The organism is Serratia sp. PAMC26656 (assembly GCF_016469055.2).
In the GTDB taxonomy this organism is placed as follows: Bacteria; Pseudomonadota; Gammaproteobacteria; order Enterobacterales; family Enterobacteriaceae; genus Serratia; species Serratia plymuthica.
Genome location: NZ_CP150486.1, coordinates 57,672 through 173,014 on the forward strand (window position 1 = coordinate 57,672; position 115,343 = coordinate 173,014).

General features: G+C 57.2%; 91 protein-coding genes, 6 tRNA genes and 1 other RNA gene (1 of these 98 only partly in view). 71 read left to right on the forward strand and 27 right to left on the reverse strand.

Annotation, left to right across the window (positions count from 1 at the left end; genetic code table 11):
* Positions 1 to 1,164, forward strand: partial view of a selenocysteine-specific translation elongation factor gene (selB, locus tag JEM67_RS00810; RefSeq protein ID WP_199636395.1) — the 3' portion only. It extends 678 nt beyond the left edge of the window; 1,164 of the gene's 1,842 nt are visible here — the last part of the coding sequence; the start codon falls outside the window, past its left edge; its stop codon occupies positions 1,162 to 1,164.
* 47 nt (positions 1,165 to 1,211) lie between these two features.
* Here the strand turns inward: selB and JEM67_RS00815 are convergent, their stop codons facing one another.
* Positions 1,212 to 2,459 (reverse strand): MFS transporter, encoded by a 1,248-nt coding sequence (locus tag JEM67_RS00815; protein ID WP_199636396.1) that lies wholly within the window; start codon positions 2,457 to 2,459, stop codon positions 1,212 to 1,214.
* 219 nt (positions 2,460 to 2,678) lie between these two features.
* Here JEM67_RS00815 and JEM67_RS00820 point away from each other — a divergent pair, with 219 nt between their 5' ends.
* Positions 2,679 to 3,671, forward strand: a complete 993-nt coding sequence (locus JEM67_RS00820; RefSeq protein WP_199636397.1) for an acyltransferase — start codon at positions 2,679 to 2,681, stop codon at positions 3,669 to 3,671.
* Here the strand turns inward: JEM67_RS00820 and JEM67_RS00825 are convergent.
* The 5 genes from JEM67_RS00825 to xylA form a co-directional block, all read right to left on the reverse strand.
* Entirely contained in the window at positions 3,666 to 4,589 is a 924-nt protein-coding gene (locus JEM67_RS00825; RefSeq protein WP_199636398.1) for a GlxA family transcriptional regulator, read from the reverse strand. The genes JEM67_RS00820 and JEM67_RS00825 overlap by 6 nt on opposite strands.
* Positions 4,589 to 5,143, reverse strand: coding sequence for a cysteine hydrolase family protein (locus JEM67_RS00830; RefSeq protein ID WP_199636399.1), 555 nt, complete (start codon positions 5,141 to 5,143; stop codon positions 4,589 to 4,591). Before JEM67_RS00830 ends, JEM67_RS00825 begins: the two co-directional genes overlap by 1 nt.
* 99 nt (positions 5,144 to 5,242) lie before the next feature.
* The gene (locus tag JEM67_RS00835; protein ID WP_199636400.1) at positions 5,243 to 6,637 is read right to left on the reverse strand and encodes an amidohydrolase family protein; all 1,395 of its coding nucleotides are present in this window, start codon (positions 6,635 to 6,637) and stop codon (positions 5,243 to 5,245) included.
* Positions 6,638 to 6,781: 144 nt separating this feature from the next.
* Positions 6,782 to 8,233: a xylulokinase gene (gene xylB, locus JEM67_RS00840; protein WP_199636401.1), complete on the reverse strand. Its 1,452-nt coding sequence runs from the start codon at positions 8,231 to 8,233 to the stop codon at positions 6,782 to 6,784.
* 172 nt (positions 8,234 to 8,405) lie between these two features.
* Positions 8,406 to 9,725: a xylose isomerase gene (gene xylA, locus JEM67_RS00845; protein ID WP_199636402.1), complete on the reverse strand. Its 1,320-nt coding sequence runs from the start codon at positions 9,723 to 9,725 to the stop codon at positions 8,406 to 8,408.
* A gap of 355 nt (positions 9,726 to 10,080) precedes the next feature.
* On the opposite strand from xylA, the gene xylF reads away from it, so the two are divergent.
* The 4 genes from xylF (at position 10,081) to xylR (ending at position 15,084) form a co-directional block, all read left to right on the forward strand.
* Positions 10,081 to 11,076 carry a D-xylose ABC transporter substrate-binding protein gene (xylF, locus tag JEM67_RS00850; protein ID WP_199636403.1) on the forward strand — a complete coding sequence of 332 codons (996 nt, stop codon included), beginning with the start codon at positions 10,081 to 10,083 and terminating at the stop codon, positions 11,074 to 11,076.
* A 29-nt stretch (positions 11,077 to 11,105) separates the two neighbouring features.
* Positions 11,106 to 12,647, forward strand: coding sequence for a xylose ABC transporter ATP-binding protein (locus tag JEM67_RS00855; RefSeq protein WP_199636404.1), 1,542 nt, complete (start codon positions 11,106 to 11,108; stop codon positions 12,645 to 12,647).
* On the forward strand, positions 12,625 to 13,809 hold the full coding sequence (gene xylH, locus JEM67_RS00860) for a xylose ABC transporter permease XylH (RefSeq protein ID WP_199636405.1): 1,185 nt from the start codon (positions 12,625 to 12,627) through the stop codon (positions 13,807 to 13,809). Before JEM67_RS00855 ends, xylH begins: the two co-directional genes overlap by 23 nt.
* A 96-nt stretch (positions 13,810 to 13,905) precedes the next feature.
* On the forward strand, positions 13,906 to 15,084 hold the full coding sequence (gene xylR, locus JEM67_RS00865; protein WP_199636406.1) for a D-xylose utilization transcriptional activator XylR: 1,179 nt from the start codon (positions 13,906 to 13,908) through the stop codon (positions 15,082 to 15,084).
* A 53-nt stretch (positions 15,085 to 15,137) separates the two neighbouring features.
* Here xylR and JEM67_RS00870 read toward each other — a convergent pair whose 3' ends face one another.
* Entirely contained in the window at positions 15,138 to 15,992 is an 855-nt protein-coding gene (locus JEM67_RS00870; RefSeq protein WP_013810982.1) for a LysR family transcriptional regulator, read from the reverse strand.
* Between the two features lie 126 nt (positions 15,993 to 16,118).
* On the opposite strand from JEM67_RS00870, the gene JEM67_RS00875 reads away from it, so the two are divergent.
* The 3 genes from JEM67_RS00875 (at position 16,119) to JEM67_RS00885 (ending at position 18,937) form a co-directional block, all read left to right on the forward strand.
* Positions 16,119 to 17,318, forward strand: a complete 1,200-nt coding sequence (locus tag JEM67_RS00875; RefSeq protein ID WP_199636407.1) for a cyanate transporter — start codon at positions 16,119 to 16,121, stop codon at positions 17,316 to 17,318.
* A gap of 76 nt (positions 17,319 to 17,394) precedes the next feature.
* Positions 17,395 to 18,741 (forward strand): esterase-like activity of phytase family protein, encoded by a 1,347-nt coding sequence (locus tag JEM67_RS00880; RefSeq protein ID WP_199636408.1) that lies wholly within the window; start codon positions 17,395 to 17,397, stop codon positions 18,739 to 18,741.
* A gap of 101 nt (positions 18,742 to 18,842) precedes the next feature.
* Positions 18,843 to 18,937: transfer RNA gene (locus JEM67_RS00885), tRNA-Sec, on the forward strand.
* A 134-nt stretch (positions 18,938 to 19,071) separates the two neighbouring features.
* On the opposite strand, the gene JEM67_RS00890 is transcribed toward JEM67_RS00885, so the two are convergent.
* Together JEM67_RS00890 and JEM67_RS00895 are read right to left on the reverse strand one after the other, a co-directional pair.
* Positions 19,072 to 19,377 (reverse strand): hypothetical protein, encoded by a 306-nt coding sequence (locus JEM67_RS00890; RefSeq protein ID WP_199636409.1) that lies wholly within the window; start codon positions 19,375 to 19,377, stop codon positions 19,072 to 19,074.
* Positions 19,378 to 19,401: 24 nt separating this feature from the next.
* Positions 19,402 to 19,725 (reverse strand): hypothetical protein, encoded by a 324-nt coding sequence (locus JEM67_RS00895; RefSeq protein ID WP_199636410.1) that lies wholly within the window; start codon positions 19,723 to 19,725, stop codon positions 19,402 to 19,404.
* Positions 19,726 to 20,669: 944 nt separating this feature from the next.
* Here JEM67_RS00895 and JEM67_RS00900 point away from each other — a divergent pair.
* The 3 genes from JEM67_RS00900 to JEM67_RS00910 all read left to right on the forward strand — a co-directional run bounded on the left by JEM67_RS00900 (position 20,670) and on the right by JEM67_RS00910 (position 25,410).
* On the forward strand, positions 20,670 to 22,544 hold the full coding sequence (locus JEM67_RS00900) for a diguanylate cyclase domain-containing protein (RefSeq protein ID WP_199636411.1): 1,875 nt from the start codon (positions 20,670 to 20,672) through the stop codon (positions 22,542 to 22,544).
* Between the two features lie 39 nt (positions 22,545 to 22,583).
* Complete coding sequence (locus JEM67_RS00905) at positions 22,584 to 24,362, forward strand: sensor domain-containing diguanylate cyclase (RefSeq protein WP_233527726.1); 1,779 nt, start codon at positions 22,584 to 22,586, stop codon at positions 24,360 to 24,362.
* Between the two features lie 307 nt (positions 24,363 to 24,669).
* Positions 24,670 to 25,410 carry a helix-turn-helix transcriptional regulator gene (locus JEM67_RS00910; protein ID WP_199636412.1) on the forward strand — a complete coding sequence of 247 codons (741 nt, stop codon included), beginning with the start codon at positions 24,670 to 24,672 and terminating at the stop codon, positions 25,408 to 25,410.
* A 40-nt stretch (positions 25,411 to 25,450) separates the two neighbouring features.
* On the opposite strand, the gene JEM67_RS00915 is transcribed toward JEM67_RS00910, so the two are convergent.
* Positions 25,451 to 26,038 carry a histidine phosphatase family protein gene (locus tag JEM67_RS00915; protein WP_199636413.1) on the reverse strand — a complete coding sequence of 196 codons (588 nt, stop codon included), beginning with the start codon at positions 26,036 to 26,038 and terminating at the stop codon, positions 25,451 to 25,453.
* Positions 26,039 to 26,198: 160 nt separating this feature from the next.
* Between JEM67_RS00915 and JEM67_RS00920 the strand changes: the two genes are divergently transcribed.
* On the forward strand, positions 26,199 to 26,435 hold the full coding sequence (locus JEM67_RS00920) for a DUF4282 domain-containing protein (protein WP_004950762.1): 237 nt from the start codon (positions 26,199 to 26,201) through the stop codon (positions 26,433 to 26,435).
* 131 nt (positions 26,436 to 26,566) lie between these two features.
* On the forward strand, positions 26,567 to 28,015 hold the full coding sequence (locus tag JEM67_RS00925) for an alpha/beta hydrolase (RefSeq protein ID WP_199636414.1): 1,449 nt from the start codon (positions 26,567 to 26,569) through the stop codon (positions 28,013 to 28,015).
* Here JEM67_RS00925 and JEM67_RS00930 read toward each other — a convergent pair.
* The gene (locus JEM67_RS00930; protein WP_013811000.1) at positions 28,012 to 28,761 is read right to left on the reverse strand and encodes an NAD-dependent epimerase/dehydratase family protein; all 750 of its coding nucleotides are present in this window, start codon (positions 28,759 to 28,761) and stop codon (positions 28,012 to 28,014) included. The genes JEM67_RS00925 and JEM67_RS00930 overlap by 4 nt on opposite strands.
* A 92-nt stretch (positions 28,762 to 28,853) precedes the next feature.
* Positions 28,854 to 29,717 (reverse strand): LysR family transcriptional regulator, encoded by an 864-nt coding sequence (locus tag JEM67_RS00935; RefSeq protein ID WP_199636415.1) that lies wholly within the window; start codon positions 29,715 to 29,717, stop codon positions 28,854 to 28,856.
* A gap of 114 nt (positions 29,718 to 29,831) precedes the next feature.
* On the opposite strand from JEM67_RS00935, the gene JEM67_RS00940 reads away from it, so the two are divergent.
* The 4 genes from JEM67_RS00940 to JEM67_RS00955 all read left to right on the forward strand — a co-directional run bounded on the left by JEM67_RS00940 (position 29,832) and on the right by JEM67_RS00955 (position 35,666).
* Positions 29,832 to 30,590, forward strand: coding sequence for an SDR family NAD(P)-dependent oxidoreductase (locus JEM67_RS00940; protein ID WP_199636416.1), 759 nt, complete (start codon positions 29,832 to 29,834; stop codon positions 30,588 to 30,590).
* Between the two features lie 263 nt (positions 30,591 to 30,853).
* Positions 30,854 to 32,725, forward strand: a complete 1,872-nt coding sequence (bglF, locus tag JEM67_RS00945; protein ID WP_199636417.1) for a PTS beta-glucoside transporter subunit IIABC — start codon at positions 30,854 to 30,856, stop codon at positions 32,723 to 32,725.
* A 14-nt stretch (positions 32,726 to 32,739) separates the two neighbouring features.
* Positions 32,740 to 34,143, forward strand: a complete 1,404-nt coding sequence (locus JEM67_RS00950; RefSeq protein WP_199636418.1) for a glycoside hydrolase family 1 protein — start codon at positions 32,740 to 32,742, stop codon at positions 34,141 to 34,143.
* Positions 34,144 to 34,271: 128 nt separating this feature from the next.
* Positions 34,272 to 35,666 carry a carbohydrate porin gene (locus JEM67_RS00955; protein WP_013811005.1) on the forward strand — a complete coding sequence of 465 codons (1,395 nt, stop codon included), beginning with the start codon at positions 34,272 to 34,274 and terminating at the stop codon, positions 35,664 to 35,666.
* Between the two features lie 3 nt (positions 35,667 to 35,669).
* On the opposite strand, the gene JEM67_RS00960 is transcribed toward JEM67_RS00955, so the two are convergent.
* A complete protein-coding gene (locus JEM67_RS00960) occupies positions 35,670 to 36,269 on the reverse strand; it encodes an HD domain-containing protein (RefSeq protein WP_199636419.1) in 600 nt (199 codons plus the stop codon).
* Positions 36,270 to 36,380: 111 nt separating this feature from the next.
* Here JEM67_RS00960 and JEM67_RS00965 point away from each other — a divergent pair, with 111 nt between their 5' ends.
* The 14 genes from JEM67_RS00965 to dppF all read left to right on the forward strand — a co-directional run bounded on the left by JEM67_RS00965 (position 36,381) and on the right by dppF (position 52,424).
* Positions 36,381 to 36,845 carry a MarR family winged helix-turn-helix transcriptional regulator gene (locus JEM67_RS00965; protein WP_199636420.1) on the forward strand — a complete coding sequence of 155 codons (465 nt, stop codon included), beginning with the start codon at positions 36,381 to 36,383 and terminating at the stop codon, positions 36,843 to 36,845.
* A 158-nt stretch (positions 36,846 to 37,003) separates the two neighbouring features.
* A complete protein-coding gene (locus JEM67_RS00970) occupies positions 37,004 to 37,429 on the forward strand; it encodes an organic hydroperoxide resistance protein (RefSeq protein WP_004950797.1) in 426 nt (141 codons plus the stop codon).
* A gap of 223 nt (positions 37,430 to 37,652) precedes the next feature.
* Complete coding sequence (gene eptB / locus JEM67_RS00975) at positions 37,653 to 39,347, forward strand: kdo(2)-lipid A phosphoethanolamine 7''-transferase (protein WP_013811008.1); 1,695 nt, start codon at positions 37,653 to 37,655, stop codon at positions 39,345 to 39,347.
* Positions 39,348 to 39,598: 251 nt separating this feature from the next.
* Positions 39,599 to 40,189, forward strand: a complete 591-nt coding sequence (gene uhpA, locus JEM67_RS00980; RefSeq protein WP_006316823.1) for a transcriptional regulator UhpA — start codon at positions 39,599 to 39,601, stop codon at positions 40,187 to 40,189.
* Positions 40,189 to 41,730 carry a signal transduction histidine-protein kinase/phosphatase UhpB gene (gene uhpB, locus JEM67_RS00985; RefSeq protein ID WP_199636517.1) on the forward strand — a complete coding sequence of 514 codons (1,542 nt, stop codon included), beginning with the start codon at positions 40,189 to 40,191 and terminating at the stop codon, positions 41,728 to 41,730. The genes uhpA and uhpB overlap by 1 nt, the downstream gene beginning before the upstream one ends.
* Before the next feature lie 95 nt (positions 41,731 to 41,825).
* Positions 41,826 to 43,157 carry an MFS transporter gene (locus JEM67_RS00990; protein WP_199636421.1) on the forward strand — a complete coding sequence of 444 codons (1,332 nt, stop codon included), beginning with the start codon at positions 41,826 to 41,828 and terminating at the stop codon, positions 43,155 to 43,157.
* A 119-nt stretch (positions 43,158 to 43,276) separates the two neighbouring features.
* Positions 43,277 to 43,353 (forward strand) — tRNA-Pro (locus tag JEM67_RS00995).
* 182 nt (positions 43,354 to 43,535) lie between these two features.
* Positions 43,536 to 43,664, forward strand: a non-coding RNA gene (locus tag JEM67_RS01000) — RtT sRNA.
* 776 nt (positions 43,665 to 44,440) lie between these two features.
* On the forward strand, positions 44,441 to 46,132 hold the full coding sequence (locus JEM67_RS01005) for a glycosyl hydrolase family 18 protein (protein ID WP_199636422.1): 1,692 nt from the start codon (positions 44,441 to 44,443) through the stop codon (positions 46,130 to 46,132).
* Between the two features lie 600 nt (positions 46,133 to 46,732).
* On the forward strand, positions 46,733 to 48,340 hold the full coding sequence (dppA, locus tag JEM67_RS01010; protein WP_013811013.1) for a dipeptide ABC transporter periplasmic-binding protein DppA: 1,608 nt from the start codon (positions 46,733 to 46,735) through the stop codon (positions 48,338 to 48,340).
* 168 nt (positions 48,341 to 48,508) lie between these two features.
* Positions 48,509 to 49,528, forward strand: coding sequence for a dipeptide ABC transporter permease DppB (dppB, locus tag JEM67_RS01015; protein ID WP_013811014.1), 1,020 nt, complete (start codon positions 48,509 to 48,511; stop codon positions 49,526 to 49,528).
* Positions 49,529 to 49,539: 11 nt separating this feature from the next.
* The gene (gene dppC / locus JEM67_RS01020; RefSeq protein ID WP_013811015.1) at positions 49,540 to 50,442 is read left to right on the forward strand and encodes a dipeptide ABC transporter permease DppC; all 903 of its coding nucleotides are present in this window, start codon (positions 49,540 to 49,542) and stop codon (positions 50,440 to 50,442) included.
* 15 nt (positions 50,443 to 50,457) lie between these two features.
* Positions 50,458 to 51,438 (forward strand): dipeptide ABC transporter ATP-binding protein, encoded by a 981-nt coding sequence (gene dppD, locus JEM67_RS01025; RefSeq protein WP_199636423.1) that lies wholly within the window; start codon positions 50,458 to 50,460, stop codon positions 51,436 to 51,438.
* On the forward strand, positions 51,435 to 52,424 hold the full coding sequence (gene dppF / locus JEM67_RS01030) for a dipeptide ABC transporter ATP-binding subunit DppF (RefSeq protein ID WP_199636424.1): 990 nt from the start codon (positions 51,435 to 51,437) through the stop codon (positions 52,422 to 52,424). Before dppD ends, dppF begins: the two co-directional genes overlap by 4 nt.
* Before the next feature lie 323 nt (positions 52,425 to 52,747).
* On the opposite strand, the gene bcsG is transcribed toward dppF, so the two are convergent.
* The 3 genes from bcsG to bcsE are packed head-to-tail and all read right to left on the reverse strand — an operon-like array spanning position 52,748 to position 56,158.
* Positions 52,748 to 54,400 (reverse strand): cellulose biosynthesis protein BcsG, encoded by a 1,653-nt coding sequence (gene bcsG / locus JEM67_RS01035; protein WP_199636425.1) that lies wholly within the window; start codon positions 54,398 to 54,400, stop codon positions 52,748 to 52,750.
* Positions 54,397 to 54,600 (reverse strand): cellulose biosynthesis protein BcsF, encoded by a 204-nt coding sequence (bcsF, locus tag JEM67_RS01040; RefSeq protein ID WP_199636426.1) that lies wholly within the window; start codon positions 54,598 to 54,600, stop codon positions 54,397 to 54,399. The genes bcsG and bcsF overlap by 4 nt, the downstream gene beginning before the upstream one ends.
* Entirely contained in the window at positions 54,587 to 56,158 is a 1,572-nt protein-coding gene (gene bcsE / locus JEM67_RS01045) for a cellulose biosynthesis protein BcsE (RefSeq protein ID WP_199636427.1), read from the reverse strand. Before bcsE ends, bcsF begins: the two co-directional genes overlap by 14 nt.
* 198 nt (positions 56,159 to 56,356) lie before the next feature.
* Here bcsE and bcsR point away from each other — a divergent pair, with 198 nt between their 5' ends.
* The 9 genes from bcsR to JEM67_RS01090 all read left to right on the forward strand — a co-directional run bounded on the left by bcsR (position 56,357) and on the right by JEM67_RS01090 (position 72,457).
* Positions 56,357 to 56,548, forward strand: a complete 192-nt coding sequence (gene bcsR, locus JEM67_RS01050) for a cellulose biosynthesis protein BcsR (protein ID WP_199636428.1) — start codon at positions 56,357 to 56,359, stop codon at positions 56,546 to 56,548.
* 3 nt (positions 56,549 to 56,551) lie between these two features.
* Positions 56,552 to 57,274: a cellulose biosynthesis protein BcsQ gene (gene bcsQ / locus JEM67_RS01055; protein WP_199636429.1), complete on the forward strand. Its 723-nt coding sequence runs from the start codon at positions 56,552 to 56,554 to the stop codon at positions 57,272 to 57,274.
* A complete protein-coding gene (gene bcsA, locus JEM67_RS01060; RefSeq protein ID WP_199636430.1) occupies positions 57,271 to 59,874 on the forward strand; it encodes a UDP-forming cellulose synthase catalytic subunit in 2,604 nt (867 codons plus the stop codon). Before bcsQ ends, bcsA begins: the two co-directional genes overlap by 4 nt.
* 56 nt (positions 59,875 to 59,930) lie before the next feature.
* Entirely contained in the window at positions 59,931 to 62,237 is a 2,307-nt protein-coding gene (gene bcsB / locus JEM67_RS01065) for a cellulose biosynthesis cyclic di-GMP-binding regulatory protein BcsB (protein ID WP_199636431.1), read from the forward strand.
* Between the two features lie 5 nt (positions 62,238 to 62,242).
* Positions 62,243 to 63,355: a cellulose synthase complex periplasmic endoglucanase BcsZ gene (gene bcsZ / locus JEM67_RS01070; RefSeq protein WP_199636432.1), complete on the forward strand. Its 1,113-nt coding sequence runs from the start codon at positions 62,243 to 62,245 to the stop codon at positions 63,353 to 63,355.
* Positions 63,337 to 66,810, forward strand: coding sequence for a cellulose synthase complex outer membrane protein BcsC (gene bcsC, locus JEM67_RS01075; protein ID WP_199636433.1), 3,474 nt, complete (start codon positions 63,337 to 63,339; stop codon positions 66,808 to 66,810). Before bcsZ ends, bcsC begins: the two co-directional genes overlap by 19 nt.
* A gap of 277 nt (positions 66,811 to 67,087) precedes the next feature.
* Positions 67,088 to 69,094: a biofilm formation regulator HmsP gene (gene hmsP, locus JEM67_RS01080; RefSeq protein WP_199636434.1), complete on the forward strand. Its 2,007-nt coding sequence runs from the start codon at positions 67,088 to 67,090 to the stop codon at positions 69,092 to 69,094.
* Between the two features lie 300 nt (positions 69,095 to 69,394).
* Positions 69,395 to 70,684: a dicarboxylate/amino acid:cation symporter gene (locus JEM67_RS01085; RefSeq protein ID WP_199636435.1), complete on the forward strand. Its 1,290-nt coding sequence runs from the start codon at positions 69,395 to 69,397 to the stop codon at positions 70,682 to 70,684.
* 279 nt (positions 70,685 to 70,963) lie between these two features.
* Positions 70,964 to 72,457: a M16 family metallopeptidase gene (locus tag JEM67_RS01090; RefSeq protein WP_199636436.1), complete on the forward strand. Its 1,494-nt coding sequence runs from the start codon at positions 70,964 to 70,966 to the stop codon at positions 72,455 to 72,457.
* Between the two features lie 24 nt (positions 72,458 to 72,481).
* Here JEM67_RS01090 and ppiC read toward each other — a convergent pair whose 3' ends face one another.
* Positions 72,482 to 72,763, reverse strand: a complete 282-nt coding sequence (gene ppiC, locus JEM67_RS01095) for a peptidylprolyl isomerase PpiC (RefSeq protein ID WP_004950862.1) — start codon at positions 72,761 to 72,763, stop codon at positions 72,482 to 72,484.
* Positions 72,764 to 72,871: 108 nt separating this feature from the next.
* Between ppiC and rep the strand changes: the two genes are divergently transcribed.
* Positions 72,872 to 74,896, forward strand: a complete 2,025-nt coding sequence (gene rep / locus JEM67_RS01100) for a DNA helicase Rep (RefSeq protein ID WP_199636437.1) — start codon at positions 72,872 to 72,874, stop codon at positions 74,894 to 74,896.
* A 256-nt stretch (positions 74,897 to 75,152) separates the two neighbouring features.
* Here rep and ppx read toward each other — a convergent pair whose 3' ends face one another.
* Entirely contained in the window at positions 75,153 to 76,649 is a 1,497-nt protein-coding gene (gene ppx / locus JEM67_RS01105) for an exopolyphosphatase (protein ID WP_199636438.1), read from the reverse strand.
* 5 nt (positions 76,650 to 76,654) lie between these two features.
* Entirely contained in the window at positions 76,655 to 77,944 is a 1,290-nt protein-coding gene (rhlB, locus tag JEM67_RS01110; RefSeq protein WP_004950870.1) for an ATP-dependent RNA helicase RhlB, read from the reverse strand.
* A gap of 132 nt (positions 77,945 to 78,076) precedes the next feature.
* Between rhlB and trxA the strand changes: the two genes are divergently transcribed.
* The 19 genes from trxA to JEM67_RS01205 all read left to right on the forward strand — a co-directional run bounded on the left by trxA (position 78,077) and on the right by JEM67_RS01205 (position 95,756).
* The gene (gene trxA / locus JEM67_RS01115; protein WP_013811032.1) at positions 78,077 to 78,403 is read left to right on the forward strand and encodes a thioredoxin TrxA; all 327 of its coding nucleotides are present in this window, start codon (positions 78,077 to 78,079) and stop codon (positions 78,401 to 78,403) included.
* Between the two features lie 455 nt (positions 78,404 to 78,858).
* On the forward strand, positions 78,859 to 80,118 hold the full coding sequence (gene rho / locus JEM67_RS01120; RefSeq protein WP_004950874.1) for a transcription termination factor Rho: 1,260 nt from the start codon (positions 78,859 to 78,861) through the stop codon (positions 80,116 to 80,118).
* 313 nt (positions 80,119 to 80,431) lie between these two features.
* Positions 80,432 to 81,529 (forward strand): UDP-N-acetylglucosamine--undecaprenyl-phosphate N-acetylglucosaminephosphotransferase, encoded by a 1,098-nt coding sequence (gene wecA / locus JEM67_RS01125; protein ID WP_143760020.1) that lies wholly within the window; start codon positions 80,432 to 80,434, stop codon positions 81,527 to 81,529.
* Positions 81,530 to 81,549: 20 nt separating this feature from the next.
* Positions 81,550 to 82,602: an ECA polysaccharide chain length modulation protein gene (wzzE, locus tag JEM67_RS01130; RefSeq protein ID WP_041415810.1), complete on the forward strand. Its 1,053-nt coding sequence runs from the start codon at positions 81,550 to 81,552 to the stop codon at positions 82,600 to 82,602.
* Between the two features lie 84 nt (positions 82,603 to 82,686).
* Positions 82,687 to 83,817, forward strand: a complete 1,131-nt coding sequence (wecB, locus tag JEM67_RS01135) for a non-hydrolyzing UDP-N-acetylglucosamine 2-epimerase (protein ID WP_199636439.1) — start codon at positions 82,687 to 82,689, stop codon at positions 83,815 to 83,817.
* Entirely contained in the window at positions 83,814 to 85,076 is a 1,263-nt protein-coding gene (gene wecC / locus JEM67_RS01140; protein ID WP_199636440.1) for a UDP-N-acetyl-D-mannosamine dehydrogenase, read from the forward strand. The genes wecB and wecC overlap by 4 nt, the downstream gene beginning before the upstream one ends.
* Positions 85,067 to 86,140 (forward strand): dTDP-glucose 4,6-dehydratase, encoded by a 1,074-nt coding sequence (rffG, locus tag JEM67_RS01145; protein WP_199636441.1) that lies wholly within the window; start codon positions 85,067 to 85,069, stop codon positions 86,138 to 86,140. The genes wecC and rffG overlap by 10 nt, the downstream gene beginning before the upstream one ends.
* A gap of 50 nt (positions 86,141 to 86,190) precedes the next feature.
* A complete protein-coding gene (rfbA, locus tag JEM67_RS01150) occupies positions 86,191 to 87,072 on the forward strand; it encodes a glucose-1-phosphate thymidylyltransferase RfbA (protein WP_065505703.1) in 882 nt (293 codons plus the stop codon).
* On the forward strand, positions 87,050 to 87,775 hold the full coding sequence (gene rffC / locus JEM67_RS01155) for a dTDP-4-amino-4,6-dideoxy-D-galactose acyltransferase (RefSeq protein ID WP_199636442.1): 726 nt from the start codon (positions 87,050 to 87,052) through the stop codon (positions 87,773 to 87,775). The genes rfbA and rffC overlap by 23 nt, the downstream gene beginning before the upstream one ends.
* The gene (rffA, locus tag JEM67_RS01160; RefSeq protein WP_199636443.1) at positions 87,762 to 88,892 is read left to right on the forward strand and encodes a dTDP-4-amino-4,6-dideoxygalactose transaminase; all 1,131 of its coding nucleotides are present in this window, start codon (positions 87,762 to 87,764) and stop codon (positions 88,890 to 88,892) included. Before rffC ends, rffA begins: the two co-directional genes overlap by 14 nt.
* A 1-nt stretch (position 88,893) precedes the next feature.
* Entirely contained in the window at positions 88,894 to 90,144 is a 1,251-nt protein-coding gene (wzxE, locus tag JEM67_RS01165; RefSeq protein ID WP_199636444.1) for a lipid III flippase WzxE, read from the forward strand.
* A complete protein-coding gene (locus JEM67_RS01170) occupies positions 90,141 to 91,226 on the forward strand; it encodes a TDP-N-acetylfucosamine:lipid II N-acetylfucosaminyltransferase (protein ID WP_199636445.1) in 1,086 nt (361 codons plus the stop codon). The genes wzxE and JEM67_RS01170 overlap by 4 nt, the downstream gene beginning before the upstream one ends.
* Entirely contained in the window at positions 91,223 to 92,599 is a 1,377-nt protein-coding gene (wzyE, locus tag JEM67_RS01175) for an ECA oligosaccharide polymerase (protein WP_199636446.1), read from the forward strand. The genes JEM67_RS01170 and wzyE overlap by 4 nt, the downstream gene beginning before the upstream one ends.
* A 14-nt stretch (positions 92,600 to 92,613) precedes the next feature.
* Positions 92,614 to 93,354: a lipopolysaccharide N-acetylmannosaminouronosyltransferase gene (gene wecG, locus JEM67_RS01180; RefSeq protein ID WP_013811044.1), complete on the forward strand. Its 741-nt coding sequence runs from the start codon at positions 92,614 to 92,616 to the stop codon at positions 93,352 to 93,354.
* A 369-nt stretch (positions 93,355 to 93,723) separates the two neighbouring features.
* The gene (gene thrP, locus JEM67_RS01185) at positions 93,724 to 95,127 is read left to right on the forward strand and encodes a bifunctional threonine/serine APC transporter ThrP (RefSeq protein WP_013811045.1); all 1,404 of its coding nucleotides are present in this window, start codon (positions 93,724 to 93,726) and stop codon (positions 95,125 to 95,127) included.
* A 135-nt stretch (positions 95,128 to 95,262) separates the two neighbouring features.
* A tRNA-Arg gene (locus JEM67_RS01190) sits at positions 95,263 to 95,339 on the forward strand.
* A 59-nt stretch (positions 95,340 to 95,398) separates the two neighbouring features.
* Positions 95,399 to 95,474, forward strand: a tRNA-His gene (locus JEM67_RS01195).
* A gap of 43 nt (positions 95,475 to 95,517) precedes the next feature.
* Positions 95,518 to 95,604: transfer RNA gene (locus JEM67_RS01200), tRNA-Leu, on the forward strand.
* A 75-nt stretch (positions 95,605 to 95,679) separates the two neighbouring features.
* Positions 95,680 to 95,756: transfer RNA gene (locus JEM67_RS01205), tRNA-Pro, on the forward strand.
* An 806-nt stretch (positions 95,757 to 96,562) separates the two neighbouring features.
* Here JEM67_RS01205 and hemY read toward each other — a convergent pair.
* From hemY to hemC, 4 genes are read right to left on the reverse strand one after another with little or no spacing between them, the layout of a single operon-like run.
* Entirely contained in the window at positions 96,563 to 97,756 is a 1,194-nt protein-coding gene (hemY, locus tag JEM67_RS01210; protein ID WP_013811046.1) for a protoheme IX biogenesis protein HemY, read from the reverse strand.
* A gap of 3 nt (positions 97,757 to 97,759) precedes the next feature.
* Positions 97,760 to 98,884 carry a uroporphyrinogen-III C-methyltransferase gene (gene hemX, locus JEM67_RS01215; RefSeq protein WP_199636447.1) on the reverse strand — a complete coding sequence of 375 codons (1,125 nt, stop codon included), beginning with the start codon at positions 98,882 to 98,884 and terminating at the stop codon, positions 97,760 to 97,762.
* A gap of 23 nt (positions 98,885 to 98,907) precedes the next feature.
* Positions 98,908 to 99,648 (reverse strand): uroporphyrinogen-III synthase, encoded by a 741-nt coding sequence (gene hemD, locus JEM67_RS01220; RefSeq protein ID WP_004950904.1) that lies wholly within the window; start codon positions 99,646 to 99,648, stop codon positions 98,908 to 98,910.
* Positions 99,645 to 100,586: a hydroxymethylbilane synthase gene (gene hemC / locus JEM67_RS01225; RefSeq protein ID WP_199636448.1), complete on the reverse strand. Its 942-nt coding sequence runs from the start codon at positions 100,584 to 100,586 to the stop codon at positions 99,645 to 99,647. Before hemC ends, hemD begins: the two co-directional genes overlap by 4 nt.
* Positions 100,587 to 100,901: 315 nt before the next feature.
* Here hemC and JEM67_RS01230 point away from each other — a divergent pair, with 315 nt between their 5' ends.
* Positions 100,902 to 103,454, forward strand: coding sequence for a class I adenylate cyclase (locus JEM67_RS01230; RefSeq protein ID WP_199636449.1), 2,553 nt, complete (start codon positions 100,902 to 100,904; stop codon positions 103,452 to 103,454).
* A gap of 35 nt (positions 103,455 to 103,489) precedes the next feature.
* Here the strand turns inward: JEM67_RS01230 and cyaY are convergent, their stop codons facing one another.
* Positions 103,490 to 103,810 carry an iron donor protein CyaY gene (cyaY, locus tag JEM67_RS01235; protein WP_006318320.1) on the reverse strand — a complete coding sequence of 107 codons (321 nt, stop codon included), beginning with the start codon at positions 103,808 to 103,810 and terminating at the stop codon, positions 103,490 to 103,492.
* A 78-nt stretch (positions 103,811 to 103,888) separates the two neighbouring features.
* On the opposite strand from cyaY, the gene lptM reads away from it, so the two are divergent.
* From lptM to uvrD, 6 genes are all read left to right on the forward strand, one after another.
* Complete coding sequence (gene lptM, locus JEM67_RS01240; RefSeq protein ID WP_304621744.1) at positions 103,889 to 104,095, forward strand: LPS translocon maturation chaperone LptM; 207 nt, start codon at positions 103,889 to 103,891, stop codon at positions 104,093 to 104,095.
* 72 nt (positions 104,096 to 104,167) lie between these two features.
* On the forward strand, positions 104,168 to 104,992 hold the full coding sequence (gene dapF / locus JEM67_RS01245; protein ID WP_004950915.1) for a diaminopimelate epimerase: 825 nt from the start codon (positions 104,168 to 104,170) through the stop codon (positions 104,990 to 104,992).
* On the forward strand, positions 104,989 to 105,693 hold the full coding sequence (locus tag JEM67_RS01250) for a DUF484 domain-containing protein (RefSeq protein ID WP_013811051.1): 705 nt from the start codon (positions 104,989 to 104,991) through the stop codon (positions 105,691 to 105,693). The genes dapF and JEM67_RS01250 overlap by 4 nt, the downstream gene beginning before the upstream one ends.
* A complete protein-coding gene (xerC, locus tag JEM67_RS01255; RefSeq protein WP_199636451.1) occupies positions 105,690 to 106,601 on the forward strand; it encodes a tyrosine recombinase XerC in 912 nt (303 codons plus the stop codon). Before JEM67_RS01250 ends, xerC begins: the two co-directional genes overlap by 4 nt.
* Entirely contained in the window at positions 106,601 to 107,317 is a 717-nt protein-coding gene (yigB, locus tag JEM67_RS01260) for a 5-amino-6-(5-phospho-D-ribitylamino)uracil phosphatase YigB (protein ID WP_199636452.1), read from the forward strand. Before xerC ends, yigB begins: the two co-directional genes overlap by 1 nt.
* Before the next feature lie 78 nt (positions 107,318 to 107,395).
* Complete coding sequence (uvrD, locus tag JEM67_RS01265; RefSeq protein ID WP_006318315.1) at positions 107,396 to 109,558, forward strand: DNA helicase II; 2,163 nt, start codon at positions 107,396 to 107,398, stop codon at positions 109,556 to 109,558.
* 229 nt (positions 109,559 to 109,787) lie between these two features.
* Here the strand turns inward: uvrD and JEM67_RS01270 are convergent, their stop codons facing one another.
* On the reverse strand, positions 109,788 to 110,261 hold the full coding sequence (locus JEM67_RS01270; protein WP_199636453.1) for a WbuC family cupin fold metalloprotein: 474 nt from the start codon (positions 110,259 to 110,261) through the stop codon (positions 109,788 to 109,790).
* Positions 110,262 to 110,709: 448 nt separating this feature from the next.
* Here JEM67_RS01270 and corA point away from each other — a divergent pair, with 448 nt between their 5' ends.
* Positions 110,710 to 111,660, forward strand: a complete 951-nt coding sequence (gene corA / locus JEM67_RS01275; protein ID WP_004950926.1) for a magnesium/cobalt transporter CorA — start codon at positions 110,710 to 110,712, stop codon at positions 111,658 to 111,660.
* Positions 111,661 to 111,770: 110 nt separating this feature from the next.
* Positions 111,771 to 112,829, forward strand: coding sequence for an AbrB family transcriptional regulator (locus JEM67_RS01280; protein WP_199636454.1), 1,059 nt, complete (start codon positions 111,771 to 111,773; stop codon positions 112,827 to 112,829).
* Here JEM67_RS01280 and rarD read toward each other — a convergent pair.
* Together rarD and JEM67_RS01290 are read right to left on the reverse strand one after the other, a co-directional pair.
* Positions 112,821 to 113,708, reverse strand: coding sequence for an EamA family transporter RarD (gene rarD / locus JEM67_RS01285; RefSeq protein ID WP_199636455.1), 888 nt, complete (start codon positions 113,706 to 113,708; stop codon positions 112,821 to 112,823). The genes JEM67_RS01280 and rarD overlap by 9 nt on opposite strands.
* Positions 113,709 to 113,772: 64 nt before the next feature.
* Positions 113,773 to 114,243, reverse strand: a complete 471-nt coding sequence (locus JEM67_RS01290) for a thioesterase family protein (RefSeq protein ID WP_013811057.1) — start codon at positions 114,241 to 114,243, stop codon at positions 113,773 to 113,775.
* 204 nt (positions 114,244 to 114,447) lie between these two features.
* Between JEM67_RS01290 and pldA the strand changes: the two genes are divergently transcribed.
* A complete protein-coding gene (gene pldA / locus JEM67_RS01295; protein ID WP_013811058.1) occupies positions 114,448 to 115,326 on the forward strand; it encodes a phospholipase A in 879 nt (292 codons plus the stop codon).
* Positions 115,327 to 115,343: the final 17 nt, after the last annotated feature.

Consider the following 115,343-nt stretch of genomic DNA (forward strand, 5'->3'; position numbering starts at 1 on the left):
CAGGTTGAGCAGGCGCAGGCCGGGCAGCGCATCGCACTGAACATCAGCGGTGACGTCAGCAAAGAGCAGGTGGCTCGCGGTGACTGGTTGTTGGCGAAAAAGCCGTTGCAGGCGGCAGAACGCATTCTGGTGGCGCTGGATACCGACCAGCCGATAAAGCATTGGCAACCGCTGCATCTGCACCACGCCGCCAGCCATATCACCGGCCGGATTTCGTTATTGAATGAACACCTGGCGGAATTGATCCTCGATCGCCCGCTGTGGCTGGCGGACAACGATCGGCTGGTGCTGCGCGATATCGGCGCCCGCCAGACCCTGGGCGGCGCACGGGTGCTGAGTTTGACGACGCCGAAACGCGGTAAACGCCAGCCGGATTACCTTGCCTGGTTGGCGGCATTGGTGCAGGCCGGCGACGATCGCCAGGCACTGGCGCTGCATCTGCCCAACGGGCCGCTGGATCTGGCGATGTTCGCGTGGGCGCGGCAACTGACCGACGGTGGGCTGTCAGAGCTGTTGGCGGACCATGAATGGCTGATTGCCGGTGAGTGGGCGCTGGCGCAGGAGAATGCACAGCAGGGCCAACAGCGCTTGCTGCAAGTCTTGGTCGAGTATCACCACCAGCATGCCGATCAGCTTGGGTTGGGACGAGCGCGCCTGCGGCGCATGGCGTTGCCTTCGTTGCCTGAAGCGCTGGTGTTTATGATGATCGATCGGTTGCTGGCCGCCGGCAGCGTGCGCAATACGCGCGGCTGGCTGCACTTGCCGGAGCATGGCCTGGCGTTCAGCGCTGAAGAACAGATTCTGTGGAGCCGTATTGAGCCGCTGTTCGGTGACGAAGCCTGGTGGGTGCGCGATTTGGCCGCAGAATTGGGTGAGGAAGAGGCGCCCGTGCGGGCGACGCTGCGTAAAGCGGCGCAGCTCGGTCATATCGCGGCAGTGGTGGTGGACCGTTACTATCTCAGCCAGCGTATCGAACAGTTCGCCGCGTTGATCCGCGAGTTGGATGCGACGCAGGGCAGCGCCAACGCCGCGGATTTCCGCGACAGGCTCGGCGTCGGCCGCAAGCTGGCGATCCAGGTGCTGGAATTTTTCGATCGCAGCGGCTTTACCCGCCGCAAGGGTAACCAACATCTGCTGCGCGACGGCGGGCTGTTTGGCAGTTGATGGTAATCGCTAAAGAAGAAAAAGCGGGGCGTTAGCCCCGTTTGTCGTTACAGCGCTTTGTTAGGCGTGGGTGTTGCGTCGCCGCTGCGGCGTTTGCTGAGGAACAGCGCTACCAGCGCCAGCCAGCACAGGCCGCTGATCAGGTTAAACAGGTTGAACAACCCGCTGCCGCCCCAGACATAGGCCACTTTCGCCAGCTCGATGCCGACGGTAAACACCAGCATGCTCAACATGCCCATGGTGGCGGAGACCGTCCCTTTGCTGACGGCGCTTGAGAACAGCGTCAGGCGGTACAGCCCGGCGTTGGCCAGCCCGATACCGAAGGCGTACAGGCTCAGCCCGGCGGTCATCCACAGATAGGCGTGGCTGGAGAATAGCGTAGCCAGTGCCGCGACCAGCAGCCCCAGCATCATAGGTACCGCGCCCAGCTTGATCAGGCGCTCTACGCTGTTTTTGCCGGTCAGGCGCGCCAGCGTCAGGTTGCCGAGGATCAGCGCGCCGAACACCGGGATCTGCAACAGGCCGTAATCCAGCGTCGACAGCGATTCACCGCTGATCAGGATCACCGGCGACTGGGCAATCCAGGCCAGCAACGGCAGGCTGGCGAAACCGATGGCCAGCGCCCCGCAGACAAAGCGGCGGTTGCTCAGTACCTGGCGATAGTCGCGCCACAGGTTGGCGGCCGAGAATTTATCGCCCTGTAGCGAGGCGGTTTCCGGCATCGCTTTCCACAAGCCGTAAAAGGCAATCGCCGCCAGCGCCGCAAACAGCACGAACATGCTCTGCCACGGCGCGACGTGGATCAGCGCAGCCCCGGCCAACGGCCCGAGCAGCGGGGCGATCAGCGCCACGTTGGCCATCAGCGCGGTGATTTTTATGCACACCGATTCCTCGAAGGATTCCTGTATCGTGGCGTAGCCGACCGCGCCGATAAAGCACAGGCCAATGCCCTGCAGGAAACGCATAAAGATAAACTGCTCGATGTTGGTCACCAGCAAAATGGCCAGACAGGCGACGATAAAGAACGCCACGCCGGCCAGCATTACCGGGCGGCGACCACGTCGGTCCGACAGCGGGCCGAGCAGCCATTGCAAGAAAATACCGCCGGCCAGATAGGCGGTCATGGATGTCGGCACCCACTCTTCACCGGCGTTGAACTCCGCCACCACCGCCAGCATACCGGGCTGGATCATATCGTTGGCGATATAGGTGGCAAATTCGAACAGCACCAGACAAAGAGGGAATAAAAGCGCCTGTCGGCCCAAACGTGCCGCAGGTGGTAATGTCGTTTTCATATTTATAGTACTGATAGTGAAGAAGAAAAAAGGAACTGCCAGGGCGGGAAGCGCAAACTGAGCGAGTTATGGCGGCTATTTTGCCGCCAATTGTTCACCTTAGCAACGATAAGGTGTTGTTTCAGCACATTCTGATATTTCGCTTTTGGGTTGTCGCCGCGCCCTGCGCTCTATAACCTCTTATTAACATAAAAATATGACACAACGTCGGGCACCGTTTTGAGCACTAAAATTGGCTGGATAGATAACCTGCGCGCGGTGGCGTGCATGATGGTGGTGATGATCCACGCCACCACCTATTACGTCACCAAGGGTATGGCGGTGGGGGAACATAACTGGGACATCGCCAACGTGCTGAACGGCATGTCGCGCGTTTCGGTGCCGCTGTTTTTCATGATTTCCGGCTATCTGTTTTTCGGCGAGAAAAGCGCCGGCAAAAAACATTTCATCCGTATTGGCTGCTGCATCCTGTTCTACAGCCTCATTGCGCTGATCTATATCGCGGCCTTCACCAAAATCGGCTTCTGGCCGTCGCTGCGTGGCATGCTGCAAAAACCGGTGTTTTATCACCTGTGGTTCTTCTATGCGATTGCGGTGATTTACGTGCTCTCGCCGCTGATCAGCGTCAAACCGGTCTCGCGCCGTTATCTGGCCGGGGTACTGGTGATCCTGGCGGTGATTGCCAACCCCAATACCGGTGCGGTGACCGTCGGCAACGCTCACCTGCTGCCGGTCAATCTGTATATCTACGGCGATACCTTCTATTACCTGCTGTACGCGCTGGCCGGGCGGGCGATTGGCATGATGGACACCGGACGGCGCGGCATCAGCTGGCTGGCGGCGCTGGGCTTTGTACTCAGCGTGGCGCTGATTGTTCGCGGCACCAAAAGCCAGATGCTCATCAACGGCAGCTTCGCCGATACCTTTTACATCTACTGCGGCCCGCTGGTGTTTATCGCGGCGGTATCGCTGCTGGTGTGGTTTAAGAACTGCCTGCCGGATCCGATCGGCTGGTTGGGCATTTTTTCCCGCCATTCGCTGGCGATCTACGGTTTTCACGCCATTATCGTCAACTTTATGCGCAGTCGGCATCTTGAACTCACCGCTCATCCGCTGCTGGATATCTTCTGGGTATTCGGTGTGGCGCTGGCGCTCAGCCTGCTGCTGTCGATGGGGCTGCAAAAGCTGGATACCCGAAGGTGGGTGTCATAACGGGTTTTGCCCGCGCTGTTGTGCACGCCGCAGCTGGCGGCCGGACGAGAACCCGGCCGCCAGCGCCGCTTTCTCAAGCCCATAGCCTTGTTGCAGCCGCTGTTGCGCCACGGCCAGCCGCAGCTGTTCATGATATTCCCGCACGCTGATGCCGATATGGCTGCGGAACAGCCGCGCCAGATGGCGGCTGCTGACGTGGGCTTTTTCCGCCACCTGCGGCACTGACCATTCGGCCTCCGGCTCGGCGGTCATCACGTCCTGGGCGCGGTGGACCGCCGGGTGCAGATGATTGCGATAGCGCAGCCACGGTGAAAGCTGCGGGTCGTCGGCGGAACGGCGGAAGTACACCACCATTTCGCGGGCGACCTCCATCGCCCGGGTTGCGCCGCACTGGCGGTTGATCAGGTGCAGCGCCAGATCGATACCGGCGGTAATGCCGGCGCTGGTGTAGACGCTGCGGTCTTCGACAAAAATGCGGTTTTCTTTCACCAGCGCTGCCGGTGCCTGCAGGCGCATGCGTTCGAGCACGTCATGGTGAGTGGTGCACTGGTAGCCGTCGAGCAAGCTGGCCTGCGCCGCCAGCAGCGCACCGGAACACACGCAGACCAGCGTGATGCGCCGGCTTTGCAGATCGGGTTGCAGCGCCGCCAGCCAGCGGCGGGCCTGTTCGGCTTGCGGGTTGGCAAAGTAGCGGGCCGAATCGCTGACCCCCGGCACCACCAAAATCGCGCCGTCTTCCAACCGGGCGGGCAGCGGCTCCAGCCGGCTCAGCGTCATACCGATGGAGCAGGTTATCTGCGGCTCCGGGCCGATGTAATGCAGGCTGAACGTTCCGGCCAGGCGCAGGGTTTCGGCCGGGCCGCTGACGTCCAGCGACAGCACCTGGGGCAGCATCAGAAAGTAGACGGCCTGCGGCATTATGACTCCTGTGACAGTTGCGCCAGCACCTCATCCACGCTGGCGAGCTGGGCGAAACGGTCGACCAGCACCGTCTCAGTATGCCGCTTGAGCTGTTCGGTGGTAAAGACCTGGCCGTCGGGGTGATGCATCGGGAACGTCAGGGTCGCCTCGGTGACGAAGGTTACTCGATAACCGAGATCGCTTGCCACGCGGGTGGTGGTTTCGCAGCATTGCTCGGTACGAATGCCGGAGATAATCAGGTGATTGATCTCCCGCTCACGTAGCCAGGCGTCCAACCCGGATTCGGTCAGCGCGTTATGCACCTGCTTGTGCACGGTAACGTCCGCCTGGTGGCTGAGGAACGGCAGGCGCTGCACGAAACCGGACGCCAGCGAGAATGGCCCCTGCGGGGAAACGTGGAACACGTCGACCAGCGCCACGCCCTGCCGACGGCAGCCTTCAATTAATGTTGTAAGCGCCTGCTGGAAAGCGGGCAGATCGTCCTCTTGCCAGAAAGGGCGATGCTGGAATGATTGCTGAACATCGATGATCAATAATGCGCTGTGTGACATTTTCGGCCTCCGCCTGTGGGGTGTAACGCCATACTGCGCCGTTATCCTGCAGGGAAGAAGGCCAAAAACGGCCATCATGATGGCATCAGCGGACCAGCATCAGGCTTTGCTGACCTGGCCGGCGACCAGACGGCCCCGATGGAAGGTGGCGCGGCGAGCGGGCAAGCGGGCCACCGCCTCGGCGGAGCAACTGGCGTTGATCAACACGAATTCCGCGCTGTCGCCGGCTTTGGGCCATGCGCGTTGGCCTTTGTCGTTCAGCGGCAGCACGCCGCCGGTGGAAATGGCCAGGGCGCGCGACAGATGGAACTCATCCGAACCGCGATACAGCTGGGCGTAGAGATTGGCTTTTTCCAGAATGTCGCCGGTACCGAACGGTGACCAATGGTCGATCACGCTGTCGGTTCCGGTCATCACAAATACCCCTTTTTCACTGAGCTGCGGCAGCGGCATCATCAGCCCGCCGATCGGCACCGTGGAGGCGAGGGTGATTTGCTGCGCCGCCAGGCGGGTGGCGGTTTCTGCCAGCTCATTCGGGTTCAGCGTGGTCAGGGCGAACGCGTGGCTGATGGTGACCTTACCGCGTAGCCTAGGGTTTTTTTCTACGGTGGCGATCATGTAGTTAATCGCCGCTACCCCGGCGGGGCTGGTTTCATGCAGGTGGATGTCGATGCCTTTGCCGGTGTCGAGCGCAATCTGGAACATCGCGTCCAGCGATTTCTCCATCGCACCGTCGACGTTGGTCGGGTCCAGCCCGCCGACGTATTGCACGCCCATCTGCATGGCCTCGCGCATCAAGCCGTCGACTTTAGAATGCAACAGGCCGTGCTGCGGGAAGGCGACGATTTCGCAGCTGAAATCCGCCCGGTGATTTTCCAGCGCACGTTGCAGGTGCTCCAGGCTTTTCAACCCGCTGACCGGATCGATATTGCAGTGGCTGCGCGCTACGGTGCTGCCTTTGGATTGCAACAGGGCGATCAGGTTTTCCGCGCGCTGCTGCGAGGTCGGCAGCAGTTTGGGGATCAGCGTCTGTTCCAGCGCGATCATGTCCATGATGGTTTTGCCCTGGCGTGGGCGCGGTGCCTGCCACGGGCCGCTGTAGAAGGTTTTGTCCAGATGGATATGCATGTCGCGGAACGCCGGCAGCAGCAACTGACCCTGTGCCTGATAGCGCGGCACGCCCGCGATCGGCGCCACATCCGCTGCGTGGATGGCGGCAATGTTGCCGTCTTTGATTTCCAACTGGTAGAGCGCGGTGCGGGTGCCGATCACCGTATCGCCATCGTATTCGAAACCCTCCTCCAGCCGTACGTCGCTCAGCACGTAGTGATTGTCGGTCAGGGTCATGGGTTTCGCCTCCGGCGCACAGTGGCCACCAGCCTGTGGTGCGGCCTGCGCCACGCCGCCGGTCAGCCCGATCACCGCGCAGGCGGTGGTTAGCTTGCCGGTTTGGCTGAGGAAAGCTCTGCGGCTTTGTTGTTGGGTTTTTTCCACGTTCAGTTCCTTAATCCAGAGGTGAGGTGCGTCAAAAAACATCCACCAATTTAGGAGAGGAACCCGCAGGTTGGCAGCGACATTTGCCACTGGCGACTATTCGATTTGGTAATAATGAGGGGCAGGGTTACTGCCCCCAGGGCCTCACATCAGCGGCAACAAACAGGTATACAGCTCGCGGAACGTGCTGCGCCGCGCGGCGTAGTGTCGATGGCGCTCGGCATCCGGTTCGTGCAGCTGTTCCAGCGGCAATTCGGGCAGCAGGTCGCTCAGCGGGCGCTGCGGATTCAGGGCGATCTGCGCCAGACGCGCGGCCCCCAGTGCCGGACCGACGTCGCCGCCGGTGCGGTATTCCAGCCGTTGGCCGCTGATATCCGCCAGCATCTGCCGCCAGAACGGGCTGCGTGCGCCACCGCCGATCAAGGTGATGCTCGAAGGTTGCAGGCCGCTGGCGTGCAGCACGTCCATGCCGTCCGCCAGGGCAAAACCGACGCCTTCCAGCACCGCGCGCGCCAGATCGTTTGGCCCGTGCTGGTGGGTGAGCCCCCAGAACGCCCCTTTGGCGTTGGGATTGTTATGCGGCGTGCGTTCGCCGGAAAGGTAAGGCAAAAACCACAGCGGGGCTTCCGCCGGAGGGGCTTGTTCGACGTTGCGCAGCAGGGTGGCGACGCTGTCGACATTGGTCAGTTTGCAGACCCAGTCCAGGCAGGAGGCGGCGCTGAGCGTCACCGACATCAGGTGCCAGGTGTCGGGCAGCGCATGGCAGAAGCTGTGCACCGCGCTGGCCGGGTTGCTGAGAAAGCCGTCGCTGACCGCAAAGTACACGCCCGAGGTGCCGAGCGACAGCATGGCTTGCCCGGCCTGATACAGCCCAACGCCGATCGCCCCGGCGGCATTGTCGCCGCCGCCGGCCACCACCGGCACCGGTGGCATTCCCCAGCGCCGTGCCAGCTCGATGTGGGTCTGGCCGGTGATTTGATTGCCTTCGAACAGCTGTGGCATGTGGCGGCGCGACAGGCCGCAGGCGGCCAGCATCTCGTCGCTCCAGTCGCGCTGCGCTACGTTCAGCCACCCGGTGCCTGCGGCGTCCGACATATCGCTTGCGAATTCACCGGTCATGCACCAGCGCAGATAATCTTTGGGTAACAGCACATTATCGATCTGGCTGAACAGGTGCGGTTCGTGCTGTTGCACCCACAGCAGCTTAGGTGCGGTGAAGCCGGGCATCATCAGGTTGCCGGTAATCTGCCGCGATTGCGGCACCGCCCGCTCCAGCGCCTGGCACTGCGCGGCGCTTCTGCCGTCGTTCCACAGAATGGCCGGGCGCAGCACCCGTTGACGGTCATCCAGCAGCGTGGCGCCGTGCATCTGGCCGCTGAGGCCAATGGCCTTCACCTGTTGCAGACTGTGCTGCTGGCCCAGCGCCAGCATGGCGCGATCGGTGGCGTGCCACCAGTCCTGCGGCGCCTGTTCTGACCACAGGGGATTAGGGCGGGAGATGGGCAGCGCTTCACTCTGGCTGGCGAGCAGTTGGCCCTGCTCACCGAGCAAAATGATTTTTACGCCGGAGGTGCCGAGATCGATGCCGATGTACATGATTGAGATCCTTTAAGGCGCGGTGGACGGTGCGCCGCGCGGGTATGCCCTTCATTCTTCAAGCTGCATCTGTGTTGGCTGCCTGCGCCCACCCCTGTCACGTACTGGCTGTACGTTCCCGGGGATGCGCTTAGTTGCCGCCATGATGCAACTCGAATTATTTTGGGCATAGTTAACCGAACAGGTAGCGGTTCATCAGGTTCTCGAGGTGCTCCTGACGGCCGCTGGCGTGCTGCGGCGCCAGTGCATGTTGTTCAGCGTACTGCGCCAAGGCTTCCAGCGACAGTTTGCCCTGCAAAATTTGCTGGCCCAGCTCACCGTTCCAGCCGGCGTAACGTCGGGCGACCTGCTGAGGAAGTTGGCCGTCGGCGGTCATCCTGACCGCCACTTTCAGCGCCAGCGCCATCGTGTCCATCGCACCGATATGGCCGTAGAACAGATCGTATTTGTCGGTGCTTTGGCGGCGGACCTTGGCGTCGAAGTTCAGGCCACCGGTGGTGAAACCGCCGGCCTTGAGGATTTCGAACATCACCAGGGCATTTTCCTCCACGCTGTTGGGGAACTGGTCGGTATCCCAGCCCAGCTGCGGATCGCCGCGGTTGGCGTCGACCGAGCCGAAGATGCCGAGCGCGATGGCGGTGGCGATCTCATGATGGAAGGAGTGCCCGGCCAGGGTGGCGTGGTTGGCCTCGATATTGACCTTGATCTCCTTCTCCAGCCCGAACTGCTTCAGGAAGCCGTACACCGTGGCGACGTCGTAGTCGTACTGGTGCTTGGTGGGTTCCTGCGGTTTGGGTTCGATCAGCAGCGTGCCCTGGAAGCCGGTTTTGTGTTTGTGCTCCACCACCATTTGCATAAAGCGGCCAATCTGCTCGCGCTCCTGGCGCAGATCGGTATTCAGCAGGGTTTCGTAACCTTCGCGCCCGCCCCACAGCACGTAGTTCTCGCCGCCCAGTTGATGGGTGGCGTTCATGGCGGTGAATACCTGCGTTGCCGCCCAACTGAACACTTCCGGATCCGGGTTGGTGGCCGCGCCTGCGCCGTAGCGCGGATGGGTAAAGCAGTTGGCGGTGCCCCACAACAGCTTCACGCCGCTACTTTGCTGCTTTTCCGCCAGCACGTCGGTCATCACCGCAAAGTTATTCAGATACTCTTTCAACGAAGCGCCTTCCGGCGAAACGTCGACGTCGTGGAAGCAATAGTAAGGCACGTTCAGCTTGTGGAAGAATTCGAACGCCACGTCGGCCTTGCGTTTTGCCAACGCCAGCGCATCGCCCGGTTGCTGCCAGGGCCGATCAAAGGCTCCGACGCCGAACATGTCCGCGCCGTTCCAGCAGAAGGTGTGCCAGTAACAGGCGGCGAAGCGCAGGTGGTCGGCCATGCGTTTGCCGAGCACCAACTCATCGGGATTATAGTGGCGGAAAGCCAGCGGGTTATTGCTGTCGGGGCCTTCATAGCGAACTTGCTCAAGCTGATCAAAATAGGATTGCATTTTCGACTCCTGGGTAGCGATGCCCGATTTACGGGATGCATTTATCTTCGGAGTTAGAACCCTGTGGCTCAATTACGTTATTTCACTCTTAAATTCACAGAATTATTAAATGTGCGGTAGATCTCATAATAGGCGTTTAAGCGCGTTTCATTTGAATTTTATGGCGCACGAAGGTTTTTTTCAGGGTGAAAGCATGACCGCCATCATAAAAACAACATTAAACCAAAAAACATAATTCGCCGGTAAAAATCTGTAATTGCCGAAGAGTAAATAACCGACAACAATCCGCTCTAAGCTGATTCACCGGCCCGTTTCAATTATTACCCTTACACATTAAATAACAAAGGTATATAAGATGAAATTAAAACCCCTGTTCCTTTCGGTCTGCGCGCTGCTGGCGCTGGCCAGCCAACCGGCCATGAGCAAAGAAATCAAAATCGGCATGGCGATCGACGATCTGCGCCTGGAGCGCTGGCAAAAAGACCGCGATATTTTCGTCAGCAAGGCCAAAACATTGGGGGCGGATGTTTTCGTGCAATCGGCCAACGGCAATGAAGAAACCCAGATGGCGCAGATAGAAAACATGATCAACCGCGGCGTCGACGTGCTGGTGATCATTCCCTATAACGGCCAGGTGCTGAGCAACGTCATCAGCGAGGCCAAGCGGGAGGGCATTAAGGTATTGGCCTACGATCGCATGATCAATAACGCCGATATCGATTTCTATATCTCCTTCGATAACGAAAAGGTCGGTGAACTGCAGGCGCAAAGCCTGGTGCAGCGGGTGCCGCAGGGGAATTATTTCCTGATGGGCGGTTCACCGGTGGATAACAACGCCAAACTGTTCCGTCAGGGCCAGATGAAGGTGCTGCAACCCTTGATCGACAGCGGGAAAATCAAGGTGGTGGGCGATCAGTGGGTTGATGGCTGGCTGCCGGAAAACGCATTGAAAATCATGGAAAATGCGCTGACCGCTAACAGCAATCATATCGACGCGGTGGTGGCCTCCAACGACGCGACCGCCGGCGGGGCGATCCAGGCGTTGGCTGCGCAGGGGTTGGCGGGCAAGGTGGCCATCACCGGCCAGGACGCCGATCTGGCGGCGGTGAAGCGCATCATGGCCGGCACCCAGACCATGACGGTTTATAAGCCGATCAGCAAGCTGGCCGATGAGGCGGCGAGCATTGCCGTGCAACTGGGCAAAGGCGAAAAACCCAAATCCAACGCGACCTTGAATAACGGCGTCAAACCGGTGCCGGCCTGGTTATTGACGCCGATCCCGGTAGATAAATCGAATATCGACAGCACTATTATTGCCGACGGTTTCCATAAAAAAACCGACCTTAATTAATACCGATATCCGGTGACGTGGAGGGAATAATGCCCTGCCTATTGGAAATGAAAAATATCACCATGCAATTCGGCGCAGTCAAGGCGGTGGATAATGTCAGCCTGCAACTGGAGGCCGGCCAGGTATTATCGCTGTGCGGTGAAAACGGGTCGGGAAAATCCACGCTGATGAAAGTGCTGTGCGGAATATATCCGCACGGCAGTTATCAGGGTGATATTTATTTTTCCGACGAGGTGTTAGCGGCAAAAAATATCCGCGAAACCGAGAAAAAAGGCATTGCCATCATCCATCAGGAATTGGCGTTGGTGAAGCAGATGACGGTGCTGGAAAACATGTTTCTCGGCAACGAACAGTGTCGCCGTGGGGTGATGGATTACGACGCTATGTACTTGCGCTGCCGGCGCATGCTGGCGCAGGTCAAGCTGGAGGTGGATCCCAATACCCGCGTCGGCGAGTTGGGGCTGGGGCAGCAGCAACTGGTGGAGATCGCCAAGGCACTCAACAAGCAGGTACGGCTGCTGGTGCTGGATGAACCGACGGCGTCGCTGACCGAAAGCGAAACCGCCACGCTGTTGGCGATCATTCAGGATCTGCGCGATCACGGCATCGCCTGCATTTACATTTCGCACAAGCTGAACGAGGTGAAAGCGATCTCGGATCTGATCTGCGTGATCCGCGACGGCAAGCATATCGGCACGCGGCCGGCGGCGGAGATGAGCGAAAAAGACATTATCGCCATGATGGTGGGGCGCGAACTGACCGAGCTGTACCCGCAACAGCAGCATGCGATCGGCGACGTGATTTTGCAGGTGGATAACCTGACCGCCTGGCACCCGGTGAACCGCCACGTCCGCCGGGTGGATGAGGTGTCGTTCAGCCTGCGGCGCGGCGAAATTCTTGGCGTCGCCGGGTTGGTCGGCTCCGGCCGTACCGAGACCATGCAGTGCCTGTTCGGCGTTTATGCCGGCCGCTGGCAGGGCAGCATCCGCATTAACGGCCAGCCGGCCGTTATCGATAATTGCCGACAGGCGATGCGCCACGGCATCGCCATGGTGCCGGAAGACCGCAAGCGCGACGGCATTGTGCCGGTGATGGGCGTCGGGGCGAATATGACGCTGGCGGCGCTGAGCGATTTCAGTGGCGTATTGACGGTGATCGACGATGCGCAGGAGCAGGCGACCATTCGCCAGTCGCTGGCGCAACTGAAGGTGAAAACGTCGTCGCCCGAGCTGGCGATCGCCAGGCTGAGCGGCGGCAACCAGCAGAAGGCGATTTTGGCCAAGTGCCTGCTGCTGAAGCCGAAAATCCTCATTCTGGATGAGCCGACCCGCGGCATCGATATCGGCGCAAAACAGGAAATCTATAAATTAATCAATCAGCTGGTACAGCAGGGTATCGCGGTGATCGTGGTGTCTTCGGAACTGCCGGAAGTGCTGGGCCTCAGTGACCGCGTGTTGGTTATGCATCAGGGGCGTATCAAGGCGTCGCTGGAGAACCGGGGTTTGACCCAGGAACAGGTGATGGAAGCCGCATTGAGGAGTGAAACCGATGTCGAAAAGCACGCAGTCTGACGCGATAACGCAGGAAATTGCAGAGAAAAAGCCCATTATGAAGCTGAAATCCATCAATTTTCAGGTGTTGGTAATGCTGGCGGCGATCGCCGTCATTATGCTGTTCTTTACCTTTACCACCGAGGGCGCCTATCTCAGCGCGCGCAATGTCTCCAACCTGCTGCGCCAGACGGCGATTACCGGCATTTTGGCGGTGGGCATGGTGTTCGTGATTATTTCGGCGGAGATCGACTTGTCGGTCGGTTCGATGATGGGGTTATTGGGCGGGGCGGCGGCGATTTTTGACGTCTGGCTCGGCTGGCCCCTGCCGCTGACCATCGTGGTTACGCTGCTGGCCGGCCTGCTGCTGGGCGCCTGGAACGGCTGGTGGGTGGCGTACCGCAAGGTGCCGTCGTTTATCGTCACGCTGGCGGGCATGCTGGCCTTTCGCGGCATTCTGATCGGCATCACCAACGGCACTACGGTAGCGCCGACCAGCGGCGCCATGTCGCAGATCGGCCAGAGCTATCTGCCGAGCGGTGTGGGTTTTGGCATCGGCGCCGTCGGGTTGATGCTGTTCGTTGCCTGGCAATGGCGGCGACGCAGCCGACGTGCGCAGCTTGGGTTGCCGGTGGCCGCCGCGACCGGCGACGTGACCCGGCAAAGCCTCCTGGCGGTGGTGGTGCTGGGGGCCATTTATCTGCTCAATGATTACCGCGGCGTACCTACGCCGGTACTGATCCTCACCGCGCTGATGCTGGCGGGGATATTTATGGCTACCCGCACCGCTTTTGGCCGCCGGATTTATGCCATCGGCGGCAATATCGACGCCGCGCGCCTGTCGGGGGTCAACGTCGAACGCACCAAGCTGGCGGTGTTCGCCATCAATGGCCTGATGGTGGCGATTGCCGGGCTGATCCTCAGTTCGCGGCTGGGTGCCGGCTCGCCGTCGGCGGGCAATATCGCCGAGCTGGATGCCATTGCCGCCTGCGTGATTGGCGGCACCAGCCTGGCCGGCGGCATCGGCAGTGTAGCCGGCGCGGTGATGGGGGCGTTTATCATGGCGTCGCTGGATAACGGCATGAGCATGCTGGACGTGCCGACCTTCTGGCAGTACATCGTCAAGGGCGCGATCCTGCTGCTGGCGGTGTGGATGGACTCCGCCACCAAGCGCCGGGCATAAGAATCGCGTTTGAGCTCACAGTTATGAGGTAATGCTTTCTGCTCTCGAAGATAGCTGTGCTATCCCAGAGAGCAGTTTATATATCGGGGATGCCGCATGTTCGCGAAGCGCTTTCGCATTACGTTACTGTTCAACGCCAATAAAGTGTATGACCGCCAGGTGGTCGAGGGCGTCGGCGAGTATTTACAGGCTTCACAGTGTGACTGGGACATCTTTATCGAAGAGGATTTTCGCTGCAGCATCGACAACATCAAGGACTGGTTGGGCGATGGGGTGATCGCCGATTACGACGATCGCGAGATTGAGCGGTTGCTGCATAACGTCAATGTGCCGATCGTCGGCGTTGGCGGCTCCTATCACCGTGAGGAGGACTACCCGCCGGTGCACTATATCGCCACCGATAATCAGGCGCTGGTGGAGGCGGCGTTTATGCACCTGAAGGAGAAGGGGATCAATCGCTTTGCTTTTTATGGCCTGCCGGCGGAAGGCGGCAAACGCTGGGCGCAGGAGCGCGAACAGGCTTTCCGTCAACGGGTGGCGGCGGAGCAATATCAGGGCGTGGTGTATCAGGGCATGGCCACCGCGCCGGAGAACTGGCAGTACGCGCAGAACCGGCTGGCGGATTGGGTGCAGACCCTGCCGCAGCAGACCGGCATCATCGCCGTGACCGACGCGCGGGCGCGCCATTTGCTGCAGGTGTGCGAGCACCTGGATATCGCGGTGCCGGAGAAACTCTGCGTGATCGGCATCGATAACGAAGAGCTGACGCGCTACCTGTCGCGGGTGGCGCTGTCGTCGGTGGCGCAGGGCACCCGGCAGATGGGTTACCGCGCCGCCAAGTTGCTGCATCAGTTGCTGGACCGCCGCGAACTGCCGCTGCAACGTATCCTGGTGCCGCCGGTGAAGGTGATTGAACGCCGCTCCACCGATTTCCGCTCGCTGCGCGATCCGGCGGTGATTCAGGCCATGCATTACATCCGTCATCACGCCTGCAAGGGCATCAAGGTTGAGCAGGTGCTGGATGCGGTCGGCATGTCGCGTTCCAACCTGGAAAAACGCTTCCGGGATGAGACCGGCGAAACCATCCACCATATGATCCATCAGGAAAAGCTGGAGCGCGCCCGTAATCTGCTGACGGCGACCTCGCTGACCATCAACGAGATCTCGCAGATGTGCGGCTACCCGTCGTTGCAATATTTCTATTCGGTGTTCAAAAAAGGCTATGACGCAACGCCCAAAGAGTACCGCGAACGCCACGGTGAAACCGGGTATTAAGGGGTGTAGCCATAATGGCTACAAACGTAGCGAATCAGGCTACATCGTTATTCTCACACCAACCCGCAGAACGCCTTCAGCCGCTCGGCCAGCGCCGGGGTGGCGGCGGGGGCGCTGTCGCGGTAGTAAAGCGCCAGCTCGAAGCTGCCGACCGGCGGTAACCCCTCGGCGATGCCCAGCACCCGGTGGCTCGGTAACCGGCAGCCAGCCGGCAACAGGGTGACGCCCAACCCGGCGGCGGAGGCGGCGGTGAGTGCCGCCAGGCTGGCGCTGCTGTAACCGATGCGCCAGCGCTTGCCGAGGTTATCCAGCGCCTGACACAGCTCCTCACGGTACAGGCCATTGAGCGGAAACACCGCCAACGGCACCGGGGATTGTTCGATCGCCGGAAAGGCCAAGCTGTCGAGCCACAGCAGCGGTTCCGGCCTGGCGGCGCGCGGCGGCTGGCTGCGGCGCTGTTTGACCAGGATCAGATCCAGCTCTTCGCGGGCGTAGGCGCTGTGCAGATCGGCGCTCAGGCCGCTGGCGACGTCGAGGCGCAGATGCGGGTGCGCACGGCTGAATTCCGCCAGCAGCTCGGTGGTCGGCGCCGCGAAATCCTCCGGCATCCCCAGCCGCAATACCCCGTCGCGCCAGATGCCGGTCAGCGCGTCGTGCGCTTCTTCATTCAGCGCGATAATCCGCCGCGCATAGCTCAATAGCTTAACGCCTTCTTCGGTCAGCAACACCTGATGGGATGAACGTTCAAACAGCGGCTTGCCGAGCATCTCCTCCAGCCGCCTTACCTGCTGGCTGACGGTCGATTGCGACAGGAACACCCGATCCGCGGCGCGGGTGAAGCTGCCGCTGTCGCAGACCGCGACAAAGCTGAGCAATAACTGCGGATTGAACATTGGGTAACGATTCATTTTCCCACTGCCGGCTATTTTATTATTTAATTTCCCAATACTAGCGGCGATGCCTACAGTAACGCAACGCTGTGGCGCACAGGCTGTGACGTTGCACTCTTCATCCCGCAAGACCAGGATTATGCCGTGTTAAATCATTCCGTTTCCCCCGCCACCCCGCGCCGCTGGTTTAATCCGCTGCTGTGGGCACTGGTACTGATTGGCCTGAATATGCGGCCCTTGTTGACCTCTGTCGGCCCGCTGCTGCCGACGCTGCGGCAGGCCACCGGGCTGAGCTTTGGCGGCGCTGCGCTGCTGACTACCTTGCCGGTGCTGATGATGGGGCTGATGGCGCTGGCGGGTGGGGCGATCAACCGCCTGTTCAGCGAACGGGCCAGCGTGGTGCTGAGCCTGCTGGCGATCGGCCTCGGCGCCGCCTGGCGCGAACTGGCGCCGGGCAGCGCGCAACTGATGCTGAGCGCGGTGCTGGGCGGGCTGGGGATTGGGGTGATCCAGGCGGTGATGCCCGGCATTATCAAGCATCACTTTCTCAAGCAGATGGCGTTGGTGGCCGGGCTGTGGTCGGCGGCGCTGATGGGTGGCGGCGGGCTGGGGGCGGCAATAACGCCGTGGCTGATGAGCGCCGGGCATGACTGGCACAGCGCGTTGGCCTGGTGGGCTGCACCGGCGCTGGTGGCGTTGATCGCCTGGTGGCCGGTCAGCCGTGGGCTGGCTCGCCTTGCGCCATCCGGCGCTACTGCCGGCCCGAGCCTGCTGTTCAGCCGCCGCGCCTGGCTGCTGGGCACTTATTTTGGTTTGATCAACGGCGGTTATACCAGCCTGATCGCCTGGCTGCCGCCGTATTATATGCAGCTTGGCTGGCAGCCGCAGGCCAGCGGAACGCTGCTGGCGCTGATGACCTTCGGCCAGGTGATTGGCGCGCTGTTGCTGCCGGCGGTGGCGCGGGCGCAGGATCGTCGGCCGCTGTTATGGTTGGCGCTGGCGCTGCAACTGATCGGTTTTATCGGCCTGATTTACCTGCCGCAGACGCTGCCGTGGCTGTGGGTACTGATCGCTGGCCTGGGGTTGGGCGGCGCCTTCCCGCTGTGCCTGGTGCTGGCGCTCGATCATATCCCGCACCCGGCGGCGGCGGGGCGGTTAGTGGCGTTTATGCAGGGCATCGGTTTTCTGCTGGCAGGGGTGACGCCGTATCTTTCCGGCCTGCTGCGCGACTACAGCGGCGGCTTTACGCTGGACTGGCAAATCCATGCGCTGCTGGTGGTGGTGTTGATCGCCATCACCGGGCGTTTTCATCCGCGCAGCTACCGGCAGGCATTCCGCGAATAATATTTCTGTCATTGCGGCTCCCTATAGTGACGTTGCTTTTACCTCGGGGCGATAACAACAATTAGGGAACCATGACATGCACATCACCAAAACCCGTTTGGCGCTGTTGGCAGGATGTATGGCATTAAGCGGCAACCTGTGGGCCGACGCGCAGCCGGCGCAGGCGATACTGGCCGGGCATGCGCTGCTGCCGGTTAAATCCAGCATCTCCGCACCACAGGATGCGCCGAGCGATTTGCGGCAAAGCGGCAAATACACCAGCGGCCAACGTGTCACCGAATTGGGCAGCGTGGCGGGCAAATCTGCCGATCGTATGACCGGCATCGGCCTGCCGATCAACGGCCAACCCTTGCAGGGCCATTCCGGCATCAAACATATGCCCGACGGCACCTACTGGGTGCTTACCGACAACGGCTTTGGCAGCAAGGCCAACTCGCCGGACGCCATGCTGTATCTTAATCACTACAAAATCGACTTCAGCACCGGCACGGTCACGCCGCTGAAGACGGTATTCCTGCACGATCCGGATCAGAAGGTGCCCTTCCATATCATCAATGAAAGTACCGAAAAACGTTACCTGACCGGCAGCGATTTCGACCCGGAAAGCTTCCAGTTCGCCGACAATGCGCTGTGGATCGGCGACGAATTCGGTCCTTACCTGATCAAGGCCGATCTGGACGGTAAGGTGCTGGCGGTGTTCGACACCAAGGTGGACGGCAAGGTGGTGAAATCGCCGGACAACCCGACGCTGACCCTGCCGGGCGCACCGGACGGCAAACAGAACTTCCAGGTGGCGCGTTCCAAGGGCTTTGAAGGCATGGCGGCGTCGCCGGACGGCAGCAAACTCTACCCGCTGCTCGAAGGCGCACTGTGGGACGGCGAGAAGTTTGAAAACGTCGACGGCAAACGCTACCTGCGGGTGCTGGAGTTTGACGTGAAACAGCAGGCATGGACCGGTCGCAGCTGGCAATACGTACTGGAAGATAACCAGAACGCCATCGGCGATTTCAATATGATCGACGCCACGCACGGCCTGGTGATTGAGCGCGACAACGGCGAAGGCACGCCGGACAAAGCCTGCGCGGCGGGTACGCCAACCGACAACTGCTTCAGCCAGGTAGCGAAGTTCAAACGGGTGTATAAAATCGCCTTCTCAGACGCCAACGTCGGCAAACCGGTGGAAAAACTGGCGTATATCGATCTGCTGAACATTCAGGACCCGAACAAGCTGGCGCGCAAGCCGCTTAACGACGGCGTACTGACCTTCCCGTTCTTCACCATTGAAAACGTCGACGTGGTGGATGGCAGCCATATCATTGTCGGCAACGACAATAACTTCCCGTTATCTTCCAGCCGCCAGCCGAACGTGGCGGACGATAACGAATTTATCCTGCTGGACGTGAAAGATCTGCTGAAGCCTTAACCCCGCCGGCCTCCGGTATCGTTGCCGGGGGCCACCGCTATTCCCTCTTAGCACCAGGGATAAACTGAGCTATAATCAGCCTCTTGCTTCTGACTCCCGAAGGAAGATCCTCGTCCCCGGTGGGGCGGCCGGACTTCAAATCCGGTTGGGGCCGCCAGCGGTCCTGGGCAGGTTCGACTCCTGTGATCTTCCGCCAAATCACTGTTTTCCGCACTTTCTTAAATTCAACGAAACCCTTTTCGAGCGAATCGATTTCCGGATATCTTTCCGGAAAATAACCCTTATTCGAGTAATGAGCTTTGATGTGGAGCTCTGGCGACTCTCTGCGGGCTATATGGCAAAGCTAGAACGACCATAAGCAATATCTTTGAAAACGCCGGTCGAGGCATCATCACCATCCTGATGCTGGGTCATCGTCATTGCGAAAGCAAAATGAAGGTGCCGGTCAGTGTTGATGCGCTTGAGCCGGCGGGCCATTAGGATAGAGAGTGCTAATATTGCTTCTATAAAGCCTTTAAAACGATAAAATATTAGCACTTTTAGTATTGGGTTTAGATACGGCAGGGTGCTCTGCATTTGGCCCGCATAAAAATTAAGACACCCGCGTTCGGTGTCTTTTTTTGCAAGTTTCGCCATCAAATCAATAACGCAGCGGGCAAACTACGACGGATAAACATTGCCTTCATGCATCTGCAACAGGTGGTTGTTCGCCTGTTCGCTGAGTTCTAACAAGGCTGGGAGCACATGCGCGGAGGCTTTGAGCCAGGCGCTGATTTGCACCCTGCTGCTCGTTGAGTTCTGTTCCCCGTTTTCCAGCGATTCCGCCAGATACAATAAGCCATAACATAACCCTTCTGCGGATTCCTGAGCCACGGCGCTGAGATCGCACAATTGGATATCGCTGAGTTTGCAAAATTGCAGGTCGGCAATGAGGTTGCGGAAGATGGAGATAGAGGATGCGGTGTTTTCAAATGTCGTGTTCATAGTGTTTTTCCGAGATAGTAGTGATTGCTACCATCACGCGAGGTTCCAATCTCGGGTGGTGGCCCAGACAGGTTTGGAACCCCGGCTCTCAGAAAAACCGGTCAACCTTGCGGTTGCCCTGCCTGAGCCACCAAAGAGAGTGTGCACGTAGGCGCTGAAAAAACACAAGGTTTTTCAGTTCTGAGATAATCGGGGGTTCCAATCCCGGCTACGGATTTTGCCGCAGCAAGAAGACTCTATCCCGGCGATAACGCGCAGGAAACAGGCTGGATAGATTTACAGGAATTTGTTGTAGGGATTGGAATCTGGCTCGCAATTTATGATTACCTTGCGGACCTTATTATCTCCGGCTCCTGTACAGGGTGGGGCAATATTACCGGCAGGATAAAACTCCTTGCTCTGAGCGGCTAACATTGATTTCAGAGCGCTATTCTTCACGAGAATTTTTATTTAAATATTATCATCATGATAAATTTAATTACGCCACCATGATTCTCAATGCAATGATTACAAATGCAATAATAATGGGTTATCTCATGATAATAAAAAACTACTCCGTATTTAAATAAACTCATCACGTTTCTGAATCAGAAAGGATAAAGAGGCATGATGAGAAAAGAGCGACGTTTGACGCAGGATTACGCCTGCTCGCGACGCGATATTTGCCTGGGATATCACGCTGTGCATTGACCCACTATACTTTGTATGCCTGAAGCGCTGGAGAATGGGATGCGCTGTCGCCTGCGTCAGGGATGTTTCCCAGCCCTGAGATTCAGGACACCTGGCCAGAAAGCGATATCGGGCTGATACTGATTGACTCCATGATGGCTGAGGTTGATTGCCGTTCCAGTGAGGGAGGTAATGAACTGATTCTGATTAAAAACACAGCGGCTAGCTCAGCAGGACATTGAGCTTCGCCGCTGAAACAGTAAACCGGAGCACATATGTTCGAGCCATGCTTTCCAGAGAATGAAGCCGAACGTCTGTCGGTTCTGAATTCGTTGAACGTATTGGACACGAATTCAGTGGAAAAATTGGACCGCATCACGCGGCTGGCCGCAAAATATTTTGGCGTCAGCATTGCGCTGATTTCTCTGATAGATCGTGATCGTCAGTGGTTTTTGTCGCGCTTTGGTCTGGATGCCAGAGAGACGCCACGCAATATTTCTTTCTGCGGGCACGCCATTTTGCAGCGAGAGACCTTGGTGGTGCCCGATACCGCAGTCGACCCCCGTTTTTTCGATAACCCCCTGGTCACCGGTGGCCCAAAGATTGGGTTCTACGCCGGGCAGCCCTTGCTCTCGCTGGATGGCCTGCCGCTGGGCACGCTGTGCATTATTGACAGCCGTCCTCAATCCTTTTCCCATGACAGGGCGCACGACTTACGGGATTTTGCCGCGGTAATCGAAGAACACCTGCATGGTGTTGAACGTGATATTTATACCGAAAGCCTGAAATCTAACCTGCAGCGCACCGAAGCCCTGTTTGAACAGACATTTTCTCAGGCGGCGGTAGGCATGGCCCTGGTCTCGCTGGAAGGGTATTGGTTGCGCGTCAACCCACGCATTTGCGAAATGCTGCAGTATTCTGAACGGGAATTGCTGGAGCGCACGTTCCAGGACATCACCCATCCGGACGATCTGCATATCGACCTTGGCCTGCTGAAACAGTTGCTAGCCAACGAGATAGCAACCTATTCGATGGAAAAGCGTTATTACCGCGCAGATGGTTCAATTATTTGGGTTCAGCTTACGGTGGCCCTGAACCGCTTGCCGAATGGCAATCCTCACCATTTTATTTCGGTCATCGTGGATATCAGCGAGCGTAAAGCGGCTGAGGCCGATTTGTTCGCGTTGCAGCATGAGCTGGAAGAGCGGGTCGAACTGCGTACCCACGAGCTCAGCGTGGTCGTCAATAAACTCAATCTCGAAATTGACAGCAGAGTCCTTACCGAACATCAACTTAGCGCGGAGAAAGAACGTCTGCGCGCCATTACCGACAATATGCCGGCCCTGATCAGCCAGATCGACAACGAGGAACGTTATCTTTTCGCCAACAGCGCTTATAAGACCTGGTTTGGCCTGGATGAAGCGCGCCTCAAGGAAATGACGGTTCGGGAGTTGATAGGAGAGGCTGCTTATGCGACGGCCAAACCTGTGATCGAAAGAGCGTTATGCGGGGAAACCCTAAGCTTTGAGAATGAACTCCAGACGCGGCAAGGGTTATTGATGGTCCATACCACATTAGTGCCCTGCGAAACGCAGGGTTTCTATATTTTGTCTATGGACATCACCGAGCTTAAACGCTTGCAGCAGCGGCTGGAATACGATGTCACCCATGACATGCTGACAGGGTTAACCAACCGACGCGCTTTCCTGCGCCGGCTGGCCGGCACATTGCAGCTCTGTTGCCCCCAGCAGCAGATGGCGCTGTTATTCATCGACCTCGATGGTTTTAAAAATATCAATGACAGTTTCGGCCATGATTTTGGCGATCTGATCCTGAAGACCTTCGCCAAACTGCTCAGCGCCTGTGCCGGTACTAACAACAGCGTGTCGCGGTTAGCCGGGGATGAGTTTACGGTAATCCTGTGGCCGCTAATGCACCCGGAGCGGCAGGTCAGTGAGTTTTGCGAGAAGGTACTCACGCAGTTGGCGGCGATAACGCAAATTGGCAATCAGAAGGTGACCCTGTCCGCGAGTATCGGCGCAGCGATATCCTCAGACGGCAATATCAGCGCTGAAGCGTTACTGACCAAAGCCGATGACGCCATGTACCAGGCGAAGTCCGCAGGCAAGAAGACCTACACGATCCGCTAGTTGAATCGTCTTTATCGGCTTTGATGGGGGATTCCATGCATGCTAAGACACCTCAGTAAAAACGAAGATGAACGACAAGCCACGATCGATGCCCTGGAAGGGCTTGATACCAGCCATAATGACGCTATCCATAATGTGTTGGATCTGACGTGCAGGCTTCTGCAAGTGCCCGGCTGTTTTATCTGTCTCTACGGCTCAAAAAAAATCTGGATCAAGGCAAAAATCAATACCGAACTGCAGGATATCGATTTTAACAGCCCGCTCTTCAACTTTGTCCGGCATAGCGGTAAACCGCTGATCTGCAAGGATACCCAACGGGACAAACGTTTCGCATCAGACCTGATGGTCACTGGCCCTGCCGCGATTCGTCACTATGTCGCCATGCCTATACGTACCCGCGAAGGCTATATTATCGGGGCGTTATGCATCACCGACAAACAACCGCGTTTTTTTTCGGCCGTCAGGGTCGGTTTGCTCAGTAATATGACCACCATCGTTGTTGAGCTGATTGAGGCACAAAGTGAGATTGGATTGGTCGATGCGGTAACGCGTTTCCCTAATCGCCAGAGGTTAATGAGAGAGATCGGCAATCTGTCGTCGGCCCCCGGTGAATATGCCTTGATTCTGATCGATACGATCGACATTAAATACGCCTACGAAATGGCGCGCTCTTTCGGTCTCTCGGCTGTGGAGCTGGTGTTGGTGGATATTGGGCATTTTCTAAAAGACACGTTTCTTGGTGAGCAAATTTTATACAGCATTTCTCCGGGACGTTTCGCCACCATTATCGATGCCCAAAAAACACACTCGGCAATAGGCATGCTGGAAACCTGTGCAGAGCGGATCCGCCATGAGGTGCGCGGTATCGTGCCGTTGAAACTGGAGCTGTATGCCGGCTACACCCTGTTCTCGGTCCAGGACAGCAACCCGCAGGAGGTGTTGCGTGAAGCGACCAGCGCCTTACATGACGCAATAGATGAGAGCCTGACCGTCACGGCATATAACGTCTCGAAGGATGCCATACGTAAATACAAATTCAACTTGCTCAATGAGTTGGCGGAAAGCCTGAAACAAAGGGCCGGTTTGTATCTTGAGTATCAACCCAAAGTTGAGCTGATCTCGAAGCAGATTATTGGGGCGGAAGCGCTGCTGCGCTGGCAGCATCCGGTACTCGGGGCAATCCCCACCGGTGATTTTATTCGTCTCGCAGAGAACACGTCGCTGATCAAACCCCTCACCGAGTTTGTGATTTCACAGGCGACCCGCGAGGTCTTCAGGTTGCGTCAGGCAGGGCTCAATATACCTGTATCGATCAATGTCGCCGCCGAAAACTTTGCCGAGAAAAACTTTTCGGGCAGGCTGGACGACGCACTCGGCCACTATAATCTGCAACCCCAAGATATCGAGCTCGAATGTCTGGAATCACAGCGGATCCTCGAAAGCGGTGAGGCGTTAGCCTGTTTGCAGACGCTCAAGGCCAGAGGTTACACCATTGCGCTGGATGACTTCGGCGCTGGCTACAGCAATCTAAACTACCTGCGGCATATCCCCGCCAACGTGATTAAGCTGGATGGATCTTTGATCAAAAACTTGAAAACGGACAACGAGAGCCGAATCGTGGTGCAAAGCATTATTGATATGTTACATAAGCTCAATTATGTCGTGTTGGCCGAAGGCGTAGAAGATCAAGAGTCACTGCATTACCTCGAACAATATGGTTGCGACATCGCTCAGGGATTTTATTTCTCCCCGTCAGTCAGCCTGGAGAAACTGTGCGTGTTGCTCAATACCCACCCTCAGCGGTTAAAGATATCCTGACTGCATACACCCGGTTTTTTCCAGGGTGCTGGCCGCTGGCCAGAGGGGTATGGTGCAGATGAATTTGAAAGGATAGGTTAATAATGCTAAAGTAATGTTCCCGGCCAGTAGTGGCTTTTTGCATGCCCTGTCTGACCGGAAAATTTTCCCTGGTGTTGGCTATATTGGCTACCTGACCGTACAGGTCAGGTTTTTTTTACCAGAGCCTAACGAGGTTTATTATATATCTCGGGCTACAATATATAAGCTGTACTTAAATCTAGGTTCTTTCCTCTAAAGGGTAAAGCCGGATCGCCACGGAGCGCGCATGTTTTCTACCCTCAATGAAAATCCAATCATAACGGGAACGCTTCGGGAGCATATCGACAGGAAGTTATCATCACTCGGTAGCCCGGCATACGCCTACACGGTTGTCAGGAAGAATAATCCGTCAGATGTTCTCATTATTTCCAGTTACCCTGACGAATGGGTGGATCTCTACCGCACCAATAATTTCCAGCTCACTGACCCGGTGATACTGACTGCGTTCAAACGTGCTTCGCCTTTTGTATGGGGCGAAAATATCACCCTGATGTCAGATAAAATATTTTCCCTCTCCAGGCGATACCACATCGTTAACGGCTTCACTTTTGTATTGCATGACCCTATGAACAACCTGGCGTTGCTGTCTGTCATCATCGGCAGCAACGGACAAGGGGCGCTGGAAAAGCGGCTCTTGTCCGATAGCGGCGCTCTGCAGATGTTACTGATCGATTTTAATGAACAGATGTATCGCCTCGCCGGGTCGGTCTCCTCCGGTATAAGCGAGCATCATGCGGGCGTGTGCAAACCCATTTTCACCCCACGGGAGAATGAGGTGTTGTATTGGTCCAGCATGGGGAAAACCTATGGAGAGATTGCTGTCATCGCGGGGATTTCCGTGAGTACGGTGAAGTTTCATATGGGTCATATTGTGGTGAAACTGGGCGTCGGCAACGCCCGTCAGGCTATCCGATTGGGCGTTGAGTTGGGGCTTATTACACCGGCAGCGACAGCGGCCAGGCGATAAGGAGGCCCATCTGCCAAACCCATCGAAGGCTGTTCTGGCTTTACCCTGCGGATGGGCAGGTCTCCGCCAATTGAGTCAGCCCCTCGCTTTCCTGCTTGAAGGTCACTTTGCCCTGATCCAGTGTGACCACAAAAATGCTGTCGAAGTCGCTGCCCGGCCATTTGGGCACCTGATTGGCGTCGCCACCGCGTGCGGCAACGATGTGCTTCACCGCTTTGTCGAGGTTCTTGTGTTCCCAGGCGATAAAGACGCGCGAGTTCTGGTATTTTTCGCTGAGCAGCGCTTGTTCAAGCCCGGTGATGTCGTCGGCGTGGAACTGAATGTTGATGGGTAACTCTGCACGCACGGCGGTGGGCATAATGGTCGATAAAGCGCGCAGCGAACTGCCGCTTTTGTTCTCCTTCGGCCCGGCGGCAAAGATAAAGTCCGGCTTGCCGTAGCGGCCCAGCAGCACCTGCGGTAACGCCAGTGCACGGTTCAACCCCTTACAGGTCAGCTGGCCGCTGTTGTTGGCGGGTTTCTCCCCGTGCCGGACGAAGATCAGCGTTTCCTGCGCTTGTGCGCTCTGGCTGCACAGCCACAGTGCCGCCAAACAGCCCAGTATGTTGTGGCCTATCTTGTTGCGCATCTTTACCCTCAACTTTCATGCAATGGTTCGTTGATTTTCTTGCGCTTTGCGTCGCATAACTCGTTATCATAACCGGCGTAACAAATAGGGCCGGCCGCCATATCGACGCTGACGAGTCGCCTCTGGGATAATTAAATACTGACCTAAGGAAGGATTTACAATGAAAAATATTTTCTTTTTTGACGCGATGCTGACACCGAAAATCATCACTGCCGTTTACTGGCTGTGCCTGTTGGGCATTCTTGTTAGCGGCATTGGGGCGATGTTCTACGGGGAGTTCTTCCGTGGCCTGCTCGGGATTATTCTCGGCGGCGTGTTTACCCGCGTCTGTTTTGAAATGATCATCATTGCATTCAAAAATAACGAATATCTGCGCAAAATCGCCGAAAAGCCGTAATTTAGTTGAAAATGCCGGGCCATGCCCGGCGTTGTTCATTCCTGTCTCGGTGCTTTCATGGCACACCGCTGCCCCTGAGCGCCTTTAGCACCTATAATCGCTGCTGGATAACCGTGAATTCAGGGGTGAGTATGCCGTCCAGGGCGATAATCAAAGGGATCAAACGGCTGACGATTGTGGTCGTCACCGTCGTATTCACGTTGCTTGCAGTGCGGGTTTACGACACCCAAAGCGGCCCTGCGCTGGAGCCGTGGCACACTTTTGTGCCGCACGAATTGTCTGCCGCCGAGCTGGATAAGGCTGACTGGCAAGCGTACCTGGTCGCCGAAAACCGGGTGTTCGATGAGGTGAAGGCCAACGTCACCGACAAGCTTTCCGCCAGCGAACGCATTCCGCTCAACCGCTATTTCGACGGCAGCCCTGTGTATCCGCCGCACTTTGCCCAGGACTGGAACCGCTCCTATGAGCTGTTGCCGCAGGGCGAACCGCGCGGTGCGGTGGTGTTGCTGCATGGCCTGACCGATTCCCCTTACAGCCTGCGGCATATCGCCGAAAACTACCGGCAGCGCGGTTTTGTGGCCGTCGGTATTCGCCTGCCGGCGCACGGTACGGTACCGGGTGCGCTGACCGATATCGAATGGCGCGATTGGCTGGCGGCGACGCGGTTGGCGGTACGCGAGGCACGCAGTAAAGTCGGGGGCGACAAGCCGCTGCATATCGTGGGCTTTTCTAACGGCGGCGCGCTGGCGATGAAATATGCGCTGGATGCGCTGGAAGACCCGAAACTGGCGGCACCGCAGCGGCTGATTCTGATTTCGCCGATGATCGGCGTCACCAGCTTTGCCCGTTTCGCCGGCATCGCCGGTTGGCCTGCGGTGTTCCCGGCGTTTGCCAAAGCGGCGTGGCTTGGGGTGTTGCCGGAGTTTAATCCGTTTAAATACAACTCGTTTCCGGTGAATGGCGCGCGCCAGTCTTATCTGCTCAGCAATAGCCTGCAACAGCAAATCGCCCGTGCTGCACGTGACGGCAAGCTGAGCACATTGCCGCCGGTGCTGACCTTCCAGTCGGTGATGGATTCCACCGTCAGCACCCGGGCGGTGATCCGCGCGTTATACAATGAACTGCCGGCGAACGGCAGCGAATTGGTGCTGTTTGACGTCAATCGTACAATCAACTTCGGGCCGCTGCTGCGGCCAAACGCGGCGGCGGCGGTTAGCCAGTTGTTGCCTGTACCCCCACGCCGTTACCAGACGACGGTAATAGCCAACGCCTCACCGGAAAGCAACGAGGCGATTGCCCGCATAACGCCGGCCGGGAAAACTACGGAAACCGTGCAACCGCTGGGGATGACTTACCCGGCGGATATTTATTCGCTGTCGCATGTGGCGCTGCCGTTCCCGGTGAGCGATTCGCTGTATGGGCGTTTCCCGACGCAGCGCGATGAGTTCGGCATTAGCCTGGGCACTATCGCTGCGCGCGGCGAACGGTCGGTGTTGGTGGTCGATCTCGATTCGCTGATGCGCATCGCTTCCAACCCGTTCTTCCCCTACCTGCTGCAGCGCATCGACAACAAGCTTTAGGCGAAGCCCAGAATGCTGAACGCATCGTCCTGCGGGTAGTAGCCGAGCAGGCGGCTGGTTTCTTCCAGCGACAGCCGCTTATAGCGGTTGTTGGAGACACCGTGTACCACCGCATGGTGCACGCCTTCAATGCGGATGCAGCGTTCCAGCAGATCGGCGGCGTCGCGGTGGCTGAGAAAAGCGCTCATGTCACGGGCGCTTAGCTGCTCGCCGGCTTCCAGCGTGGTGAAGTTGGCGATGCGTACCGACAGCGCGGAAAGCCCTTCCTGATGGGCAAAATAGGCGGCGATGCCTTCGCCGAACGCTTTGCTGACGCCGTACAGGTTTTTCGGTTTGGGGGCGTCTTCCGGGCGGATCTGGTAATCCAGCGGATAGCCTTCTACCGCCTGCGCGCTGCTGGCGAATACCACGCGTTTGCAGCCGGCGTCTTTCGCCGCACGGAAAATATTGTAGGTGCCGAGGATATTGTTATCTTTCAACGAGTGACAAAAATCGGCATCGGGGGAGGGATCGGCGGCCAGGTGCAGCACGGTATCGATATTGGCGCAGGCCGCGCGGCAGGCGTCGAGATCGGCAATGTCGAAGCTGATCACTTCATCGCCGGGTTGCAGGCCGGTCAACAAGTTGATGTCTCTTTCCGCCAGCCGCAGTTGATAGCGATCGCCCACCGATTGACGGAATGCCGTGGCGACCCGGCCACCTGCGCCGGTAATCAAAATTCGTCCAAACTCAGTCCGCAATGTCATGATTTCAGCCGTCCCTAAAGTAAATTACGCGGCGATCAGTAATAATCCCCCGTGTGACTTTTGTCCAGCATTCAATTAGCAAGTCTGATGTTTTATGTTGCCAGAGGACATTTTTTTCCGATGAGATCGCTCAGGAAAGTCATGACCGTGCGGATGGCGGTGGAACGCGCCAGATCGGGGTAGGTGACCAGCCACAGTTCGCGCGTTGGCGGCGCTATCGACGTCGGCAGGGCAACCAGTAGTGGGTCGTTATCGGCGACAAACGTCGGCAAAACTACCGCACCCAGCCCCGATCGTGCAGCTTCCTGCAAAGAGAACAGATCGCTGGCCTGAAACACCACCGGGCGGCCTTGCAACAGCTGCAGCAGCCACTGTTGGTGCGGCTGGTTGCTGTAGTGATGGTCGTAGGCGATAAAGGCCCACGCCGCTTCCGGCAGGGCGGCGTGCTGCGGGGTAGCGTACAGCCTGTAGCGCATCATGCCGATGCGTTGCACCAGCAGATCCGGTTGCTGTGGTCGCACCATGCGCACCGCCACTTCAGCATCGCCGCGATCCAGTTCGGCGATGGAGGCTTCACCGGAGAGCACCAGCGTAATATGCGGAAAAGCCTGGTGAAACTCGGTGATATGCGGGGCGATGACCCGTGCGGCGATCGACGGCGGCGCGCTGATGCGTACCTGGGCCTGCGGCGTTTCACCGGCGCTGCGGGCATGGCGAGCAATGGCGTGACTTTGATTTTCGATCTCTGCCGCCAGCGCGGCCACCCTTTGGCCGTCCGGCGTCAGCGGCGTGCTGCGCGGCAACCGCAGGATCAGCCGCAGCCCGAGCGCCTTCTCCAGCGCCGCCACCCGCCGGCCGACCGTCGCGTGGTCACAACCCAATTCCCTTGCTGCCGCCGACAATGAACCGGTGCGAGCCAGCACCACAAAGTGTTTTAAATCCTGCCAATCGAACATCAGTGAATTCCTGCACAGTATTGCCGCAATTTTATGGAATATTCACACAGAGCGGGCTGTGATTCAATGCCGTTATCTCTTTAGCGAAATTGACTTATTCAATTAGGATATCTTATGAATTTGCAGCTACAGGATCGTGTTGCGTTAGTCACCGGCGCCAGCGAAGGCATCGGCGCCGGTATGGTTCGGGTTCTGGCGGCGCAGGGGGTCACCGTGGTGGCGACCGCCCGCCGTGAGGAACGCTTGCTGGCTCTGGCCGACGAGGTTGAACGAAGCGGTGCCCCACGGCCGTATGCGATCGCGGCGGACATTACCGACGCGGCGGCGCTCGACAGCATGCTGGCGCAGGCGGCACGCCTGGTCGGGACGATTGATATCCTGATTAATGCGGTCGGCGGCGCTCGTCCGACCGCGTTGAGCGAAGGTGACGCCGGTTGGGAAGAGGCGTTCGCCCTGAACTTTACGCCGGCCCGCCGGGTGACCCACGCGCTGTTGCCCGGCATGCAGGCGCAAGGCTGGGGGCGAATCATCAACATCAGCGGCTCGATGGAACCGCGCAGCCTGAATGCCGCTACCGCCGCCAAGGGCGCGCTGCACCTGTGGGCCAAGGGGCTGGCAAGCGAGCTGGCGGCGCAGGGCATTACCGTCAATACGCTGCAACCTGGGCGGATTAACAGCGAGCAGGTGCGTGAAAAACTGCACCCGACCGAGGCCGCACGCCAGGCGTTCATCAAGCAGAATATCCCGATCGGCTACTTTGGCGAGCCGGAGGACATGGCTTATCTGGCGGCGTTTCTTTGTTCCCCGCTGGCGCGCTATATCACCGGCGCCGTGATCCCGGTAGATGGCGGCATGCACTATTTTGCCCACTGAAGCCGTTTTGCATGCCGGATCACAGTTCCACTCTTTGCCGCCGGAAAGCCTTGCCGTGGCGAAAAACGGAGTGTTAACGTCATAGCTCAGCCGATTTAGGGTTGTCACTGCTCCGGCAGGCAAAACCTAAACCTCATGCTTCTGTTCCCCTTTTTTCGGGTGCAGGTCCATGAGGTTTAGGTTTTTTTTTGCGCTGAATTCCGTCACGGCGATAGGCCATCGCTGCGCTGGAACGGCAGAACACAGATTGTAAGGATAACACTATGAAATATGACACATTAGCCAGTGAGATTTTGGCCGGCGTCGGTGGCCGCGACAACGTGAAAAGCCTGGTGCATTGCGCCACTCGCTTGCGCTTTAAGCTGCGTGACCGCCAGCGTGCCGATGCCGCGGCGCTGAAAGAAAATCCCGGCGTCATCATGGTGGTGGAGAGCGGCGGGCAGTTCCAGGTGGTGGTGGGTAACCACGTGGCGGAAGTCTATAACGCGGTCAATCAGGCCGCCGGTCTGGGCGATGGCGCGGCGGAGGATGACGCGGGCGATGGCAAGAAGGAAAACCTGTTCAGCCGCTTTATCGATGTGGTGTCAGGCATTTTTACCCCGCTGCTGGGGGTGATGGCCGCTTCGGGGATCCTGAAAGGTTTTCTGGCGCTGAGCCTGGCATGCAACTGGCTGTCAGGGGACGGCGGCACCTATAAAATGTTGTTTGCCGCCAGTGACTCGCTGTTCTACTTTCTGCCGATCATGCTGGGCTATACCGCCGGGAAAAAGTTCGGCGGCAATCCGTTCATCACTATGGCGATCGGCGGCGCGCTGACCCACCCGCTGATGATGGCGGCGTTCGAGGCAGCGCAGCAGCCCGGTGCGGTGCGTGAGTATTTCCTCGGCATCCCGATGACCTTCATCAATTACAGCTCGTCGGTGATCCCGATTATTTTCGCCGCCTGGGTTTCATGCCGGTTGGAGCCGTTGTTTAACCGGGTGATCCACAGCGCGCTGCGCAACTTCATTACGCCGCTGTTGTGCCTGGCGATCACCGTGCCGCTGACCTTTTTGCTGATCGGCCCGGCGGCAACCTGGCTCAGCCACCTGCTGGCCAACGGTTATCAAAGTATCTATGCCTTTAACCCGATCGTTGCCGGTGCCTTTATGGGGGCGATGTGGCAGGTGTGCGTGATCTTCGGCCTGCATTGGGGTCTGGTGCCGTTGATGATCAATAACCTGAGCGTGCTCGGCCGCGACACCATGGTGCCGCTGCTGTTACCGGCGGTGATGGGTCAAGTGGGCGCCACGCTGGGCGTGATGCTGCGTACCCGCGATACCAAACTGCGGGCGCTGGCTGGGTCCGCCATCGGCGCCGGGGTGTTTGGCATTACCGAGCCGGCGGTCTACGGCGTGACCTTGCCGAACAAACGGCCCTTTATCTTTGGCTGTATCGGCGGTGCGCTCGGCGGCGCGGTAATCGGCTATTTCCATACCGCCACTTACTCTTTCGGCCTGGTGAGCGTCTTCACCTTTGCGCAGATTATTCCCGCCGGCGGCTTCGATGCCACGGTGTGGGGGGCGATTGGCGGCACCCTGTTGTCGTTCTGCTTCGCTGCGGTGGCCAGTTATCTGTTTGGTGTGGTGCCGGCGGAGGTGGCTGCACCACAGGAGCCGAAACCCGTCACGCCGCTGAATCGCAAGGAGATTATCGCCAGCCCAATCGCCGGTGAGGTGATGCCGTTGGCACAGGTCAACGACGCCACTTTCGCCAGCGGTTTGCTGGGCAAGGGGGTGGCGATCGTCCCGTTGCAAGGGCGGGTAGTGGCGCCGGTGGCGGGGTGCGTGGCGTCATTGTTTAAAACCAAACACGCGATTGGCATTGAGTCGGACGACGGAGCGGAAATTCTCATCCACGTCGGCATCGATACCGTCAAGCTCGACGGGCTGCATTTCACTGCCCACGTGCAAGAAGGGGATCGGGTCAAGCCGGGCGATCTGCTGATTGAATTTGACCAGGCGGCGATCCACGCCGCCGGCTTTGATACCACCACGCCGATCATCGTCAGTAACAGCGATGACTACGTCGACGTGCTGGCCAGCGGCCACGGCAGGGTGCAGGAACAGGCGCCGCTGCTGACTTTATTACGTTAACCAAGGAGAAAGCGATGAGCAGCAAATTTCCAGACCATTTTCTGTGGGGCGGCGCGGTTGCGGCAAATCAGGTGGAAGGGGCTTACCAGACCGACGGTAAAGGGCTGTCGACTTCTGATCTGCAACCGCAGGGCATTTTCGGTGCGGTGACGCCACGGGTTGACGGCGACAGCGGCATCAAGGACGTGGCGATCGACTTTTACCATCGTTATCCGCAGGACATCGCATTGTTCGCGGAAATGGGCTTCAAGTGCCTGCGCACCTCTATTGCCTGGACGCGTATTTTCCCGCAGGGCGATGAAGAAACCCCCAACGAGGCCGGGTTGGCGTTTTACGATCGGCTGTTCGATGAGATGGCCAGGTACGGCATTCAGCCGCTGATTACTTTGTCGCACTATGAGATGCCGTACGGGCTGGCGAAAAAGTATGGCGGTTGGGGCAATCGCAAGACCATCGGCTTCTTTGAGCGCTATGCGCGTACTGTGTTTGAACGTTATAAGCACAAGGTGAAGCACTGGCTGACCTTCAATGAGATCAATATGTCGCTGCACGCGCCCTTTACCGGCGTCGGCCTGCCGGAGGGCAGCAGCAAAAGCGAGATTTACCAGGCGATTCACCATCAGCTGGTCGCCAGCGCCAAGGCGGTGAAGGCCTGCCATGAGATTGTTCCGGAAGGCAAAATCGGCAACATGCTGTTGGGCGGTATTTTGTATCCGCTGAGTTGCCGGCCGGAGGACCTGCTGGAAACCCAGCGTCAGAACCGCGATTGGTTGTTCTTTGGCGATGTGCAGGCACGCGGCGGTTATCCGGCCTATATGAAGCGCTATTTCCGTGAAAACGGCATTCAGGTCGAGATTACCGCCGAGGATCAACAGGCGCTGCGCGAGACTATCGATTTTATCTCGTTCAGCTACTACATGAGCGGCTGCGTCACCACCGACGAACAGCAAAACACCGCCGAGCGCGCCAACATTCTCAACATGGTGCCGAACCCGCATCTGGCCAGTTCGGAATGGGGCTGGCAAATCGACCCGATCGGGCTGCGCTACCTGCTCAACGTGCTGTATGACCGTTACCAGAAACCGCTGTTTATCGTGGAGAACGGGCTGGGCGCCAAGGACCGCATTGAAGCCGACGGCAGCATCAACGACGACTATCGCATCAACTACCTCAACGATCATCTGGTGCAGGTGGCGGAAGCGATTGACGACGGTGTGGAGGTGATGGGTTACACCAGCTGGGGGCCAATCGATCTGGTCAGCGCCTCTAAAGCCGAGATGTCCAAGCGCTACGGCTTTATTTATGTCGATCGCGACGATGAAGGTAACGGCAGCCTGGAGCGTCGCCGCAAAAAGAGTTTCTACTGGTATCGCGATGTGATCCAGAGCAACGGTAACAGCCTGAAAGACCAAGGCTAAATCTGAATACCCGCCCGGCGGCAATCGTCGGGCAATCACCTTTATTCACTGCTGCCAATTATGGGGAATTCTCGCCCAGGGAATGCTGTTGCCCGCAGTCAGCGTTTTATATGCGGAGAAATATAATAATGAAATATCCATTACCTCACACCGGGACACTCGCGGCACTGCTGCTGTTTTGCAGTAGCGTGCAGGCGGAAACGCTGCAAACCGGCAAAGACGTCGAAGCGCCAACCGCCAAATGGGATGGCGTGGCGCTCGGTTTCGAACCGCCTTCGCCAGGGTTGCTGGGCGATATGCTGGGGATCAGACCGATCCTCGAAGATCAGGGTTTTCACTATAACCTCGGCTATCTCAGCCAGCTGTCGTATAACGCCGGCGGCGGGTATAACCAGGATAAGCAGGCTTCGTATATCGATCAGTTCTCGTTGACCTTCAGTCAGGATTTGCAGGCGCTGACCGGCATCCCGGACGCGGCCATTGAGGGCAATATCGTTAACCGCAACCACGACAATAACCTGACGCGCGATCGTTTGCAGGATCCGCGCGCCAATCCGACCGATCTGTCGCAGGAAAGTTATGGCGGCCAGTCGATCACCCGGCTGGGCTGGCTGACCTTCAGCCGCAGTTTTCTCGATCGCCGGCTGCAGTGGCGCGTCGGCATGATGAACAAGGTGCAGGATTTCGATCAGATCATTCCCTGCGATTTCCAGACGCTGGCGCTGTGCGGCGGCAAGTCCGCCAACTCGCTGACCTGGTATAACTGGAACGTGCACTACTGGGGTACCACCCTGCAGTACAAACTGACCGACGGGCTGACGTTCAAAACCGGCGTGATGGAGCAGAACCCGAACGCCACGAGCCGCGGCCATGCCTGGAGCACCACCACCAAGGGCAGCAAGGGCTTTTTACTGCCGATGGAACTGGAGCTGAAAACCAACGCGGTCAATCAGTTGCCGGGGGTGTACAACATTGGTGTCCTGTTCACCAACGCCAGGCAGCAGGATCTGTATGAAGGGGTTTCCGGTGGCGCGGGCGCGACCGATCCGAACGGGTATCGTAGCCACAACCGCACCTGGTTCCTGTACAGCGGTTTTAACCAGCAGGTGACGCGCCACCGTGATGACGCCAGCCGGGGGTTGAGCCTGTTCTACAGCCTGGGGCTGGCGGATCAGCGCACCAACTATATGCACTATTCCACCTCGACCGGCATTCGCTACCACGGCCTGTTCGACGCGCGGCCGGACGACTGGCTGGGGCTGGGGGTTTCTATGGTCAAGCTGAGCGATCATTACCGGGATAATCAGCGTTATATGAATCAAATCAACAACGTTACCGATTATCAGGATCCCAACTATCGCCCGGTGCCGGGGCATTCGGTGACGGCGGAGCTGTTCTATCGTTTCAACGTCACCCCTTGGTTACAGTTGCAGCCGGGTCTGCAATATTGGCATCACCCGGCGGGCGTCAGCGAAACGCAGGACGCCTGGGTGACGGCGTTGAAAACGGTGGTCACGTTCTGACGGCTACGCTGCATCGCTTTCCCGGTAACGCTGGCGCGCATGTTCGAACCAGCTTGCCGGGACGTTATGCGGCGGCAACTGGAGCCTGGTCAGCCCTTGTTCGACGATATGGCTGGCCTGTCGCCACAGTGTCGGGTCGCCTTCGGTCAGCACTTCCAGCAGCCGCTGTTTTTCAATCAGATAGGTTCGGGCAAAGTGGCTGTCGTATTCCAGCAGCGAACGGGTGTTGTCGATCAGGTCCGCCAGTTTGATGGTTTTAGCCTGCGGCGAGGCGCCGGCGCTGTGCCGCCGATCGCGGTTTTTGCGTTCAAAGCGGTTGCCGCCACTGGCGCCGCTGACGTTGGTCAGCATGCCCACCAGTTCAGCGACCTGCGGCCCAAAATGGCTTGCGATATCCCCGAGGGTGGTCGGCGTGTCTTCCACCGTGTCATGCAGCCAGGCGGCGGCCAGCATCGCTTCGCTGTGCGGTACGCTGCTGACGATCTCCATCACCGCCTGCGGGTGAACAATGTAGGGGTCATTGGTGTATTTGCGGCGTTGATCGATCGCCGCATGCGCTTTGGTGGCGTAGCGGCGCGCACGTTCTACCAGTGTGGTTGTCATATCCTTTCCCTCCGCACAGCACCCTGCTGTGGCATCCCCTGCATTAAAAAATGTAGCACATCGCGTAAAAAATAGTTTGCGATTACATCGTGCACTATCTATATTTACCACATGAAAACCAAAGACACCGAACAACCCACTGCGAAAAACCTGCTGCTGCTCGACCAGCAGATGTGCTTTGCCCTGTACTCCGCCAACCTGGCGTTGAACAAGGTGTACCGCAAACTGCTGAGCCAACTCGAACTCACCTATCCGCAATATCTGGTGATGTTGGTGCTGTGGGAGCGAGATGAAATCAGGGTAACGGACATCGGTGAACGGCTGTTTCTCGATTCCGCCACTCTGACGCCGTTGCTGAAGCGGCTCGAGACCGCCGGTTTGCTGGTGCGTTACCGCGCCACGGCTGATGAGCGACAGGTGATCATCGCCTTAACCGATAACGGCCGCGCGCTGCGTGAAAAAGCGCAGGCGGTGCCGGAAGCGGTGATGTGCGCCACCGATTGCAGCCTCGACGAAATAGTGAATATCAAGCAGCAGCTGGAGAAGCTGCGCGGCAAGCTGATCGACCAGATTTGATGGCCAGTGCCAGAAGCACGATCGCCGATCGTGCACTACACTGAGTTAAGCGCACAATATAAGTAGTGTACGATTTAATCGTGAAAGATAGAGCAGTGACGGAGTTCAGCCAACTGAATCCGATGTCATACCTCCAACCCGGAAATAAGGAACGATTTATGTCCATTGAAAAAGTTGTTTACCGCGCTCATGCAACCGCCACCGGTGGCCGCGATGGCCGTGCGACCTCATCCGATGGCGTGCTGGATGTAAAACTGGGCGTGCCGAAAGAAATGGGCGGCGCGGGCGGAGAAGTCACCAACCCGGAACAGCTGTTTGCCGCCGGTTACTCGGCCTGCTTCCTTGGCGCGCTGAAGTTTGTCGCGGCGAAAGAAAAAGTGAAGATCCCGGCCGAGGCCAAAATCGACGGTACCGTCGGTATCGGTGAAATCCCCAACGGGTTCGGCATCGAAGTGCAACTGGATATCACCCTGCCGGGCATTGAACGCAGCGTAGCCGAAGACCTGGTGAAAAAAGCCCATGTGGTGTGCCCATACTCCAACGCCACCCGCGGCAATATTGATGTAACTCTTAACGTTAAATAACGTTTTTGCCGACACCACGGAAAAAATGGAGGGGAAACCCTCCATTTCACCTTCTGCCCCGCACTTATCTTCATCACAAAAAACGGCAAAAAATGCCTGTTTTTTGAGAATTCACTTGATTATTGCCCTCAAAATAGCGCTTATTGCCGATCGGCTGAACCTGCAGCCGCATCCAATGTCTGACTGATTCAGAACTGTTAAAGCTCCGGAGCCACCGCGTTACATGAACAAAGTTAAATCGCTATCACAGCAGAATTTATCGTTATTGTTAGCGATTTATATCGGCATCTTTTTGAACCTTTCCGTTTTTTATCGTCGTTTTGATTCGTTTTCGCACGGCATTCAGGGCATTAAGGTTATCTCTGCGGTCACTGAAGTTATCGCTATCGTTCTGTTCACCTTCTTCATTATGCGGCTGGTATCGCTGGGCGGCCGGCTGTTTTACCGCATTATCGCTTCGCTATTGGTGCTGATTTCCGTTGCCGCCAGCTATTACATGACGTTCTTCAACGTGGTGATTGGCTATGGCATCGTCGTTTCGGTGATGACCACGGATATCGACCTGTCGAAAGAAGTGGTCGGGATGCATTTCGTCCTGTGGATGGTGGTGCTCAGCGCATTGCCGCTGCTGTGCATCTGGAAAAACAACCTGCGCTACACGCTGATCGAACAGCTGAAAACCCCCGGACACCGGGTGAAACCACTGATGGTGCTGGTGGCGGTGGTGGCGTTGGTCTGGTTGCCGCTGCGCATGCTGGACAAAGAGCAAAGCGCACAGGAAAAAATCACTAACGTCGATCTGCCCAGCTACGGCGGCGTGGTGGCGCATTCCTACCTGCCATCCAACTGGATCTCGGCGCTGGGGCTGTTTGCCTATACCCGCTACGACGAAAGCCTGGATCAGGCCAACTTGTTCGATCCGGCCAAGAATTTTACCTATGTACCGCCGGCGGATATCGATGACACCTACGTGGTGTTCATCATTGGTGAGACCACGCGTTGGGATCACATGGGTATTCTCGGCTATGACCGTGATACCACGCCAAGGCTGTCGCAGGAGAAAAACCTGGTGGCGTTCCGCGGTGAATCCTGCGATACCGCCACCAAACTGTCGCTGCGTTGCATGTTCGTGCGCGAAGGCGGCACGTCGGACAACCCGCAGCGCACGCTGAAAGAACAAAACGTGTTTGCAGTGCTGAAAAACCTGGGCTTCACCTCAGAGCTGTTCGCCATGCAGAGCGAGGTCTGGTTCTACAACAATACCGAAGTGGACAACTATTCGTTCCGCGAGATGATCGCCTCCGAGAAACGCAACGACGGCAAATCGGTCGACGACATGCTGCTGGTGGACGAAATGAAAGAATCGCTGTCGCGTTACCCGAAAGGCAAGCATATGGTGATCTTGCACACCAAAGGCTCGCATTATCTCTATTCGCAGCGTTATCCGCGCAGCTACGCGCGCTATCAGCCGGAATGTATCGGCGTTGACGACTTCTGCTCCAAAGATCAGTTGGTTAACGCCTTCGATAACTCGGTGCTGTATACCGACAGCTTTATCGCCAATGTGATCGACCAGGTGCGCGAGAAGAAGGCGATTGTGTTCTATTCGTCCGATCACGGCGAGTCGATAGGCGAGAATTCACACCTGCACGGCACGCCGCGCGAAATGGCGCCGCCGGAGCAATTCCGCGTGCCGATGATGGTATGGGCCTCCGACAAGTTCCTGGAAGACCCGCAGCATCGCAGCGCGTTTGAGCAATTGCAGGCGCAGCAGCGTATCGGCAAGACCCACCGTCACGTCGAGCTGTTTGATACCATTCTCGGTTGCCTCGGTTACACCTCGCCGGATGGCGGCATCGTGGATAAAAACAACTGGTGCAACATCCCGCAGGAAAAAGCGGCGGCGACCCCGCTGTAATTCCCCATGCCGGGCGCGGCTGCGCCCGGCGTTAATATCCCCGTCATACTTGAAGCTGCATCTGTGTTGGCTGTGCCCGTGCACCTCAGTCACTTAGTTTACTAAGCGCCTGGGGATGAACGGTCTTGCCGCCTTGATGCAACGCCAATTATTTTGGGGATGTATTATTTTCAATACGCCTCCCTCTTCAATTCATCCGGCTCAGGCTTGCGGTATACTTGCGCACTTTCCCCCTCGGACCGGAGATTTCCATGACCCTGCGCGTGGCGTTTATTGACGATCATGACATTGTGCGATCGGGCTTTGTACAACTGCTGTCGCTGGAGGCGGATATTCAGGTGGTCGGGGAGTTCAGCAGCGCGGCTCAGGCGCGCGCCGGCTTGCCGGGCCTGGAGGCGGAAATCTGCATCTGCGACATTTCGATGCCGGACGGCAGCGGGCTGGATTTGCTGGCGGACATTCCCTCCGGGATCCGGGTAGTGATGTTGTCGATGCATGACAATCCGGCGCTGGTGGAGCTGGCATTGGAGCGCGGCGCCTGCGGTTTTTTGTCCAAGCGCTGCAAGCCGGAAGATTTGATCACCGCAGTGCGCACCGTCGCCAGCGGTGGCGTGTACCTGATGCCGGAAATCGCCCAACAGCTGGCGCGGGTGAAGGTCGATCCGCTCACTCGCCGCGAACGCGAAATCGCGCTGCTGCTGGCGCAAGGGCAGGAAGTGCGGGAGATCGCCGTTGCACTGGGGCTGTCGCCGAAAACGGTGCACGTGCATCGCGCCAATTTGTTCGCCAAGCTGGGCATCAATAACAACGTCGAACTGGCCAAGCGGATGCTGAACCTGTGATGCAACGCTTGATCACCCAGTTGGCGCTGTTCTTTATCTACGCCACCAGCGCCTTTTGCCTGTGGGGCATAGGTACGGCGCTGATCGACCCGCCGTGGCAGGCGCTGTTGCTGTTCCCGTTCGGTCTGCGGATGGGCATTTTGCTGCAAAGCCCTTACCGTTTCTGGCCAGGGATTTTGCTGGCCGATCTGCTGCTGATGGTGTTGCTGGCGGATCAGTTCGGCTATGGCCCGGCGCTGTGGGCTTCGGTCGTCGTGCTGGTGCTGACGGTGCTGCTCAGCCTGCTGGCTTCCCCCTGGTTGTTGCGCCATCAGCAAAGCGACAGTGAATGGCAATGGCCGCTGTTGCAGGGCGCGGTAGTAGCGGCGGCGGCCCTGTTGCAGGCCATGGTGTGGCAGCTGGTGAACGGCGAGGGCGCGCGTGCGCTGCTGCTTGGCCTGGCGGGTGGTTTCACCATTGCGCCGACCTGCCTGCTGCTGTGGCACTATCTGGCGCGGCAAATCTGGGTGCCGCTTGAACCGGGCCTGATCCATAAACCGGTGACGCTGCGTCTGCGTCATCTGGCCAGCTATCTGCTGCTGTTTGCGCTCAGTATCTGGTTGCAGCAGCAGGTGAACGCTGCCGAGCTGCGCCGCTTCGCGCCGTTCTGCCTGGCTATTCCGATTGTCTTTATGTCCTACCGTTATGGCTGGCAGGGCGCGCTGCTGGCGACGCTGCTCAACGGCGTGGTGCTGGTGGCCAACGAGCCGCCGCAGCCTGAATCACACCGCGATCTGCTGCTGTCGCTGTTGGCCCAGAGCCTGACCGGCCTGTTGCTCGGTGCGGGCATCCAGCGCCAGCGCGAACTGAACCAGCAACTGCGATTGCGGCTGACGGAAAACCGTCAACTGGCGCGTGCGCTGGTCACCGCAGAGGAACAGACCCGGCGTGAGGTGGCGCGGGAGCTGCATGACGAGGTCGGCCAGACCATCACCGTCATCCGCACCCAGGCCAGCATCGTTAAACGCCTGGCGCCGCAGCCGCAGGTGATTGGCTGCGCCGAAGTCATAGATACGCTGGCGCTGCGGGTCTATGACGGCGTGCATGACGTGCTGACCCAGCTGTGGCCGGCGGCGTTGAATAACCTGCCGCTGTCGGCGGCGGTGGCGGCGATGCTGCGTGAATCATTGCCGCAGGATGCCTCGCTGGTGAGCGTGATGCAGTGGCAGGTGCCGGATGAGTTGCTGGACGAGACGCTGAAGATCACGCTGTATCGGGTGTGCCAGGAGGGGGTGACCAACGTCTGCCGCCACGCGGCCGCCAGCCGGATTGAGCTGGATGCGCGTCTTAGTCGTCGCAAAGGGCGGCCGCCGCAAATCCTGCTGACCATTCGCGATAACGGCGTGGGTATCGATCTGGCCAGCCACGAGCCGGGCTACGGTCTGCGTGGCATGCAGGAGCGCATCAGTGCGCTGGGTGGCCGGTTGCGGCTGACGTCAGAGCAGGGCACCTGTTTGAATGTGATCTTACCCACAGTTTCACTGACAGAGGGGCAAAACTAGGAAATACTCCTAGCCGCGTCGGGAATCCGGCGTAAGCCATTCGCGCACGCGCGCAGCATGATAGCGGCACTTTTCCCCTTCTTCTGAGGTTTCACATGTGGTCTTTCCTTAAAAGCCGCCAGGATGTGCCGCAGGTCACCGATCAAAAACAGATCGATGCCAGCTATAAATACTGGCGTATCCAACTGATGTGGACGATGTACATCGGCTATGCCGCGTTTTACTTCACGCGCAAAAGCTTCAACTTCATCATGCCGGCAATGCTGAGCGATCTTGGCCTGACGATGTCCGATGTCGGCATCCTGGGCACGCTGTTTTACATTACCTACGGCTGTTCGAAGTTTATCTCCGGTATGATCAGCGATCGCTCGAACCCGCGCTATTTCATGGGGTTGGGCCTGATCATGACCGGGATACTCAACATCTTCTTCGGTCTCAGCTCTTCGCTGATGATGCTGGGCACGTTGTGGATCCTCAATGCCTTCTTCCAGGGCTGGGGCTGGCCGCCGTGCTCCAAAATTCTTACCAGTTGGTACTCGCGCTCCGAGCGCGGTGGCTGGTGGGCTATTTGGAACACCTCGCACAACTTTGGCGGCGCGCTGATCCCGCTGCTGGTCGGCTTTATCTCACTGCACTTCAGCTGGCGCTACGGCATGATCATTCCGGGCATCATCGGTGTGGTGCTGGGCCTGCTGATGTGCTGGCGCCTGCGTGACAAGCCGTCCACCATGGGCCTGCCCAGCGTCGGCAAATGGCGCAACGACGCCATGGAGCTGGTGCAGGAATCGGAAGGCCAGGGGCTGACCAACCGGGAAATCATCAAGCGCTATGTGCTGACTAACAAGTACATCTGGCTGCTGGCGGTCTCTTACGTGCTGGTGTACATCGTGCGTACCGCGATCAACGACTGGGGTAACTTGTACCTGACGCAGGAAAAAGGCTACACGCTGATGACCGCCAACTCGGCGATCTCGCTGTTCGAAGTGGGCGGATTTATCGGCTCGCTGGTGGCGGGGTGGGGCTCTGACAAGCTGTTCCGCGGCAATCGTGGGCCGATGAACCTGATCTTCGCCATCGGTATCTTCCTGTCGGTGGCGGCGCTGTGGATCATGCCGGGCGTTACCTTCCTGTTGCAGGCTGCCTGCTTCTTTGCCATTGGCTTCTTCATCTTTGGCCCGCAGATGCTGATCGGCATGGCGGCGGCGGAATGTTCGCACAAGGATGCCGCTGGCGCGGCGACCGGTTTTGTCGGCTTGTTCGCTTACCTTGGCGCAGCGTTGTCCGGCTATCCGATCGCCCGGGTGATGGAAATCTGGCACTGGAACGGTTTCTTCGTGGTGATTTCCATCGCCGCCTGCCTGTCCGCGCTGTTCCTGTTGCCGTTCCTGCGCGCCCAGTCGCTGGCGCTGAATACCGCCAAGGCATAACGCAAAAGCGCTGCACAGGCTCTGGCGCAGCGTTTTATGCCGTTTTTATCGCCACTTGACGGGCGCGATTGAAAAAGTCATTGACGCCTATGATGGCCGGCAGTAACATGCGCCCCCATCGGCGAGTAGCGCAGCTTGGTAGCGCAACTGGTTTGGGACCAGTGGGTCGGAGGTTCGAATCCTCTCTCGCCGACCACATTTAAGAAACCTGCTTTTTAAGCAGGTTTTTTTTCGCCTGTTGTTCAAGAGGATGAGAACCTCCGAAGGAGGTTTGAGGTTGATGACAACGTTGCCTTTGAGCCCGAGATACCCGGGCCTAGCGCACCGAGGGGCGCTCCGGCGGCAAGCCGCTACGACCCCTTCGGTACACTCTCCCTAATAACGGGCTTTGTTGGCAGTCTGTAACCTCCGAAGGAGGTTTGAGCCGAGCGTAGCGAGACCACGTTGCTTTAGCAACGGCCCGCAGGGCAAGCATCGAAGATGCGCGTAATCCTCTCTCGCCGACCACATTTAAGAAACCTGCTTTTTAAAGCAGGTTTTTTTCGGCTGCAGTTTGTGCCGTTCAGGCGGCCTTACCGAACACGAATTCGAAATGTATTTCGTCGTAAGGGAACACAATCTTCGTACCTTTCTTCTCTACAACACAGGCATTCAGTAGCGCTTGAACATCCGTATGCACAGCGTTGAAATCCCGGCTTACCCGCCTGGAAAGTTCGCGGATTGACATCGCCTCAGCCCCGGTGATTATCTCTGATAAGCGCCATGCGGTTAGTGTTCAGCAAAATATAGGTCATTGTTTCGATATCTGGAAATGTCAGCACGCTTCCCATATCCGTGCCAGATAACGCTTTGGAAAAATCGGTTTTAAGCCTGTTCGGCAGGCAGTACATTTACCATCAGAATGCTCATTGCGGCCTCCTTAGCTGGTTTACTTCACTAACAAATTTATTTTGATGTCAACGATGACATCAATTCCATAAAAAACATTCATCCTTTCTCACTAATTAATTTACTCTCCTTATTCCTGGCTACTTCTGTTATTCATATTTAAATAAATTCACCGTTGCCCAATAAAACCCGGTTGATAGCGCTATTGTGTTGTCGGCAGTTTTATCTATAGTCTGAATACATACAGCGGAAGTAATTAATTCCCGCTGTGTGGCAAGATATTTAATGTTTTTTACTTTAATCGGCCAAGATTATTGCGGAATTATTTTTCTCCGGCAATAGGCGGCCGTCATTAACTCTTTTACGTTTATCCTCTAGGAATAAAGGAATCAGTTATGCGCAAATTTAATAAACCGCTGTTGGCGTTGCTGATCGGCAGCACGCTGTGTTCTGCGGCGCAGGCCGCCGCGCCGGGCAAGCCCACGCTGGCCTGGGGCAATACCAAATTCGCCATTGTCGAGGTTGATCAGGCTGCGACGGCTTATAATAATCTGGTGAAAGTAAAAACCGACGCGGATGTTTCCGTTTCATGGAATTTATGGAATGGCGATACCGGTACCACGGCAAAAGTGTTATTAAACGGCAAGGAAGTCTGGAGCGGTGCGTCAACCGGCGCTTCGGGCACGGCAAACTTTAAGGTGAATAAGGGCGGCCGTTATCAAATGCAGGTGGCATTATGCAATGCCGATGGCTGCACTGCCAGCGATGCGACAGAAATTGTGGTAGCGGATACCGACGGCAGCCATTTGGCGCCGTTAAAAGAACCGTTGCTGGAAAAAAATAAACCTTATAAACAAGACTCCGGAAAAGTCGTCGGTTCTTATTTCGTTGAATGGGGCGTTTATAACCGTAATTTCACCGTCGACAAAATTCCGGCGCAGAACCTGACGCATTTGCTGTACGGGTTTATCCCGGTCTGCGGCGGTGACGGCATTAACGACAGTCTGAAAGAGATCGAAGGCAGTTTCCAGGCGCTGCAACGTTCCTGCCAGGGCCGCGAAGACTTTAAAGTGTCGATCCACGATCCGTTTGCCGCGCTGCAGAAAGGGCAAAAAGGCGTCACCGCCTGGGATGACCCCTACAAAGGCAACTTCGGTCAGTTGATGGCGCTCAAACAGGCGCGCCCCGATCTGAAAATCCTGCCGTCTATCGGCGGCTGGACGCTCTCCGACCCGTTCTTCTTTATGGGCGATAAGGTGAAGCGAGATCGCTTCGTCGGTTCGGTGAAAGAGTTCCTGCAGACCTGGAAATTCTTTGACGGCGTGGATATCGACTGGGAATTCCCGGGCGGAGAGGGGGCTAACCCGAAACTGGGCAGCGCGCAGGACGGGGCGACCTATGTGCAGTTGATGAAAGATCTGCGTGCCATGCTGGATCAGCTTTCGGCGGAAACCGGTCGTAAGTATGAGCTGACCTCCGCCATCAGCGCCGGTAAGGACAAGATCGACAAAGTGGATTACAACACCGCGCAGAACTCGATGGACCACATCTTCCTGATGAGTTACGACTTCTATGGCGCTTTTGATCTGAAAAACCTGGGCCACCAGACCGCGCTGAAAGCGCCGGCCTGGAAACCGGACACGGCTTACACCACGGTTAACGGCGTCAATGCATTACTGGCGCAGGGCGTGAAGCCGGGCAAAATTGTGGTGGGTGCGGCCAAGTACGGCCGTGGCTGGACCGGCGTGAGCGGTTACCAGAACAACAATCCGTTTACCGGCACCGCCACCGGACCGGTGAAAGGCACCTGGGAAAATGGCATCGTGGATTACCGTCAAATCGCCAACGAGTTTATGAGCGGCGAATGGCAGTACAACTATGACGCCACCGCAGAAGCGCCTTATGTGTTCAAGCCGTCTACCGGCGACCTGATCACCTTCGACGATCCGCGCTCGGTGCAGGCGAAAGGCAAGTATGTGCTGGATAAGCAACTGGGGGGATTGTTCTCTTGGGAAATTGACGCCGACAACGGGGATATTCTGAACAATATGAATACCAGCCTGGGCAATAGCGCCGGCACGCAATAATTCGGTTGTAGCACGTCGCCGGGGGATATCCTTTCGCCCCCGGCTTTTTGACAGACGAAAGTTTTTTTTCGCCGCACAGTTTGTGGCGCCATAGCGCTCAAAAAGGACAACGTCGCCTCACCCTTTCGAGTAAGTAATCAGCATTTCGTCCTGTTTTTAACGCAGATAACAAAAATAACCGTTCAGATATTCATCATTCGGCAACAAACTTTTTTAGTTTTTTCTCGGAGTTAAATACCAATAATTTTCCACAGAGCAGCCTAACGAGCTAAAAATGATCGTATAGCATAATTTTTAATGCTGTAAGTGTTAAAAAAAGGTTTTTTTATGTTTGTTTGCTGTTTCTCACAGTCTGTGTAAATCCCCACTGGTTATATTGACGACACCCCAAACAGTTGGCAATTTGGTAGTCTCAGGGGTAAGAGCTAGAGTTGTTTGAGTGAATTCCACGCGCTCAGACGCCCCGCCGGGATACGTTCCCCCCGGCTCTCACGCGCGATTATCCCTTCAGCCTTCGGGCACTGACTGCACAGGCCGTGCAATAAAAAATATAGGGTCTGGCAGTAATACACACATCACATCACATAACGGAGCACAGCGATGACAAGTTCCTTGGGAAAAACAGGGATTCTGAAATTCGGGATTGGGCTGATTGCGTTGACCGTAGCGGCCAGCGTGCAAGCCAAAACGTTGGTTTACTGTTCTGAAGGGTCCCCGGAAGGGTTCAACCCGCAGTTGTTCACCTCGGGTACCACCTATGACGCCAGCTCGGTGCCCATCTATAACCGTTTGGTCGAATTCAAAATCGGCACCACCGAACTGGAGCCGGGCCTGGCCGAAAAATGGGACGTCAGCGAAGACGGCAAAACCTACACTTTCCACCTGCGTAAAGGTGTGAAGTGGCAGAGCAGCAAAGATTTCAAACCGACCCGCGATTTTAACGCCGACGACGTGGTGTTCTCGTTCGAACGCCAGCTGGACGCGAATAACGCCTATCACAAAGTCTCCGGCGGTAGCTATGAGTACTTTGAAGGCATGGACATGCCGAAGCTGATCGCAAAAATCGAGAAAGTGGACGATAACACTGTGCGCTTCGTGTTGAACCGCCCGGAAGCGCCGTTCCTGGCCGATCTGGGCATGGACTTCGCATCCATCCTGTCAGCCGAATACGCCGATAACATGATGAAAGCCGGCACGCCGGAAAAAGTGGACCTGAACCCGGTCGGTACCGGCCCGTTCCAGCTGCTGCAATACCAGAAAGACTCGAAAATCCTGTACAAGGCGTTCGAAGGCTACTGGGGCACCAAGCCGAAGATCGATCGTTTAGTCTTCTCCATTACGCCTGACGCTTCCGTGCGTTACGCCAAACTGCAGAAAAACGAGTGCCAGGTAATGCCGTACCCGAATCCGGCTGACATCGCTCGCATGAAGCAGGACAAAACCATCAACCTGATGGAAAAACCGGGGTTGAACGTCGGCTACCTGGCGTTCAACGTCGAGAAAAAACCGCTGGATAACCTGAAAGTGCGTCAGGCGCTGACCCTGGCGGTCAACAAGCAGGCGATCATCGACGCGGTGTATCAGGGTGCAGGCCAGGCGGCCAAGAACCTGATCCCACCGACCATGTGGGGCTATAACGACGCGGTGAAGGATTACACTTACGATCCGGTCAAGGCCAAAGAACTGCTGAAAGAAGCCGGCATGGCTGACGGTTTCGCCATCGATCTGTGGGCGATGCCGGTACAGCGTCCGTATAACCCGAATGCGCGTCGCATGGCTGAAATGATCCAGAACGACTGGGCGAAAATCGGCGTGAAAGCCAAAATCGTGACCTATGAGTGGGGTGAATACCTCAAGCGCGCCAAGGCGGGCGAACATCAGACGGTGATGATGGGCTGGACCGGTGACAACGGGGATCCGGATAACTTCTTCGCCACGCTGTACAGCTGCGCTGCAGCGAAAGACGGCTCCAACTACTCCCGCTGGTGCTACAAGCCGTTTGAAGATCTGATTCAACCGGCGCGCGCCGAACCAAACCACGACAAACGCGTAGAACTGTACAAACAGGCTCAGGTCGTGATGCACGATCAGGCTCCGGCGCTGATTGTTGCCCACTCCACCGTTTATGAGCCCGTGCGTAAAGAAGTGAAAGGCTACGTCGTGGATCCGCTTGGCAAGCATCACTTTGAGAATGTCTCTCTAGATTAATTCTGGCCCTTCGGCCGGGGTGCACAAAAGGACTTGGCAGGGGCGCAACAGGTTGCGCTTCTGCTGAGTCGTCCCCGGCGTATGGCATCAGGGTTGTTCAAAGTGTGTGAGCTTTAATAAGCCTGGCGGACGATGAGCTGCCGGGCATTGATACAGAGAGTTCGGGATATGTTGCAGTTCATACTCCGACGTTTGGGGTTAGTTATCCCAACGTTTATCGGCATAACTTTGCTGACTTTTGCATTCGTCCATATGATCCCGGGTGACCCGGTGACCATCATGGCCGGGGAACGCGGGATCTCCGCAGAACGCCATGCGCAGTTGATGGCGGAAATGGGGCTGGATAAACCGCTCTATCAACAATACTTCCATTACGTATCCAACGTGCTGCATGGCGATTTGGGTACCTCCCTCAAAAGCCGCATCTCGGTGTGGGAAGAGTTTGTTCCACGCTTTAAAGCCACGTTGGAGCTCGGTTTCTGTGCGATGATCTTTGCCGTGTTGGTGGGCATTCCGGTAGGGGTGCTGGCGGCGGTCCGGCGGGGGTCGATATTCGATCATACCGCGGTGGGCATTTCGCTGACCGGCTATTCGATGCCGATTTTCTGGTGGGGCATGATGCTGATCATGCTGGTGTCGGTGCAGCTAAACCTGACGCCGGTATCAGGGCGCGTCAGCGATACGGTGTTCCTCGATGACAGCTTGCCGCTGACCGGCTTTATGCTGATCGACACTCTGATCTGGGGCGAACCGGGCGACTTTACCGATGCGGTAATGCATATGATCCTGCCGGCCATCGTGCTCGGCACCATTCCGTTGGCGGTTATCGTGCGCATGACGCGCTCCTCGATGCTGGAAGTGCTCGGCGAAGATTATATCCGTACCGCACGCGCCAAGGGCGTGAGCCGTATGAGGGTGATCGTGGTGCATGCGCTGCGCAACGCGCTGTTGCCGGTGGTGACGGTCATCGGCCTGCAGGTCGGCACCATGCTGGCCGGTGCCATTCTGACCGAAACCATCTTCTCCTGGCCGGGCCTGGGGCGTTGGCTGATGGACGCGCTGCAACGTCGCGACTACCCGGTCGTTCAGGGCGGCGTGTTGCTGGTCGCCTGTATGATTATTCTGGTTAACCTGCTGGTAGACGTGCTCTACGGCGTGGTCAACCCGCGTATTCGCCACAAGAAATAAGGGGCGCTCTAATGTCTCAAGTCACTGAGCCTGTAGTTAAAGGCGCGCCGAAGCCCATGAGCCCGTTCCAGGAGTTCTGGCACTATTTCAAGCGCAACAAAGGGGCCGTTGTCGGCCTGGTTTATATCGTTTTGATGTTTGTGATTGCTATTGGCGCCGGCGTTCTGGCACCGCATGCCCCGGCGGATCAGTTCCGCGATGCGCTGCTCAGGCCACCGGCCTGGCAGGAAGGGGGCAGTTGGCAATACGTCCTCGGCACCGATGATGTTGGCCGCGATGTGCTGTCGCGCCTGATGTACGGTGCGCGGCTGTCACTGCTGGTCGGTTGTCTGGTGGTGGTGCTGTCACTGATCATGGGTGTGGTGTTGGGCCTGCTGGCCGGCTACTTCGGCGGCGTGGTGGATGCTGTCATCATGCGTATCGTCGACATCATGCTGGCGTTGCCAAGTCTGCTGCTGGCGCTGGTGCTGGTGGCGATCTTCGGCCCATCGATCGTTAACGCCTCGCTGGCGCTGACCTTTGTCGCCCTGCCGCACTATGTGCGTCTGACCCGCGCGGCGGTGTTGGTGGAAGTGAACCGCGATTACGTCACTGCCTCACGCGTGGCGGGCGCCGGTGCGATGCGCCAAATGTTTATCAACATTCTGCCAAACTGCCTGGCGCCTTTGATCGTCCAGGCCTCTCTTGGCTTCTCGAACGCCATTCTGGATATGGCCGCTCTCGGCTTTCTGGGCATGGGGGCGCAACCGCCAACGCCGGAGTGGGGCACCATGCTCTCCGACGTGTTGCAGTTCGCCCAAAGCGCCTGGTGGGTCGTGACCTTCCCCGGCGTGGCGATTCTGCTGACGGTGCTTGCATTCAACCTGATGGGGGACGGTTTGCGTGATGCTCTCGACCCCAAACTCAAGCAGTAACAGAGGACGAGAGAGATGGCGTTATTAAATGTAGACAAGCTTTCGGTGCACTTCGGTGACGAAGGAACACCGTTCCGCGCGGTCGACCGTATCAGTTACAGCATTGAGCAGGGCCAGGTGGTCGGCATCGTCGGCGAATCCGGCTCCGGCAAGTCCGTCAGTTCGCTGGCGATCATGGGATTGATCGATTTCCCCGGCAAGGTGATGGCTGAAAAACTGGAGTTTAACGGCCAGGATCTGCGCAAGATTTCCGAAAAAGAGCGTCGCCAACTGGTGGGCTCGGAAGTGGCGATGATCTTCCAGGACCCGATGACCAGCCTGAACCCGTGTTACACCGTCGGTTTCCAGATTATGGAAGCGTTGAAGGTACACCAGGGCGGTAACCGCAGTACCCGCCGCCAGCGGGCCGTCGATCTGCTGACCCAGGTGGGCATTCCCGATCCGGCCTCGCGGCTGGACGTGTACCCGCATCAGCTTTCCGGCGGGATGAGCCAGCGCGTAATGATCGCCATGGCGATCGCCTGTCGGCCCAAGTTGCTGATTGCCGATGAACCGACCACGGCGCTCGACGTGACCATCCAGGCGCAAATTATCGAACTGCTGCTGGAGTTGCAGCAGCGCGAGAATATGGCGCTCTTGCTGATCACCCACGATTTGGCGCTGGTATCCGAAGCGGCGCACCACATCATCGTGATGTACGCCGGCCAGGTGGTGGAGTCCGGCAAGGCCGCAGAGATTTTCCGCGCGCCGCGTCACCCCTACACTCAGGCACTGCTGCGCGCGCTGCCGGAATTCGCCGCCGACAAGGCGCGTCTGGCTTCGCTGCCGGGCGTGGTGCCGGGCAAATATGACCGCCCTAGCGGGTGTCTGCTCAACCCGCGCTGCCCGTACGCCAATGAGCGTTGCCGCGCAGAGGAGCCGGAACTGCGCAGCATTCCCGGCCGTCAGGTTAAATGTCACACACCGCTGGATGATGCGGGGAGGCCGACCGTATGAGCCAGAATCAACCCTTATTGCAGGCGATTGACCTGAAGAAACACTACGCGGTCAAGAAGGGGATATTTGCCCCGGAACGGCTGGTCAAGGCGCTGGATGGCGTTACCTTCACGCTGGAGCGCGGTAAAACGCTGGCGGTGGTGGGCGAATCAGGCTGCGGCAAATCGACTCTTGGCCGTCTGCTGACGATGATCGAAGTGCCGACGGCAGGTGAACTGTACTATCAGGGGCAGGATCTGCTGAAGCCGGACGTCACCGCCGAGAAGCTGCGGCGCCAGAAGATCCAGATTGTGTTCCAGAATCCTTACGGATCGCTCAACCCGCGCAAGAAGGTTGGACAGATCCTCGAGGAACCGTTGCAGATCAACACCACGCTGACCAGCGCGGAGCGTCGTGAAAAGGCGCTGGAGATGATGGCGAAGGTCGGGCTGAAAACCGAGCATTACGATCGCTATCCGCACATGTTTTCCGGCGGCCAGCGTCAGCGTATCGCCATCGCGCGTGGGCTGATGCTAAACCCGGACGTGGTGATTGCCGATGAACCCGTGTCTGCACTCGATGTGTCGGTACGTGCGCAGGTGCTGAACCTGATGATGGACCTGCAGCAGGATTTGGGGCTGTCTTATGTGTTCATCTCGCATGATTTGTCGGTGGTGGAGCACATTGCCGACGAGGTCATGGTGATGTATCTCGGGCGTTGCGTGGAGAAGGGCAGTAAAGACGCCATTTTCAACAACCCGCGTCATCCGTACACCCAGGCGCTGCTGTCTGCCACGCCGCGGTTGAATCCGGATATGCGCCGCGAGCGTATCAAGCTAACCGGCGAACTGCCCAGCCCGATGAATCCGCCGCCAGGTTGTGCATTCAATGCTCGCTGCCGTCGTGCCTTCGGGCCATGCACTCAGTTGCAACCGCAGCTTAAGCAATACGGCGACCAGATGGTGGCTTGTTTTGCGGTCGATCAGGATGAAAATCCTGCGGCATAACTTTGTTATCGCTGATAATTAATGATAATGCCGGCATTTACGCCGGCATTTTTTTTAGGGGAATTACCGGAGCCATTAACTTTATTTATTGAATAATTATTTCTGATATATTCATAAATATTGGTTTTATTACCCTAATCCTAAAAAAATATTATTTATATTCGGAGTATCGTTAAAATCATGATGCCCGTCATCGCACTGTATTAGCCCGACGTTTAATTACTGGCGGTTCATCGCTGCAGTCATTCTTTTTATTCTGCAAGCCATAAAAAAGCACGCCCGAAGGCGTGCCTGAGAATGAACTGCGGGGTTGGCCGTGGCGCTTATTGTGGATAAGGCACCCAGTCGCCGCCGTTGAGGCGAATGTAGGGTTTACCCTGATATTGCATCACGATGGCGTTGTCATTCTCCGAGATAACCGGCGTTTGCGGCAGATTCTGAGTCAGCGCTTGCCAGTCTACGCTCGGCGCGGTGAAGGCTTTTCCGTCGACCAGGCGGGACACCAGCTCTGAGAGCGCCAGATAACTGCTTGGCGTTTTAACTTGCAGTGGGCTGCTCTGATGCGGCGCTTTCATGCCCACCAGTTTGATGCCGACCGGCGTATGGGTAATGCTCGGGCTTGGGATATCACGCAGGCCGGACATCTGCATTTTGTCACCCACCAACGCCGCGCCATGTTCCGGCACAATGACCACCATCACTTTGCGTCCGGATTTTTCCAGTTGTTCCAGGAAGGTATTCAACTGGTCAAACAGCTTTTGCGCCCGCGGTTGATAATCCGCGCTCTTGTTCGAGCCGACGAAACGGTTGCCGTCATGCAACGGAATGACGTTGAAGAAGGTCGCACTGCGAGTATCTCCGGCCTTCTGTTGCTGATCCAGCCAGCGGGTGAGCAGCTCCAGATCGTTGTAAATCGGTTCGCCGTCGAAAGAGGCCAGTTCATTGCCGATACCGGCTTGCGACATCAGCGGTGCCTGCATATCGGCCAGCTCGCGCAGATTTTTCAGGTAGTCGCCGAACACGCCCGAGTGGTCCAGCATCAGCTGCTCTTTAAAGCCCAGCTTGGCCAGATTATCAAACAGGTAGCACTGCTGGTTTGCTGCCTGATAGAGATCGTGGTGGGACGTTTGGCCGCAACTGGCACGCAGCAGGCGGATCGCCGCCGGGCCGCTGTAGGCCGTCGCCGAGTTGAAGTTATCGAACATGATGTCCATCTTCGACCACAGCGGGTGATTCTGCAGTTTCACCGCATCCATATCGGCCCAGGCCAGCGAACAGATGTTGATCACCAGCAGATCAAACGGCTGAGCGTCGGCGGGCAGGGTGGCCGGGAAGGCAGTGGTGCGGGCTTTTTCCCTATCGTAAAACTGATTCAGGTAGGCCGTCAGGTTGGCGCTGGTCGGCGGCGCGCTGTCGGTCGGGGCATTATCGCTGCCTGCTGCGACCGGCACCGTCGTTGCCGGCGTGGTGGTGGCTGCGGTGGTGTTGGCGGGCAACAGCGACACGGCCGGGCCGGCGATGGTCAGGACATTCAGCCACACCAGCGCCCCTACGGTGAAGACCGTGACGCGTACCCACTGGGCCAGGAACAGATAGGCAATCAGCATCACGAAGGCGGCGCCGATCATCTGCCAGTTGATAAAGCGGGTCACCAGTTCCAGCAGGTATTGGGCGCTGAAGCCGGTCAACTGCGAGCCCTGGCTGAGAATGCTGTTAATGCCCGGCAGCCAGGTATCGTAATAGAACAGGGCGATACCGACAGGAATGGCGACATAGTGCCGCCAGCGGTGCAGACGCATCGCTGGTATCGGCATCAGCAGGAACGCCATGAACACCAGGTTCGGCAGCGGGTGGAAATTCAGGTAGCCGAACCACAGCAGGCCGAATTTGGCCAGGAAGTAGTAGTTCCAGCCGCCTAGCCCGCGCCAGTAGCGCCACAGTGAGTTATCGGGTTGGGTGTTGTTTTTTGGCTTCATGGCTGTTTTTTACGCTTAATCTGAGATGAAGAACCTTCGCGCACCCATAACCCGGAGGTTTTTAAATAGCGCGGTGATAAAAACAGGTTTTGCCAATATTGACGCCAGCGCGGGAAACGGCGGTGAAAGAAGTACCCCAGCGGAATAAAAATGATCGCGCACAGCAGGATCAACTGCACGATATCGTTAAGGTTCAGCATGCTTGTTCTCCTGTGCGCCGGTGGTCAACGTGAAGGCCACCGGTTGACGGCGCTCTTGCGGGCTATCAGCCACGGTGGCGCTCTGGCGCTGCGCGGACGGCTTGGTGGCCTGCGGCGCTAACGGAATATTGGCGTTGTGCGCCAGCCGTTTGATTTCTGAAGTAATATCCACGTCCTGGTGCCATACCACGCGGTTGCTGAACGCCTCGCTCACCGGCAAGCGGAAAATAAATTTCAGCGCGGTGTCCAGATCGTTAATCCGACAAGTGGAGAGAAACAGCACCAACCGCCCTTGCACCACGGTCATCACGTCACCGAAGCGGCGCAGATGACACAGGGTCATCGCCTGCTCGGCGCGCAGCCCCGGTGCAGGACGCAGCGCCACCATCACACCTTTGCCGTCTTCCGGCAGTAGCGTGTTTTCCATCAGCGAAATGACCGCCTGGCTGAAGTCGTCCGGGCGCATATAGCCTTTCAATTGCAGCGGTCGCAAGCCGTTCAGCAGGGCGTCGATATCCGCCGGAACATGGCGTGAGAAGCGTTGCCCCTGGATGCCTTCCAGCATGGTCAGAAAGCGCGACAGCGGCGCAACGTGCGGCACCGTCAGGTTGGCACCGCAGGCCAGCAGCAGGCGTTCATCGCTGTAGCGCAGACTGGCGCTCATCTCGCGCACCACGATTTTCAGCCCGTTGCCGCGGTGGCGGCGCAGGCTGTGAATTTGATGGGCCAGCACATCGATCTCATCGCTTTGGTACAACGCAAATATCAGCGTCGCCGAGAGCGTCAGCATGCCGTGCTGAGCCAGTTGCTCATTGCTTTCCAACAGTTGCCAGTGGGCCGACAGCGGCGGTGCGCCCTCAAGAATGCTTTGCTGGGCCAGGTAGAGACCTTCGTCGCTGCGTATCGAGGTGGGCGAGGCTTGGTTGTTGTCATCGTCACCCTGCCAACCGTTTTCACCGACATACAGCGTTAGCAACTGGTTGGCGTTGATGCCGTTTCCCGTGCACCACCAGTTAACCAGATACTGTGCGCTGTCTTGCTGCCATTGCAAACTGGACAGGCCGTTAAGAATGCGGTGCTGGGGGCTGAGTTGCCCTTTGAGTTTATTCACGCCGCTGCCATGGCTGAGGATCAACAGGGTACACCCTTGCCGACGCAGCCAGTTGCCGGTGTTACGGGCCCAATCGCGTAACTCTTCGGTGGTGAAGGTTTGCCACAGGCTTGCGTGGGCCAGCAGGATTAATAAGCGGTTCTGCGGTTTTAAGGCGCGCATCAGGTCATCGCAAAAATGCGTCAGCGCCGCTTTTTTTTCCGGTAACTGGTACAGCGGAATTTTTTTCAGCGCGGGGGAGGCCAGTTCAGCCAGCAGTTTGTCGGGTTTTTCTCCACTGCAGATCAGCGCGACCTGGCTGGTTGCGGCCTGGGCAGCCAGGGTTTGTTGGCAGAGCAGAGTGGCATCAGTTTGACGGTCGACATTCACCCAATAGAGCCCCGGGGACTGCATCACTGACAGTTCTTCCCAAATCTGCCGAATACCTAATGAGAAAGATTGCGCCATAGGATATTTTTCTACTTTCGTTGAAAGTGTCGTTGCGGCCAACTGAGTAATGCTAGTCAGTCATCGTATCATTGGGATCAATAATAACAAATCTGACAATCTGTGTAATAATATCTGTTAGGAATCATCTTATTGGCCATGTCTTTTTTTTACGTTGCTATAGTTAATTAACATTAGCCTATTTTTAAAGGCGGCAGAATGAATAATCAATTAACGCACTTTCAAACCGTGGCTCCGTCGGAAACTCAGGATGATCTGCTGGCCCTTAGCGAGGCATTTTCTCTGCCGACATTAAGTTATGTCGATATTTCGCGTCAGGAACGATTAACGCAGATGATGACGCGCTGGCCGCTGCTGGCCGAATTGGCGCAGATAACGGGGAGTCGCTAGTTTATGCCAGTGATTGCTCTGCAGGGTCTGCGAGGCGGAATGGGCACGACGTCAGTGACGGCGGCGCTTGCCTGGGCATTACAACAGTTGGGTGAATCGGTGCTGGTGATTGATTTCGCGCCGGATAATCTGTTACGCCTGCATTTTAATACGCCGTTTGAGCTGGAGCGCGGCTGGGCCCGTGCGGAGCAGGACGGCGGCGAGTGGCAGCAGGGCGCCATGCGCTATTGCGAAAAGCTCGACTTTCTTCCTTTTGGCCGGCTAACGGCCACGGAACGACTGAATCTGCAATCCCCCGCCCACTGGCAAGATAGGCTGACGCAGTTGGTCGGCGGCGGTCAATACCACTGGATCCTGCTCGACGTGCCGGCGGACGATAGCGTACTGGCGCGTCAGGCGCTGGCGCTGGCAGACAGCATCTTCGTGCTGATCGCCCCGGACGCCAACTGCCAAATCCGTCTGCATCAACAGGCGTTGCCGGAAGGCTGCCGCTTTCTGATTAACCATTATTTCGCTGCCAGCCAGTTGCAGCAGGATTTGCATCAGTTGTGGTTGCAAACCCTGGGGGGCCTGTTGCCGGTGGCTATCCACCGCGATGAGGCGATGGCCGAGGCGATGGCGGTGAAGCAGCCGTTGGGCGAGTACCGCCCGGAAAGTCTGGCTGCCGATGAGGTGCTGACGCTGGCCAACTGGTGTCTGATCAATCTCAAGGATGCGGCGCCATGAGCCGGGTGATGAGCCTGTTGCTGGTGCCGCCGGTCCATCAGGCGGTGCAGACGCGCTATCGAACCTACCGCCGTAACGGATCCTCGGCCTTTAGCGCCTTCTTTGCCACGCTGCTGGTGGCGTTGGGCTGGGTTTTCCTGCGTTTTGAATCCCCGGACTGGCAGCGGGTGCGCGCCGGCCGCGCCTATTGGTTCCCGCATTTATCCTTCAGCCGCCCGCGCCCTGCGGATGGGTTGCGTTATCTGTTGCAGGGGCTGTGGTTGCTGCTGTTTCGCTCTGGTCGTGCGCCGATGGGCCGTCATTATTTCGCCGGCTGGCACCGCCTGCAACTGCGTTACGCCAACTGGTTGCAAATGCTCCCGCACCGATTGCAGAGCGCCGGGGTGGAACAGCGTTCAGTGGAACGCCTGAGCCAGATGAACCGGCGCATGCGCCGCGTGCTGTTTATCATTGTCGGCGTACTGGCGGCGATCCTCGCCATGCTGTGCATTTCGCAACCCTTCGATTTGCAGGCGCAGTTTGTGTTTGTAGTGCTGCTGTGGGGCATTGCGATGGTGGTGCGCCGGGTACCGGGCCGTTTGCCGGGGTTGATGCTGATCGTACTGTCGCTGACCGTTTCCTGCCGCTACCTTTGGTGGCGCTACACCGCCACGCTGAACTGGGACGATCCGCTCAGCCTGACCTGCGGCCTGCTGCTGCTGGCGGCGGAAACCTATGCCTGGGTAGTGTTGGTTCTGGGCTATTTCCAGACCGTCTGGCCGCTTAACCGCCAGCCGGTGCCGCTGCCTGCCGACAGCGCGACCTGGCCGACGATCGATCTGATGGTGCCGACCTACAACGAAGATCTTGGGGTGGTGAAACCGACTATCTACGCCGCGCTGGGTATCGATTGGCCGAAAGAGAAGGTCAATATTTACCTCCTCGATGACGGCAACCGACCGGAATTCAAAGCCTTCGCCGAAGAAGTGGGGGTAAAATATATCGCCCGGCCGACCCATGAGCATGCCAAGGCCGGTAACATCAACAACGCGCTGAAGCAGGCCACCGGCGAGTTTGTGGCGATTTTCGACTGCGACCACGTGCCGACCCGCTCCTTCCTGCAATTGACCATGGGCTGGTTCTTCAAAGACAAGAAGCTGGCGATGTTGCAGACCCCGCATCACTTCTTCTCGCCGGATCCGTTTGAGCGCAACCTTGGGCGTTTCCGCCAGACCCCGAACGAAGGCACGCTGTTCTACGGCCTGGTGCAGGACGGCAACGATATGTGGGATGCGACCTTCTTCTGCGGTTCTTGCGCCATCCTGCGCCGCAGCGCACTGGATGAGATAGGCGGCATCGCGGTGGAAACCGTCACCGAAGATGCCCATACCTCGTTGCGTTTGCATCGTCGCGGGCACACCTCGGCCTATATCCGTATTCCACAGGCCGCCGGGCTGGCGACTGAAAGCCTGTCGGCGCACATTGGCCAGCGCATTCGTTGGGCGCGCGGCATGGTGCAGATTTTCCGGCTGGATAATCCGCTGTTCGGCAAGGGGCTGAAACTGGCGCAGCGGCTGTGTTACGCCAACGCCATGTTGCACTTCTTGTCCGGTATTCCGCGGTTGATTTTCCTCACCGCGCCTTTGGCGTTCCTGCTGCTGCACGCCTATATCATTTTCGCACCTGCGCTGGCGATCGCGCTCTATGTGTTGCCGCATATGATCCATGCCAGCCTGACCAACTCGCGCATCCAGGGTAAATACCGTCACTCGTTCTGGAGCGAGATCTACGAGACCGTGCTGGCCTGGTATATCGCCCGACCTACCACGGTGGCGCTGTTCAATCCGCACAAGGGCAAATTCAACGTGACCGCCAAAGGCGGGCTGGTAGAAGAGGAGCATGTCGATTGGGTGATTACCCGGCCTTACATGTTCCTGGTGGTGCTCAATCTGGCCGGCCTGATCTTCGGCGCCTGGCGGATGGTCTACGGCCCGACGGACGAAGTCATGACGGTGATCGTCAGCCTGGTGTGGGTGCTGTACAACATGACCATTCTCGGCGGCGCGGTGGCGGTGGCGGTAGAGGCCAAGCAGGTGCGCCAGGCGCACCGCGTGGAGATTGCCATGCCGGCCGCGATAGCCCGCGCCGATGGTCACCTGTTCCCTTGCACGCTGCGCGACTATTCCGACGGCGGGGTAGGGATTGAAATGCGCGTGTCGGATGCGCTGAAAGACGGCGACAAGGCGTCGTTGCTGCTAAAACGCGGCCAGCAGGAATACAGCTTCCCGTGCGTGGTCACGCGTGCCTTCGGCAGTAAGGTGGGGATCCGCATGGTCTCACTCACCACCCGTGAACATATTGATTTTATTCAGTGCACCTTTGCCCGCGCCGATACCTGGGCGCTGTGGCAGGACGGGTTCCCTGAAGATAAACCGATCGAAAGCCTGCGTGACGTTCTGGCGCTGGGCTTCCGGGGTTACCTGCGTATGGCGGACTATGCGCCGCCGATGGTGCGCAGCCTGCTGGTCGGATTCACGACGATGATTGCGTGGATAGCGTCATTTATCCCGCACGGTGTTGGCAGGAACCCGGCTTTCAGCCAAAAAGAGACAGTGGTATAGGCAAACCGCCCCGCTCACTTGCCTGGCTCCCAGGCGCTAACATTGATGATGATACGATGACGAGAAAAATAACCTGGTTTACCGCCCTGGCCTTAGGCATCAGCACCCTGTCTCAGGCTGAAACCGCCACCGCGCCGACCGTCGTCGCGCCACCGGTAAATGTACCGGCCGATGCACCGGTCACCACACCAATGGGAGCGGCCGCACCGCAGGATGCGAATGCGCCGGTTCGTGACGTGCAATTGCCGTTTGCCCAGATAGCGCCGCCGCCGGGGACCTTTACCCTGCGCGGCACCCGGCCGGATGGCCAGGTTGAGTTCGGCGTCCGCAGTGACGAAGTGGTGTCGCAGGCGACGCTCGATCTGGAGTTCACTCCTTCGCCGTCGCTGATCCCGGTAGAGTCGCACGTCAAGGTGTACCTCAATGACGAATTGATGGGCGTGACCACCCTCACCAAAGAACAGCTCGGCAAGCCGAATCGCATCCAGATGGCGATCGACCCGCGCTATATCACCGATTTTAACCGCGTGCGGCTGGTGTTCGTCGGCCACTACCAGAACATCTGCGAAAACCCGGCCAACAGTACGCTGTGGCTCGACGTCAGCAAATCCAGTTCGCTGAATTTGCGTTTCCAGACGCTGCCGCTGAAGAACGAGCTGTCGCATTTCCCGGAGCCTTTCCTGGACAGCCGCGACAACCGGCCGCTGACGTTGCCGATGGTGTTCGCCGGCTCGCCGGACCTCACCCAGCAGCGTGCGGCGGGTATGCTGGCCTCGTGGTTCGGCAGCAAGGCGCAGTGGCGCGGCCAGTCGTTCCCGACGTTGTATAACAAGCTGCCGGACCAGCACGCCATCGTCTTCGCCACCAATAAACAGCGCCCGGATTTCCTGCGCGATTACCCGGCGGTCAACGGGCCAACGGTGGAGATGATCAGCCATCCTGACAATCCCTACGTCAAACTGCTGCTGGTGCAGGGGCGCGATGACAACGATTTGATCACCGCGGTAAAAGGCATTGCGCAGGGCAACATTCTGTTCCGCGGCCAGAACGTCACGGTGGACAAGGTTGAACAACTGGCACCGCGCAAGCCGTACGATGCGCCTAACTGGGTGCGCACCGATCGGCCAATGACCTTTGCCGAGTTGCAGCAGTACGCCGAACAGCTGCAAACCAGCGGTATCGAGCCTGGCCCGATCTCGCTGACCATGAACCTGCCGCCGGACCTGTTCCTGATCCGCAGCACCGGCATCGATATGCACCTGAAATACCGCTATACCGCGCCGCGCATTCAGGACGGCTCGCGCCTGAGCGTTAGCCTGAACAACCAGTTCGTGCAGGCCTATTCGCTGGTGCCGGAACACGAGCAGGGCACTCAACTGCTGCGTCTGCCGCTGACCCAGGGGCTGATCGACTCCGACAAGAGCGTCAATATTCCGGCGCTGCGGTTGGGGGCCAGCAACCAGATGCGTTTCGACTTTGATTACACCACGCTGTTGGCCAGTGGGGCGGAAGGGCGTTGCGAGACGTATTCGTTCACCCAAAACCACGCGGTCATCGACGGTTCGTCGACCATTGATTTCTCCGGTTACCGTCACTTTATGGCGATGCCGGATCTGCGCGCCTTCGCCAATGCCGGTTTCCCGTTCAGCCGTCTGGCCGACCTGTCGCAGACGCTGGTGCTGGTCAACAAACAGCCGCAGCCGGCGCAGGTCAGCGCCATGCTGAACGCGCTGGGGATCATCGGCGCCCAAACCGGTTACCCGGCGTTGGCAATGACGCTGAGTGACGACTGGTCGCAGGCCAAAGATCGCGATGCCGATATTCTGATGATCGGCACTATCCCGCCGGAACTGCGGGACGACAAAAAAATCAGTCTGCTGGTGGATGCCACCCAAAGTTGGGTGAAGCAGCCAACGCGTCAGTTGCCGCTGCCGACAATGGATGTATTGCCGGAGGACACCAAACCCGACAGCCAGACCACCATCAGTTCCGAAGGCGCGATGTCGGCGATTATCGGCGTGCAGTCGCCGTTTAACGATCAGCGCAGCATTGTGGCGCTACTGGCCGACAGCCCGCGCGGCTATGATCTGTTGAACACGGCGCTGCTGGACAGCGGCAAGCGTGCGGCGGTGTTTGGCTCGGTGGCGGTGATCCGCGAATCGGGGGTGAACAGCCTGCGCGTGGGCGACGTTTATTATGTCGGTCACCTGCCGTGGTGGGAGCGCATCTGGCACGCGTTGTCGACCCATCCGGTGTTGCTGGCGGTGATTGCGGTAGCGGTGGTGGTGATTCTGGCGCTGATGCTGTGGCGTGGCCTGAAGGCCTTTAGCCGCCGTCGCCTGTCGCCTGAAGATCGGGATTAATCGCCATGTTCGCAACGCTGAAACGCCTGACGTTCGGCATGCTGCTGCTGTGCGCATTCAGCGCGGCGGCGGCCTGCGAGTGGCCGGCCTGGCAACAGTACAAACAGTTTTACATCAGCGACGAAGGACGGGTGATCGACCCCAGCAGCCCGAACCGCATCACCACCTCGGAAGGGCAGAGCTACGGCCTGTTTTTCGCTCTGGTGGCGAACGATCGGCCGACGTTCGACAAGCTGCTGGAATGGACGGAAAACAACCTGGCGGCGGGCGATCTCAGCGCCCATTTACCCGCCTGGCTGTGGGGCGAGGACGATAAAAAGCGCTGGACGGTGCTGGACACGAATACGGCGTCCGATGCCGATCTGTGGATTGCCTACAATCTGCTGGAAGCCGGTCGTTTGTGGAAAAGCAGGCGTTATCAAACTCTGGGTACGCTGCTATTGCAGCGTATCGGTCGCGAAGAAGTGGCCGATATTCCCGGATTGGGGCTGATGCTGCTGCCGGGCAAGGTCGGGTTCGTGGCGGAAGATCGCTGGCGGCTCAATCCGAGCTACCTGCCGCCGCAGCTGCTGGCGCGTTTCGCCGCATTGAACGGCCCATGGCGAGCGATGCAGCAAACCAATCAGCGGCTGTTGCTGGAAACCGCACCGCACGGCTTTTCGCCGGATTGGGCGGTGTGGCAGGTCGGCAAAGGCTGGCAACCGGATACCGTGAAACCGGATATCGGCGGCTATGACGCCATCCGGGTTTATCTGTGGGCCGGCATGCTGGCGGATGATGACGAGCATAAAGCCGCATTGATCAAACAGCTGCTGCCGATGGCGCAATTGACCGCTCAACAGGGCGTTCCGCCGGAAAAAACCGACACCGCCAGCGGTAAAACCAGCGGCGATGGCCCGGTGGGCTTCTCCGCCGCCATGCTGCCGATGTTGGCCAACCAAACGGCTGCGCTGGACGCCCAGCGTCAACGCATCAATCAACACCCTCCGGGCGACGATGCCTATTTCAGCGCCTCTTTGACGCTGTTCGGCCAGGGATGGGATCAACAACGTTATCGTTTTAATCGGCAGGGTGAACTTCAACCCGCCTGGGGCGGCCAATGCGTAACTTCAAAATAAACTGGCTGGGCCTGGTGCCTTTAAGCCTGGCAATGCTGCCGCAGGCGCAGGGGGCGGAAGCCGTCGCGCCGGAACAGTGGTTGCTGGAACAGGTGCGCGTCGGGGAGGCCAGTAACAAGGATGAGCTGGTGCGCCAGTCGCTTTATCGGCTTGAACTGATGGATCCGAATAACCCGGACGTGATTTCAGCGCGCATGCGCCTGGCGTTGCGGCAGGGCAATCAGGCGCTGGCGCAGCAGCAACTGGATAAGCTCAAGCAGATTGCGCCGCAGTCCAGCGCTTATCGCCAGGCGGAAATGAACATGCTGCTGACCCAGCCGGAAACCCGCCAAAAACTGCAACAGGCGCGGCTGATGGCGACCGCCGGCCGTTTGCCGGAGGCGAAAGCGCAGTATGATGATTTGTTCCATGGCGATCCGCCAACGTTGGAACTGGCGGTGGAGTATTGGCGTCTGGTTGCCCGTCTGCCGGGTCAGCAAGCCGCTGCGCTGAAACAGCTACAGTCGCTGGATCAACACTATTCCGGTAACGTGCCGCTGCGCATGTCACTGGCGCGGATGCTGTTCAGCCAGGATCGTGACGCGCAGGCCTATGATTTACTGCAAAAAGTGGCTGCCGATCCCGCCGGACGCGGCGATGCCGCCGATCTGTGGCTGGAAAAGGTTAAAGCCATGCCGGTCAGCCCGCAAAGCGTGGCGGCCCTCAACCGATTCCTCGGCGTATTTGAAACCGGCGATCAGGCGGTCAGCGCTCGGCAGGAACTGGCCCGGCAGCAAGCGTTGTTGTCGGATCCCACCTATCTGGCGCGGGTGCGCGGGTTGGCGCAGGTGGACAAGGGCGGCAGCCGTGCGGCGATCCCCGAATTGAGAAAAGCGCTGGCGGCCTCGCCCAATGATGCCGAAGTGCTGGGGGCGCTGGGCCAGGCCTATTCACGCGCCGGTAATCGCCCCCAGGCGTTGAGCCTGTTCCGTCAGGCGTTGCAGGCCGATAAAGGGGGCAATAACAGCAGTAAATGGCAGAGCCTGATTAAGAGCAACGGTTATTGGCTGGCGATTGACGAAGGCGACAAGGCGCTGAAAGCCGGCAATCTGGCGCTGGCGCAGCAGAAGTACCAGCAGGCCAGCCAGATTGACCGCCGCGACAGCAGTGCGGCGCTCGGCCTGGGTGATGTTGCGGTGGCGCGTAAAGATGACGCCGCCGCTGAAGGTTATTATCAGCAGGCGCTGAGGCTGGAGCCGGGCAACGGCAGTGCGGTGCGCGGCCTGGTGAATATCTACCAGCGTCAGTCGCCGGAAAAGGCGCTGGCCTATCTCAATAGCCTGCCGCGCAGCCAGCAAAACAAGCTGCGCAGTACGCTCGACGGTCTGCAGCTCGATATGCTTAAACAGCAGGCTGACGACTTGGCCGGGCAGCAGCAATGGCATCAGGCGGCGGAAAAATACCGCCGCGCCCAGTTGATGGACCCTGATGACGTCTGGTTGACCTATCACTATGCGCAGACGCTGCGTCAGGCCGGGCAACCGCAACAGGCGGACGCCTTGTTCAGCCGGTTGGCGCGGAAACAGCGTGACAATCCGCAGCAGGCCTATGCTTATGCGTTATACCTCTCCGGCAGCGATCGCGATCGGCAGGCGCTGGATCAGTTGAATACCTTGCCCGCCGCGCAGTGGAACGACAACATGCGCGAGCTGGCGCAGCGGCTGAAAATGCAGGCGACGCTGGAACAGGCCGAACGGCTGCGCGCCGCAGGCGACGAACCTGGCGCGGTAGCCTATCTGCGCCGACAACCGGCGGATACCCGTATCGATCTTCAGTTGGCCGATTGGGCGCTGGCGCGTGGTGAATATGATGCCGCGCTGGCCGATTATCAACGGGTGCGGGCCCGCGAGCCGAGCAACCCGGATGCGCGCTTGGGTGAGGTTGAGGCCTATGTGGCGCAGGGCAAACTCAGCGAAGCGCGTCAGCGCCTGCAAACCGAACCGCAGGAGCCGGAACCTTCCAGCAACAGCGGGCGGCGAGTAGCCAATGCCTGGTATGCCGTTGGGGAGCCGCAGAAAGCGAGCGATATCTTTACCCGACTGAAAACGGCCGCGCAACAGGAGCCGGCGGGGCAGGCGAAAGCGTTGATTTACCGCGATGCGGCCCGGATTGAGCGTGCACAACGGCAGCCTGAACTGGCGCAACAGGATTATAAGCAGGCGATGGTCGCCGGCGGTATCACGCCGACCGTGCCGCAGGATAACGACAGTTACACTTACCTGACGCGCAACAACCCGAGTGACGACTGGCTCAAGCGCGGTATTCGCTCGGACGCGGCGGATCTGTACCGCCAGCAGGATGTCAATGTCACGCTCGATCACGACTACTGGCGTTCCAGCGGTACCGGCGGCATTTCCGACTACAAAGCGCACGACACCATGTTGCAGGTGGACATGCCGCTGTACGACGGGCGGGCCTTCCTGCGGACCGATACCGTGCAACTGGGTGCCGGCAGTTTTTCCTCCGACAGCAGCGGCAAGTATTACGAAACCTTCGGCACCTGCAATACCCAAGGCTGCAGCGGCGACGAGCGTCAGAAAACCACCGGCACCAGCGTGGCGGCCGGTTGGAAAAACGAGAGTTGGGCAGGGGACATCGGTACCACACCGATGGGCTTTGAGGTAGTCGACTGGGTAGGCGGGCTGGCCTACAGCAATGACTGGAACCATATTGGCTGGACGCTGGCGGCTTCGCGCCGGCCGATTTCCAGCTCGCTGCTGGCGTTTGGCGGCACTAAGGATCCGAATACCGGCACCACCTGGGGCGGCGTGCGCGCCACCGGGGTAAGCCTTAGCGCCAGTTACGACCGTGGCGAAGCGCACGGTGTCTGGGCTGACCTCAGCGCGCACCAACTTACCGGCAAAAACGTCGAGGATAACCAGCGCGAGCGGTTTATGGCCGGTTATTACTACAAACTGATCAACGAAGATAACCGCCGCGTCACCGTCGGGTTGAACACCATGCTGTGGCACTATCAAAAGGATTTGAGCGGTTACTCGCTCGGCCAGGGGGGGTATTACAGCCCGCAGCAATATATGTCGCTGGCGGTGCCGGTAAATTATCGCCAGCGTACCGAGAACTGGTCGTGGGAACTGGGCGGATCGGTATCGCTGTCCCATTCGAAAACCAACAGCCAACGGCGTTACCCGCTGCAGGGGCTGATACCGGATTCATTGCCGGACAAGTTCGCGGTGGAAGACGGCAGCTCCTCTTCCGGCGTTGGTTATACTTTGCGGGCGATTGTTGAGCGCCGTCTCAGCTCGCACTGGACACTGGGCGCCGGCATTGATATTCAGCAGGCGAAGGATTATACACCGAGCCACGCATTGATTTATCTACGCTATTCGTTGGCGGGCTGGCAGGGCGACCTCGATTTGCCGCCGCAGCCGCTTACGCCTTACGCCGACTTCAAATAACCCGGCTCAGTCAGATTCGGAGTGTCGGACACAGGGTAGTTTTGCTACCCTGTGTTAAGGCTGCGTCCTGCCATTTTCCGCCACCGGCGCGCATGTGCCGGGGCGAGATAGGGCCTTTCGATTAAGAAAAGACTGAAACCCGCAGTTTTCTTGGTTCTGCCATGGGTATGGCAAGATAAAAACGGCAGACAATCGAGTATACTCGGACCGGTCCGAAGGGGGCTAGGATACTTCTTAACCTCTTTTTTATTTCAGCCCGAATTAGCGGAGAGCAGGTTTGCGGGTCAGGCGTTCATTAACGATTAAACAGATGGCAACGGTGTCCGGTGTGGCGCTGGTGACGATCTGCATATTTATCGTGATCCAGTTATTCCACTTTGTGCAGCAGCGCAGGGATGACTATGCCCAGCAACTGGAAAACATTGCTCATTCCGTACGCCAACCGCTAGCGGAAGCCGTGCTGCGCATGGACGTGCCGGAAACCAAGCGGGTGCTGAACACCTTGCTGCCGGTGGGCATATTGACCCGTGCGGATATCGTGCTGCCGAATGAATTCCAGGCATTGCACGCCAATTTCCCACCGGAACGCCCGGTGCCTACGTTGATCGCCCGCCTCTTCGAGTTGCCGATACAAATTTCTGTTCCGCTCTATTCGCTGGAGCGTGTGCCTGCCAATCCGCAGCCTCTGGCCTATCTGGTGCTGCAGGCCGATTCGTTCCGCATGTACCAATTCATTCTCAGCATGTTGTCGACCATGTTGTCGACCTATTTGCTGCTGGCGTTGATTTTGTCGGTCGCGATCAGCTGGTGTATGAACCGGCTGATGGTGCATCCGCTGCGCGCAATGGCGAAAGAGCTGGAAAATATTTCGCAGGACGAAGCGCCTTATCACCAACTGATGCTGCCGGCCCTGCACCAGGACGATGAACTGGGGTTGTTGGTGCGCAATTACAATCGCAATCAGCAACGGTTGGCCAAAGCCTATGCCGAGATGAGCCGCCTGAGCACGCGCCACCCGGTAACCGGGCTGCCTAACCAGGCGCTGTTTACCGCCTTGCTGGAACAGCATATCGCCTCCAGCCTGCGGCCCGATCGCTTTAACCTGCTGGTCATCGGCATTGAGACGCTGCATGAGGCCTCCGGCGTGCTCAACCCGGCGATGCGCGAAGCGCTGTTGCTGGCGTTGGCGAAGAAGCTGCGTGAATGTCTTGATGAGAACGGCGTGCTGGCGCAACTGAGCAACACCGAATTCGCTATTTTGGCCAAAGGCGTCGAGCGACCGTTCCACGCCATGCAGCTGGCGCGCCGCATCATGGCGCAGATCAATGCGCCGCTGAGCCTGCAGGAAATGCCGTTGCGGCCAAGTGCCAGCATCGGTATCGCCCACTATCTCAATGTGGGGGAGAGTGCGGAACAACTGCTGCGCAGCGCCACTTCGGCGATGATGTCGGCGCATCGTGAAGGCAAGAACCAGATCCTGTTCTTTGAGCCAAGCCTGACGGAACGCACCCAAAAGCGCCTGACGCAGGAAAGTGAAATCCTGCACGCCATTGAGCAACGCCGCTTCACCCTGTTTTTGCAGCCGCAGATGGACATGCAGTCCAATGCGGTGATCGGCGCCGAGGCGCTGCTGCGTTGGCAGCAGTACGACGGCAGTTTTACTCTGCCGGCAGACGTCATTCCGTTAGCCGAGGAGCTTGGCGTGATTGTGCCGCTCGGCAACTGGGTGCTGGAGGAGTCCTGCCGCATTCTGGCGGACTGGCAGACCAGAGGCATTACGCTGCCGTTGGCGGTCAATATTTCCGCCACCCAGATGCAGCATGAAGACTTTATCCCACACCTGAAGAGCATGTTGGCGCAGCATCATATTGATCCGCGCAAGCTGCTGCTGGAAATTACCGAAACGGTGCGCATTGACGATCTCGATCGTGCGTTGGCGCTGTTGCGGGAACTACACGACCTGGGGCTGTCGATTGCGCTGGACGATTTTGGCATGGGATATTCCAGTCTTAATTACCTTAACCGCCTGAAATGCCTGCCGATCGATTTGATTAAAATCGACAAGAGTTTTATTCAGGGATTGCCGGCGGATGACGCGATGGTGCGTATCGTCAGTTCGATTTCTGAGGTGCTGCATCTGCCGGTGATGGCCGAAGGCGTCGAAAATGCCGGGCAGCGCGACTGGCTGTTGCAGCACGGTATTCACAGTGGTCAGGGGTTCCTGTTTGCCCGTCCGTTGCCGCGTGCGGAATTTGAAGCGCAGTTCTGCCAACTGCCTGCTTAAGCTCTCCACCTTCGCCTTTCGCTTCGGGCGGCGCGTGCGTCGCCCGTTGCATATCCTGCCCAAAAAGCGTTGATTATCAGCTACCCCTTTTGCGTTAGTGCAAAGAAATAGTTACGCAATTCGCCGCCATACATTCGAGCTGGCGCGTTTCAGCTCTTAAATTCGTATCAACATGTGTCTGTGGCTGCAACAAATTATTTCCATGTTGTTATGTGGGTGTTATTTTCCGCGCAAGCGATGAACAGGCGAGATAACTAGACTACCGCCTGGTGCGTGTCTTCCCCCCCAAAGGATGTTCATATGAAAATCACTATCTTTAAGAGCCTCTATTTTCAGGTGCTGACGGCGATTACGCTGGGCGTCCTGCTTGGCCATTTCTATCCTGAGATTGGCGCACAGATGAAACCTCTGGGCGATGGATTCGTTAAGCTGATCAAGATGATCATTGCGCCGGTGATTTTCTGTACCGTGGTGACCGGCATCGCGGGCATGGAGAGCATGAAAGCCGTAGGCCGCACCGGTGCGATCGCACTGCTCTATTTTGAAATTGTCAGCACCCTGGCGCTGCTGATTGGCCTGCTGATCGTCAACGTGGTACAGCCGGGTGCGGGGATGAACATCGATCCGGGCACGCTGGACGCCAAAGCGGTGGCGGTATACGCCGAACAGGCTCAGCAGCAGGGTATCATTCCGTTCCTGCTGGACATCATTCCCGGCAGCGTCATCGGCGCTTTCGCCAGCGGCAACATTCTGCAGGTGCTGCTGTTTGCCGTGCTGTTCGGTTTCGCCCTGCATCGCCTGGGTGATAAAGGCCAGTTGATCTTCAACGTGATCGACAGTTTCTCGCGCGTTATTTTCGGCATCATCAATATGATCATGCGCCTGGCGCCGCTGGGTGCGTTCGGGGCAATGGCGTTCACCATCGGCAAGTATGGCGTGGGTACGCTGCTGCAACTCGGCCAGTTGATTGCCTGCTTCTATATTACCTGCGTACTGTTCGTGGTGGTGGTGCTTGGCACCATTGCTCGCGCCAATGGTTTCAGCATTTTCAAATTTGTTCGCTATATCAAAGAAGAGTTGCTGATTGTGCTCGGGACCTCTTCTTCCGAGTCGGTGCTGCCGCGCATGCTCGACAAAATGGAAAAGCTGGGCTGTAAAAAATCGGTGGTGGGGTTGGTTATCCCGACCGGTTATTCCTTTAACCTGGACGGCACCTCGATCTACCTGACCATGGCGGCGGTATTTATCGCTCAGGCGACCAATACCCATATGGATATCGTGCATCAGGTGACTCTGCTGGTGGTGCTGTTGCTGTCCTCGAAAGGGGCTGCCGGGGTGACCGGTAGCGGCTTTATCGTGTTGGCTGCCACCATTTCCGCAGTGGGCCATCTGCCACTGGCCGGTCTGGCGCTGATTCTGGGCATTGACCGCTTTATGTCCGAAGCCCGTGCGCTGACCAATCTGGTCGGTAACGGTGTGGCAACCGTGGTGGTGGCGAAATGGTGCAAACAGCTGGATGAAAAACAGCTGAAAGACACCTTGTCCAACAAGCACGGCGAAGGTGCCGATAAAACACTGCCTTTTGCCTGATTTTAGCTTCAAATCACCGGCTGCGGCCGTAGCCGGTGACATTTTGTTCCCCCGAGTAACTCATTCTTGCATTAAAAACCCGACTATCCATTATTTTTCACTTCAATGAGTGACATCCGCAAAGGCATGCGGTCTAACAGAGTGGTACACTTTCTGCTTTCCGCCCCACTGTGAAACTCAGGGCGTATTTGTAGGCTGTACGACACAGCCTAATATTCCGGTGAATGGAATATCCGCATTTGTATACAGAAATTGGATAGTAATTAAGTAGGGGTTCACATGCAGGGCACCAGAATTCATCTTATAGTCGGTGGGCTGTTGTTGGCTGCCGCCAACGGCAGCGTGCAGGCTGAAGCACTACAACCCGATCCTGCCTGGCAGCAGGGTAAGCTCGACAACGGGTTTTCATGGCAGATACTTGATACGCCGCAGCGACCTAGCGATCGCGTCGAGCTACGGTTGATGGTCAATACCGGCTCGCTGGTGGAGTCTTCCCAGCAGATTGGTTTTGCCCACCTGCTGCCACGCCTGTCGCTGGCGCGCAGCGAAAGCTTTACGCCACCGCAGTTGCGCTCGCTGTGGCAACAGAGTGTGGACAGCGAGCGGCCTTTGCCGCCGGCGATCAGCTCTTACGATTTCACCCTTTATAATCTCAGCCTGCCGAATAACCGCCCAGATTTGCTGAAAGAAGCGCTGGCGTGGCTTTCCGATACCACCGGCAAGCTGGCGATTGACGAACATACCGTGCATGCGGTGATGAACTCCAGCGTCGACCCGGTCGGTACTTTCCCGCCGAACCCCAAAGATGCCTGGTGGCGTTATCGCCTGAAAGGCTCGACGCTGCTGGCGCACGATCCGGCCCAGCCGGTGAAACGGCCGGTGAATATCGATCAACTGAAGAAGTTCTACCAGCAATGGTACACGCCGGACGCGATGACGCTGTACGTGGTGGGTAAAGTGGACAGCCGCAGCCTGGGCGAGCAAATCAACAAAGCCTTCTCGCCGCTGAAAGGGAAACGTGAAACGCCGGCCACCATGCCGACGTTGACGCCGTTGCCGCCGCAGCCGGTCAGCCTGATCAGCGAGCAGGTGAAGCAGGATACGTTGTCGATCATGTGGGACGCGCCATGGCACCCGATCCGCGATTCGCAGAACCTTAGCCGTTACTGGCGCAGCGATATCGCCCGCGAGGCGCTGTTCTGGCATCTTCAGCAGGTGCTGGAAAAGAGTGACCAGAAAAACCTGCATCTGGGCTTCGATTGCCGCGTGCAGTACCAGCGCGGCCAGTGCGGCATTCACCTTGATACGCCGAACAACAATCTGAACAACAGCCTGGGCTTTATCGCCCGCGAGTTGGCCAGCGTGCGTAACAATGGGTTGTCGCAGGATGAGTTTAACGGCCTGTTGGCGCAGAAGAACGATCAACTGAGCAAGTTGTTTGCCACCTACGCCCGCACCGACACTGACGTGCTGATGAGCCAGCGTCTGCGTTCGCAACAAAGCGGCGTTGTGGACATCGCGCCGGAACAGTATCAGAAGCTGCGTCAGGAGTTCCTCTCCGGATTAACGCTGGAAGCACTGAACCAGGAGCTGAAGCTTCAGCTCTCGCAAGATGCGACGCTGGTATTGATGCAGCCGAAGGGCGAGCCGGAAATGAGCATGAAGCAGTTACAGGAAACCTATAACGGCATTATGGCACCGGCACCGGCGGTGGTGACGGAAGAGGCCAAGCCGACCGACACCGCTCCGGCACCGGAGACCAGCGCACAGTAAAAGCGGAGGGGGCGGCTTGCCCCCTCAGTTGCGGTACAGTACCTTGATGATGTGGTAGCCGAACTGGGTTTTCACCGGACCATAAGGTTTCAGCAACGGGATGCTGAACACCGCTTTATCAAAGGCCGCCACCATGGTGCCCTTGTTGAATTCGCCCAAGGCGCCGCCGTTGCGCTTTGACGGGCAGCTTGAATATTTGCGCGCCAGCGTGTCGAAGCTGACGCCACGCTTCAGCTTGGCCAGCAGATCGTTGGCCAGTTTTTCGTTATCTACCAGAATGTGCAGGGCGCACGCCGTCTTTGCCATGGTATTGCCTTATCGATACAGAAATTGTGCCGAGTATACCCGTTAAATCTCATCGGCGCTTTCTGCTACAATCCCCTTCCACGTGATAAAGTCGAGCAATAAAGCGCCATGCGATTAAACCCCAGCCAACAACAAGCCGTCGAATTCGTTACCGGGCCTTGCCTGGTGCTGGCCGGTGCAGGTTCCGGCAAGACGCGCGTCATCACCAATAAAATCGCTCACCTGATCCACAACTGTGGGTATCAGGCGCGGCATATCGCCGCCGTGACCTTTACCAACAAGGCGGCGCGTGAGATGAAAGAGCGTGTGGCGCAAACCATGGGGCGCAAAGAAGCGCGCGGGCTGATGATTTCCACTTTCCACACGCTGGGCCTGGAAATCATCAAGCGTGAATACGTCGCGCTGGAGATGAAGTCCAACTTCTCGCTGTTCGACGATCAGGATCAGCTGGCGTTGTTGAAAGAGCTGACTGAAAAATGGCTGGAGAATGACAAAACGCTGGTGGCGCAGCTGATTTCCACTATCTCCAACTGGAAAAATGATCTGGTCGATCCCAAAAAGGCGATGGAGCTGGCGCGCTCCGAGCGCGACAAGCTGTTTGCTCATTGCTACGGCCTGTATCACGCCCATATGAGGGCGTGTAACGTGCTGGATTTCGACGATTTGATCCTGTTGCCGACCTTACTGCTGCAGCGTAATGAAGAAGTGCGCGAGCGTTGGCAAAACCGTATTCGTTATCTGTTGGTGGATGAGTATCAGGACACCAATACCAGCCAGTATGAACTGGTAAAACTGCTGGTGGGTAACCGCGCGCGCTTTACCGTGGTGGGGGACGATGACCAGTCGATCTACTCCTGGCGCGGCGCGCGGCCGCAAAATCTGGTGTTGCTGAAGGAAGACTTCCCGGCGCTGCAGGTGATCAAGCTGGAGCAGAACTACCGCTCCAGCGAACGTATCCTGAAAGCGGCGAATATTCTGATCGCCAATAACCCGCACGTGTTTGAAAAACGGCTATTTTCCGAGCTGGGCTACGGTGAAGAGCTGAAAGTGGTGACTGCGAATAACGAGGATCACGAGGCCGAGCGAGTCGTGGGGGAACTGATTGCTCACCACTTCGTGAAGAAAACCAATTACGGCGATTATGCGATTCTTTATCGCGGTAACCATCAGTCGCGGCTGTTTGAAAAAATGCTGATGCAGAACCGTATTCCTTACAAGATTTCTGGCGGCACCTCGTTTTTCTCGCGGCCGGAAATCAAGGATCTGCTGGCCTATCTGCGCGTGCTGACCAACCAGGATGACGACAGCGCTTTCCTGCGTATCGTCAATACGCCAAAACGTGAAATTGGCCCGGCAACGTTGCAAAAGCTGGGTGAGTGGGCCAATCAGCGCAACAAAAGCCTGTTTCGCGCCAGTTTCGATCTGGGGCTGAGTCAGCATCTGACCGGCCGCGGGCTGGAGTCGCTGCAACGCTTCACCCATTGGCTGGACGGTATCGCCCAACTGGCGGAGCGTGAGCCGGTGGCCGCGGTGCGCGACCTGATCCACGGTGTGGATTATGAAAGCTGGCTGTTTGAAACGTCACCCAGCCCGAAAGCCGCCGAAATGCGCATGAAAAACGTCAACACCTTGTTTGGCTGGATGACGGAAATGCTCGAAGGTAGCGAGCTGGATGAGCCAATGACGCTGACCCAGGTGGTAACGCGCTTTACCTTGCGGGACATGATGGAACGCGGTGAAAGCGATGAAGAGCTGGATCAGGTGCAACTGATGACGCTGCATGCCTCCAAAGGGCTGGAGTTCCCTTATGTGTTCCTGGTGGGGATGGAGGAGGGATTATTGCCGCATCAGAGCAGCATCGATGAGGATAATGTCGATGAAGAGCGGCGTTTGGCCTATGTGGGGATCACCCGTGCCCAAAAAGAGCTGATTTTTACGCTGTGCCGTGAGCGCCGCCAATATGGCGAGTTGGTGCGGCCGGAACCGAGCCGTTTCTTGCTGGAACTGCCGCAGGATGACCTGGCTTGGGAAAGCGAACGTAAGGTGGTCAGCCCGCAGGAGCGGATGCAAAAAGGGCAGAGCCATTTGGCCAATATTCGCGCGCAGCTGGCCAAGGCCAAAGGCGAAGGCTAAAAAGAAAGGGCGCAATGTGCGCCCTTGGCGTTTGATGACAAGGTGGTCTTTGAACCCGAGATACCCGGGCCTAGCGCACCGAGGGGCCATTATGGGACACATCAGTGTGTCCCACCCTGCGGGCCGACATGAAGTCGTTCCAATTTGCTCCCGGCAAATTGGTCGACGGCCAAGGCCGTTACGACCCCTTCGGCACGCTCTCCCTAATAACGGGCTTTGTCAGCAGTCTGAAAGGGCGCTTGGCGTCCTTGTCATATCAACGTTGTTCTTCCAGCATCAGCGGCCAGTGCACATAGCTTTGCCAGTGGCTTTCCTGATCCAGCGCCTCTGCACGCAGCGGGTGCTGTTCCAGCCAGCCTGACGGCAGGATCACCGTCAGTTCGTCATCGTTATTGGCGCGCAGGCGCACCGCAGGCAGCGTGTCGTCGCGGCGTCGGCTGGCAAAGATGATGGCCAGCCGCAAAATGCGGCATAAACGTTGCGCCATACGCGGCGGCAGGGCATTTTGCTGGCTCAGCAGCGGCAGATCGATAGGGTTGCTCTGGTTTTGCAGCAACGTAGCCAACAGCTTTTTTTGCGCCGGTGTGAAACCGGGTAAATCCAGATGACGGATCAGGTAGGCGGCGTGTTGCGGCGCCTGCTTGAAATCAACGCTGAGGCCGATTTCGTGGATCAGGCAGGCGCTGTGCAATAACTCGCGACATCGTGCGTCCAACTGCCACTCATTGCTCACCTGCTGCGAGAAGTTGGCAGCCAGTTGGCTGACGCGCTCGGCCTGTTCGGTATCCAGCAGGTAGCGCCGTTGCAGATTGCGAATGGTACGGCTGCGAATATCCTGTTCAACCGGCAGATGCAGCATGCCGTAAACCAGCCCTTCGCGTAGCGCGCCGCCGGCCAGCATCATGCTTTCAATGCCCAGTTCCTGGAAAATCGCCAGCAGGATCGACAGCCCACTTGGAAACACCAGTGCGCGCTCCAGCGTCAACCCTTCGATTTCCAGCTCTTCCAGCTTGCCGCACTGAATGGCGCGCTGTTTCAACTGGCGCAGCTTGGGCAGGGTGATACGCTCATCCATGCCTTGCGCCACCATGATTTCCTGCAACGCCTGTACGGTGCCGGAAGCGCCGACGCAGATTTGCCAGCCGTGCTGACGCAGGTGCGGCACTATTGGACGCACCATTTCGCGTGCGGCCTGTTCGGCGCGTTCGAAATTTTCCTGCCCCAGATTGCGATCGCTGAAGAAACGCTCCAGCCAGGTGACACAGCCCATAGACAGGCTGTATAGCTGGGCGGCCTGAGCGCCGGTACCGGTAACCAACTCGGTACTGCCACCGCCGATATCGACCACCAAACGCTGGTCCGGTCCGCCGGTGGTATGGGCAACGCCATGATAAATCAGGCGCGCTTCTTCCTCACCGCTGATCACCTGGATCGGACAACCGAGAATTTGCTCGGCGGTCTGCAGGAATTCATCGGCATTTGACGCCAGACGCAGCGTGGCTGTAGCGACCACACGAATCTGGGCGCGAGGGATGTCCTGCAAGCGTTCGGAGAACAGCTTCAGGCATTGCCAACCGCGCTGCATGGCGTCATGCGACAGGTGATTGTTCTGATCCAGCCCGGCCGCCAGACGCACTTTACGCTTGATGCGCGCCAGGGTCTGAATGCTGCCGGCCACTTCCCGTACCACCAGCATGTGGAAGCTGTTGGAGCCGAGGTCGATAGCGGCATAGAGCGTGCTGGAACTGAGCATGGTTATCAGCCTGGACGTTTACGGTTATTGCGTGGCGCGCTGCCACCGCGACGCGGTGCGGAATTACGGCGTGGGCCGTTGCCGCCGCGTGGACGCGCAAGGCGTTTCGGCGCAGGCAGGTCAGTCAGCAACGCGTCGCTGTTGTACTTGCTCACCGGAATGCTGTGGCCGGTATAGGTTTCGATCGCCGGCAGGTTGAGTGCGTACTCTTCGCAGGCCAGGCTGATGGAATGACCGCTTTCGCCGGCACGGCCGGTACGACCGATGCGGTGAACATAGTCTTCGCAGTCGTCAGGCAGATCGTAGTTGAATACGTGTGTAACCAGCGGGATGTGCAGGCCGCGGGCGGCGACGTCGGTGGCGACCAGAATATCGAGGTTGCCCTTGGTGAAGTCTTCCAGAATACGCAGGCGTTTTTTCTGCGCCACATCGCCGGTCAGCAGGCCTACGCGGTGCCCGTCGGCCGCCAAATGGCCCCAGACGTCTTCACAGCGATGCTTGGTGTTGGCGAAGATGATGCAGCGGTCCGGCCACTCTTCTTCGATCAGCGTCTGCAGCAGGCGCATCTTTTCTTCGTTGGACGGGTAGAACAATTCTTCTTGAATGCGGTGGCCGGTTTTCTGTTCCGGTTCCACTTCAACATATTCAGCGTTGTTCATCTGCTCGAAAGCCAGTTCGCGTACGCGATAGGACAGGGTGGCAGAGAACAGCATGTTCAGGCGTTGATCGACCGCAGGCATGCGGCGGAACAGCCAGCGAATGTCTTTGATAAAGCCCAGATCGTACATGCGATCGGCTTCGTCCAGCACTACGACCTGGATCGCGCCCAGATCGATGTAGTTCTGTTTGGCGTAATCGATTAAACGACCGGTAGTACCCACCAGGATATCCACGCCGCTTTCCAGCACTTTCAGCTGTTTGTCGTAGCCGTCGCCGCCGTAAGCCAGGCCAAGTTTCAGGCCGGTGGACTGGGACAGGGCTTCCGCATCGGAGTGGATCTGCACCGCCAGTTCACGCGTTGGCGCCATGATCAAGGCACGCGGCTGGTTGGTCTGGCGATCCTGTTTCGCCGGGTTAGAAAGCAAATAGTGAAAAGTAGACGCTAAAAATGCCAACGTCTTTCCGGTACCGGTTTGCGCCTGACCTGCAACGTCACGCCCGGAGAGCGTGAGCGGCAATGCTAACGCCTGGATAGGCGTGCAATGGTGAAACCCTTTTTTTTCAAGGGCTTCAAGGACTAACGGGTGCAGGGCGAAGTCGGAAAACTTCTGTTCGGTCAAGTGTGTTTTGCTCATAGTGTGGTAGAATATCAGCTAACTATTGCTTTACGAAAGCACATCCGTTGAAATAAACGCGGTGAAATAAAATCACCTTGGGTTGGTTAATGCTACACCAACAAGGTAGACATACATCCTGTGGAGTAGAACATGAGCGATAAAATTATTCACCTGACTGACAGCAGCTTCGACACCGACGTGCTACAAGCTGAAGGGGCAATCCTGGTCGATTTCTGGGCTGAATGGTGTGGGCCGTGCAAGATGATTGCTCCGATTCTGGATGAAATTGCCGTTGAGTTCGAAGGCAAGTTGACCATCACCAAGCTGAATATCGACCAAAACCCGGCAACCGCACCTAAGTACGGTATCCGCGGTATCCCGACGCTGTTGTTGTTCAAAAACGGTGAAGTGGCAGCGACCAAGGTGGGCGCACTGTCCAAAGGTCAGCTCAAAGATTTCCTTAACGCGAATCTGTAATCTGGCGTAACGTCCTGTATCCTATGGGTTTAAAGCAACAGTCAACAACGCTGTCGCTTCAGAGACAATGGGGATATTCAGGCGTCTGGCGGGGATTTAAATTCACCGCTAGACGCCTGCCAATAAGCGTGTTAAGTTTAGCCACACTGCATATAGAACTTGCCCGAAGTTTTAAATCTAAAGAGTTTGAATCTAAAGCTATACTCTGTGCTGAACCGCTGGTGTTGAAAGTAAAATGAACTCAACCCGTGTTTTAGCAATCAAACGGTTTTGCAAAATCAATTTTAAGGTACCTTCGATCTTAAGCCGTCAATGCGCGCGTCTCCTGTAAGCCATTTCTTACCTTGACAGCTAGCGCCCGGTGGTCGAACGTCCAGTAAACAGGCACGTATCACGCTGCCATACCATTCACGATAGAAGTTCGAGACACACCCCGAGTTTAAGAACCCACCACTATGAATCTTACCGAATTAAAGAATACGCCGGTTTCTGAGCTGATTACTCTCGGCGAAAATATGGGGCTGGAAAACCTTGCCCGTATGCGCAAGCAGGACATTATCTTCTCCATCCTTAAGCAGCATGCGAAAAGTGGAGAAGATATCTTCGGCGATGGCGTGTTGGAGATATTGCAGGATGGATTTGGTTTCCTCCGCTCTGGAGACAGTTCCTACCTTGCAGGCCCCGACGACATCTACGTATCCCCTAGCCAAATCCGCCGTTTCAACCTCCGTACAGGTGACTCCGTTTCCGGTAAGATTCGTCCGCCAAAAGAAGGCGAGCGCTATTTTGCCCTGTTGAAAGTTAACGAAGTCAACTACGACAAACCGGAAAATGCCCGCAGCAAGATCCTGTTCGAGAACTTAACCCCACTGCATGCCAACTCCCGTCTGCGGATGGAACGTGGCAACGGTTCAACCGAAGACCTGACAGCACGCGTGCTGGACCTGGCTTCTCCGATTGGCCGTGGTCAGCGTGGTCTGATTGTTGCTCCACCAAAAGCCGGTAAAACCATGCTGCTGCAGAACATTGCGCAGAGCATCGCGTACAACCATCCAGACTGTGTGCTGATGGTACTGCTGATCGACGAGCGTCCGGAGGAAGTGACCGAGATGCAGCGTCTGGTGAAGGGTGAAGTCATCGCCTCTACCTTTGACGAGCCGGCTTCCCGTCACGTGCAGGTTGCGGAAATGGTGATCGAAAAGGCCAAGCGTCTGGTTGAGCACAAGAAAGACGTTATCATCCTTCTTGACTCTATCACCCGTTTGGCGCGTGCCTACAACACCGTGGTTCCGGCTTCCGGTAAAGTGTTGACCGGTGGTGTGGATGCCAACGCCCTGCATCGTCCTAAGCGTTTCTTCGGTGCGGCACGTAACGTTGAGGAGGGCGGTAGCCTGACCATCATCGCTACCGCGCTGGTAGATACCGGCTCCAAAATGGACGAGGTTATCTACGAAGAGTTCAAAGGTACCGGCAACATGGAATTGCATCTGGCGCGTAAAATCGCCGAGAAGCGCGTATTCCCTGCGATCGACTACAACCGCTCCGGTACCCGTAAAGAAGAGTTACTCACCACGTCTGAAGAACTGCAAAAAATGTGGATCCTGCGTAAAATCATTCACCCAATGGGCGAGATTGATGCGATGGAGTTCCTCATTAACAAGTTGGCCATGACCAAGACCAACGATGAATTCTTCGATATGATGAAGCGCTCATAATGACGATGCGCTCATAATTGAGTAAAAAATTCAGAGAACGCCACGCCTAGTCGTGGCGTTTTTTGCATTTGGCGGATACGATAAGTAACAGAAATGGAAATGTAAGTTTTTTGTGACTTACTGAGAATTCATCTTATTTGCGGTCGGCGTTTTGCCGCTCGCGCTTTGTTGCTGTCGAAACGGCGGGCACACACACATTGGCGTAAGAATGAATGGCTGTTGTCATAGGAAATGACTGAAAGGTAGCGGGATCCCATGGCGCAACCTGTCGCCCGTGTTAAGCTGCCTTATCTTCTACAGAGATCTGTTAACTGTGAACTTACTCACTATGAGTACTGAAATTCTATTTGTTTTCCTGTTTTCTTTGGCGTTTCTCTTTGTTGCCCGTAAAGCAGCAAAACGTATTGGCCTGGTTGATAAACCCAATTACCGTAAACGTCATCAGGGGTTAATTCCTCTTGTCGGCGGTATTTCCGTTTATGCCGGGTTGTGCTTTGCCTTCCTTATCTCTGACCAAACGATTGCGCACGGTAAACTTTACCTCACCTGTGCGGGTATATTGGTGTTCGTTGGTGCTCTCGACGATCGTTTCGATATCAGCGTGAAAATTCGCGCGTTGGTTCAGGCATTGGTTGGCATTGCGATGATGGTCTTCGCCGGGCTCTATCTGCGCAGTTTCGGCCATGTGCTGGGCGACTGGGAAATGCAGTTGGGGCCTTTCGGCTATCTGGTCACGCTGTTTGCCGTTTGGGCGGCGATTAATGCCTTTAACATGGTGGACGGCATTGACGGTCTGCTGGGGGGGCTTTCGTGCGTTTCTTTCGGCGCGCTGGGTGTTTTGCTGTACCTGAGCGGCCACTCTGATTTGGCTTTTTGGTGCTTCGCGATGATTGCCACCATCGTTCCCTATATCCTGCTTAACCTCGGTATTCTTGGCCGCCGGTATAAGGTATTTATGGGGGATGCAGGCAGTACGCTGATCGGCTTCACTGCCATCTGGTTGTTGCTGCAAAGTTCGCAGGGTAAAGTCCATTCCATCAATCCGGTTACCGCCCTGTGGATTATCGCTATTCCGCTGATGGACATGATTGCGATCATGTACCGTCGCTTACGCAAGGGGATGAGCCCCTTCTCCCCCGATCGTCAACACATTCACCATTTGATTATGCGTGCAGGTTTTACGCCGCGGCAGGCTTTCGTGCTGATTACCCTGGCGGCAGCGCTGCTGGCGGCAATCGGCGTGCTTGGCGAGTGTCTTACTTTTGTCCCTGAATGGGTGATGTTGGCATTGTTTTTGCTTGCCTTCTTCTTGTACGGTTATTGCATCAAACGCGCCTGGCGTGTTGCACGTTACATTAAGCGTATCAAGCGCCGCTTACGGCGTTCGACCGACAATAAGCAAGTATCTTAACCAGAGGCTTTTGGGCAGTGATGAATCCAGAAACAACGTCTGACAAGAATATCCCGGCAGTGGATAACGAACTCGATATCCGCGGCCTGTGTCGTACCCTGTGGCGCGGCAAGCAATGGATTATCGGCACTGCGGCATTGTTCGCTGTGGTTGCGCTGGTCGTATCCTACCTGGTGAAACAGGAATGGAGCGCCGCGGCGATTACCGATCGGCCAACGGTGAATGCGCTGGGGGGCTATTATTCCCAGCAGCAATTCCTGCGTAATCTGGATGTGCGCACTCTGCCGGCGGTCTCGACTGAGCAGCCGGGCATTGCTGACGAAGCCTATAATGAATTCATTATGCAATTGGCGGCGTACGATACGCGTCGCGATTTCTGGCTGCAGAGCGATTATTACAAACAGCGTCAGGAAGGTGATGCGCGCGCCGATGCGGCATTACTTGATGAACTGATTAACAACGTTCAGTTCACGCCGCGCGATGACAAAAAAGTACCCAACGACGGCGTGAAGCTGACGGCGGAAACTGCGGCGGATGCCAATCACCTGCTGCGCCAGTACGTGGCATTTGCCAGCCATCGCGCAGCCCAGCACCTGAATGAAGAAATCCAGGGCGCATGGGCTGCCCGCACGACGTCGATGAACGCGCAGGTGAAGCGTCAGGAAGCGGTGGCGGAGGCGGTTTACAAGCGTGAGCTGAACACGATTGAGCAGGCGCTGAAAATCGCCGAGACGCAGGGTATCAGCCGGACTCAAACCGATACGCCGGCCGAACAACTGCCAGATTCCGATCTGTTCCTGCTGGGGAAACCTATGTTGCAGGCGCGTCTGGAAGGGCTGCAGGCGTCAGGGCCAACTTACGATCTGGATTACGATCAAAATCGTGCGATGCTGTCGACATTGAATGTTGGCCCGACGCTGGATGAGAAATTTCAGACTTACCGCTATTTGCGGACCCCGGAAGAACCGGTAAAACGTGACAGCCCGCGGCGGGTATTCTGGTTGATCATGTGGGGCGCGATGGGCGCTTTGGTTGGCGCAGGTATTGCCCTGGTGCGTCGCCCGCGTAATTAAAAATAATATAATAATTCGCTTATGGGCGTGCGAACGCCCAATTCGCAGGTATGCCTGCGGTTAACCGACCAAAAGAGATTCGCTGTGAAAGTGTTGACTGTTTTCGGCACCAGGCCTGAAGCCATCAAAATGGCACCGCTGGTACATGCCCTGGCTCAGGATGAAGCCTTTGAATCAAGAGTCTGCGTAACGGCACAGCATCGTGAGATGTTGGATCAAGTATTACGGTTATTTGAAATCGTGCCGGATTACGATCTGAACATCATGAAGCCCGGCCAGGGACTGAGTGAGATTACCTGCCGTATTTTGGAAGGCCTGAAAGGCGTTCTGGAAGAATTCAAGCCGGATGTAGTGCTGGTCCACGGTGACACGACCACCACACTGGCAACCAGTCTGGCGGCTTTTTATCAGCGTATCCCGGTCGGACACGTGGAGGCGGGCTTGCGCACTGGCGATCTTTACTCGCCGTGGCCGGAAGAGGCCAACCGCAAGCTGACCGGCCATCTGGCGATGTATCATTTTGCACCGACGGAAAATTCACGCCAGAACCTGCTGCGTGAACTGTTGCCGGACGATCATATTTTCGTTACCGGCAACACGGTTATCGATGCGCTGTTCTGGGTGCGCGATCGGGTAATGGGCGATGCCGCATTGCATGACAGCCTGGCGCAGCGCTACCCGTTCCTTGATGCCAGCAAGAAATTGATCCTGGTGACCGGCCACCGTCGCGAAAGCTTTGGCGGCGGGTTTGAGCGGATTTGCAGCGCACTGGCGGAAATTGCCCGCACCCATCCTGACGTACAGGTGGTGTACCCGGTGCATCTCAACCCGAACGTCAGCGAGCCGGTCAACCGCATTCTGAAAGGGATCGATAACATCATCCTGATCGATCCGCAGGATTACTTGCCCTTTGTGTATTTGATGGCTAACGCTTATATGATCCTGACCGACTCCGGCGGTATCCAGGAAGAGGCGCCGTCGTTGGGCAAGCCTGTGCTGGTCATGCGTGACACTACCGAACGGCCGGAAGCGGTGGATGCGGGCACGGTCCGCCTGGTCGGCACTGACGTGGCTAAAATTGTTGATGCGGTTACCCGGCTGTTGACGGACGAAAAGGAATATCACGCCATGAGTCGGGCGCATAACCCTTACGGTGACGGGCATGCCTGCCAGCGTATTCTCGCAGCTTTGAAGAATCATCAGGTGACACTATGAGTTTTAACACTATTTCGGTTATCGGCCTGGGGTACATCGGTCTGCCAACGGCGGCGGCGTTTGCCTCGCGCAAGAAAAAAGTGGTGGGCGTAGATGTTAACCAGCATGCGGTAGACACCATTAACCGCGGCGCGATTCATATCGTTGAGCCCGATCTGGATAAAGTGGTTAAAGAGGCCGTCGACGGCGGTTATCTGCAAGCGGTGACCAAACCCTTGGCCGCAGATGCTTTTCTGATTGCGGTACCGACGCCGTTTAAAGGCGATCATGAGCCAGACCTGGCTTATGTCGAGGCTGCCGCTAAATCACTGGCGCCGGTACTGAAAAAGGGTGACCTGGTTATCCTGGAATCCACCTCACCGGTGGGAGCGACCGAACAGATGGCACAGTGGCTGGCCGAGGCGCGCAGCGATCTCAGCTTCCCGCAGCAGGTGGGTGAAGCCGCCGATGTCAATATCGCCTATTGCCCGGAGCGTGTGCTGCCGGGGCAGGTGATGGTTGAGCTGATTCAAAACGATCGCGTTATTGGCGGCATGACGCCAAAATGCTCTGATCGCGCCAGCGAGCTGTACAAGATTTTCCTTGAAGGCGAATGTGTAGTGACCAATTCACGCACCGCTGAGATGTGCAAACTGACTGAAAACAGCTTCCGCGACGTGAATATCGCCTTTGCGAATGAGCTGTCGTTGATTTGCGCCGAGCAGGGCATCAACGTCTGGGAACTCATCCGCCTGGCGAATCGCCATCCGCGGGTGAATATTCTGCAGCCGGGTCCTGGCGTCGGTGGCCACTGCATCGCGGTCGATCCGTGGTTTATCGTGTCGCAAAACCCGCAGCAGGCGCGCCTGATCCATACCGCGCGTCTGGTGAACGACGGGAAACCGCTGTGGGTGGTTGACCGTGTGAAAGCCGCGGTTGCCGACTGCCTGGCAGCTACCGACAAGCGCGCTTCAGAAGTGAAAATTGCCTGTTTCGGTCTGGCCTTCAAGCCGAATATCGACGACTTGCGCGAAAGCCCGGCGGTGGAAGTGGCGCATCTGATTGCAGGCTGGCACGTAGGCGAAACGCTGGTGGTGGAGCCCAATGTTGATCATCTGCCGAAATCTCTGGCCGGCCATGTGACGCTGAAAGCGTTGGCCGATGCGTTGCAGCAGGCGGATGTGATCGTAATGCTGGTCGACCATAAGCAATTCAAAGCGATCAAGCCGGAAGAGATTACGCAATCCTGGGTAGTGGATACCAAAGGGGTATGGCGGTGAAACGTATTTTAGTCACTGGGGGCGCCGGTTTTATTGGCTCCGCGGTCGTGAGACATATCATTGAAGCCACACAGGACAGCGTCATGGTGGTGGATAAACTCACTTATGCGGGCAATCTGGAGTCGCTTTCGGTGATTGCCGATAACGAACGTTATTCGTTTGAACAGGTGGATATCTGCGATCGCACGGCGTTGGATCGGGTGTTTGCCCAGTATCAGCCGGATGTGATCATGCACCTGGCGGCGGAAAGCCATGTCGATCGTTCGATCGACGGCCCGGCGGCATTTATTGAAACCAACGTGGTGGGGACCTACACCATGTTGGAGGCGGCTCGCCATTATTGGCATCCGCTGGATGCGGAGAGAAAGCAGAATTTCCGTTTCCACCACATTTCCACCGACGAAGTGTATGGCGATCTGCACGGTACGGACGATCTGTTCACTGAAACCACGCCTTATTCGCCAAGCAGCCCGTATTCGGCTTCTAAAGCCTCCAGCGATCATCTGGTGCGTGCCTGGTTGCGTACCTACGGCCTGCCGACCCTCGTCACCAACTGTTCCAATAACTATGGTCCGTATCACTTCCCGGAGAAACTGATCCCGCTGGTGATCCTCAATGCCGTTGCCGGCAAGCCATTGCCGGTGTACGGCGACGGTGCGCAGGTGCGTGACTGGCTGTATGTTGAAGACCACGCGCGCGCGCTGTACCAGGTCGTGACTGAAGGCGTGGTAGGCGAAACCTACAATATCGGCGGCCACAACGAGCGCAAGAATATCGAGGTGGTACACACCATCTGCGATTTGTTGGAAGAACTGGCACCGAACAAGCCGCAGGACGTGGAGAAATACCGCGACCTGATTACCTACGTCAAGGATCGTCCGGGCCATGATATGCGCTACGCGATCGATGCCGGAAAAATTGACCGGGAGTTGGGCTGGCACCCGCAGGAAACCTTTGAAAGCGGCATCCGCAAAACGGTTTCCTGGTATCTGAACAACGAAACCTGGTGGCGTCGCGTTCAGGACGGTTCCTATGCGGGTGAACGTTTAGGTTTATCCGACTAAATTTAGCGAGGCCGCTGCCGTTTGGCGGCCCTGTGGAGTCTGGAGTGAGTATGAAAGGTATTATTCTGGCGGGCGGTTCCGGCACACGCCTGCACCCGATTACCCGTGGCGTATCCAAGCAACTGCTGCCCATATACGACAAGCCGATGATCTACTACCCGCTGTCGGTGTTGATGCTGGCGGGTATCCGCGACATTCTGATCATCTCCACCCCGGAAGATTTACCCTCATTCAGACGTTTGCTGGGCACTGGAGAAGAGTTCGGCATTACTCTCAGCTATGCCGAACAACCCAGCCCAGATGGCCTCGCACAGGCATTTTTAATTGGAGAAGAATTCCTGGCCGGCGAGCCGAGCTGCCTGGTGCTGGGTGATAATATCTACTTTGGCCAAGGCTTTAGTCCGAAACTGAAAACTGTCGCGGCCCGCACGCAAGGCGCTACCGTGTTCGGTTATCAGGTGATGGATCCCGAGCGCTTTGGCGTAGTGGAATTTGACGATAATTTCCGCGCACTGTCGATCGAGGAAAAACCGCAACAGCCTAAATCCAATTGGGCAGTGACCGGCCTGTATTTCTACGACAACCAGGTGGTGGAATTTGCCAAACAGGTAAAACCTTCCGAGCGCGGCGAGCTGGAAATCACCAGCATTAACCAGATGTACCTGGAGCGTGGTGAGCTGACCGTCGAGCTGCTGGGTCGTGGTTTCGCCTGGCTGGATACCGGCACCCACGACAGCCTGCTGGAAGCCAGCAGCTTTGTGCAGACCGTGGAAAAACGTCAGGGCTTTAAAATTGCCTGCCTTGAAGAGATCGCCTGGCGCAATGGTTGGCTCGACGATGACGGTGTGAAACGCGCCGCGCAATCCTTGCTCAAAACCGGTTACGGTAAGTATCTGCTGGATTTATTGCATGCACGTCCGCGCCAGTATTGAACCCTTAGCCTGGGAAACCGAGTTTTTTGCCCTTAATAGCGCAAAGCTCCACTTTTCCACGGCAGCTCCCGTACTCGCTGAAGCTGATTTGAACGCCTACACGCTGGTGCAGGCCAAAATTCCTGCACATCAAACGGCTTGGGCGGACGGATTGGTCAGGTTGGGTTTCCAACTGGTTGAAGGTGAAGTCGATCTGGTACTCAACATCGGCACGGAATGTGCTTCATCCCAGAGAGTGCTGCCACAGGCCGTTCGTCCGGCAGTGCCGGCCGATATTCCGGCGCTGCGTGCCGCGGCGGCCAAGGTGTTTACCGCCAGCCGTTTTCGTGCGCCCTGGTATGACGTTCATGACAGTGGCCGCTTCTATGCCATGTGGATAGAAAAAGCGGTATTGGGGACTTTTGACCACCAGTGCCTGCTGGCGCTGGACGAAGCTGGGCAGCCTGAAGGGTTTGTCAGCCTGCGTGATATCGGTGGCCAGGAGGCGCGAATCGGCCTGCTGGCGGCATTCCCCGGCGCTGCCGGTAAAGGGATTGGCTCCCGATTGATGACCGCGGCAATGGCGGAGTGTCGGTCGCAACAGCGCCTGCGTGTCGCGACCCAGTTCGGTAATATCGCCGCGTTACGGCTCTATCAACGACAGGGTGCCGCTATCGAAAGCACCTCGTATTGGTTATACAGAGGAAAACATGATCCCATTTAACGCACCACCGGTTGTTGGCACCGAACTTGACTATATGCAGGCTGCAATGAGCAGTGGCAAACTGTGTGGCGATGGCGGCTTTACCCGTCGTTGCCAGCAGTGGATGGAACAGCGTTTTGGCAGCCAGAAAGTGCTGTTGACGCCGTCCTGCACCGCCTCGCTGGAGATGGCGGCGATCCTGCTGGATATTCAGCCGGGCGATGAAGTGATCATGCCGAGCTTCACCTTTGTTTCAACCGCCAACGCCTTCGTGCTGCGCGGCGCTAAAGTGGTGTTTGTCGATCTGCGCCCGGACACCATGAACATCGATGAGAGCAAAATCGAAGCGGCGATCACCGATAAGACCCGCGCCATTGTGCCGGTTCATTACGCCGGCGTAGCCTGCGAGATGGACACCATCATGGCGCTGGCGAAAAAATACAATTTGTACGTGGTGGAAGATGCCGCACAGGGTGTGATGGCCACTTATAAGGGCAAAGCGCTTGGCACCATCGGCCATATTGGTTGTTTCAGCTTCCACGAAACCAAAAACTACACCGCAGGCGGTGAGGGTGGCGCCACGCTGATTAACGATCCGGCGCTGATCGACCGGGCGGAAGTCATTCGCGAGAAAGGCACCAACCGTAGCCAGTTCTTCCGCGGTCAGGTCGACAAGTACACCTGGCGCGATATCGGTTCCAGCTATCTGATGTCAGATTTGCAGGCCGCTTACCTGTGGGGCCAGCTCGAGGCGGCCGATCGCATCAACCAGCGTCGCCTTGCGCTATGGCAGAACTATTACGATAGCTTCCTGCCGCTGGCCGAGGCTGGCCGCATCGTCTTGCCGACCATTCCGGCGGACTGCGTGCAGAATGCGCATATGTTCTATATCAAACTGCGTGATATTGAAGACCGCACGGCGTTTATCGATTATCTGAAAGAAGCCGAAATCATGGCGGTGTTCCATTACATTCCGCTGCATGACTGCCCGGCGGGCGATCGTTTCGGCCGCTTTGCCGGTGAAGACCGCTTCACCAGCCAGGAAAGCGCGCGTCTGGTGCGCCTGCCGCTGTTCTATAATATGTCTGACGTTAATCAGCGTACGGTGATCAATACCATTCTTAGTTTCTTCGCCTGAGATGTCGTTGGCAAAAGCATCGATTTGGACCGCCGGCTCCACGCTGATAAAAATTGGCGTGGGGTTATTGGTGGTGAAGCTGCTGGCGGTGGCGTTTGGCCCCAGCGGTGTTGGGCAGGCGGGTAACTTCCGTCAGTTGATCACCGTGCTGGGCGTGTTGTCCGGTGCCGGGATTTTTAACGGCATCACGAAATACGTTGCCGAATACCATCAGGATCCGCAGCGGTTGCGCCTGGCGGTCGGTACAGCGTCGACTATCGTGCTGGGCTTCTCCACGCTGTTGGCGCTGGTGTTTTTATTCGCAGCCGTTCCCATCAGCATCGCGCTGTTCGGTCACGCCGAGTATGTGAGCGTGGTGCGTGCGGTAGGCTTTATTCAGATGGGTATCGCCTACGCCAACCTGTTTATGGCGGTGCTGAAAGGCTACCGCGATGCGATGGGCAACGCGTTGGCGGTGATTGGCGGCAGCCTGATTGGCGTGGTGGCGTACTACCTGTGCTTTAAACTGGGCGGTTATGAAGGCGCTCTGGCAGGATTGGCGCTGGTGCCGGCATTGGTGGTATTGCCTGCCGGCTTCATGTTGTGGCGGCGCAAAACCCTGCCGCTGAGCTATTTGTCTCTGGCCTGGGACAAGGCGCTGGCCAGTCATCTCGGCAAGTTCACCATTATGGCGCTGATCACCTCAGTGACGCTGCCGGTGGCCTATGTGATGATGCGTAACCTGCTGGCCAGCCATTACAGTTGGGAGGAGGTGGGGATTTGGCAGGGTGTCAGCAGCATTTCCGACGCTTATCTGCAGTTTATCACCGCTTCATTTACCGTCTACCTGCTGCCAACGCTGTCGCGGCTGAAGGAAAAAAGCGCCATCTCGCAGGAGATCGTACGTTCGCTGAAGTTTGTGCTGCCCGCCGTAGCGGCGGCAAGTTTCACCGTCTGGCTGCTGCGCGATTTCGCCATCTGGTTGTTGTTCACGGACAAGTTCGTCGCCATGCGCGATCTGTTCGCCTGGCAATTGGTGGGCGATGTACTGAAGGTGGGCGCTTATGTCTTTGGTTACCTGGTTATCGCCAAGGCATCGCTGCGTTTTTACATTCTGACGGAAGTCAGCCAATTTCTGCTGCTGACGCTGTTTTCGCACTGGCTGATACCGCTGCACGGCGCATTGGGTGCGGCGCAGGCTTACATGGCAACCTACATTGTGTATTTCGCGCTCTGTAGTTGCGTATTTCTTCTTTATCGTAGACGAGTATGACCATACTGATTCACGTATTGGGTTCTGATATCCCGCATCACAATCAGACGGTGCTGCGTTTCTTCAACGACGTGTTGGCGAAGCGCCTGCCGTCCGAACAGACACGCCATTTTATGGTAGCAGCCAGAGACGTAGCGGCGCTGGGCGATTTTCCCGAGTTGAGCATCGAGGCTTTCCCGGATAAAAAAAGCCTGGCGGCGGCGGTGATTACCCGCGCTCAGGCCGATCGTAATCAGCGTTTCTTCCTGCATGGCCAGTTTAATCCTACGCTGTGGCTGGCGTTGCTGAGCGGTAAAATCAAAGCTCGCCAGGTGAGCTGGCATATCTGGGGCGCGGATCTGTACGAGGACGCCACCAGTTGGAAATTCCGCCTGTTCTATGTGCTGCGCCGCATCGCGCAAGGGCGGGTGGGGCGTGTATTTGCGACCCGCGGCGACGTGATCCATTACCAGCAGCGCCATGCGCGCGTGCCGGCCTCCCTGTTGTATTTTCCAACGCGAATGGACCCGGCCCTGACCGGCATCAGCGTGGAGAAGAGCCTGGCCGGACCCATGACCATTCTGGTAGGGAATTCCGGCGATCGCACCAACCGTCATGTTGAAGCGCTGAAAGCGATCCACCAGCAGTTCGGCGCGGACGTGCGCGTGATCCTGCCGATGGGTTATCCGGCCAACAACGACGCCTATATCGACCAGGTGCGTACCGCCGGGCTGCAATGGTTCAGCGACAAGAACCTGCAGTTGCTGACGCAGCAGGTGGCATTCGACGATTACCTGAACATCCTGCGCGAATGCGATCTCGGTTATTTTATTTTTAACCGCCAGCAGGGTATCGGTACCCTGTGTTTGCTGATTCAGTTCGGTGTGCCGTTCGTGCTTAGCCGGCAGAACCCGTTCTGGCAGGATTTGGCGGAGCAGCATCTGCCGGTACTGTTCTATGGCGATTCGCTGGATGAAGCGGTGGTGCGCGAGGCGCAGCGCCAACTGGCGTCGGTAGATAAACAGGCGATCGCCTTCTTTAATCCAAACTACGTCGATGGCTGGCAACAGGCATTGGCGCTGGCTGCGGGGGAAGGCTCATGACGTTGGCGCAATTTGGCGGATTGTTTGTCGTCTATCTGGTCAGCGTGCTGTTTATTCTTACGCTGACTTATCAGGAATTTCGGCGTATCCGCTTTAACTTCAACGTTTTCTTTTCCCTGCTGTACTTGCTGACGTTTTACTTCGGCTTTCCGCTGACGTGTTTGCTGGCGTTTCAGTTCGACGTCGAGGTGGTGCCGGTCGAGTTCTTGCTGTACGCCATTCTCTCCGCTACCGCGTTTTACGCGATTTATTACGTCAGCTATAAAACCCGGCTGCGTAAGCCCAGCGTACGGCCGCGTAAGCCGGTATTTACCATGAACCGGGTGGAAACCAATCTGACCTGGATATTGCTGGCGCTGGTGGCGATCGGTACCGTGGGCATTTTCTTCATGCAAAACGGTTTCCTGCTGTTCAAGCTCAACTCTTATAGCCAGATTTTTTCCAGCGATGTATCTGGCGTAGCGCTCAAGCGGTTCTTCTATTTCTTTATTCCGGCAATGCTGGTGGTGTATTTCCTGAAACAGGATCTGCGTGCCTGGTTCTTCTTCTTGGCGGCTACGGTGGCCTTCGGCATCCTGACCTACGTGATTGTCGGCGGCACCCGCGCCAATATCATCATCGCTTTCTCGCTGTTTTTGTTTATCGGCATTGTCCGCGGCTGGATCTCGCTGTGGATGCTGGTGGCCGCCGGCGTGTTCGGCATCGTCGGCATGTTCTGGCTGGCGTTAAAACGTTATAGCCTCGACGTCAGTGGCTCTGAAGCGTTTTACACCTTCCTTTACCTGACGCGAGATACCTTCTCGCCATGGGAAAACCTGGCGCTGTTGCTGCAAAACTACGACAAAATCGACTTCCAGGGATTGGCGCCGATTGTGCGTGATTTTTACGTGTTCATTCCGGCTTGGCTGTGGCCGGGCCGTCCGGATACGGTGCTGAATACCGCCAACTACTTCACCTGGGAAGTGCTGGATAACCATTCCGGCCTGGCGATCTCACCGACGCTGATCGGGTCGCTGGTGGTGATGGGCGGTGCGTTGTTCATCCCTGTCGGTGCCGTGCTGGTTGGCATGATCATCAAATGGTTCGACTGGCTGTACGAAATGGGCAAAAGCGAGCCTAACCGCTACAAGGCGGCCATATTGCAGAGTTTCTGCTTTGGCGCGGTGTTCAACATTATCGTATTGGCGAGGGAAGGCGTGGATTCGTTTGTCTCGCGGGTGGTGTTCTTCTGCCTTATTTTTGGTGCCTGTCTGTTGATGGCGAAATTGCTGTACTGGCTGTTTGACACTGCCGGTTTGATTAAGGCACGGGTGCTGCGTTCACGCAGGCTGACATCGCCGGTATCCTCCCCACGCGCCGACGGCCTTCTGTAAGGATAAGAATAACGATGGAAGCAACGATTAGGGTTCCCAAATATGAGCTGCGCGGTTTCAGCCTTTGGGGATTTCGCGATATGGCGCAATGCATGGATTTTCTGTTTGACGGCGGCCAGGTAAAGCAGGGCACTCTGGTGGCGATGAACGCAGAAAAGATACTGAAGGCGGAGGAAGATGTTGCGTTGCATGCGTTGCTGGACGAAGCGGAATACAAATATGCCGACGGTATCAGCATGGTGCGATCAATCCGCCGCAAATATCCGGGTGCCGAGGTGTCGCGTGTAGCGGGAGCCGATCTGTGGGAAGCGCTGATGCAGCGTGCCGGTCGTGAGGGGACGCCGGTGTTCCTGATTGGCGGCAAACCTTCGGTACTGGCGGAAACCGAGCAGAAGCTGCGCAGCCAGTGGAATGTGAACCTGGTCGGCAGTCAGGATGGTTACTTCAAGCCTGAACAGCGCGATGCGCTGTTTGAACGCATCCGCGTCAGCGGTGCCGCTATAGTGACGGTTGCCATGGGATCGCCGAAACAGGAAATCCTGATGCGCGACTGCCGCAAGGTGCATCCGCAGGCATTGTATATGGGCGTAGGCGGGACCTACGACGTGTTCACCGGTCATGTGAAACGCGCGCCAAGGGTTTGGCAGAATCTTGGTCTGGAGTGGCTCTACCGGCTGCTCAGTCAACCCAGCCGGATTGGCCGTCAGTTGAAACTGCTGAAGTTTGTGAGTTACTACTACCGCGGCAAGATGTGATAACGACGTCGGGGTGTTTAGTGCTGCCCTGACGTATTCGCTTGTTCAAATAACCTGCTTTATGACGTATTAGCCGCACCTCTATAACCTCAGACCCTAAACCCACCCTCATTTATTCCATAAAGTTTTAAGCTGCGGTTTGCTTATAGCAGCAAAATGCGAAACGATACCGTCCGGAAATTATCCCCAGCCGCTGGCACCCGGTGCGGTAGTGCTGAACGACGTTTTTCTCGCCGTAAGATCGCCCCGATCACACATTGATGTCAGCCAAAGCGGCGGGGGATGATTTACTCTATTTTAATTAAAAAACAATAACGACCGGCAGCGGCCGGCATGCAAACACAATCAAAAAAACATCATTGAGGATCTATGGCACACAAAGAAAAACCGCAAGGACTGCACCGGGGGCTCGAGGCCCGGCATATTGAGCTGATTGCTCTGGGTGGCACCATCGGCGTCGGTCTGTTTATGGGGTCGGCCAGCACGCTGAAATGGGCGGGGCCGTCGGTCTTGTTGGCCTATATCATCGCCGGGCTGTTCGTGTTCTTTATTATGCGATCGATGGGCGAAATGCTGTTCCTGGAGCCGGTAGCGGGCTCTTTTGCCGTTTATGCGCATAAATATATGGGGCCGTATTTCGGTTACCTCACTGCCTGGGGCTATTGGTTTATGTGGATTGCCGTTGGCATTTCCGAAATCACTGCCATTGGGGTCTATGTCCAGTTCTGGTTCCCGGAAATCCCGCAGTGGGTGCCGGCGCTGATCGCCGTGGCGATGGTGGCGTTGGCCAACCTGGCGGCGGTGCGCCTGTACGGCGAGCTGGAGTTCTGGTTTGCCATGATTAAGGTGACCACCATCATTGTGATGATTCTGGTGGGACTGGGAGTGATCTTCTTTGGCTTTGGCAACGGCGGTCAGCCGATCGGTTTTGCCAATCTTACGCAGCATGGCGGCTTCTTTGCCGGCGGCTGGAAGGGCTTCCTGTTCGCGCTGTGTATTGTCGTGGCGTCCTATCAGGGGGTTGAGCTGGTCGGCATTACCGCCGGCGAGGCCAAGAACCCGCAGGTCACGCTGAAACGCGCGATTAACAATATCCTGTGGCGTATTCTGATCTTCTATGTCGGCGCCATCTTTGTCATCGTCACTATCTTCCCTTGGAACGGTATCGGGACTACCGGCAGCCCGTTCGTGCTGACCTTCGCCAAGATCGGTATCGTTGCCGCCGCCGGTATCATTAACTTCGTGGTGCTGACTGCGGCGCTGTCCGGCTGCAACAGCGGCATGTACAGCGGTGGCCGCATGCTGTACGCGCTGGCCAAGAACCGTCAACTGCCCGCTTCGTTGACCAAATTGTCCGCCAGCGGCGTGCCGGTGAACTGCATTGCCGTGACCATCGTCTGTCTGCTGGTCGGCTCCGGGCTGAACTACCTCATTCCGAATCCGCAGCAGGTGTTTGTTTATGTCTACAGCGCCAGCGTGCTGCCTGGCATGGTGCCGTGGTTTGTGGTGCTGATCAGCCAGCTGTATTTCCGTCGCGCTCATAAAGAAGCGATCAAAACCCACAGCTTCAAGTCAGTGATGTTCCCGTATGTGAACTATCTGACCATCGCTTTCCTGGTCTGCGTGCTGATTGGCATGGGAATTAACCCGGATACACGCATTTCTTTGTTGGTCGGGGCGATTTTCTTGGCAGCTGTTAGCCTGTGCTACTTTGCTTTCGGCATGCACAAGAAACATCATCCGGCTGAAAAGCGGGCAGAAATGCAGCAATAACCGGTGAAAAGGGGCTACGGATAGCGCTTTCCTGCGCGGGAGTGAGCAAAGCGTAATCAAACGCAACATTTCTGCGAAAAAGCACTAGACAGGATTGGGTTAAATCCGTAGTATCCCCTCCCGCAACGGCGCTATGCGCCCGTAGCTCAGCTGGATAGAGCGCTGCCCTCCGGAGGCAGAGGTCTCAGGTTCGAATCCTGTCGGGCGCACCATTAAGTTTGTGTGCAAGAGCTGCGGTGGTAGTATTACCGCGTGAAGTTAAGAAGTAATGGTGGCTATAGCTCAGTTGGTAGAGCCCTGGATTGTGATTCCAGTTGTCGTGGGTTCGAGTCCCATTAGCCACCCCACTTCCTAAGAGAAGTGAAGAATTGTAAGCTGTTTTGTGACTGTGCGAAGGTGGCGGAATTGGTAGACGCGCTAGCTTCAGGTGTTAGTGTTCTTACGGACGTGAGGGTTCAAGTCCCTCTCTTCGCACCACACAAAATGTCTGATAAATTTTAATATTTACATAGACATAAGCGATAAGATTCAGTAGTATGTGCAACAAGAAATCGGCGAGTAGCGCAGCTTGGTAGCGCAACTGGTTTGGGACCAGTGGGTCGGAGGTTCGAATCCTCTCTCGCCGACCACTTTCAGAAAAGCCCGTTCAGCAATGAACGGGCTTTTCGCTTTCTGTAATCCGCACTTTCTATTTTCTTCAGCCTTGTCCTTGTCCTTGTCCTTCCTGTCTGCGTATTTTGGCACGTCGTTGGGTTTCAGCGACATGGGCATCATGCATTGTCGTCAAGTTGAGACATATAACATGATGATTTTGTTTGATAAAAATTACTTTGGCTTAAGTCGTCGTTCTAAGGCGACATAGTTAACTGTGACAGACCAAGAGAAGGGGGCAGGAGAGCGAACCGCGCTATCGATGTGAAAATAATTAAATGTTTTGTAATTCAATAGAATAGTGGTTTTTATGCAAGGTCCGGCGCGCATTTTCCAGAAGTTGGCACGGCTTGTGCAATATCTATTCTGTAGATGCTCATTCCACCTCTTATGTTCGCCTTAGGCTTCATAAACCCTGGGAATGATGCAGAGCCGATTTAGGGTGCCTATTGTCCACCAGAACGATGTCAGCGTTGCTTGCAACTGCAGACATCACACTCCGGGCATAACGTTGAGTGAGGCACCGCCCCTGTTGTCCTAGACCTGATTGCTTTTTTATACACTTGCCACTGCGGCAAGTGTTTTTTTTTGCCTAATACCCATCATATTTGAAGCCACAGCCGCGTTGACTGCGCGCTCTCACCCCAGTCACTTGGTTGACCAAGCTCCTGGGGATTCGTGAGCTTGCCGCCTTGCTGTGACTCCAACTATCTTGGGTATAAGCAACGTTGGATAAAAAAGGCGCGACCAGGGGGCGCGCCTTGAGGACAATACATTGCCAGCGTTACTCGCCGTTATGCTTCAGGGTCAGCATTAGCCCTTCACGTCGCATTTGAGCGGCCTCGTCCGAACGGTGCAGCTTATCCAGCACATCAGCCAGCCAGGCGTAGTCGTAGGCATCCGGACGCTGTTTCAGCGCTTCCCGGAATGCGTCGGCGGCCTGTTGCCATTCACCGTGTTTCATCAACAGTTGACCTAGCGTGCTGTTCAGCAGCGGTGTAGCGCCATGTTGTTTGACCTGCTGACGCAGCGCTTTTTCCAACTGTTCCGGGTTGCCGGACTTCAGGCGCGGGATCAGCAACACCAGACGTTCGTCATACTGACGCTTCAGGCTGTCGAGCACGATTTCCTGCGCCATTTCGTGGTCATTGCATTCGATCAGGTGTTCCACCATCGCGATTTGCAGCGGGACTTCATGGCGGGTTTTGCGGCTCTGATCTTTCCACCAGCGCTTCAGGCCATCGCTGCCCTCGTCCGCCATCGCCTGATTCATCAGGCCGATGTAAGCCTGTTGTTGCAGCGCTTGCAGCTCAGCTTCGGTGTGCAAATTGATTTTGCCCATCGACGGCAGAATTTCCAGCAGTGAGGCAAAGGCGCCGGTGCGCAGATAAGCCTGCTCTGCCAGACGCAAGACCTCCGGATGACGCGGTGCCTGGTTCAGCAGACGATCGACGCCGTGACGTGCCGCATGGTTTTCCCCCTGCGCCAGTTGAATGCGCACCCGCGTGATATCTACCGGTAACTGATCGGTATCGGCGGCCTCGGCGGCGCGCTCCAGATACTGATTGGTACGGAAATCATCACCGCGTTGCTGTGCGGCTTCGGCAGCCAGCAGATAGTTCACTACCGGCTGTTCGGCATGGTCGGCATTGCGCGTCAGCAGTTTTTCAACCTGCTTGTAATCCCCTTCAGCCAGCTTGATCAGCGCGGCTTTGGTTTGCTTGCGCGCCCGGCTGCGTTTGCGGCCAAGGAACCAGCCGCGGGTACGGGCGCCGGTACGGAAGATGCGGCGCAGGATCCATTCGATCGCCAGCAGCACGATAAAGAGCAGGACTGCCATGATCACCAGGCCGGTGACGCTGGTTTCGACATTGTAGTTATCGGTCTGGATCAGTACATAGCCCTGATGGCCGGCCAGCATCGGCCCGACAACCACGCTTGCGATCAGTACCAGGAACAGAAATAGCACGCGTAACATGGCTTACCCCTCCTGATGAGCGGCAGGGGACTGGGTCAGCAGATTGCGCACCCGGGTCTGCATCAGTTTTTCCAGCAATGGCTGGCTTTTCAACTGATCCGGCACGTCCATGGAGATCGACTGCTGGCTCAGGCTATCCAACTCTTCCAGAAAAGCTTTGGTGGCGGGGTCGGTGGTGTCGAAGTAGGCGCGTACCCAGGTGGAGATGGTTTCCAGCGACTGTTTGTACGTCTCATTCTGATGGCGCGGGATAGCTTGCGCAGCCACCAGCAGGCGCGAACGGATATTTTCGCGCAGATAGATGTCCTGATTCGGCGCCAGCAGCGGTTCGGCGCTGGCATCGCGGCGGCGGACGGTAATAAAGTCGGCCATGAAATTGTGCCAGCTTTTGGTCAGGTTCTGCCGCCATTCGCCAATCGAGCTGGAAAGCTCGCTGCTGTCCTGATCCATTGGCGCTTCGTCGCTGTTGTTATCCGCCAGACGCAGATTGTCGACCTGGTTAGACAGCTGATTGGTCTTGAGAATGATGCCGTCGAAATCGACCTGGGTCAGGGTGGACAGCGTGCTGATATCTTCGGTGATGGCGCGACGAACCTCGAGCAGGCTGGGGTCGTTCATGTCCGCCAGGCTGGCATCGGCACTTTTCAACAGCGTCGCCGCACTGGTCACGTCCTGATCGCTCCACAGCTTGCGCCCGGCCATTTTCACCAGGAAGTCGGCCTGCGCCAGTAGCCAGGTTTTGGCATCGCTGCCGGAGATGGTCGCGACCTTTTCCTGCAGCTCGTTAAGCTGCCGGGCCAGAGTGGCCTGCTCGCGGTCGGCGGCGTCCAGCGTTTTGCCCTGTTGTTGCAACAGACCTTCCAGCGCGTTTCTTTCCTGCTGCTGGCTCTGTTTCAGCCCGTCAAGCTGTTGCTGCAAAGCTTGGTTGGCGGCGATGAGCCGTTGCGCCTGCTGATGTGTGTGGTAATAGCCGCCCGCGCCCAGTGCGATAACCAGCACGATAGCGATCGCGCCGAGCACAGGACCGGTATTTTTCCCTTTGCGGCGGTCAGCGTCTGGCTGCTGGGAGGTCTCAACCGCTGGGGTGGGTTCTTCAACCGGGGCGGATGGGGTATTTTGTTCCGTCATAGTGGTACATCCCATAGTCAGGTTTATTGTAGCGCGCGGATCAGCGCGTCATTATCGGCGTTATCAGCTACCCGAATCATGCTCCAGCCCAATTCCTGGGCGAGGGTAGCCAGGCGTTCACTCACTACTACCAGGCGGCAACGTAACAGCCACGAAGAACGATAGTAGTCAGGAACTAAAGTATAGAGCTGTTGTAACATTTCACCGCTGGTGACGACCAGCGTATCAACACCGGCACGCTGCCAGTGGGCGCTTTGCTCACTGCCATCATAGTGCACCGGGCTGCGTTGATAACATTCATAATAGCTGACGTTGGCGCCACGCTCGCTCAACCGGTCGCCGAGCAACTCGCGCCCGCCGTTGCCGCGCAGGATAAGCGCCTGCTTGCCGTCCAGCTTCTGCAACGCCGGCAGCAGCAACAGCGTTTCACTGATCTGCTGCTCACGCGGGTACTCCACCGGCAGGCTGCTGATGCGGTGCATCGCCAGCCCGGTTGCCCGGCCAATGGCATAATAGGTCAGACGTGCCGGCCATGTCAGCCCGGCGCGGCCAATGACCGAGTTGGCGTAGTTCACCGAATGCTGCGACACGACAAACACCAGATCGCCATCATTAAGTTGTTGCAACGCCTGCGGCAGTTTGGGCAGATCGCGGCCAGGGGCGAAATCGATCAACGGGGCATGATAGGCAACCCGGCCGAGTGCGCGCAGGCGGCTCACCAGTTGTTCTCCAAAAGGAGAAGGGCGGGTTACCAGAATCGTCATGCCGGGGGATTTCCCTGATAAACGTCGTGCAGGATTTCACGTGCGCCACGCGCCAGCAGTTCTTCCGCCAGCTCAACGCCCATTTGTTCGGCCAGGGCCGCCGGGCCGCGACGTTCGCCGCGCACCATCTGGCTACCGTCCGGTGAGCCGACCAAGGCTCTTAGCCACAGGCTGTCGCCTTCCAGTTCGGCATAGCTGCCGATCGGCACCTGACAACCGCCTTCCAGCCGCGTATTCATCGCCCGTTCAGCGCGCACGCGGATATCGGTTGCGGTGTGATTGAGCGGTGCGAGCAGCGCACGGGTGGCGTCATCGTCGAGACGGCATTCGATGCCCACCGCGCCCTGACCGACGGCCGGCAGGCACTCTTCGGGGCTCAATGGGCTGCGGATACGCTGCTCCAGTCCCAGGCGTTTCAACCCGGCGACCGCCAGAATAATGGCGTCGTAATCACCGTTATCCAACTTGGCCAGGCGGGTACCGACGTTGCCGCGCAAATCGCGCACGATCAAATCCGGCCGGCGTTCGCGCAACTGGCTCTGACGGCGCAGGCTTGAGGTGCCAACCACGCTGCCCTGCGGCAACTGATCGAACGAGGCAAAACGATTGGAAACAAAGGCGTCGCGCGGATCGTCACGCTCACAAATGGTCACCAGGCCCAGGCCTGCGGGGAAATCTATCGGGACATCTTTCATCGAATGGACGGCGATATCGGCGCGGCCTTCCAGCAACGCCAACTCAAGTTCTTTAACAAACAGGCCTTTACCGCCGACTTTCGCCAGCGGCGTATCCAGAATAATGTCGCCCTTTGTGACCATTGGCACCAGTTCAACCTGCAGGCCGGGGTGGCTGGCCATCAGGCGCTGTTGCACATAATGTGCTTGCCAGAGTGCTAGCGGGCTTTGTCGGGTGGCAATTCGAATAATTTTGTCTAACATGCTTGTTACCGTTTTTATAATTCGCCGTTTATCCTACCACTGAGTGCGAAAACTGTCAGTGCAAGAAGCCACAGGCGAAGAAAGGACAACGGAATCAACGGGACGTGTGATGTATTTTGGGGCAGTTGACACTGCGGGTAAATCGTTTAGAGAAGCGCTACAATAATAGTGGAGCGTTACCTCCTTTACGGTCAATCAGCAAGGTGTTAAATTGATCACGTTTCCAACAATAAGTTGCCAAATATTCTTCCAACACTAACGGCGCTTATGGAATACGGGTTTTTTCTAAACACCGGGATAATCAGGCGAGACGTCTTGTACCTCTACATCGAGACACTGAAGCAGAGACTGGATGCGATCAACCAATTACGAGTCGATCGCGCCCTAGCGGCCATGAAACCCGCGTTTCAACGGGTATACAGTCTGCTGCCTACCTTACTGCACCACCATCACCCACTGATGCCGGGCTATCTGAACGGTAACGTTCCCCACGGCGTTTGCCTCTACACGCCTGATGAAACCCAGCAAGATTACCTCAACGATTTAGAAGACAAATGGGGCAGCCCGTTTGACAAGTTGGCCAGCGGTGAGCTGCCGATTACCGGCGTTTACTCCATGGGCAGCACTTCGTCTATCGGCCAAAGCTGCAGCTCGGATCTCGACATCTGGGTGTGCCATCAGTCCTGGCTGGATAACGAAGAGCGTAGCCGTCTGCAGGAAAAATGCAGCCTGTTGGAAAAATGGTCGGCGTCGATGGGCGTAGAAGTCAGCTTCTTCCTGATCGATGAAAACCGCTTCCGCCATAACGAAAGCGGCAGCCTGGGTGGCGAGAACTGCGGATCCACCCAACATATCCTGCTGCTGGACGAGTTTTACCGCACCGCGGTGCGCCTGGCCGGCAAACGTATTTTGTGGAACATGGTGCCGGGCGAAGAAGAAGCGCATTACGATGAGTATGTGCTGTCGCTGTATTCGCAAGGCGCGTTGACGCCGAACGAATGGCTGGATCTCGGCGGCCTGAGCACATTGTCGGCGGAAGAATATTTTGGCGCCAGCCTGTGGCAGTTGTACAAGAGCATCGATTCGCCTTACAAGGCCGTGCTGAAGACTTTGCTGCTGGAAGCCTATTCCTGGGAATACCCGAATACCCAACTGCTGGCGATGGACATTAAACACCGCCTGCATGAAGGCGAGATCGTCTGCTTCGGGCTTGATTCCTACTGCATGATGCTCGAACGCGTTACGCATTATCTGAACCAAATCAACGACACCACCCGCCTCGATCTCGTCCGCCGCTGTTTTTATCTGAAAGTCTGTGAAAAACTGTCGCGCGCTAACGCCTGCGTCGGCTGGCGCCGCGAAATCCTTAGCCAGTTGGTCAGCGAATGGGGCTGGGACGAAGAGCGCCTGGCTATCCTGGATAACCGTGCCAACTGGAAGATCGAACGGGTGCGTGAAGCGCACAACGAGCTGCTGGATGCGATGATGCAGAGTTACCGCAACCTGATCCGCTTTGCGCGTCGTAACAACCTCAGCGTCAGCGCCAGCCCGCAGGATATTGGTGTACTCACCCGCAAGCTGTATGCGGCGTTTGAAGCCCTGCCCGGCAAAGTAACGCTGGTGAACCCGCAGATCTCACCGGACCTGTCGGAAAACGACTTAACCTTTATTCATGTGCCGATTGGCCGCGCCAACCGTACCGGTTGGTATCTGTACAATCAGGCGCCGGCGATGGATTCCATCGTCAGCCACCAACCGCTGGAATATAACCGCTACCTGAACAAGCTGGTGGCCTGGGCTTATTTCAACGGCCTGCTGACGCCGCAGACCCGCCTGCACATCAAGAGCGGCAACCTGTGCGACACGGCCAAACTGCAGGAACTGGTAACCGACGTATCGCACCACTTCCCGCTGCGCCTGGCGGCACCGACACCGAAAGCGTTGTACAGCCCGTGTGAAATCCGCCATTTGGCGATTATCGTCAATCTGGAAAACGATCCAACCGCCGCTTTCCGCAACCAGGTGGTGCATTTCGATTTCCGCAAGCTCGACGTGTTCAGCTTCGGCCAGCAGCAGCAATGTCTGGTGGGCAGTATCGATTTGCTGTACCGCAACTCATGGAACGAAGTGCGTACCCTGCATTTCAGCGGTGAGCAATCGGTGCTGGAAGCGCTGAAGACCATTCTCGGTAAAATGCATCAGGACGCTGCGCCCCCGGAATCGGTGGAGGTGTTCTGCTACAGCCAGCACCTGCGCGGTCTTATCCGTACCCGCATACAGCAACTGGTGTCGGAATGCATAGAGCTGCGTCTGTCCAGCACCCGTCTGGAACCGGGCCGCTTCAAAGCGGTGCGCGTCGCCGGCCAGACCTGGGGTCTGTTCTTTGAGCGCCTGAGCGTATCGGTGCAAAAGCTGGAGAACGCGGTGGAATTCTACGGCGCCATTTCCAACAACAAATTGCACGGCCTGTCGATCAAAGTGGAAACCGATCAGGTGCACTTGCCGCCGGTAGTGGATGGTTTCGCCAGTGAGGGGATCATTCAGTTCTTCTTCGAAGACACGTCGGACGATAAAGGCTTTAACATCTATATTCTGGATGAGTCTAACCGGGTGGAGGTTTACCACCATTGTGAAGGCAGTAAAGAGGAGTTGGTGCGTGACGTGAGCCGTTTCTATTCTTCTTCACACGATCGCTTCACTTACGGTTCCAGCTTTATCAACTTCAACCTGCCGCAGTTCTACCAGATAGTTCAGCTGGATGATCGTATCCAGGTGATCCCGTTCCGCAGCAATGTCCTGTCGAGCCTGTGCGTTACCCTGGTCGATGGTGCCGCTCAGCCGCTGAAGCAGCAATTCCAGTTGCATTGATTCCGTAGGGCAAGCCCTACGGAATCAGCGGCTTATCAGGCAAAATGCACGTCTTCGCCGGCCTGTGCGCTGGCCGCTTCGCTGAGCAACGGATAGAACCCGCGATCGCTGCGATCGCAGAACCAGGCGCCGTCCCGGTAGTTAAAGTGATAGCCGCCGGTTTTGGTTGCCAGCCACACCTGATGCAACGGCTCCTGACGGTTGATCACAATTTTGGTGCCATTTTCGAAACTTAACGTCATTACGCCGCCGTTAGTTTCGTAATCGATGTCCGCATCGCCGTCAAAATCGTCCAGTGTCTCTTCAATATTAAGCATCAGTTGGTCAGCCAACTGGTGAAACTCACTGTCGTTCATAATCAATTCCTATTGCTTTTCATGATCCACCTGCGATTATAGAGATCTTGGACGCATGAATTACAGGCATTAATGCAAATGAAAAAACAACTACGCTATGCGCTGATGGCAGTTCTGCTTGCCGGGCTCTCTGGCTGCGGTCTGAAAGGCCCGCTGTATTTCCCACCGGCCGAACCTGGTAGCCAGAAATCGGCCACTCCGCCTGTACAAACGGGCGATCAGGTACAGAAAAATCAGCAGGAAACCTCTGTCTCTCAGCAAAAACCGTCGATGAGCGACCAGTAACACCTGATTTGCGGTGGCGGGGCGTCGCCGCAAACCCAAGACGGATAGCGCGTCCAGATAGCGGAGTATGATATGCAGTTCTCCAAAATGCACGGTCTGGGCAACGACTTTATGGTGGTCGATGCCGTTACACAGAATGTCTATTTTTCACCTGAACTGATCCGCCGATTGGCCGATCGGCACTTGGGCGTTGGCTTTGACCAGATGCTGGTGGTAGAACCGCCTTACGATCCGGAACTTGATTTCCACTACCGCATTTTCAACGCCGACGGCAGTGAAGTGGCGCAGTGCGGTAACGGCGCCCGCTGTTTCGCCCGCTTTGTGCGGCTGAAAGGGTTGACCAACAAACGCGACATCCGCGTCAGCACCCAAACCGGGCGCATGGTGCTCAGCGTCACCGACGACGATCTGGTGTGCGTGAATATGGGCGAACCGAATTTTGATCCTCAGGCTGTGCCGTTTCGCGCCACCAAAGAGGAAAGGACATACATCATGCGTGCGGCGGAACATACGGTGCTGTGCGGCGTGGTGTCGATGGGCAATCCGCATTGTGTTTTACAGGTGGATGATGTAAAAACCGCCAAGGTAGAGCTGCTTGGGCCAGTGCTGGAAGGGCATGAGCGCTTCCCGGAACGGGCCAATATCGGTTTTATGCAAATCGTCAGTCGTGAACACATCAAGCTGCGGGTCTATGAGCGCGGCGCCGGTGAAACGCAGGCCTGCGGCAGCGGAGCCTGTGCGGCAGTGGCAGTGGGGATTCAACAGGAATTGCTGTCAGAAGAAGTGCATGTAGAACTGCCGGGCGGCAGCCTGCATATTCGCTGGAAAGGGCCGGGCAACCCGCTGTTTATGACCGGTCCGGCAACCCATGTATATGACGGATTTATTCATCTATGAAGAGTGTTGAGGACCAGGCTGTCACGGGCATTGAGCTTGATGACGACGCCGTAATGCAGTTTTTGCTGCAAAACCCGGATTTCTTTATTCGCAATGCGCGTTTGGTTGAACAGATGCGCGTCCCCCATCCCGTTCGCGGAACCGTGTCGCTGGTCGAGTGGCATCTGGCGCGCCAGCGCAACCATATTGGCCGGCTCGAAGAAGAGATCACCCTGCTGATGGAGCAGGCCAGCGCCAATGAAACGCTGTTTGCCAGCTTGCTGCATCTGCAGGCCAATCTGGCGACCGCCAGCAGTCTGCAAGACATGCTCAACCGCCTGCAACGCTGGGCGCGTGGTTTCGGTTTGGCCGGCGCCAACATCCGCCTGTTTTCCGAAAGCTGGAAAATCGGCGCGCCTTCCGACTTCACCCATCTTGCCCTGACGCGTTCGTCGTTTGAACCGCTGCGTATTCAGCGCCTGGGTGACCAACAGCATTTCCTCGGCAGCCTGAATGGCCCCGAGCTGTTGTTGCTGCTGCCGCAGGCCAAGCTGGTTGGCTCGGTCGCGTTGTCGATGTTGGGCGAAGACGGCGAACTGGGCATGGTGATTTTCAGCAGCCGCGATACGCAACACTATCAGCAGGGTATGGGCACCGTGATGCTCAATCAGTTGGCGCGCATGCTGCCTGAACTGCTGGAACGCTGGATAGAACGAGCATGACCCCGGTAGCGGCCAGCCTGCAACAGCCGGTGGACGCTTTCCTGCGCTATCTGAAGGTTGAGCGTCAGCTCAGCCCGCTCACTCAGCTCAGCTATTCTCGCCAACTGCAGGCGCTGATGGCGCTGGCGCAGGAGATGGGCGTGACTGAATGGCCGTCGCTGGACGCCGCAAAAGTCCGCATGCTGGCGGCACGCAGTAAACGCGCGGGCCTGCAGTCTTCCAGCCTTGCGCTGCGCTTGTCTGCGTTGCGCAGCTTCCTCGACTGGCAGGTTAGCCAGGGCGCGTTGGTCGCCAATCCCGCCAAAGGTATCCGAACGCCACGCAGCGGTCGTCATCTGCCGAAAAATATCGATGTCGATGAAGTGAATCAGCTGTTGAATATCGATCTTAACGATCCGCTGGCGGTGCGCGATCGCGCCATGCTGGAGGTGATGTACGGCGCCGGGTTGCGTCTGTCGGAGTTGGTGGGGCTGGATTGCCGTCATGTCGATCTGGCCGCCGGTGATATCTGGGTGCTGGGCAAGGGCAGCAAAGAACGCAAACTGCCGATTGGTCGCACCGCCGTTACCTGGCTGGAGCACTGGTTGGCGATGCGTGACCTGTTCGGCCCGACAGACGACGCGATGTTCCTGTCCAATCAGGGAAAACGTATCTCAACCCGCAACGTGCAAAAGCGTTTTGCCGAGTGGGGCGTCAAGCAGGGCGTTAACAGCCATATTCATCCGCACAAGCTGCGCCATTCGTTTGCGACCCATATGCTGGAGTCGAGCGGCGACCTGCGTGCTGTGCAGGAACTGCTCGGCCACGCCAACCTCACCACCACCCAAATCTATACCCACCTCGACTTTCAACATCTGGCGAACGTGTACGATGCTGCGCATCCGCGCGCCAAACGGGGGAAATCCTGATGCATTTCTATCGTCCTCTGCGCCCGCTGGCGGCGCTGACCTTTGATCTGGACGACACGCTGTACGACAACCGCCCGGTGATCAGGCAGACCGAGCTGCAGTCGGTAGCCTTTCTGCAGAATTATCATCCTGGGTTGAACCACTTTCAGTCGGCGGATTTTCATCGTCTTCGCCAGGAGCTGCGCGAGCAGGATCCGGAGATTTATCACGACGTCACCCAGTGGCGCTGGCGCGCTATTCATCTGGCGCTGAGCCGTCAGGGGCTGCGGGATGCCGAGGCTGCCGTCGGCGCTGACGCGGCGATGCAGAACTTTGCGTTGTGGCGCAGCCGCATCGAGGTGCCGGAGGCGACTCACGCCACGTTGAAAGCGCTGGGGGAGCGTTTCCCGCTGGTGGCGATCACCAACGGCAATGCCGATCCGGCGCTGTGCGGGCTGGACGGTTACTTCCAGTTTGTGCTGCGTTCCGGGCCGGATGGTCGCGCCAAACCCTATCAGGACATGTACCGGTTGGCCGCAGAACGGTTAGGGGTCCCCGCCGAGCGCATTCTGCACGTTGGCGATGATTTGACCACTGACGTTGCCGGGGCCTTGCACTCAGGCCTGCAGGCTTGCTGGATCAACGACCGCCAACGCAACCTGATGCAGGCCGCGGACAGCCGCTTGCTGCCACATATTGAGATTTCGCAGTTGGCATCGCTGACAGCATTGTTATAATCCCTGCCAGAACTCTGTATAAATTCCCAGTGGAAAACGCGTCCCAGGCGCGTTTTCCCTTACCAATTAATGGTGCCTATGGACGTTTCCGATCTGCTCGACAGCCTGAATGAAAAACAACGCGAAGCCGTGGCGGCGCCACGCTGCAACCTGTTGGTGTTGGCCGGCGCGGGCAGCGGTAAAACCCGGGTGCTGGTACATCGCATCGCCTGGCTGCTGTCGGTAGAGAACTGCTCGCCGTATTCGATTATGGCGGTGACGTTCACCAACAAAGCGGCGGCGGAAATGCGCCACCGTATCGAACACCTGATTGGCACCAGCCAGGGCGGCATGTGGATCGGCACCTTCCACGGCCTGGCTCACCGGTTGCTGCGCGCCCACCATATGGACGCCAATCTGCCGCAGGATTTCCAAATCCTCGACAGCGACGACCAGTTTCGCCTGCTGAAGCGCATCGTTAAGGCGCTGAATATCGACGAAAAACAATGGCCGCCGCGTCAGGCGATGTGGTACATCAACGGCAAAAAAGACGAGGGGCTGCGCCCGCAGCACGTTGAAACCTATAACAACCCGGTGGAGGCGACCTGGTTGCGTATCTATCAGGCCTATCAGGAAGCTTGCGACCGTGCCGGGCTGGTGGACTTTGCCGAACTGCTGCTGCGTGCCCATGAGCTGTGGCTGAACAAGCCGCATATCCTCAATCACTACCGCGAGCGCTTCACCAACGTATTGGTGGACGAGTTCCAGGATACCAACAGCATCCAATACGCCTGGATCCGCCTGCTGTCCGGTAATAACAGCAACGTGATGATCGTCGGCGACGATGACCAGTCAATTTACGGCTGGCGCGGCGCTCAGGTGGAAAACATCCAGCGTTTCCTGAAGGATTTCCCCGGTGCGCAAACTGTGCGTCTGGAACAGAACTACCGTTCGACCAGCAATATCCTGAAGGCCGCCAATACCCTGATCGCCAACAACGGCGGGCGCATGGGTAAAAATCTGTGGACCGAGGGGGCCGAAGGCGAACCTATCTCCATCTATTGCGCGTTCAACGAACTCGACGAGTCGCGCTTTGTCGTTGGCCGCATCAAAACCTGGCAGGAAAACGGCGGTGCGCTGAATGACTGCGCGATACTCTACCGCAGCAATGCCCAGTCGCGCGTGCTGGAAGAGGCGCTGTTGCAAACGGCCATGCCGTACCGCATTTATGGCGGGCAGCGCTTCTTCGAACGTCAGGAAATCAAGGACGCGTTGGCCTATTTACGGCTGATCGCCAACCGTAACGACGACGCGGCGTTTGAGCGCGTGGTGAATACCCCGACGCGCGGCATTGGCGACCGAACGCTGGACGAAGTGCGCCGCACGGCGCGCGATCGCCAACTGACGCTGTGGCAGGCCACTCGTGCGCTGTTGCAGGACAAAGTGCTGGCCGGGCGTGCGGCGTCCGCGCTGCAACGTTTTACCGAATTGGTGGATTCCCTGGCGCACGAAACCGCAGATATGCCGCTGCATGTGCAGACCGACCGGGTGATCCGCGATTCGGGGCTGTTCATCATGTATGAGCAGGAAAAGGGTGAAAAAGGTCAGGCGCGTATCGAAAACCTTGAGGAGTTGGTGACGGCAACGCGGCAGTACAGCTATCAGGATGAAGATCAGGATCTGATGCCGCTGCAGGCGTTTTTGTCACATGCCGCGCTGGAGGCGGGCGAGGGGCAGGCCGATGCCTATCAGGATGCGGTGCAACTGATGACCCTGCACTCCGCCAAGGGGCTGGAGTTTCCGCTGGTGTTTATCGTCGGTATGGAAGAGGGGATGTTCCCGAGCCAGATGTCGCTGGACGAAGGCGGCCGACTGGAAGAAGAGCGCCGGCTGGCCTACGTTGGCCTGACGCGCGCCATGCAGAAATTGACGCTGACCTATGCCGAAACGCGCCGTTTGTACGGCAAAGAGGTTTATCACCGGCCTTCACGTTTTATCGGCGAACTGCCGGAAGACTGTGTGGAAGAAGTGCGGCTGCGCGCCAGCGTATCGCGGCCAGTGAATCACCGCCGCATGGGCACGCCGATCAGCGAAAACGACACCGGCTACAAGCTTGGCCAGCGGGTGCGCCATCCCAAGTTTGGCGAGGGTACCATCGTCAATCTGGAAGGCAGCGGTGAACACAGCCGGTTGCAAATTGCCTTTCCGGGCGAAGGCATCAAGTGGCTGGTGGCGGCCTACGCCCGGCTGGAAACGGTGTAACTTATACTCATCATACTTCAAGCTGCATGCGTGTTGGCTGCGTTATTCGGCCCATCCCTGGGCCTCACCCCTGACGGGGCCGCTGCAAGCAGCGTTCAAATCTGCTCCCGGCTGATTTGTCGCTCACCCCAGTCACTTACCTGAGTAAGCTCCTGGGGATTCACGGCTTTGCCGCCTTCATGCAACTCGAATTATTTAGAGTATATCGGGTGCTGTTTGAGGAACCACCTCAGTGAGAGTAACTGTCGCCGATTTGTGCGGTCGCATACCAGCGCATCACCGCTTCGGTGCCCTCACCGCCTTCCGCCGGCGCCCATGACATGCAGTCTTCTTCCGACAGCGGCTGATATGGCCCCTGTTTCACTTCAAACACCACGCCACCCGCATCGACCGACAGCACCGCATGCCAGGTAAACGCCGGCATCTCCAGCACTTTGGTTTCTTCGCCGAGTAGTGTGCGATGGGTGACGACGCCGTCATCGTTGAATTGCAGCACGACAAAACGGCCGCGCAGCGGCGTCAGCAGCTCCCAGGTTTGCGGATGACGGTGTGGGCGGATATAGGTGCCCGGCTCCATGGCAATCGCCAAGCGCTGTACCGGATCGCTTAACTCTTCGTGTAATGTACGGTGCGCGCGCAGGCGCGCCACTTTGGCAGCCTGTTCGCTCATCGCGGTCAGGTCGTGGGCGGTAATCTGTTTCATCGGCTAAATCCGCAGGCTAATAGTGGCCTAATCTTAGCAACTTTCCCGGATGCGGTCAGAGATCGCCGCAGACTTTTTCTGCACGCTTTACTTCGGGTTAAGCGCGTTTTTTAAACCCGTGACAGCATGCTGAATTGTTGCGCAATTATCCTGTCTAACGTGTTGACAGGCTTTTTCTTCTCGGCGTAACATGCGCGCACGATTATCAATGAGGACATACGCCTTGGACACACCCAGTAGATACTGGCTCACTGACCTGGACAACAACAGGTACAACTTCTAAGGCTATCCCATTGAGCTGATGGCCTTCGTGGTTGTCGGCGACCCCGCAAAGCGTCGCTACGAGTCAGATCCTTCATGGTCTGAAACAAGCTGGTGATGCAACACCCCTCTGTTTCTGTGCTTCCACGCGTTGTCTGCACCTGTCACCGATAGGGAGTTTTGGCACATGCTAAGCGCGTTTAAATTAGATAACAGTCGCCTGTCCCGTCTGGAGTTGGATGACTCGGATGATCTCACCTCGTCACTGTGGGTTGATCTGGTTGAACCGGAAGAGGGCGAGCGTGAGCGCGTGCAAAACGAGCTGGGTCAAAGCCTGGCGACACGCCCGGAGCTGGACGACATCGAAGCCTCCGCGCGTTTCTTCGAAGATGAAGATGGCCTGCATATTCACTCCTTCTTCTATTTTGAAGATGCGGAAGATCACGCCGGCAACTCGACCGTGGCCTTCACCATTCGCGACGGCCGTCTGTATACCCTGCGCGAACGCGAACTGCCGGCGTTTCGTTTGTATCGCATGCGCGCCCGCAATCTGACGATGGTTGACGGCAATGCCTATGAGCTGTTGCTGGATCTGTTCGAAACCAAGATTGAGCAGTTGGCGGACGAGATCGAAAACATCTATAGCGATCTGGAAAAGCTCAGCCGGGTGATCATGGAAGGTCATCAGGGCGACGAATACGATGAAGCGCTGTCAACCTTGGCGGAACTGGAAGATATCGGCTGGAAAGTGCGTCTGTGTCTGATGGACACCCAACGCGCGCTTAACTTCCTGGTGCGCAAGGCGCGCCTGCCGACCGGCCAGTTGGAACAGGCGCGTGAAGTGCTGCGCGACATCGAATCCCTGCTGCCGCATAACGAATCGCTGTTCCAGAAGGTGAACTTCCTGATGCAAGCGGCGATGGGCTTTATCAATATCGAGCAGAACCGCATCATCAAGATTTTCTCGGTGGTCTCGGTGGTGTTCCTGCCGCCCACGCTGGTGGCTTCCAGCTACGGGATGAACTTTGAGTTCATGCCGGAGCTGAAGTGGTCGTTCGGTTATCCGGGCGCCATCAGCCTGATGATCCTCGCGGGGCTGGCCCCTTACCTGTACTTCAAGCGCAAGAACTGGCTGTAAGCCGGCGGGCGACCCGGTCGCCCGTTATTTCTGCGTTACCTCAACGCTTAGCCTGCTAAATAGGGGTACAATGACGCCTCGTCTCATCTGCCCGTAAGGCGTGAGTGTTGATGGAGAAGTTGCCCCGCTGGTCTCAATGGCTGCTCCTGCTGCTGGCTTCGCTGGCGCTGGGGTTTGGCCTGCAAACATTTCATATTCCCGCTGCGCTGTTGCTGGGACCGATGATCGTCGGCGTGGCGATGGGGTTGTTGGGTGCCACGGTGCGTATTCCCGCTCGCCTGTTTATCGTCGCGCAGGCGGTGCTGGGCTGCATGATTGCGCAAAGTCTTTCCCCCGCTATCCTCACGCCGTTACTCGACGACTGGCCACTGGTGCTGCTGGTACTCTTTGCCACGCTGGCGGCCAGCGGCGTTTCCGGCTGGTGTCTGGTGCGTTTCAGCGGGCTGCCGGGGCCGACCGGTGCCTGGGGTTCATCGCCTGGCGGCGCTTCGGCGATGGTGGCGATGGCAGGAGATTTCGGTGCAGATGTCCGGTTAGTGGCTTTCATGCAGTACCTGCGGGTGCTGTTTGTCGCGACGGCGGCGGCCATGGTGGCGCGGATTGGGCTGGGCGATGAGGCGGGCCACGGCAGCGTTGCGCTGGAATGGTTTCCGCCGCTGGATTGGCGTTTTCTCGCGACGCTGGGTATCGCCGTTGTCGGCGCCTGGCTGGGGCCCCGGCTGCGCATCCCTTCCGGTGCGCTGCTTTTACCGATGATTATCGGCGCAACGCTTCACTCCAGCGGCGCGATGGCGTTGCAGGTACCGGAATGGTTACTGGCGCTGGCTTATACCCTGATTGGCTGGAGCGTTGGATTGCGTTTTACCCGGCCGATATTTTTGCTGGCGTTGCGTACCTTGCCGCAGATGGTGGCGTCGATAGTGGCGCTGATGCTGTTTTGCGGGCTGCTGGCGTGGATGCTGACCCGCTTTCTGCCGGTGGATCTGATGACCGCCTATCTGGCGACCAGCCCGGGCGGGCTGGACACCGTGGCGATCATTGCGGCGGGCAGCCGGGTGGATATGTCCTTTGTGATGGCGATGCAGACGCTGCGGTTGTTCACCATTCTGCTGACCGGCCCGGCGATGGCCCGCTTCATTTCCAATCGGGCCTCGCCTGCGTCAACGTAATTTGCGTTGAGTGTAAAGTGCGTCGAGGATAAACAGCAGCAGTGCCGCCCAGATAAAGCCGAAGGTCACCAGTTTACCCTGGCCGATGGTCTCTCCGTAAAAAGTGACGGCCAGCAGGAACATCAGCGTCGGGCCGAGGTACTGGAAAAAGCCGAGTGTCGACAGGCGCAGGCGGGTCGCTGCGGCGGTAAAGAACAGCAGCGGTATGGTGGTGACGATGCCGGCTGCGACCAGCAGCAGGTTCAGCGACCACGGGTTGGCGCTCAGATGGCTGGTCGGGCTGTCGGCGAAAAGGAACAGGTACGCTGCCGCTACCGGCAATAACCACAGGGTTTCAATCAGCATGCCGGTCTGTGCGTCGATGGCGATCTTCTTGCGCAGCAGGCCGTAGAAGGCAAAGCTGAACGCCAGCCCCAGGCCGATAATCGGCAGTGACCCGAATTGCCATAGCTGAATCAACACGCCGGCAAATGCCAACACCACCGCCAACCACTGCATGCGGCGGAAACGCTCGCCCAGGAACAGCATCCCCAACAGCACGTTAACCAGCGGATTAATGAAATAGCCCAGGCTGGCTTCCAGCATATGGTGGTTATTCACCGCCCAGATAAACAGCAGCCAGTTACCGCCGATCAACACAGCGGTCACCGCCAGCAGCAGCAGCCGTTTGCGGTTGCGGCAGGCGGCGCGAACCTGCGGCCAGTTGCGGCCCAGCGTGATCAGCGCCAGCATAAAGAAGAAGGACCAAATGACCCGATGAGTGAGGATCTCATCGGCGGGTACCAGTTGAATCAGTTTGAAATAGGCCGGGGCGATGCCCCAAATAAAATAGGCGGCGAGAGCAAAGAAGATGCCCTGCCGCGTTTGCTGTGCGTCCATGACGATACTCGGATGGGTAAAACGGAGATGCGGTGAGTGTACTTAAGACGCTCACCGCACACAATCACCCGACCAGATAGGTGGCGGTGGCGCTGGCGATATGCAGGCCGTCGTGGTTATGCAGTTCGGCGCGGGCGACGGCCACTTTGTTGCCGCTGCGCAATACGCTGGCGGAGGCGACAAAATGCTCGCCGCGGCCGGGGCGCAGATAATCGACGCGCAGATCTATGGTTCCCATGCGCGACAGGCGGGAGGCCACTTCCTCTTCGATCAGCGGATCCATGCGCATCAGCACGCTCCCGGCGCAGGCCAACCCGGCGGCAACGTCCAGCACTGAAGCGATCACGCCGCCATGCAGGATCTTCTGGGCGGCGTTGCCCACCAGTTTGGGCTGATTGGTGAAGCTCAGTTCAACGTAGTCATCTTCAAAACGGCGTAGTTCAAGGCCCAGCTCGCGGTTAAACGGCATGTGATAAACAAAGATTTCGCCGATTTTCTGGCGTGCAGCATCGAGTGTCAGTGGTGTAGTGGACATAAATACCCGTTCTTTATTCAATAGAGTGAGGAGGTTATTAACTGGTCAGTCCAGGTTAATCGTTTGTTGATTTTATGCCTATATTTTGTTGCTTGCCAGACTAATCCAATAAATGCACGCCGCACTGCTGAAAAACCGCCTTTGTGTGTAAAATGGCCTGTTTTTAATTCAGAGTTTGTCATTTTTGTTGGAGTGGGGAACGTTATGCGCATTTTGTCAGGGATCGTTTTGGCCATGTTGGCAGTGCCACTGCTGGTGCAGGCGGAAGAGGCCAAAGAGCAGCAAATTCATGATAAACCCGCAGTGCGCGGCAGCATTATCGCCAACATGCTGCAGGATCACGACAACCCCTTCACGCTATATCCGTACGACACCAACTATGTGCTGTATACCGATACCAGCAATATCAACAAAGAGGCCATCAAGACCTACAACTGGGCCGAGAAGGCGCGCAAGGATGAAGTGAAATACCAGCTCAGCCTGGCCTTCCCGCTGTGGCGCGGCATTCTGGGCGACAACTCGGTGCTCGGCGCCTCTTATACTCAGCGTTCCTGGTGGCAGCTTTCCAATCACGGTGAGTCGTCGCCGTTTCGCGAAACCAACTACGAGCCGCAAGTATTCCTCGGCTGGGCGACAGATTACCGCTTTGCCGGCTGGACGCTACGCGACGTTGAAGTGGGCCTCAACCACCAGTCCAACGGGCGTTCGGATCCAACCTCCCGCAGCTGGAACCGCGGCTACGCGCGTTTTATGGCGCAGAACGGTAACTGGCAGGTGGATCTGAAACCCTGGTTCCGCTTCTCGGAAAGCGACAGCAGCGATGACAACCCGGATATCACCAAATACATGGGGTATTACCGTCTGAAAGTCGGTTACGCCTGGGGCGACAGCGTGTTCAGCGTCGACAGCCATTACAACTGGAACAGCGGCTACGGCGGTGCGGAACTGGGCTGGAGCTACCCGATCTCCAAACACGTGCGTTTCTACACTCAGGTGTTCAGCGGCTACGGCGAATCGCTGATTGATTACAACTTCCGGCAGACACGGGTTGGCGTTGGTGTCATGCTTAACGATATTATGTAATACGGCCGTCATGATGG

Coding starts and splice junctions, on each gene's coding strand:
- JEM67_RS00815 (WP_199636396.1), bottom strand. CDS start 2,459: ATGAAAACGACATTACCACCTGCGGCACGTTTGGGCCGACAGGCGCTT.
- JEM67_RS00825 (WP_199636398.1), bottom strand. CDS start 4,589: ATGCCGCAGGCCGTCTACTTTCTGATGCTGCCCCAGGTGCTGTCGCTG.
- JEM67_RS00830 (WP_199636399.1), bottom strand. CDS start 5,143: ATGTCACACAGCGCATTATTGATCATCGATGTTCAGCAATCATTCCAG.
- xylB (WP_199636401.1), bottom strand. CDS start 8,233: ATGTACATCGGCATCGATCTCGGCACCTCCGGCGTAAAAATCATTTTG.
- xylA (WP_199636402.1), bottom strand. CDS start 9,725: ATGCAATCCTATTTTGATCAGCTTGAGCAAGTTCGCTATGAAGGCCCC.
- xylF (WP_199636403.1), top strand. CDS start 10,081: ATGAAATTAAAACCCCTGTTCCTTTCGGTCTGCGCGCTGCTGGCGCTG.
- JEM67_RS00855 (WP_199636404.1), top strand. CDS start 11,106: ATGCCCTGCCTATTGGAAATGAAAAATATCACCATGCAATTCGGCGCA.
- xylH (WP_199636405.1), top strand. CDS start 12,625: ATGTCGAAAAGCACGCAGTCTGACGCGATAACGCAGGAAATTGCAGAG.
- xylR (WP_199636406.1), top strand. CDS start 13,906: ATGTTCGCGAAGCGCTTTCGCATTACGTTACTGTTCAACGCCAATAAA.
- JEM67_RS00870 (WP_013810982.1), bottom strand. CDS start 15,992: ATGAATCGTTACCCAATGTTCAATCCGCAGTTATTGCTCAGCTTTGTC.
- JEM67_RS00880 (WP_199636408.1), top strand. CDS start 17,395: ATGCACATCACCAAAACCCGTTTGGCGCTGTTGGCAGGATGTATGGCA.
- JEM67_RS00890 (WP_199636409.1), bottom strand. CDS start 19,377: ATGGCGAAACTTGCAAAAAAAGACACCGAACGCGGGTGTCTTAATTTT.
- JEM67_RS00895 (WP_199636410.1), bottom strand. CDS start 19,725: ATGAACACGACATTTGAAAACACCGCATCCTCTATCTCCATCTTCCGC.
- JEM67_RS00900 (WP_199636411.1), top strand. CDS start 20,670: ATGTTCGAGCCATGCTTTCCAGAGAATGAAGCCGAACGTCTGTCGGTT.
- JEM67_RS00905 (WP_233527726.1), top strand. CDS start 22,584: ATGCTAAGACACCTCAGTAAAAACGAAGATGAACGACAAGCCACGATC.
- JEM67_RS00910 (WP_199636412.1), top strand. CDS start 24,670: ATGTTTTCTACCCTCAATGAAAATCCAATCATAACGGGAACGCTTCGG.
- JEM67_RS00915 (WP_199636413.1), bottom strand. CDS start 26,038: ATGCGCAACAAGATAGGCCACAACATACTGGGCTGTTTGGCGGCACTG.
- JEM67_RS00920 (WP_004950762.1), top strand. CDS start 26,199: ATGAAAAATATTTTCTTTTTTGACGCGATGCTGACACCGAAAATCATC.
- JEM67_RS00925 (WP_199636414.1), top strand. CDS start 26,567: ATGCCGTCCAGGGCGATAATCAAAGGGATCAAACGGCTGACGATTGTG.
- JEM67_RS00930 (WP_013811000.1), bottom strand. CDS start 28,761: ATGACATTGCGGACTGAGTTTGGACGAATTTTGATTACCGGCGCAGGT.
- JEM67_RS00935 (WP_199636415.1), bottom strand. CDS start 29,717: ATGTTCGATTGGCAGGATTTAAAACACTTTGTGGTGCTGGCTCGCACC.
- JEM67_RS00940 (WP_199636416.1), top strand. CDS start 29,832: ATGAATTTGCAGCTACAGGATCGTGTTGCGTTAGTCACCGGCGCCAGC.
- bglF (WP_199636417.1), top strand. CDS start 30,854: ATGAAATATGACACATTAGCCAGTGAGATTTTGGCCGGCGTCGGTGGC.
- JEM67_RS00950 (WP_199636418.1), top strand. CDS start 32,740: ATGAGCAGCAAATTTCCAGACCATTTTCTGTGGGGCGGCGCGGTTGCG.
- JEM67_RS00955 (WP_013811005.1), top strand. CDS start 34,272: ATGAAATATCCATTACCTCACACCGGGACACTCGCGGCACTGCTGCTG.
- JEM67_RS00960 (WP_199636419.1), bottom strand. CDS start 36,269: ATGACAACCACACTGGTAGAACGTGCGCGCCGCTACGCCACCAAAGCG.
- JEM67_RS00965 (WP_199636420.1), top strand. CDS start 36,381: ATGAAAACCAAAGACACCGAACAACCCACTGCGAAAAACCTGCTGCTG.
- JEM67_RS00970 (WP_004950797.1), top strand. CDS start 37,004: ATGTCCATTGAAAAAGTTGTTTACCGCGCTCATGCAACCGCCACCGGT.
- eptB (WP_013811008.1), top strand. CDS start 37,653: ATGAACAAAGTTAAATCGCTATCACAGCAGAATTTATCGTTATTGTTA.
- uhpA (WP_006316823.1), top strand. CDS start 39,599: ATGACCCTGCGCGTGGCGTTTATTGACGATCATGACATTGTGCGATCG.
- uhpB (WP_199636517.1), top strand. CDS start 40,189: ATGCAACGCTTGATCACCCAGTTGGCGCTGTTCTTTATCTACGCCACC.
- JEM67_RS00990 (WP_199636421.1), top strand. CDS start 41,826: ATGTGGTCTTTCCTTAAAAGCCGCCAGGATGTGCCGCAGGTCACCGAT.
- JEM67_RS01005 (WP_199636422.1), top strand. CDS start 44,441: ATGCGCAAATTTAATAAACCGCTGTTGGCGTTGCTGATCGGCAGCACG.
- dppA (WP_013811013.1), top strand. CDS start 46,733: ATGACAAGTTCCTTGGGAAAAACAGGGATTCTGAAATTCGGGATTGGG.
- dppB (WP_013811014.1), top strand. CDS start 48,509: ATGTTGCAGTTCATACTCCGACGTTTGGGGTTAGTTATCCCAACGTTT.
- dppC (WP_013811015.1), top strand. CDS start 49,540: ATGTCTCAAGTCACTGAGCCTGTAGTTAAAGGCGCGCCGAAGCCCATG.
- dppD (WP_199636423.1), top strand. CDS start 50,458: ATGGCGTTATTAAATGTAGACAAGCTTTCGGTGCACTTCGGTGACGAA.
- dppF (WP_199636424.1), top strand. CDS start 51,435: ATGAGCCAGAATCAACCCTTATTGCAGGCGATTGACCTGAAGAAACAC.
- bcsG (WP_199636425.1), bottom strand. CDS start 54,400: ATGAAGCCAAAAAACAACACCCAACCCGATAACTCACTGTGGCGCTAC.
- bcsF (WP_199636426.1), bottom strand. CDS start 54,600: ATGCTGAACCTTAACGATATCGTGCAGTTGATCCTGCTGTGCGCGATC.
- bcsE (WP_199636427.1), bottom strand. CDS start 56,158: ATGGCGCAATCTTTCTCATTAGGTATTCGGCAGATTTGGGAAGAACTG.
- bcsR (WP_199636428.1), top strand. CDS start 56,357: ATGAATAATCAATTAACGCACTTTCAAACCGTGGCTCCGTCGGAAACT.
- bcsQ (WP_199636429.1), top strand. CDS start 56,552: ATGCCAGTGATTGCTCTGCAGGGTCTGCGAGGCGGAATGGGCACGACG.
- bcsA (WP_199636430.1), top strand. CDS start 57,271: ATGAGCCGGGTGATGAGCCTGTTGCTGGTGCCGCCGGTCCATCAGGCG.
- bcsB (WP_199636431.1), top strand. CDS start 59,931: ATGACGAGAAAAATAACCTGGTTTACCGCCCTGGCCTTAGGCATCAGC.
- bcsZ (WP_199636432.1), top strand. CDS start 62,243: ATGTTCGCAACGCTGAAACGCCTGACGTTCGGCATGCTGCTGCTGTGC.
- bcsC (WP_199636433.1), top strand. CDS start 63,337: ATGCGTAACTTCAAAATAAACTGGCTGGGCCTGGTGCCTTTAAGCCTG.
- JEM67_RS01085 (WP_199636435.1), top strand. CDS start 69,395: ATGAAAATCACTATCTTTAAGAGCCTCTATTTTCAGGTGCTGACGGCG.
- JEM67_RS01090 (WP_199636436.1), top strand. CDS start 70,964: ATGCAGGGCACCAGAATTCATCTTATAGTCGGTGGGCTGTTGTTGGCT.
- ppiC (WP_004950862.1), bottom strand. CDS start 72,763: ATGGCAAAGACGGCGTGCGCCCTGCACATTCTGGTAGATAACGAAAAA.
- rep (WP_199636437.1), top strand. CDS start 72,872: ATGCGATTAAACCCCAGCCAACAACAAGCCGTCGAATTCGTTACCGGG.
- ppx (WP_199636438.1), bottom strand. CDS start 76,649: ATGCTCAGTTCCAGCACGCTCTATGCCGCTATCGACCTCGGCTCCAAC.
- rhlB (WP_004950870.1), bottom strand. CDS start 77,944: ATGAGCAAAACACACTTGACCGAACAGAAGTTTTCCGACTTCGCCCTG.
- trxA (WP_013811032.1), top strand. CDS start 78,077: ATGAGCGATAAAATTATTCACCTGACTGACAGCAGCTTCGACACCGAC.
- rho (WP_004950874.1), top strand. CDS start 78,859: ATGAATCTTACCGAATTAAAGAATACGCCGGTTTCTGAGCTGATTACT.
- wzzE (WP_041415810.1), top strand. CDS start 81,550: ATGAATCCAGAAACAACGTCTGACAAGAATATCCCGGCAGTGGATAAC.
- wecC (WP_199636440.1), top strand. CDS start 83,814: ATGAGTTTTAACACTATTTCGGTTATCGGCCTGGGGTACATCGGTCTG.
- rffG (WP_199636441.1), top strand. CDS start 85,067: ATGGCGGTGAAACGTATTTTAGTCACTGGGGGCGCCGGTTTTATTGGC.
- rfbA (WP_065505703.1), top strand. CDS start 86,191: ATGAAAGGTATTATTCTGGCGGGCGGTTCCGGCACACGCCTGCACCCG.
- rffC (WP_199636442.1), top strand. CDS start 87,050: ATGCACGTCCGCGCCAGTATTGAACCCTTAGCCTGGGAAACCGAGTTT.
- rffA (WP_199636443.1), top strand. CDS start 87,762: ATGATCCCATTTAACGCACCACCGGTTGTTGGCACCGAACTTGACTAT.
- wzxE (WP_199636444.1), top strand. CDS start 88,894: ATGTCGTTGGCAAAAGCATCGATTTGGACCGCCGGCTCCACGCTGATA.
- JEM67_RS01170 (WP_199636445.1), top strand. CDS start 90,141: ATGACCATACTGATTCACGTATTGGGTTCTGATATCCCGCATCACAAT.
- wzyE (WP_199636446.1), top strand. CDS start 91,223: ATGACGTTGGCGCAATTTGGCGGATTGTTTGTCGTCTATCTGGTCAGC.
- wecG (WP_013811044.1), top strand. CDS start 92,614: ATGGAAGCAACGATTAGGGTTCCCAAATATGAGCTGCGCGGTTTCAGC.
- thrP (WP_013811045.1), top strand. CDS start 93,724: ATGGCACACAAAGAAAAACCGCAAGGACTGCACCGGGGGCTCGAGGCC.
- hemY (WP_013811046.1), bottom strand. CDS start 97,756: ATGTTACGCGTGCTATTTCTGTTCCTGGTACTGATCGCAAGCGTGGTT.
- hemX (WP_199636447.1), bottom strand. CDS start 98,884: ATGACGGAACAAAATACCCCATCCGCCCCGGTTGAAGAACCCACCCCA.
- hemD (WP_004950904.1), bottom strand. CDS start 99,648: ATGACGATTCTGGTAACCCGCCCTTCTCCTTTTGGAGAACAACTGGTG.
- hemC (WP_199636448.1), bottom strand. CDS start 100,586: ATGTTAGACAAAATTATTCGAATTGCCACCCGACAAAGCCCGCTAGCA.
- cyaY (WP_006318320.1), bottom strand. CDS start 103,810: ATGAACGACAGTGAGTTTCACCAGTTGGCTGACCAACTGATGCTTAAT.
- lptM (WP_304621744.1), top strand. CDS start 103,889: ATGAAAAAACAACTACGCTATGCGCTGATGGCAGTTCTGCTTGCCGGG.
- dapF (WP_004950915.1), top strand. CDS start 104,168: ATGCAGTTCTCCAAAATGCACGGTCTGGGCAACGACTTTATGGTGGTC.
- JEM67_RS01250 (WP_013811051.1), top strand. CDS start 104,989: ATGAAGAGTGTTGAGGACCAGGCTGTCACGGGCATTGAGCTTGATGAC.
- xerC (WP_199636451.1), top strand. CDS start 105,690: ATGACCCCGGTAGCGGCCAGCCTGCAACAGCCGGTGGACGCTTTCCTG.
- yigB (WP_199636452.1), top strand. CDS start 106,601: ATGCATTTCTATCGTCCTCTGCGCCCGCTGGCGGCGCTGACCTTTGAT.
- uvrD (WP_006318315.1), top strand. CDS start 107,396: ATGGACGTTTCCGATCTGCTCGACAGCCTGAATGAAAAACAACGCGAA.
- JEM67_RS01270 (WP_199636453.1), bottom strand. CDS start 110,261: ATGAAACAGATTACCGCCCACGACCTGACCGCGATGAGCGAACAGGCT.
- corA (WP_004950926.1), top strand. CDS start 110,710: ATGCTAAGCGCGTTTAAATTAGATAACAGTCGCCTGTCCCGTCTGGAG.
- JEM67_RS01280 (WP_199636454.1), top strand. CDS start 111,771: ATGGAGAAGTTGCCCCGCTGGTCTCAATGGCTGCTCCTGCTGCTGGCT.
- rarD (WP_199636455.1), bottom strand. CDS start 113,708: ATGGACGCACAGCAAACGCGGCAGGGCATCTTCTTTGCTCTCGCCGCC.
- JEM67_RS01290 (WP_013811057.1), bottom strand. CDS start 114,243: ATGTCCACTACACCACTGACACTCGATGCTGCACGCCAGAAAATCGGC.
- pldA (WP_013811058.1), top strand. CDS start 114,448: ATGCGCATTTTGTCAGGGATCGTTTTGGCCATGTTGGCAGTGCCACTG.